Genomic DNA, 115,343 nt, shown 5'->3' with positions numbered 1-115,343 from the left:
TTTGGGTGAACTCGGAGGAAGGGAAAGGTTCTACCTTCAGTTTCAAACTACCCATAACACCTCCGGATACGATCTCTTAAACAATTCCTTGGTCTTTCTAAAGGATAATTGACAAGTAGTCATTATCTTTGCCTTTAACAAAATATTATTGTAACAGATATGAGACATTTCACTTGCGTACAGGATTTAGGTGACTTGAAACAAGCGCTTAATGAAGCTTTCGAGATCAAGAAAGATCGTTTCCAGTTTAGTGAACTGGGAAAAAACAAGACGTTGTTGATGATATTTTTCAACTCAAGCCTACGTACCCGCTTAAGCACCCAAAAGGCCGCCATGAACTTGGGTATGAACACGATCGTTTTGGACGTTAACCAAGGTGCATGGAAGCTGGAAACAGAGCGAGGTGTTATCATGGATGGTGATAAACCGGAGCATTTGCTGGAAGCTGTTCCTGTAATGGGCTGTTACTGCGATGTGATCGGGGTCCGTTCTTTCGCACGCTTTGAGAATAAAGAAGATGATTATAACGAAAAGATATTGAGTCAGTTCATCGAGCATTCCGGCCGGCCGGTATTTAGCATGGAAGCGGCGACACGCCATCCGTTGCAAAGTTTCGCCGACTTGATCACGATAGAGGAATATAAGAAAACAGCTCGTCCGAAGGTAGTCATGACTTGGGCTCCTCATCCGAAATCATTGCCGCAAGCCGTTCCAAACAGCTTTGCCGAATGGATGAACGCTACAGATTATGAGTTTGTTATCACTCATCCGGAAGGTTATGAGCTTGATCCTAGATTCGTAGGCAACGCTAAAGTGGAATACGATCAGAAGAAGGCTTTTGAAGGAGCGGATTTCATTTACGCAAAGAACTGGTCCGCTTATAAAGATCCGAATTACGGACAAGTAATCAGCACTGATCGTAGCTGGACCGTAGACGCAGAGAAAATGGCGCTTACGAATAACGCTTATTTCATGCATTGCTTGCCGGTTCGCCGCAATATGATCGTTTCCGATGATGTGATAGAGAGCCCGCAAAGTATCGTAATCCCCGAGGCGGCAAACCGTGAGATCTCCGCACAAACCGTATTGAAAAAAATATTGATGGGATTATCTAATCTTTAGGATAGAGAGATAGGGTATTCTTTACGATGGGCATTCTTAGGTGTTTATAACAGGCATTCTTAACACCTTAGAATGCCCATTGTAAGCATCTAAGAATAGGCATCAAGGTTTTTCAATGTAAACGAGCCATCCCAACAATAAAAGAGTACTCCCCTACTCTTGTAGAAAAGTACTCTTTCTATGGCTGAAAACAAATCTATTAAGCCTCTCCTGTCGGACCTGCGAAGTCCTCAAAATTAGCTGTTTTGTTATTATTATTTCCTGCTTGAAGTTGCTCCCCAAATTTCTTGATATTGTCTTGCAAAGCGAATAACAAACGTTGAGCGTTATCCGGAGTTAAGATTACGCGGCTTTTTACTTGTGCCTTAGGAGCTCCCGGAACCACCCGGATGAAATCTAGGATAAATTCAGAGCTTGAATGAGATATAATAGCCAAATTGGCGTAAGTTCCTTGTGCCATCTCTTCAGATAACTCGATCTGAATCTCGTTATTGGCAGGTTTGTTGTTTTCCATACTTTCTTCTTTTAAATTTATGGTGATTAAAAATTGCGAAGACAAATATACATATTTATTCCGGGTTACAAAGGGGTTGAAGACTATAAATGCAAAAACGACTACCTTCTCAGGCAGTCGTTTTCTAGTTGTGTTTTTAATTCTCAATTCTTTAGACCAATGTAAAAATACCTTTTGTGTTTGATATAATTGGTTTTGGCGTTTTAGTTAAGGTTTGTTTTGTCTAAGTGCTAATCTCTTTCACTTGAACTTTACAAAAGTAAGGGCTTTAGCAAAGACCACCAAATACTATATGTGCAATAAATAATACTATATCATCAACACTTGACACAAATCAATGTAAACATGCTTTAAATCATGTTTTAAATTATAAACCTCGAACGGGAATATTTCTCCCTGTACTCTGTAGGGGTACTCCCCCTACGCCGTTTGAATACCCGGTTGAAATTCGATAGATTATTAAAACCGCACCTGTAACATATTTCAGAAATACTGTCACTTGTATCGGTCAAACGGCATACCGCCTCGGCTACCCGGATCTCGTTCAAGTTATCGATAAATGTCTTTCCCGTCCACTTCTTCAAGAAACGCATCAATGAGGCATCGCTCATATTTGTTAACTTAGCCACTTCCGACAAGGTGATACGTTTTTGATAATTTTCGTGTAAATATAACATGATACTATCTAAACGATCGGTATCGTTATTATTATAGTTCTTTACCGTGTTCACGGCATTCAACCGACGGGCTGCTTTATCCAAAGATAGAATCTTAAGAATCTCGACCAAACGCAACAGGTTCTTGAAAGAATCCGGCTTGTTATCGTTCGACAACATTCTTAATTTATCTTGAATGCCAAGTATCATTTCCCGGCTGAAAACAAGACCACTGGAAGCGTTATCAAACATATCCTTCATGGTCTTGAAATGCCGTCTATTGATCAAGCTATCAAATAACGATTTATGAAATTGTATCGTTATCTCAAAGATCCCATTACACGGACACTTATGGTTCGAGTAAGCATGCTTCGTTCCTCCCGCGATCAACACCAAATCCAGATCATCGATTTCCTCGACCGAATCGCCAACTATCCGGATAGCACCAGCGGCATTCTCCAGATAGTTCAACTCAAACTCCATGTGTACATGTAACGGAAAATTAAACCCCGATTTCGGGCGTTGCATGACCAAGAAGCAATCTTCTGATGAAAGCGGGGTAGTTTCCTTCAATACGTCTACTTTCCCCATACACACAAAGCTTTTTTATTCGAGTATCAACGTACTGATTACCGGGCAATGGTCGGATGGGAACAGATTATTCAACGTTTCAGTCAATACACCATGACGCAATACCTTGATATTCCCTTTCACGAAGATATAATCGATCCATTCACGCTTGTCGTAAGGGATCTTTCCAAAATCATGGAATGTCCATTCCGGGCCGTAAGTAAACCCTGCGATCGTGCGGGAATGAGTCAAATGACGAGGATCACTCGGATTAGTCAATACTTGTATCGGCTCATCAGAAGGCACGGCATTGAAATCGCCAGTCACGATTATAGGCAAATTCTCGGATAATTTCTTCGCTTGCTCCAGCACCAAAGAAGCTCCTTCATGACGAGCCACTTTCCCCATATGATCCAAGTGCGTATTCAAGAAGAAGAATTTCTTTCCCGTATTCTTATCTTTCAAGATCGCCCAAGTAGCTACACGCTCGCATGCGGCGTCCCAACCTTTCTTACCAACGGCATTTATATCTTCGGCTAACCAGAAATTACCGCTTTTCTCAACGGAGAAACGATCCTTACGATAGAAAATCGGAGCGTACTCCCCTTTCGTCTTGCCATCCTCACGACCAACACCCACATAAGCGTATTCCGGTAAACGATCAAGCAAATCATTCAGCTGATTATTCAAGACCTCTTGCGCACCGAACACATCCGCCTCATGGAATTTCACTAAATCAGCAGCGAAATCTCTTCTGAATTTCCATTGATTATCCTTATCACCCGAATTATCGTAACGGATGTTATAAGACATTACATTCATTTTCTCATCGTTGTTTTTAGCGAATAAGCAGCCAGTGGCAAATAAAGCCACCATTAAACAAAGTAAAATTCTCTTCATGATATTGATTATTATATGTTTCTTATATGTCTCAGTATTTATCTATGGTCTTTGTTACCTCGCAAAAATAAAGTTTATCCATTTATTAAGCAAATAAGGAAGAACAAAAAAGGCCGACAGATTGCTCTGCCGGCCTTTCTTTATAGTTTATTAAACGTTCCTATTCTTCATCATCTTTGTCCATGGCATTGAAATCAACCACGTTCTTGCGATTAGCGAAGATACGATCGAACTCATCCTTTGCGCCTACGATCAGCTTATCAAACTCACGCTGACCGGTACCGGCAGGAATCAAGTGACCACAGATAACGTTCTCTTTCAAACCTTCCAAACGGTCTACCTTTCCGTTGATAGCAGCCTCGTTCAATACTTTCGTCGTCTCTTGGAAAGATGCGGCGGACATAAAGCTGTTCGTCTGCAAAGCGGCACGTGTGATACCTTGAAGAATCTGGTTGGCTGTAGCCGGAATAGCGTCACGTACCTCGACCAACTTAAGGTCACGGCGTTTCAACATACTATTCTCATCTCTCAACTTACGCGCAGTCACGATCTGTCCGGCCTGCAATGTCTGAGAATCTCCCGGATCGGTAACAACTTTCTTGCCCCAGATACGATCGTTCTCGTCCATTACCTCCAACTTATCAACAATCTGCTGCTCCAAGAAGCGAGTATCTCCCGGATCAACCACCTCTACCTTACGCATCATCTGACGAACGATAACCTCGAAGTGCTTATCGTTGATCTTCACACCCTGTAGACGGTATACATCCTGAACCTCATTCACGATATATTCCTGTACAGCCGTCGGACCTTTGATCGCCAAGATATCCGAAGGAGTGGTAGCACCGTCTGATAGCGGCATACCCGCACGGATATAGTCGTTCTCCTGAACCAATAATTGTTTAGACAGAGGAACCATATATTTCTTAACCTCACCCAACTTAGACGTTACAGTGATCTCACGGTTACCACGTTTGATCTTACCGAATCCTACCTCTCCGTCGATCTCAGATACGACAGCAGGGTTAGACGGGTTACGAGCCTCGAACAACTCGGTTACACGAGGAAGACCACCGGTGATATCACCGGCCTTACCTACGGCACGAGGGATCTTAACCAAAACCTCACCAGCTTTCACTACATCACCATTGTCTTTCACGACGTGAGCGCCCAACGGCAAAGAGTAGTTCTTCAAGTAATTACCATTCTCATCCACGATATGAGCGGCCGGAGCCTTCGTCTTATCCTTAGACTCGATGATGATCTTCTCCTTCAAACCGGTAGTCTCATCACTCTCAACCTTGTAAGTTACGTTCTCTACCAAACTCTCGAACTCGATCTTACCGGAAACCTCTGATACGATTACGGCATTGAACGGGTCCCACTCGATGATCACGTCACCCTTCTTAATTGAGTCACCGTTGTTGAAGAACAACTTAGAACCATAAGGTATATTATGAGTCAACAACACGATCTTCGTGTTCGGATCAACAATGCGCATTTCAGCCAAACGGCTTACTACTACCAAATGTTTCTTTCCGCTCACCTCGTCTACCGCCTCAACAGCACGAAGCTCGTCGATCTCTAAAATACCATCATATTTAGATGTAATACTATTCTCTGTTGCGATGTTGGATGCGATACCACCGACGTGGAATGTACGCAACGTCAACTGTGTACCCGGCTCACCGATAGACTGCGCGGCGATTACACCGACAACCTCACCCTTCTGAACCATGCGGTTCGTAGCCAAGTTACGTCCATAGCACTTAGCGCAGACACCCTTCTTAGACTCACAAGTCAATACGGAACGAATCTCGACGCTCTCGATCGGAGAGTCTTGGATTGCCTTAGCGGCATCCTCACGGATTTCCTCACCGGAACGAACGATAACCTCGCCCGTAATCGGATGGATCACATCGTGAACAGATACACGACCTAAGATTCTCTCATACAAGGAAGCGATCACCTCCTCGTTATTCTTCAATTCCGTACAAACCAAGCCACGCAATGTACCACAGTCTTCCTCGTTTACGATCACGTCGTGAGAGACGTCAACCAAACGACGAGTCAAGTAACCGGCGTCGGCAGTCTTCAAAGCGGTATCAGCCAAACCTTTACGAGCACCGTGAGTAGAGATAAAGTACTCCAACACGGACAAACCTTCCTTAAAGTTAGAAAGGATCGGGTTCTCGATAATCTGACCACCTTCTGCACCACTCTTCTGCGGTTTCGCCATCAAACCACGCATACCGGACAACTGACGAATCTGCTCCTTAGAACCACGGGCACCGGAATCCATCATCATGTAGATTGAGTTGAATCCATCGTTATCCGCCGTTAATTGCTTAATCAAGATATTAGACAAGTTACTATTAACGTGTGTCCAAGTATCAATGATCTGGTTATAACGCTCGTTGTTGGTAATGAAACCCATATTATAGTTAGCCATGATCTGCTCAACCTCCTCATATCCCTTCTGAACCAACGCATCTTTTTCAGCAGGAATAAGCACATCGGCCAAGTTGAAAGACAGACCACCCTTAAATGCCATATAGTAACCCAAGTTCTTGATATCATCCAAGAACTGAGCGGTACGAGCTACGCCACAAGCCTTGATTACCCGACCGATGATGTCGCGAAGAGACTTCTTACCCAACACCTCGTTTACATAACCAATCTCTTTCGGAACAAACTCATTTACCATCAAACGACCTACAGAAGTCTCTACCATCGTCTTCACCAAGTTACCGTTCGCATCCAAATCCTCCACGTAAACATGGATCGGAGCATGGATATCCAACTTCTTCTCATTGTAAGCGATCGTAGCCTCTTCCGGACCATAGAAAGTCAAACCTTCGCCTTGTGTACCCTTGCGCAACTTGGTAATATAATACAAACCAAGCACCATATCCTGAGAAGGTACGGTAATAGGAGCACCATTCGCAGGGTTCAAGATATTGTGTGAAGCCAACATCAACATTTGAGCTTCCAAAACAGCCTCATTACCTAACGGCAAGTGAACAGCCATCTGGTCACCGTCGAAGTCGGCGTTGAATGCCGTACATGCCAACGGGTGCAACTGGATAGCCTTACCCTCGATCAATTTCGGCTGGAACGCTTGGATACCCAAACGGTGCAATGTCGGGGCACGGTTCAATAATACCGGGTGACCTTTCATTACGTACTCCAAAATATCCCAAACAACCGGTTCCTTACGGTCAACGATCTTCTTGGCAGATTTCACCGTCTTCACGATACCGCGTTCGATCAATTTACGGATAACGAAAGGCTTATAAAGCTCGGCAGCCATATTCTTCGGCAAACCGCACTCGTGCATCTTTAATTCCGGACCTACGACAATAACCGAACGAGCGGAGTAGTCAACACGCTTACCCAACAAGTTCTGACGGAAACGACCTTGTTTACCTTTCAAACTGTCGGACAAGGACTTCAACGGACGATTGGCGTCTGTCTTAACAGCGCTCGATTTACGAGAGTTGTCAAACAAAGAGTCCACGGCCTCCTGAAGCATACGTTTCTCATTACGTAAGATCACTTCCGGAGCCTTAATATCGATCAATCGTTTCAAACGGTTATTACGGATAATAACACGACGATATAAATCATTCAAGTCAGAAGTAGCGAAACGGCCACCGTCCAACGGAACCAACGGACGCAGTTCAGGAGGGATCACCGGGATCACCTTCATGATCATCCATTCCGGTTTGTTACGACCTCTGGACGCACGAAAAGACTCAACCACCTGAAGGCGTTTCAAGGCCTCGTTCTTTCTCTGTTGAGATGTGTCCGTGTTCGCACGGTGACGCAACTCATAAGAAAGAGAATCCAAGTCCAAGCGAGCCAACAGATCATAAACAGCCTCAGCGCCGATCTTAGCGATGAACTTATTCGGATCCGTATCCTCTAGCAATTGATTTTCTCTTGGAAGGCTATCCAAAATATCCAGATATTCCTCCTCAGATAATAGGTCTAACTCACCGACCGTGTCTACGCAACCCGGCTGGATCACGACGTAGCGTTCGTAATAGATGATGGAATCCAGTTTCTTGGTAGGAAGACCTAGCAAGTAACCGATTTTATTAGGCAAAGAACGGAAATACCAAATATGGGCAACAGGAACCACCAAATGAATGTGTCCCATACGTTCACGACGAACTTTCTTTTCCGTAACTTCCACTCCACAACGATCGCAGACAATACCTTTGTAACGGATACGCTTGTACTTACCGCAATGGCACTCATAGTCCTTGATCGGACCAAAGATACGCTCACAGAACAAACCGTCACGCTCAGGCTTATACGTACGATAGTTAATTGTTTCCGGTTTCAAAACCTCACCGCTGGAGTTCTCTAGGATCTCCTCAGGGGATGCCAGACCGATGGTTATTTTTGAAAAGTTACTCTTTATCTTGTTTTCTTTTCTAAAGGCCATATTATTTATTTATAAAGAGTTATCAATAGATAAAGTAGGACGGGCCGTAGCCCACCTACTTCTTTATTGTTATTGAATTAATCCAGAGTGAAACTCAAACCAAGTCCTCTCAACTCGTGCAATAATACATTCAGAGATTCAGGGATACCCGGCTGTGGCATCGGATCACCCTTCACGATCGCCTCATAAGCCTTCGAACGTCCTACAACGTCATCAGACTTAATCGTAAGAATTTCCTGAAGAACATGAGCGGCACCGAAGGCTTCCAGTGCCCAAACCTCCATCTCTCCGAAACGCTGACCACCGAACTGTGCCTTACCACCTAACGGCTGTTGCGTAATCAAAGAGTACGGACCGATTGAACGGGCATGCATCTTATCGTCAACCATGTGGCCCAACTTCAAGAAGTAAGTCACACCCACCGTAGCAGGTTGGTCGAAACGCTCACCAGTACCACCATCATACAAGTAAGACTTACCGTAGCGAGGAATACCAGCCTTGTCTGTCCATTCATTCAAATCATCCAAAGTCGCGCCATCGAAGATCGGAGTAGCGAACTTAACGTCCAACTCACGTCCGGCCCAACCCAACACGGCCTCGAAAATCTGTCCCAAGTTCATACGAGAAGGCACACCCAGCGGGTTCAAGCAGATATCCACCGGAGTACCGTCTTCCAAGAACGGCATATCCTCCTGACGAACGATCTTTGATACGATACCCTTGTTTCCGTGGCGACCGGCCATCTTATCACCTACCTGAATCTTACGTTTCTTGGCGATATAAACCTTAGCCATCTGTACGATACCTGTCGGCAGCTCATCACCGATCGTCAAGTCGAACTTCTTACGTCTCAACTCAGCGTCAAGCTCCTTGTACTTCTTCAAATAATTCAAGATAACCTGTTTGATCAACTCATTCTTCTGAGCGTCTGCCGTCCACTTGCTTACTTGGATGGAGTTATAATCCAATTCTTCCAGAGATTTGCGGGTAAACTTAGCACCCTTAGCGATAATCTCCGTATTCATATAGTCTTTAACACCTTGAGAAACCTTGCCGTTTGTAAGCACTAACAACTTATCAACTAACAAAGTCTTCAAGCTAGCCATCTTTTCTTCGTATTCCTCGTCCAACTTCGGCAAGATCGCCTTATCAGTCAATCTGGATTTACGTTTCTTGACAGCCTTCGAGAACAAAGCGGTCTCGATAACCACACCGCGCAAAGACGGAGTAGCCTTCAAGGAAGCATCCTTCACATCACCCGCCTTATCACCGAAGATAGCACGCAACAACTTTTCCTCCGGAGATGGATCAGACTCACCTTTCGGAGTGATCTTACCGATCAAGATATCACCCGGCTCGATGCGAGCACCTACACGAACGATACCTCTCTCATCCAAATCCTTGGTAGCCTCTTCGCTGACGTTAGGGATATCGGAAGTCAATTCCTCCATACCACGCTTCGTCTCACGTACCTCAAGGATGTATTCGTCAACGTGGACAGACGTAAAGAAGTCCTCACGAACCATACGCTCGTTCAACACGATAGCATCCTCATAGTTATAACCCTTCCAAGGCATGTAAGCCACCTTCACGTTACGTCCCAAAGCAAGCTCGCCTTTCTGGGTTGAGTAACCCTCGGTAAGGATATCGCCGGCTTTCACACGTTGTCCGCGATGACAGGTCGGTTTCAAATCGACTGTCGTACTTTGGTTGGTCTTACGCCATTTCGGGATATTATATGTCTTAACCGCATCCTCGAAGCTAACGAATTCCTCGTCCTCCGTGCGGTCATATTTAATCTTGATACAAGTAGCATCAACGAACACAACCTCGCCCTCACGCTCAGCCATAATCTGAGTACGAGAGTCACGAGCAACCTGCGCCTCGATACCGGTACCAACGATCGGAGCGTCCGTACGCAACAAAGGAACCGCCTGACGCATCATGTTAGATCCCATCAACGCACGGTTAGCGTCATCATGTTCCAAGAACGGGATCAGTGAAGCCGCGATAGAAGCTATCTGCTGCGGAGCCACGTCCATCAAGTCAATCTCAGAAGGAGGGACAACAGGGAAGTCAGCCTCGAAACGAGCCTTCACCTTATCGCGGATAAACTTACCGTTATCATCCAATGGAGCGTTACCTTGAGCGATTGTCAACTCTTCCTCTTCCTCCGCCGTGTAGTATTGCAAGCCTTCCTCAGAGAAGTCGACCTTTCCATCTGCCACCTTACGGTACGGAGTCGAGATGAAACCTAGATCGTTGATCTTAGCGTATACACATAAAGAAGAGATCAAACCAATGTTCGGACCTTCCGGGGTCTCAATCGGACAAAGACGACCATAGTGCGTATAGTGAACGTCACGAACCTCGAATCCGGCACGCTCTCTAGACAAACCTCCCGGACCTAGGGCTGATAAACGACGCTTGTGCGTGATCTCCGCCAACGGGTTCGTCTGGTCCATGAACTGAGACAAGGCATTCGTTCCGAAGAAAGAGTTAACCACGGAAGAAATCGTCTTCGCGTTGATCAAATCAATCGGAGTAAACACCTCATTATCGCGAACGTTCATACGTTCACGAACTGTACGTGACATACGAGCCAAACCAATACCGAACTGGTTATACAATTGCTCGCCAACCGTACGTACACGACGGTTGCTTAAGTGGTCGATATCATCCACGATAGCCTTCGAGTTGATCAACTCGATCAGGTACTTGATGATCTCGATAATATCTTCTTTAGTCAAAACCTTAACATCAGCGCTTGTAGTAAGGCCTAACTTCTTGTTGATCCTGTAACGTCCCACCTCACCCAGATCATAACGTTTCTCTGAGAAGAACAGGTTCGTGATAACCTCGCGTGCGCTAGCCTCATCAGCCGGTTCCGCATTTCTCAACTGTCTGTAGATATACAACACAGCTTCCTTCTCGGAGTTACTCGGGTCTTTCTGGAGCGTATTATATATGATAGCATAGTCGGACAGATTCTGGTCCTCACGATGCAACAAAATATTTTGCGTGCCTGAATCCAAGATAGCCTCGATATTGTCACTATCCAATACAGACTCACGGTCGATGATTACATCGTTACGTTCAATAGAAACCACCTCACCGGTATCCTCATCTACGAAATCCTCCACCCAAGTCTTCAAAACACGAGCGGCCAGCTTACGTCCGATAAACTTCTTCAGGTTTGCTTTCGTTACCTTCACCTCTTCCGCAAGGTTGAAGATTTCAAGAATATCTCTATCGCTTTCAAAACCAATAGCTCTCAAAAGAGTAGTTACAGGCAATTTCTTTTTACGGTCGATGTAAGCGTACATCACATTGTTGATGTCCGTAGCGAACTCGATCCATGACCCCTTGAACGGGATAATACGTGCGGAGTACAACTTCGTTCCGTTTGCGTGCGTGCTTTGTCCGAAGAATACGCCCGGAGAACGGTGCAGCTGAGACACGACAACACGCTCGGCACCGTTGATCACGAAAGTACCTCTGTCCGTCATATACGGGATCGGACCCAAGTATACATCTTGGATCACCGTATCGAAGTCCTCATGATCCGGGTCCGTACAGTACAGTTTTAACTTCGCTTTTAAAGGCACGCTATAGGTTAACCCGCGAGCGATACACTCATCGATACAGTAACGAGGCGGATCTATATAGTAATCTAAGAACTCCAACACAAAATTGTTACGGGTATCCGCAATCGGGAAATTCTCGGCAAATACCTTATACAATCCCTCCTTCTTTCTCTTTTCAGGAGGAGTGTCAAGTTGAAGAAAGTCTTGGAACGACTTCAATTGAACTTCGAGAAAGTCCGGATACGGGAACTGATTCTTTATCGAAGCAAAATTAACTCTTTGGTTTTCAGCTGTTGAAGACATCTAGTAAGGAATTTATTGAACTTATTGAAATTATAGACACAAAAAGGTTAAGAGTCTTCGTAGTCGGAGACTCTTAACCAAATCACCTGGAAACCAGGTTATAAATACTATTTAAGCTCAACTTCAGCTCCAGCCTCTTCCAACTGTTTCTTCAATGCCTCAGCATCAGCTTTAGCGATACCTTCCTTGATTGCACTAGGAGCGCTATCTACCATATCCTTAGCCTCTTTCAAGCCAAGACCTGTTAATTCTTTAACTAACTTAACGATAGCTAATTTATTAGCACCAGCTGCTTTCAATACAACATCGAAAGAAGTCTTCTCTTCTGCAGCGGCAGCAGCACCACCAGCAGCAGGACCAGCAACAGCAACAGCTGCAGCAGCAGGTTCGATACCGTACTCTTCTTTAAGGATAGTAGCTAATTCGCTAACTTCTTTAACGGTCAAGTTTACTAATTGTTCTGCAAAAGCTTTCAAATCTGCCATTTTTGTATGATTTAAATGATTATTTATCTGTGTAATGTTTTAATGAAAAATTATCTTTCTTCCAAAGTCTTCAACAGACCATGGATAGTTTGTCCTGATGACTGAAGAGCAGAGATAACGTTCTTCGCCGGAGATTCCAACAATGCGATAACATCGGCAATAAGTTCGTTTTTGCTCTTGATATTTACTAATGCCTCAAGATTCTCAGCACCTACATAGAAGCTTTCTTGTACGTAAGCAGCCTTCAAAGCCGGTTTAACGACTACACCTTTTTTAGCGTCCTTAGTAAAATCCTTAATCAGGCGAGCGGGAGCATTAGCGACTTGTGAGAACATCACAGCCGTATTGCCTTTCAAAGCCACGTTAAGATCAGAGAAGTCACCTTCAATGTTCTCCAACGCTTTCTTAAGCAAGTTATTCTTTACAACGACTAACTTAACCTCACGCTTGAAACACTCTCTTCTCAATTTGCTGGTTTTCTCAGCGTCCAACGCCTCGATATCCGTCAAATAGAAATTAGGATATTCCTTTAATGTTTCAGTTAATTGACCTATAACAGTTCCTTTATCTTCCTTTCTCATTGTTCAATTGTTTTTTAGTTTTCTTCAACTGATTTGGGGTCAATTTTAATACCCGCACTCATAGTACTAGAAAGATAAATACTCTTTATATACGCACCTTTAGCCGCAGTAGGTTTCAACTTGATCAAAGTTGAAATAAACTCCTTAGCATTGTCACGAATCTGTTCCGGAGTGAAAGACACCTTACCAACAGATGTGTGAACGATACCGCTCTTATCTACCTTAAAGTCGATCTTACCTTGCTTAACCTCCTTCACCGCATTTCCGATCTCATTGGTAACCGTACCACTCTTTGGGTTAGGCATCAAACCACGAGGGCCTAATACGCGACCAAGAGCACCGATCTTACCCATGATAGAAGGCATAGTGATGATAACATCAATGTCAGTCCAACCGCCTTTAATCTTATTAATATACTCATCCAATCCAACATAGTCAGCTCCAGCGGCAGTAGCTTCAGCTTCCTTGTCCGGAGTACATAATGCGAGAACCCTAACCTGCTTACCAGTTCCGTGAGGCAATGAAACCACGCCTCTCACCATTTGATTGGCCTTACGGGGGTCAACACCTAAACGGACATCAACATCTACGGATGCGTCAAACTTAGTTGTAGTAATTTCCTTCACTAAAGCTGAAGCTTCTTTCAATGTATATGCTTTCCCAGCTTCAATCTTGCCCAAAGCCAACTTTTGATTCTTTGTAAGTTTACTCATCTCAATTGAAGTTTATTAATTATTACCCGGGAATGTCCCTTTAACAGTGATACCCATACTTCTGGCTGTTCCCGCAACCATTCTCATGGCTGACTCGACAGTAAAGCAGTTTAGATCGACTAATTTGTCTTCAGCGATAGCTTTCACCTGCTCCCATGTGATCTCAGCGATCTTAGCACGGTTAGGTTGAGCGGAACCGCTCTTCTTCTTAGTAGCTTCCAACAACTGGATTGCCACAGGAGGAGTTTTAACGACAAAGTCGAAAGACTTATCGGCATAGTAAGTAATTACAACAGGTAATATCTTACCAGCCTTGTCTTGGGTCTTGGCATTAAATTGCTTGCAAAACTCCATAATATTAATACCCTTAGAACCCAAAGCAGGTCCTACTGGGGGAGAAGGGTTTGCTGCTCCTCCTTTAATCTGCAATTTGATTTGTCCAGCAACTTCTTTAGCCATTGTTTCTAAAATTTTTTAGATATATAACATCAATAACAGAAAGGTAGCACTTTTCGTAACCAGAGTACTATTCTTTCTCAACTTGCATATAACCCAACTCAAGGGGAGTCTTGCGTCCGAAGACCTTAACCATCACCTTAAGTTTCTTTTTCTCGGCGTTGACCTCTTCGATTATACCCGTGAAACCGCTGAACGGTCCAAAAGTAATCTTCACACTCTCGCCAACATAGAACTGGATATCCAGATCCTCTTGTTGTTCCTGCAACTCGTCAACCGTACCCAAAATACGATTCACTTCCGCAGGGCGTAATGGCACGGGGGTATCAGAACCACCCAAGAAACCAATCACGTTTGGAATGTTCCGCAATCGATGAGCAACCTCACCGACCAAAGCAGCCTCGACCAGCACATAACCCGGCAAGTAAGCCCTTTCTTTCATGACCTTCTTACCGTTTCGTACCGTAAAGGTTTTCTCGGTCGGAATCAAGACTTGAAATACATATTCTCCCAGATCCGTATTCTTCAGCTCAGCCTCTAGATATTCCCGTACCTTGTTCTCCTTGCCACTGATGGCACGCAGAACATAAAATTTCTTTTGGATATCAGACATACCTTAACTGATTAGAAAATTTGGTTGTAGAAGAAACGCATAACAGCCTCGAAGGCCCCGTCAACAACAAAGATCAATGCGGCGATGATAAGGGAAGCAAACATAACAACAACCGCACTATTGGAAAGCTCTGCTCTCGTAGGCCAAGAAACTTTATAAACAAGTTCGTTATAAGATTCCTTAATATAAGTAATTATCTTTTTCATCGAATCTATAGATTTTAGCACGGAAGGAGAGGCTCGAACTCCCGACACCTGGTTTTGGAGACCAGTGCTCTACCGACTGAGCTACTTCCGTAGAAATAGCCAGCCCTTAAAAAGACTGGCTATAACATTATCTAATGTTTGAATTAGTTCTCTAATTCTGTGATCTGGCCTGCACCTACTGTACGTCCACCCTCGCGGATAGCGAAACGAAGACCTACGCTACATGCTACCGGATAGATCAACTCAACCTCGATCGTTACGTTATCACCCGGCATTACCATTTCAGTTCCTTCCGGCAAAGTGATCTCACCAGTTACATCCAATGTACGGATGTAGAACTGAGGACGATATTTGTTGTGGAACGGAGTGTGACGACCACCTTCCTCTTTCTTCAAGATATAAACCTCAGCCTTGAACTTAGAATGCTCTTTAACCTGACCCGGGTGGCAGATTACCATACCACGCTTGATCTCGTTCTTATCGATACCGCGAAGCAACAAACCAACGTTGTCACCAGCCTCACCTTGATCCAATAACTTACGGAACATCTCAACACCTGTAACAACAGATTTCTTACCAGCAGCGCCAAGACCGATGATCTGAACTTCCTCACCAACCTTAACAATACCTGTCTCGATACGACCTGTAGCAACAGTACCACGACCCGTGATTGAGAATACGTCCTCAACCGGCATCAAGAACGGCTTGTCGATTTCACGCGGAGGCAGAGGAATCCAAGTATCACAAGCTTCCATCAACTCCATTACTTTATCTTCCCATTGAGGATCACCGTTCAATGCACCAAGAGCAGAACCACGGATGATCGGAGTGTTGTCACCGTCGAATTGATAGAATGAAAGCAACTCTCTCATCTCCATCTCAACCAATTCCAACATTTCCTCGTCGTCAACCATGTCACACTTGTTCATGAATACAACCAATCTCGGAACGTTTACCTGACGAGCCAAAAGGATGTGCTCGCGAGTTTGAGGCATAGGACCATCAGTAGCAGCAACTACGATGATAGCACCGTCCATCTGAGCAGCACCAGTTACCATGTTCTTTACGTAGTCGGCGTGACCCGGACAGTCTACGTGAGCATAGTGACGGTTTGCAGTCTGATACTCTACGTGAGAAGTGTTGATTGTGATACCTCTCTCTTTTTCTTCAGGAGCGTTGTCGATAGAATCGAATGAACGCAACTCTGAAAGACCTTTCTTTGCCAATACTGTTGTGATAGCAGCTGTCAAAGTTGTTTTACCGTGGTCAACGTGACCAATCGTACCAATGTTCACATGTGGTTTCGATCTGTCAAATTTCTCTTTTGCCATAACTTAATTGTTCTTTATTTGATTAATGATCATGTTCAATTTTCAATTGAGCCGGTGCCGAGACTTGAACTCGGGACCTCTTCCTTACCAAGGAAGTGCTCTACCGCTGAGCTACACAGGCAACTTATAAGAGCGGAAGACGGGGCTCAAACCCGCGACCCTCAGCTTGGAAGGCTAATGCTCTATCAACTGAGCTACTTCCGCAAGACCGAATGAACCAACCGATTCTCTCCTTTGTTTCATTCGTGTGGGCAGTGATGGATTCGAACCACCGAAGGCGAAAGCCAGCTGAGTTACAGTCAGCCCCATTTGGCCACTCTGGTAACTGCCCATTCCAATACATTCTTTTGAGCCTCTTGTCGGATTCGAACCAACGACCCCGAGATTACAAATCACGTGCTCTGGCCAACTGAGCTAAAGAGGCGATACTTCTAAAAGCAGCCGTTTCGTCACCACGGCGAAACGGCTGCAAATTTAGATATTATTTCTTACATACCAAATTTATCTACCGTTTTTTTTATTTGGCTCTGATTTTTTCTTTGAATTTAACCAGTTGCTTCTCCAAAGCCTCAACACAATCGTCTATCGCCCCTTCGAAAGTATCGTTTATTTTATCAGCGAAACATTCCCCGTTCTTCACGGACAACATTATACTGGCCTGCTTGTTCTTCACCGTCTCAGGCTTAACCACCTTCAATGTAACCTCTGCCAATATAATACCATCGAAGTATTGCTCCAATTTAGAAACTTTCTTCTGAATAAACGCCTCCAACTGTGCAGTTGCGTCGAAATGAATTGCTTGAATTCTAACGTCCATAATAACCTCCTTCTTTTTTTGCTCTTGGATGAGCATGATACACTTTTTTTAATTCCTCAAAGGTTGTATGCGTGTAAACACTGGTAGACGCTAAACTGCTATGACCTAATAAATCTTTCACAGCGTTCAGCTCGGCTCCGTTGTTTAACATACTCGTTGCAAATGAATGTCGTAACACGTGTGGACTTCGTTTCGCCAGCATGGGTATCTCCGACAATTGCTTTTTTACTATATTATAAACAATCCCCGTCGACAACTGGTTCCCGTTCTTTCGAACGAAAAACCATTCACCGGCTGCCTCAACCTCACGATCACGGACTTCCGTGTATGCAAGCATTAAGTTTTTTAAACCCTCCGCAAAAGGAATCAACCGCTGCTTGTTCCGCTTTCCGGTTACCTTGACCTGCATCGCCTCATAATCCACATCCACGTTTCGTATGCCGATTAACTCTGAGCGGCGCATCCCGGTATCGTATAGCATCTCAATGACCAACCGATTCCTCACACCTTCAAAATCCTCATCAAATCCGTCCCCGTCCAACAACGCCTCCAACTCGCTATCCTTAATAAAATAAGGTAAGGGTTTCTTCGTTTTCGGACCGTTCACCAATCTCAACGGATTCGCAGAGACAATGCCCCGTTTCATGAGAAACTTAAAAAAAGATTTCAAAGAACTTAATTTCCGGTTTACCGATACGGGAGAAAGCTTCTCGTCCATCAAACTGACGATCCAGCTTCTCACGAAATCCGAGTCGATTTCCCCGGGGTTGAATACACCTTCTCGATGCTCTCTTACATACCTCTGGAATTGGTCCAAATCTTTCGAATAGGCACCAATCGTATAATTGGAATAGTTCCGCTCATACCGGAGATAGTTTAGAAAGTCATCGATCAGCATATTCTCGTTGCATCAACATTCATGCAACGAAAATAGGAATAAGAATTCAATAAAACAAGCCCGGAAGCTATAATTATTCTTCTACTTGTTGCAAATGCTGTACGTAGATAGCACGCATAGTCTGCTTTCTCTTCGTAACAGACGGTTTCTCGAAAGCCTGACGGCCTCTCAATTCCTTGACTACACCTGTTTTCTCGAACTTTCTCTTGAATTTCTTAAGCGCCTTCTCGATGTTTTCGCCTTCTTTTAATGGAACTACGATCATAATTTAAATTGTTATATTGTTTAATTATTTATATCCTCAAATTGAGCGGCAAAATTACTGATTGTTTCGGGATTAGCAAAACTTTCAGCGATTATTTTTATAAAAGATGCCTTTCTCCGTAATTATAGCCGTGATTAGCTCGTGGGGAGTAATGTCGAAGGCGGGGTTGTAGACTTTTACGTCTTTCGGGGCCATACGCCTTGAATACCACATCTCGGTGACCTCATCGGGGTTACGTTCCTCTATTACAATGGAATCGCCGTCCGGGCACGAGCTATCGATGGTGGATGTCGGGCCTAATACATAGAAGGGGATCTTGTAATGCCGGGCCAAGATAGCCACTCCGGACGTGCCGATCTTATTCGCCACGTCGCCATTGGCGGCTACACGGTCGCAACCTACGACCACGGCTTGCACCCAGCCTTTCCGCATGACGATAGAGGCCATATTATCGCAAATCAGCGTCACGTCCACGCCGGCCCTGCTTAGCTCATAGGCCGTGAGCCGGGCGCCTTGCAACAAAGGACGGGTCTCGTCGGCGAAGACCTTGAAACCATAGCCTCTCTCCTGCCCCAGATAAATCGGCGCCAAGGCGGTGCCATACTCCGAGACCGCCAGATGTCCGGCGTTGCAATGCGTAAGGATTCCCATCCCGGGACGGAGTAGCTCCAGACAGTTCTCGCCGATCTGCCGGCAAGCGGCGGCGTCTTCCTCCCGGATCGCGATCGCTTCCTTATATAATAGCTCTTTCCATTCCGGGACAGACAAGGTTGGATGAGCGACCAATACCCGCTCCATCCGGTTCAGCGCCGTCACTAGATTCACCGCCGTCGGACGGGAACCGGCCAGATACTCCTTGATCTTCCGAAACTCATCCACGAAAACGGATTTCTCCGCCGTATCGATCCGACGGGCGCAGACATAGATACCATAAGCGGCCGCTATCCCGATAGCAGGTGCTCCACGTACCTTTAATTTATAGATGGCATCCCATATCTCCTCGGCAGTGGTAAGGGTCAGATACGCTTCCTTACCCGGCAGCAGAGTTTGGTCCAAAATGATCACACCGTCCGCTTGCTCGTTGAAACGCACGGTCTTTAAATCAGATAGAGTTTGTATCATTCGATATGAATATATTAATAGTTCACGGGACCCAGCGTAGCTTCTATCGCCACCCCTGCGGCGGTAACCGCTATCGCCCCTACGACAAGGCCTGCCGTAGCCCCATGAGTCTCTTTCACGTAAAAGAAATCGCCGGATTGCTGCTGTCCCTCATCGAAATACCGGGGAGCCACGTCGCCGACCTTGATCAATTTCGCCAGATAGAAGTTCCGCTCAAAAGAGGAATGCTTCAAGGGCTTCCCATTGGTCCCTCCGGCGAACAACGTCAGGTAGCTACGGAATCTCAGCGGAGAATCTTCTTCCGTAAAATCCTTCACTCGGATATTTACGGTGGTGTTTGCTTTCGTTGTCATTTGCTCCTTTACATACTCTTCCTTCGGGATCTCGTTAAACGGGAAGTTGGCTAATTGCAAAGGCGTATTGACTAATTTGGAATGCGGCGGGATAAACTCAACGCCCTTCGGCAAACTCACATCACCGGAGAAGGAACCTTCCGAGTAGCTCCACCCGCTGCTGCTCCTATCGCTCCAATGAAAGGAGCTACCGGATGCCACGCTAGAGCTCTCGCCTCTCACCGAGGCCACTTTCGGATCGTAGGTGGTAGCCACGTCATCGATAATCAGCGCCGACCGCCCCCAATCCACATACAAGGGTTCATCCAATTTATTATAAATGGTAATAGTAACCGGGGCGTTCTCTCCCCAGAAACGATAAGAGATACGTACCGTATCGTTTTCCTGCACAAAATCACCTCTCTCATTCTTCTCCCCGACGGGGTCATTCGAGTTCAACATCGAATAATAATAAGAAGAACATGCGCTCAAGCCGAGAAGCAGAGCCGCAAAGACAAAAAGATAAAGCAGATTCCTCATGGCACTTCTTATTTGTTTCTACAAAGCTAGCAAATTATTCCTTGATATCTATTGAGTGCCTTATCTTTAACTTGATTTAAAGGGATCGGTTCACAAGGTTGTGGACCACAAGGCTGTGAGCCCATACACGTTTATCATAACCTTTAGCTCTTTTATCCGGAATCCTTACCCTTTTCTCTTTTATATATTGTACCTTTGAAGCTGAAGTATTCATCATCTACCATCTGTTGGACAATCATCCAACAGATGGTAGATGATCGTCCAACAGTTGGTGCATGATCATGCAACGGCTGTTGAAAGATGAATTCTTCTTGAAGAAACCGCTAAGCTCGCCTATAAAAACGAGTAAGCGATCTAGAAAAATCGGACAAAAGATCTATAACCATTTAAACACAGCACAGATGTCAGCAAATTACAAGTTAGTCAGAAATCCCAACCCGAATCCAGAGGAATCCGGGAAGTCATTACCCCTACATCCTCGTTTGGTCTCTTGCGGGACGATACATACGGATGAGTTCATCAGCAGAGCGAAGTCCCGGTCTTCTTTCTCTCCCGCGGATATGAAAGGGATCTTGCAGCTTTTCCAAGACATGATGGTGGACTTCCTCATGTTCGGTTATAACGTGGAGCTAGAGGGGATCGGTACTTTCAGCGTCTCACTGAAAAGCCGGCCCGTGATGGAAAAGAATGAGATCCGGGCGGAATCCATCCATTTCAAGGACGTGAAGTTCAGATCGTCCAAGGAACTAAGAGACCGGCTGAAGACCATGCCGGTGTTTCGTGACGAGTACACGGTTAGCGATCCCGCATATCCCTCCGCCAAGGAATGCGAGCAAGAGGTATTCCGTTATCTGGAGACGAACCCTTTTATCCACCAGAAGAAGTATATGTCGCTCTGCGGATGCTCCAGAAGTAAGGCTTCCCTCGACTTGCGGCGGCTGGTAGAGGAAGGGAAACTGCGGTGGGAAAAGCTAGGCACTTCCCATCTATATTATAAGGTAGAAGAGCCGGTTTCCGGCGAGACAAATCCAAAATAATTCATTAACTTTGCGAGTATTAATGTTGACTAAAATAAAATGCGATGAAAACAAACATTCCTGAACGTATCGCCGCCCTACGGGAGGCTATGAGACAACAGAAGGTTGACGCTTACATCATACCCAGTTCCGACCCGCACCTAAGCGAGTATCCGGCCGATCGCTGGAAATCGAGAGAATGGATATCCGGCTTCACCGGCTCGGCGGGAACGATCGTGGTCACCGCGGACAAGGCGGGCTTATGGACCGATTCCCGGTATTTCCTGCAAGCGGCCAGCCAACTGGAAGGTTCCGGTATCGAACTCTATAAGTTGGCGCTTCCGGAGACACCGTCTATCACGGAATTCCTCTTGCATGAGTTACACGCCGGACAGGCCGTAGGGCTGGACGGGCAAACCTATAGCGCCGCCGAAGCGAGTGCCTTGGCAAATAAACTAAGCCGTAAAGAAATCAAGCTGGATACCTCGGCCGACCTGATCGAGGGTATCTGGAAGGACCGTCCCGCCGTTCCCGGAAACCCGATATTCGAGATGCCGGAAGCATTAAGCGGAGCCTCCGTGCACGAGAAACTAGACCTAATCAATAACCAGTTGCGGAGCGAGGGCGCCGACTGCTTGATCCTCGCCGCCTTAGACGAGATCGCGTGGACATTCAATATCCGGGGTACGGACGTGACCTATAACCCGGTCGTAGTCAGCTACGCCTTTGTATCGGAGGATGAGAGCGTGCTTTTCATCAAGCCGGAGAAGCTGACCGCCGAGATCACCGAGCATTTGAAGAAAGAAGGGGTTACGCTGGCCGAATACTCCATGATCCAGAGGTATCTATCCCGCCTACCGGAAAACAGCCGGGTATTCGTGGATATGAACAAGACGAACGTCTCCTTATACGACGCGATCCCGGGAAGCTGTACGATCGTGGAAGGGATCTCCCCCGCCAACCACTTGAAGAGCATCAAGAACGAGACCGAGATCAAGGGCTTCCAAAACGCCGTGGTAAAAGATGGTGTCGCCTTGACAAAATTCTATATCTGGCTGGAGAAACAAATGGCGGAAGGAGCCCAAGTTACAGAGATCAGCGCCGCCGAGAAGCTGACCGCCTTACGTGCGGAACAACCGCAATACATCATGGATAGCTTCGGCACGATCTGCGGCTACGCCGAGCATGGAGCGATCGTTCATTACTCCGCTACGACGGAGACGGACGCGACCTTGAAGCCGGAAGGATTGCTTTTGATCGATTCCGGCGCACAATATCTGGACGGTACGACGGATATCACCCGCACGATCGCCCTTGGAGAGCCGACGGAGCAGATGAAAAAGGATTTCACCCGTGTGTTGAAAGGTACGATCAGCTTGGCGAAAAGCAAGTTTCCCGCCGGAACACGAGGTTCCCAGATCGATATCCTTGCCCGTAAAGCGCTATGGGATTCCGGAATCAATTACTTGCACGGAACCGGTCACGGTATCGGCCATTGCCTAAACGTACACGAAGGCCCCCAAAGCATCCGCATGGAGGAGAACCCGGTGACCTTGAAGCCCGGAATGGTGATCAGCGACGAGCCGGCCATGTATCGTACCGGCGAATACGGTATCCGTACGGAGAACATGATCTTGGTACGTGAGGACAGCGAAACGGAATTCGGGAAATTCCTAGGATTCGATACGCTGACGCTTTGTTTCATCGACACGAGCTTGATTATCATCCCCATGCTCTCTGTCCGTGAGCACGCTTGGCTGAACAAGTACCACCAAATGGTCTACGACAAGATCAGCCCGTTCTTGAACGAGGAGGAGAAAGCTTGGCTGAAAGAGAAAACAACAGAAATTTAAACAACTAAAAATGGCATTAATTAAATCCGTTCGTGGCTTTACCCCGAAGATCGGTAAAGACACTTTTTTAGCAGACAACGCCACGATTATAGGTGACGTAGAGATCGGTGAAGGTTGCAGTATCTGGTTTGGCACCGTGCTTCGCGGCGACGTGAACTCGATTCGCATCGGCAACGGCGTAAACGTACAGGATGGTTCCGTCCTTCACACCTTATATGAGAAATCGACAATCGAGATCGGCGATGATGTATCCATCGGCCATAACGTAACGATCCACGGGGCGAAGATTTGCAATGGCGCCTTGATCGGAATGGGCTCCGTGGTATTGGATCACGCCGTAGTAGGCGAGGGAGCGATCATCGCCGCAGGTTCCGTAGTACTAAGCAAGACGATCGTCGAGCCGGGCAGTATCTACGCCGGAGTTCCCGCTAAGTTCGTCAAGAAGGTAGATCCCGAGCAAGCGAAGGAGATCAACCAAAAGATAGCCAAAAACTACCATATGTATTCTTCTTGGTATAAAGAATAATAGCATGTATTTGATTATTTGAATTATAAACCATATATTTGTATCTATGAAAAAAGGGACAATAATATGGAGTTAGTAATCTTTCTTGGAGTTGTCGGGATTATTTGCCTAATAGGCTTAATTTACACGTATACCCCTTCAGGCAAAAAGTGGTTACATGAAAAATAATTCAAATAAAGGAATTCAAAACAATAAACACTATTTGTCTCGAAGCGTGAGATGGATAGTGTTTATTTTTATAGTAGGAATCGGAGGGTATCTAACGTTACCCTCCAATTATTATTTGCGCAGAGCGCTTACTCATTTATTACCCAAGATCGATCAATATCCGATTTTCGAGAACCGGGTCGTAAAAGCAGGTTCGCCCCGCCCTTGGGAACTATCGGAAGCTTACAATACGAAAAGTATTCCAGAGCGTTATCTTCCCCGGTTTGAGGAGCTGGGTACGGTTGCCTATGTAATCATCCAAGACAATCGACTGCTATTCGAGCAATATTGGGAAGATTATTCCCCGGAATCGCATAGCAACTCCTTCTCGATGGCGAAAAGCATCGTCTCGTTAGCGATCGGCTGCGCTATCGACGATGGATTTATCCGCGATGTCGATCAACCGGTAAGCGACTTTTTCCCGGAATTCAAGGGATACGACGGAAAGGCCCTAACGCTTCGCCATTTGCTGACCATGAGCGCCGGCGTGGATTTCGACGAGGCTTACAGCTCTCCTTTCTCTCCTACCACCCAGTTGTATTATGGCGATGACCTACAGGAAATCGCCTTCGGGATGAAAGAGATCGACGAGCCCGGCGTAAACTTTATCTACCAAAGCGGCGTGACACAACTGCTGGGCTTTATCGTGGAGAAGGCTACCGGGGAGAAACTCAGCGATTATGTATCCCGCAAACTATGGACTCCGATGCACGCTGAGGAAAGCGCCCTTTGGAGCCTCGACCGGAAGGACGGCATGGAAAAAGCCTATTGCTGTTTCAACAGTAACGCCCGTGATTTCGCCCGCTTCGGACAATTATTACTCAACAACGGTCAATGGGATGGCCAGCAATTGATCTCTCCCGCTTATTTGGCGGAAGCGACAAGCCCCGATACCCGTCTTGTCTATAAGGATCTCGGCAAACCCAACCATTGTTACGGATTCCAATACTGGATTCTCGATTACAAAGGGATGAAGATCCCTTATATGAGAGGAATCTTGGGGCAATATGTCTTCACGCTCCCGGAAAAGAACGCCGTGATCGTAAGACTCGGGCACAAACGCAGCGATACTTATACCGCCGACCAACATTATCCGGACGATATAAATACATGGTTGGACGCGGCGATGGACTTACTTCAATAAGAATCTATTTATCAAACGATCTAAAAATAAACGCACATGAGAAAAACGATTTTAACGACAGCGCCATTGGCGGCACTCCTATTGCTTTCTTGCGCACAGAAACCCAGTACGCAAAAGCCGGACATCACGTATATGCCGCAACCACCGTTCAATCCGCCGACGTATGTTTGCTACAAGGCCCCCGCTCCTATCAAGATCGACGGAAAGCTTTCTCCCGGGGAATGGGACGCGATACCTTGGACCAGCGACTTCGTGGATATCGAAGGAGACAAACGCCCGGCCCCTCACTTCCAGACCCGGGCCAAGATGACTTACGATGATAACGGAATGTACTTCGCCGTCCTTATGGAGGAGCCGCACGTATGGGCGACCATCACGGAACACGACGCCGTGATCTTCCATGACAACGACTTCGAGATCTTCCTGAATCCTACGAACGACACCCATAATTATCTGGAGTACGAGGTGAACGCCTTAGGTACGGAATGGGACTTGTTCTTAACCCGCCCCTACCGGGATAATCCGCAAGTATTGAATAACTGGGAGTTCGCCGGAATGAAATCCGCTGTTTATGTGGACGGTACGCTGAATAACCCGAAAGACACGGATAAATCATGGAGCGTAGAGGTATTCATTCCTTGGACTTCCGTATTCCAAATGGACAGAGGAAAAGAAAAGCCGGAAATCGGCGAGCAGATCCGTGTGAACTTCTCCCGTGTGGAATGGACAACGGACGTGAAAGACGGTAAATACGTGAAAGTCCCTATCCAAGGAGAGGATAAGATTCGCGAGTACAACTGGGTATGGGCGCCTACCGGGGTAATCAATATCCATATGCCCGAATACTGGGGTTATGTTCAAATATCGGATAAGATTGCGGGAGAAGGTGAGACTCCTTTCGTAAAACATCCTTCGGAGGAGACGAAATGGATCTTGCGTAATTTATATTACCGTCAGAATGAGTTCGCCGCGACCTTCGGGCATTATGCCGATAACATCAACGACTTGAAGGCAAACGAGCTATGCCCGCAAGAGATCGCCAATCAACTGGAAATACATACGACACCTTCTATGTACGAGATATCGCTACCCACATCGGACGGTACGGTATGGAATATCCGGCAAGACGGTCTGGTATGGCCTAAAAAGAAATAACACAATTTATTAATCAACTAAAATATCATGAAGCAAAAGAATTTATGGATAGCGGCCTTGGCTTTAGGCATCACGCTATCGGCTCACGGACAACAAAGCGGTGGAGGCATCTCACCCACGATGTTGCAGCAAATCAAACAGTCTTATCAGGGAACGCCGGCCGATAAGGCGATCCGTAACGCAATCACCAATAACGACATCAACAAGCTTGCCGTTAATGGGGAGAGCAAGAACAATTTGGATACTTACTTCTCCAATAAGGTAGAGAGCAAAGGGATCTCCAACCAACGTTCCTCGGGCCGTTGCTGGCTTTTCACGGGATTGAACGTATTCCGTGCGCAGGCGATCCATAAATACGACATGGGTGAATTCCAATTCTCCCAGAATTATTCTTTCTTCTGGGATCAATTGGAGAAAGCGAACCTTTTCTTACAGGGCATCATCGATACTCGTCTGAAACCGATGGACGACAAGATGGTGGAATGGTTATTCAAGAACCCGATCGGAGACGGAGGGCAGTTCACGGGTGTCTCCGATATCTTGACCAAGTATGGCGTGGTTCCCGCCGAGGTCATGGTAGAGACCAACAGTAGCAACAGTACCGGACGCATGAGCAACCTGATCGGATTAAAGCTGAAAGAATACGGCTTGCAACTTCGCGACCTGTCTACGACCAAAGGCACGACCGTAGCGGATCTGGAGAAAAAGAAAACAGAGATGCTAGGTACGATTTACCGTATGCTCGTATTGAACTTGGGAGAGCCGCCTACGAAATTCACGTGGACTCGCAAAGACGCTAAAGGGAATCCGGTAGAGACGAAGGAATATACGCCTCAGTCCTTCTTCCAAGAATATATCGGGGACGATTTGAAAAACAGCTATGTCATGTTGATGAACGATCCGAGCCGCGATTATTATAAGCTGTATGAGATCGATTACGACCGCCACGCTTACGATGGCAAGAACTGGACGTACGTAAACCTTCCGATCGAGGATATCAAACAAATGGCTATCGCTTCCATCAAGGACAGCACCATGATGTATTTCTCTTGCGACGTGGGCAAGTTCTTCGATCGTGACAGAGGTATTCTGGATGTAAACTTCTACGATTACGGTTCACTGATGGGTACGACTTTCGGCATGGATAAGAAACAACGTATCCAAACATTCGCCAGCGGTTCCTCACACGCCATGACCTTGATGGCTGTTGACCTCGACGCGAATGGAAAGCCGAAGAAATGGATGGTTGAGAATAGTTGGGGCCCCGGAGCGAACGCCGGCCACCTCATCATGACAGACCAATGGTTTAATGAGTATATGTTCCGTCTGGTAGTCAACAAGAAGTACATCACGGATCAAGTAAAAGAGATCTTGAAACAAACACCGACTCGCCTTCCCGCTTGGGACCCGATGTTCGCTGAAGAGGATTAAAATAAAATACGGATGAGATAGACAACGCGAATCGTTCAATTACCAATCCGTACATCTATCTCATCCGTATTCCATTGCTATATCAAAAGAGTCTGGGCATACAATCACTCGAATAGCAAACCCGGCTTTATCTATTAACGGATATGGATTTGCCGCAAGATCTGATCCGTCGCTCCTACACTGTTTTTCACAAAATCACCGGCAGCTTGCCCGGAGGTTTCCAAGGCTGTCGGGTCGGTCAATAACTCGTCCATCTTCGTTCGGAAAGAGGAATCATCTGTGATGGAGAAACCACCACCTACGGCGATCAGATCCTTCGCCTCCTTAAACTTATGGTATCTCGGGCCGAATAAGACCGGCATCCCATAAACGGCGGCTTCCAACGTGTTGTGGATACCCGCTCCGAAACCACCACCGATATAAGCGATCTGTCCATAGCGATAAATGGAAGATAAGAGTCCGAAACTGTCGATGATCAAGCAATCCTTATCGGCCAGATCATCCTCATGCGCCTCCGATAGACGGACGGACGGACGTTTTAGCATCGCCTCGATAGAAAGGAGATGTTCCCGGTGAATCTCATGCGGGGCGATAATCAACTTCATCTCCGGATGCTCATGGAAATAAGGGATAAAGATCGCCTCGTCTTGAGGCCATGAACTGCCGGCCACCATCACGATCGGCCTCTTACCCTCCTTGCTTTCCAAGAAACGTTCGATAAACGGAAGCTCACGAGCTTGCTTACGGACATCCAACACCCGATCAAAACGGGTATCGCCGGTCACCGTCACATTCGTGATACCGAACTCGTTCAAGAGTTTCATCGAACGCTCGTCCTGAACAAAAAGATGATTAAAATAAGATAGCATCTTCCGGTACGGCTTTCCGAACCATTGGAAAAATAGCTGGTCGGGGCGGAATATAGCGGAAATGATATAAACCGGTATTCCCCGCTTCCGCAACTCACGCAAATAGTTCCCCCAAAACTCGTACTTGATAAATATGGCGATCGCCGGGTTCGCCAAATTCAGGAACTTCTTCACCCGGAAAGGCGTATCGAAAGGAAGATAGCAGATCACGTCCGCTCCCTTGTAATTCTTCCGTACCTCATAGCCAGAGGGAGAAAAGAAAGTCAGCAACACCTTATACTCCGGATGTTCCGCCTTGATCTTCTCGATCATAGGACGCCCTTGCTCGAACTCGCCCAGCGAGGAGGCATGGAACCAGATGTATTTAGCGTTCCGGTCGATCTTCTCACGAAGTATGGAATTTGTTTTCCATTGCCCGAATCGCATCAGTCTCGCCTTTTTATGGAAAGGCGAGATCAAAGCGACTACAAAAGCGTAGAGATGTATTGCTAAACTGTACATGATTATTTTAATATCTCGATAGCCCGTTGGATACGGCGGATAGACTCCTCTTTACCTAAAGCCTCGGTGATATCAAAGATGCCGGGGCCCTTGCCCTCGCCAACCAAGGCCAGACGGGCGGCGTTCATGATATTCCCCAAATGATATCCCTTGCTCTCGATCCAAGCCTTGCACTCGTTCTCGGTACCTTCTACGTCGAACGGCTCACGGGCACGCAATTGCTCGATAAACTCACCCAATTGAACAGCCGAATCTTCCTTCCAGCGTTTCTTGCGAGTCTTCTCATCGTACTCCGTCGGGGCGATAAAGAAGAAAGAGCAAAGATCCCATAACTCACTCACGAAATTGACACGGCCTTTCATCATGCCGACTACTTTCTCTACATAAGCATGGGTAGTCTGGATACCGTGGCTTTCCACGATCGGCAAGAATAGGTCAGCGATCTCCGTATTACTCTTCTCCAGCAAATAGTGATGGTTAAACCATCTGCCTTTCTCATAATCGAACTTAGCACCGCTCTTGCTGCAACGAGACAGGTCGAACAAACGGATCAAATCATCCATGCTCATCACCTCTTGATCGTTACCCGGATTCCAACCCAGCAAAGCAAGGAAGTTTACGACAGCCTCGGGGAAATAGCCACTCTCACGATAGCCCGATGAAACATCACCCGTCTTCGGATCGTGCCATTCCAAGGGGAATACAGGGAAGCCCAGACGATCGCCGTCACGCTTGCTCAACTTACCGTTACCTTCCGGTTTCAACAGCAACGACAGATGGGCGAAACTAGGCATCGTATCTTCCCAACCGAAGAAACGATATAATAATACGTGAAGCGGCGCGCTCGGCAACCACTCCTCACCACGGATCACATGGGTAACCTCCATCAAATGGTCGTCAACGATATTCGCCAAGTGGTAAGTAGGCAATTGGTCGGCCGATTTATATAATACCTTATCATCCAAGATAGAGGAGTTGATAACGACCTCGCCACGGATCAAGTCGTTCACGTGGATATCCTCATTCGGCTCGATCTTGGCACGAACTACGTACTGATGACCTGACTCGATCAGGCTCTGAACCTCTTCCTGAGAAAGCGTCAACGAGTTGCGCATTTGCGAACGGGTAGAGGCGTCGTATTGGAAATTGGCGATCTCCTTCCGTTTCTCCTCCAACTCGGCAGGCGTATCGAACGCTATATAAGCATGGCCATCGTTCAGCAATTGATCGACATACTTCTTGTAGATCTCACGACGCTCGCTCTGGCGATACGGACCGTAGTTGCCGCCGAAGCTCACGCCCTCGTCGAACTTGATACCCAGCCAAGTCAAGGCCTCGATGATATAGTCTTCCGCCCCGGGAACGAAGCGTTGGGAATCCGTATCCTCGATACGGAGAATCATATCACCGCCATTCTGTTTAGCGAATAAATAGTTGTATAAAGCCGTGCGGACACCTCCGATATGCAGCGCCCCCGTAGGACTAGGTGCGAAGCGTACTCTTACTTTTCTTTGAGTCATAATACTTACATTCTATAATAATGCGGCAAAAGTACGCCTTTTTTTCCGCTTAGTGAAGTTTTTTACGTATATTTCGGACGCTAAAAGGAATCTATATGAAACAGAAGAATTACAATATACCGACCGTGGTCTACTTCGTGGTGACCGCGTTACTTATCGCCTACTTCTTCCCCCGGGAGGGAAAATTCCGTTATCAGTTCTATGAGGGCAAGCCTTGGAGATATGGATTACTCACCGCCCCGAGCGATTTCCCGATCTACAAGACCGACGACGAGGTAAAAGCGGAGAAAGACAGCGTACTCCGTAAGTTCGAGCCTTATTACCGCATGAACCCCGACATCCAGAAGCAAGAGGTCGAGAAACTGCGTGCCAACTACAATAACGGCAATAACTTGCGAAGCAAAGTATCCCCCGCTTACATGCAGTATATAGAGAGCAGCCTGATCAACTTATACAAGAACGGTATCATCTCGTCGCAGGATCTGGACGAGCTACGGAAAGAGGAATACTCCCGTGTCAACCTCTTGGAGAACGCCGTCGCGCAGACCCGCTACGTGAGCGACTTCTTCACCGTGCGCACCGCCTACGAGTTCATTATCAACAACTGCCCGCCGCGGCTGGACAAATCGATCCTGCAATCGTGTGACATCAATAACTACCTCACCGAGAACATATCCTATGCCGCCGACATGTCCGACAAGATCAAGGAGGATATGCTACAGAGCGTATCTATCGCTAACGGTATGGTACAAGCCGGAGAGCGTATCGTAGACCGGGGCGAGATCATCGACAACCATACCTACAACGTGCTCCGTTCCCTAAAGGCCATACACGAGGCCAAGACCGGAGGCACGCAGACGCAAGGCATCATATTGGCCGGGCAATTCGTGCTCGTCTTCGGGCTAATGTTCTGTTTCTGGCTCTACCTATGGTCTTTCCGCTTGAAGATATTCCACAACCGGAAGAACGTACTATTCTTGATCCTCTGCATATTCGTGAGTTGCATCCTTACGGAACTATGTGTTACCTACGCATTATTCAACGTATATATATTGCCGTTCGCCATCGTACCGATCGTAGTACGTACCTTCTTCGATTCCCGGACGGCGCTTTTCACGCACCTTATCATCGTGCTGATCTGCTCGTTGATGGTACCTTTCCCGCATGAGTTCCTGTTGCTACAAACCATAGCGGGCATGGTCGTGACGTTCAGCCTGAGAAACCTGAGCGAACGTTCACAACTGATCCGGTGCGCATTCTTCATCTTCCTCTCGTACGCCATCTGCTACATGAGCCTCACGTTGTTCCAAGAGGCGAACCTGAATAAGATCAACTGGATGATGATGCTCTATTTCGGCATCAACTTCATCCTCGTCATGTTCACCTACGTATTGGTATATATGCTGGAGAAGACGTTCGGCTACGTATCGGACATCACCTTGGTGGAACTGTCCAACATCAACAACCCGATCTTGAAAAAGCTTAGCGAGACTTGCCCGGGCACGTTCCAGCACTCCTTGCAGGTATCCATCCTCGCTTCCGAGGCGGCCGCCAAGATCGGCGCCAACGCCCAACTGGTACGTACCGGCGCCCTTTATCACGACATCGGGAAGATGAGCAACCCCGTCTTCTTCACCGAGAACCAATCGAGCGTGAACCCGCATAACCAGTTATCGTTCGACCAAAGCGCGCAGATCATCATCAGCCACGTCACCGAGGGCGTGAAGATCGCCGAGAAGGCCCTGTTACCCAAGGCGGTTATCAGCTTCATCCGTACGCACCACGGGCGTGGCAAGGCGAAGTATTTTTACAACTCTTTCAAGAACCAATACCCGGACAAGCCGATTAACGACGAGCTATTCACCTACCCCGGCCCGAATCCCTTCTCGAAGGAGACCGCCGTACTGATGATGGCCGATTCCGTGGAAGCCGCCTCCCGCAGCTTGAAGGAACATACCGAAGAGAGTATCAGCGCCTTGGTGAACAAGATCATCGACGGGCAGATCGCCGACGGCTTGCTAAAGAGCGCTCCGCTGACCTTCAAGGACGTGGAGACCATAAAGAGCGTATTCGTAGACAAACTGAAAACCATGTTCCATACCCGAATCAGCTATCCGGACTTGAAAAAACAATAATTATCAAGCAGATAGGCATACAGCCATCGGCACAGAACCATAATGCCTATTGTAAGGTTCTTATAATCGCAGTTATAAGCATCTTACAATGGGCATTCTAGCAACCTTACGATGGGCATCGTAATAATCGGCAATATTCCAACAACCCGGCGCAAGCGTCTTCCAATAGATCCAAGACCAGCTCAAAGCCCTCGGCACCGCTATAATAAGGATCCGGGACGTGATCGTACAACTTATTCCGGGAGAACTCGGTCATCCGATGTATCTTAGCGACGGATTCCAGATCGGGAGCCATCCGTTTCAAATCCGTTATATTTTGGTCGTCCATGCCGATAATCAAATCGAAGTCATGGAAGTCCCACTGACGTACCGGACGGGAGATCGAATCCAACGAATATCCCCTGCGAGCCGCATGCGCCCGCATCCTTGAATCTGCCCGGTCTCCCTCATGATAGCCGGTGATCCCGGCGGAATCGATCTCGATCCGAGCTTCCAGCCCCGCATCCTTCACCAACTTCTTCATTACCGCCTCCGCCGAAGGGGAACGGCATATATTTCCCAAACACACAAACAACAACCGTATCTTTTCCTCCTTCATCCCTAAGCTCCTTTCCTTTAATTTTCAATTTTCAATTCTCAATTCTCCATTTTCAATTCTCAAGCCGGGTCCACATCATAATGAACCAACAACTGCTTAAATAGCGCATATCCCTGCATCTCCGCATGAATCCCCTCCAATATCTCACGAAGCGGAGCGATCCCGGCGGATATCTCGATCTTCAAGACGATCTTCTTGATATGAAGCGTCTGTACCCGAGTGATAGGCGGCGTAACCGGCCCCAACACCCGCTCACCCAAACGAGCACGAAGTTTCTCGGCGTATAAAGCAGACATTTCCTGCAAAGCCTCCTCATTCCGACTTCGAAGGATCAAGACGATCAAACGGTAGTAAGGCGGGTAACGGAACATACTACGCTCGCTCAATTGCAAGCTCACCATTTCCTTATAAGCAAAATGCTGCACCATACGGATCAAAGGATGCTCCGGCTGAGTAGTCTGCAAGATCACCGTACCCCGCTTATCCCGTCGTCCGGCACGTCCGCTAACCTGTACCATCAATTGATAAGCCCGCTCGTGCGCCCGGAAGTCAGGGAAATTCATCAGGCTATCGGCACTCAGGATTCCGACCACGCTGACATTCCCGAAATCCAATCCCTTCGACAACATCTGGGTACCAATCAAGATTTGTGTCTTCCCCTTCTCGAAATCCGAGATGATCCGCTCGTAAGCCGTGCGGGTACGGGCCGTATCGAAATCCAGCCGCTCCACCTTCGCCGCTGGGAATTGCCCAGCGATCTCCTCCTCTACCTTCTCCGTACCGAAGCCTTGCATCTTGAACTCCGTCCCCTTACACTCGGGACATACCTGCGGCAAGCGGTAGGTATAACCGCAATAATGGCAAACCAGCTGATTATGCGCCTTGTGGTAGGTAAGGCTAACGTCGCAATTCACGCAACGAGGCACCCACCCGCACCCTCGGCACTCGATCATCGGGGCGAATCCCCGGCGGTTCTGGAATAGGATCGCCTGCTCGCCCCGGGATAGGGCCTCCCGCACCTTCTCCACCAACAGAGGGGAGAAAAGGGTATCTTTCATGATCTTCTTGCGCTTTAGCTCCTTCACGTCCACCGTAATAATCTCCGGCATCAAGCAATCACCGTAGCGGGTAGATAACTCAACCAGACCGTATTTCCCCGCCGTAGCGTTGAAATAAGAATCGATGGAGGGAGTGGCGGAACCCAATAAGGTCTTACCGCCGTGCATACCCGCCAAGACGATGGCAGCGTTACGGGCATGGTAACGGGGTGCCGGGTCCTGCTGCTTATACGTATTCTCATGCTCCTCGTCCACGATAATCAAGCCCAAGTCCTTAAACGGAAGGAAGAGGGACGAACGGACCCCCAATACCAGCATAGGCTCGTCGTTATGCAATAGCTTATTCCAAACTTCCACCCGCTCGTTATCCGAGAACTTAGAGTGGTAGACCAATAGCTTATCCCCGAATAATTTCGCCAGCCGTTCCGTGATCTGGGTCGTGATAGCGATCTCCGGCAACATATATAAAACCTGCCGCCCCAGCCGCAAGACCTCATGGATCAAACGGACGTATATCTCGGTCTTACCACTGGAAGTCACGCCATGAAGCAAGCAGACCTCTTTCGTCTTGAAAGCCTCATGGATCTCTCCATAGGCTTTCTCTTGCGCCGGACTGAGCGGATTCGGCTCTTGCAAGCGGCAGACAGATACTTGCAAACGACCCACCTCTTTCTCGTAACTCTCCAAGATACCCCGTTTCAGCAGCCCCTCCAATACCGCAGAGGTATAACCACTGCGTTCCAATAGCTCTTTCTTGGAAAGCTCCTTCGATAAAGCGGGATTCAAGGTATGGCTTAAATCCAAGAAGCTGACCAGCAGAAGCTCTTGCTTCTTCGCTCGTTTCAAATCCTCGAACACCGCCTGTAATTTCGTCTCATCCCGGTAAGCCTCGGCCAAACGGATAAACGCCTGTGTCTTGGGAACGAATCCTCGCTTTAGCTCCTCGCTCACCTCGACCGCCCCTTTCACCATCAAGGAAGAGACGATCGGGACAACATTTCGAAGACCGGTCTTCTTCTCCAACTCCGAGATCGTCAATTTCAAAACCCCGCTAAAAGCATCCAGTACCGCTTGCTCGTTCGGGCGCAAGGGGGCGGTGGCCTCGAAATCCTCATTATAAGTAACCGCCGTCTCGCTTTCCAACTTTAAGCCGGAAGGCAAGGCCGCCTTATACACGTCGCCCAGCTTACATATATAATAAGAAGATATCCATTTCCAGAAACGGAGTTGCGGACGGCGGAGCACCGGCGTGGCATCCAGCAAAGCGTAGATCTCCTTCGTCTCAAAATCGGATACCGGTTCCCGGTCGTGTACCTCCATGACGATAGCCGTATAATATCGTTTCTTCCCGAAATGCACGATCACCCGGCAACCGGGAGTCACGGCTCTCTCCAGATCTTCGGGTATCCGATAGGTATAGCTATTCTCCAAAGGAAGGGGAAGTATGACGTCCGCGTATTTCATTCAAACAGGTGTTTCATTACGAGCCCAAAAATAACAAAAAAGGCCGGACTTCTAAAGCCCAGCCTCTCTCATTTTATTTTCACCTATTTAGAACAAGATCGCTGCCGTGATAGACCATCCACGGTTCTTTCCGGCACCGTCGGAGAGGTTCACCTTCTCAATACTATAGTTATCAGTCAGTCCCAGACCATAATTGAAACCCACCTGCAAGTGGCTGATCAGTTCCACGCCGGCACCGAAGTTAAGACCTGCGCTGAAATTCTTCGCCTTCACCTGATCCGCTACGGAACCCGGGATATCCCAAAACTTATCACCGCCTACACGGAAACCGATATACGGACCGGCTGCCAGATACGCCTTGACGATCGGTAAGCCGAATTTCCATTTCAAGTTGACCGGAACATCGATATAATCCGTCTTCATCGAAGTCTTCACCCCGCCAGCCGAGGTCGTTTCCAAACCCTTTTGCGAATACAACACTGCCGCATCGATCCCGACACCCACCAACGGTAAGGTCGTCTCGATCATCGGACCCACTTGGAAGCCGGTTACGTTATCCGCTTTCAACACGTCCGAGTTGAAATGAACAGACGATATATTCACACCTCCCTTGATACCGAATTTAAGCTGAGCGTTCGCCGGAAGCGCCATCAACGCTAGCAAGGCAACCATAACAAGTCCCACAATTTTCTTCATATTCATACTTCTTTTGTTAATTACTCGTTGCAAATAAACGCACTTTTCTAATAATAAACAAATATTCTCTATAGAGTGTTCACGGAATACCCCAGTCCTTTAAACGCAAAGAAAGCATGCATCTTACACACGGAGCTCATCCCGTCGGTCAGATTCATGCTTCTTTCCCTAATTATTATGGCAAAATAATTATCCGAAACCATGAGACGACTTGATAAGAAAACCTTGGATAAAGAATAGTAAAAACCGGATACGGTTCTTGCGTTCTCTTCCGGCCTTTCCTCGAAGCCGTCGAAAATATACACGCCTTGCAGGTCTTCTGACTTACTTCCGGTCTTAAGCGCCTTCCCATTCACTTGAATGAACAGTGGCAACAGTATTGCTCAACCCGTTTATGAAGCTTACAGCAGCGGGACTGTCCGGGATTCTCACCCGATTCCCTTTTAATCCCTATCCGGCGATTGCCGAAAGGGAACAAAGCATGTAGCAAAGATACATAAAGTTTTGATGTAGCCTAACACTTTCCACAAAAAATATCCTTATATTCCCGGTTCCTGATATAGCATAAAGCCGCCCCGATAGCCGTGCGATATTCGGCATACTCCGGTATCTTGAAATGGACATCGCACATCTCCTCCAGACGGGGGAAAATATCCGGGCATTGTGGCAAGCGAGTCAGGTTACCGATCAATACGATATTCTTGATATCGCCATTTAACGAGGCGAAAACAGCTCCTTGTCCGATGGTCTGCAAGACCATATGAACGATACCGAGAGCGATATCCTCAACCTTAGCGTTCGCGTCCGCTTTTCCGAAAATAGAGGCTGTCACGTCCAGCGGCAGGCCGGGTAGCGGATGCGGCGTAATATCCCGGATATGCAAGTCGATATCATTCAAGGAACCGTGCTCGGCCAAAGACGCTATTTGGTGAAAGTCATGCGTTTTCAATAATAGCTTAGACAAGCCGAGGATTGTTCCGCCACCGATACCCAATCCCCCGATATGCTCGATCGTGGAGCCTTGTACCTTGACAAAGGAGGTACCCGTTCCCATGCTGACCACCAATAGACTGTCCAGTCCCGTATTATATTGCGCCCCTAGCCCATTCGCAAGGAACTCATCCGTCTTCGCAGTTGGTAAGCCATATAAAGGTTGATCGATATAGGCGCTACCTACACCCGTCAAGATCACTTTCTCTATATTCGAGAGCGAGATGTTATTATCATAAATATACTTACCGAAGGCTCCGAATAAAGAGGTTACCGGATCGGTAGCTTTCACGAACATCGGGTTCTTGATCTTCTTATCCTCCACGCCGACGATCTTGGTCGTGCTACCTCCCACATCTATACCTATAACGATTCCCATGATTCTTTCCCTTTTTAATTGAATAATCGCTACAAAAGTACATAAACCCGCATACAATACTAAAAAAGGCCGGACAAAATCAATTGTCCAGCCTCTCTTTATTTAAAAACCGTAAGGTCTAAACTCTATTTATTCGCCTAACAAGATCTCAAGGATCTGGCAAGCTGCCTTCGATACGGAAGTACCCGGGCCAAAGATAGCGGCAACGCCAGCCTTATACAAGAAGTCATAGTCTTGAGCCGGGATTACACCTCCAGCAATAACGATGATGTCCTCACGACCTAGTTTCTTCAACTCCTCGATAACCTGAGGAACCAACGTCTTATGACCAGCGGCCAAAGAAGAAACGCCCATTACGTGAACGTCGTTCTCCACAGCTTGACGGGCAGCCTCGGCCGGAGTCTGGAACAACGGTCCCATATCTACGTCGAAACCACAGTCCGCATAACCAGTAGCGACAACCTTAGCGCCACGGTCGTGTCCGTCCTGACCCATCTTAGCGATCATGATACGAGGCTGACGGCCTTCTTTCTTAGCGAATTGCTCGCAAAGCTCGCAAGCTTTCTGGAAGTCTGCGTCTTTCTTAGTTTCTGATGAATACACGCCTGAAATAGTTCTAATGATTGCTTTATAACGACCTACAACCACCTCGCAAGCATCGGAGATCTCTCCCAATGACGCACGCAAGCCGGCAGCCTTAACAGCCAACTCTAATAAGTTGCCCTTCTTCGTCTTCACGCACTCCGTGATATCAGCCAAAGCTTTTTGAACAGCGGCTTCGTCACGGTTAGCACGCAACTCCTTCAAAGCGGCGATCTGCTCGTTACGTACGGCTGTATTATCGATCTCAAGGATATCGATCGGATCTTCCTTCGGCAAACGATATTTGTTAACACCAACGATGGTCTGAACACCAGAGTCGATACGAGCCTGTGTACGAGCGGCAGCTTCCTCGATACGCATCTTAGGAAGACCTGTCTCGATGGCTTTCGCCATACCACCCATGCTCTCGATCTCTTGGATCAATGCCCAACCTTTATGTACCAACTCATTCGTCAAAGACTCTACATAGTAAGAACCAGCCCACGGGTCGATCTCCTTACAGATCTTAGTCTCTTCCTGAATGTAAATCTGTGTATTACGAGCGATACGAGCGGAGAAATCGGTCGGCAAAGCGATCGCCTCATCCAATGCGTTCGTATGCAAAGATTGTGTATGTCCTAATGTAGCGGCCATAGCCTCGATACAAGTACGTCCTACGTTATTGAACGGATCTTGCTCGGTCAATGACCAACCGGAAGTCTGGCTATGTGTACGCAATGCCAATGATTTCGGGTTCTTAGCGCCGAAGCTCTTCACGATCTTCGCCCACAACATACGAGCCGCACGCATCTTGGCGATCTCCATGAAGTGATTTACACCGATAGCCCAGAAGAATGACAAACGGGGAGCGAACGCATCCACATCGATACCGGCGTTGATACCGGCACGAAGATATTCCATACCGTCGCACAACGTATAAGCCATCTCGATATCAGCCGTAGCACCAGCCTCCTGCATATGATAACCGGAGATAGAGATAGAGTTGAACTTCGGCATCTTCTGAGAGGTGTACTCGAAGATATCAGCGATAATCTTCATGGAGAACTCAGGCGGATAGATATAGGTATTACGTACCATGAACTCTTTCAAGATATCGTTCTGGATCGTACCGGCCATTTCCTCCAACTTAGCACCTTGCTCCAAACCTGCGTTGATATAGAATGCCAATACCGGAAGCACACCACCATTCATGGTCATGGAAACAGACATCTTGTTCAAAGGAATACCATCGAACAACACTTTCATGTTCTCCAAGGAACAGATAGATACACCCGCTTTACCTACATCACCAACCACACGTTCGTTGTCGGCATCGTAACCACGGTGAGTCGGAAGGTCGAACGCAACGGACAAACCTTTCTGACCGGAAGCCAAGTTACGGCGATAGAAAGCGTTAGACTCCTCAGCGGTAGAGAAACCTGCGTACTGACGGATTGTCCAAGGACGCATAGCGTACATACCGCTGTACGGGCCACGTAGATAAGGAGGCAAACCAGAAGCATAGTTCAAGTGCTCCATACCCTCCAAGTCTTCTTTTGTATATACAGGTTTCACCTCGATATGCTCGGGTGTTTTCCAATTGGGCTCGATACCATTGGCTTTTGCCCATTCGGCAGCGTTTGTAGCTGCGAATCCGGCATTCTTTATATCTATGTTTTTAAAATTTGGTCTCATAATTGTTTATACTTAAGCGATTCCTAATTTAGCGTTGAATGCTTTCAATGTCTCAAGCACATTGCTCTTTACATTTACGAACTGGTCGATACCTTGAGCCTTCAAGTCGTCCGCGCAAGCAGGAGCTCCGGCTACAACGAATTCGGCACGTCCGGCCAAAGCCTTGTAAGCGGCAGGAGCGAATTCAGCATACTCGTCATCACTAGAGCAAAGAACCACGATCTCGGCACCAGCCTTGACAGCAGCCTCAACACCAGCCTCAACCGTATCGAAGCCTAAGTTATCAATTATCTTATATCCGGCACAACCGAAGAAGTTAGCGGAGAACTGTGAACGAGCCAAACGCATCGCCAAGTTACCTATCGTCAACATAAATACCTTCGGAGTCTTGCCACTCTTCTCTGTCGTCATACGCAAAGCCTCGAATTCAGAAGCGCCGCGAGAGAAATCTAGAGCCGGGATCGTTGCCTCACCGCAATGACCACCTCCACAACAGCAAGAACCTTTTTCTTGAATCTTATCGGCAGCTACTTCCGTGAAGTTAGGATACTGGTTAGAACCCAACAATATCTCACGACGGGTAGCAACCGCTTTCTTACGAGCTACATTCGAAGCGTTAACGGCATTCTGGATCTCACCTGCGTTCACGGCAACGGAGAATCCTCCTTTTTCCTCAACCTCCAAGAACAACTTCCAAGCGACATCAGCCAAGGAATTCGTCAATACCTCTACATAATAAGAACCGGCAGACGGGTCAACGACCTTATCCAAGTGGCACTCTTCCTTCAATAATAATTGTTGGTTACGTGCGATACGCTCGGAGAAATCGTCTGGAGTCTGGTAAATCTTATCAAACGGGCGAACCGTGATAGAGTCTACGCCGGCAAGAGCGGCAGACATAGCCTCAGTTTGAGAACGAAGCAAGTTTACGTGAGCATCGTAAACCGTCATGTTCCACTCTGAAGTCTGTGCGTGAGCAACCATCTTGCAAGCGCATTCGCAGGCCGGCTTATAAGCGGCTACGATCTCGGCCCACAACCAACGAGCCGCACGGAACTTAGCGATTTCCATGAAGTAGTTAGAGCTGATACCTAAATTGAATTTGATTTTCTTGGCAACCTCGTCAGCGGTGAAACCAGCCTCGGTAAGTTTTGCCATCAATTCGTTACCCCAAGCCAAGGCGTAACCTAATTCCTGAGAAATGTAAGCGCCAGCATTGTTGAAAAGGAACGCATTTACAGCCAATACACGGTAGTTAGGCAAAGCCTGTCCAGCTTTGAGCACAGCTGCGGCACCTTCTACCCACTCACTGTTTTCTTTACCTTTTACTAAAGGTTTCTTGAAAGCGTCATAGTTTACAGAACCGTAGCACTTCTCTGCGTCGACACCCTTGCCTTTGAAGTAGTCAGCCAAGATACCGATCAACTTCTCCGCTTTGCAGTTGCAAGTGTTGAAGTTCAATTCTACGGAAGCCGGACAAATACCTTCTAATAAAGTAGCTATATTCTCCTCGTTCACCTCATCACCTTTGATGATGAACCCAAGAGAAGTAACACCTTTCGTCAAAAGGTCAAGTGCTTTCTCGTTAGCACCCTTGAAGCAGCAAACTTCAATGTTCTGGCGTACCTTCCAATCGTTGTCTTTCTTCGTTCCACGAACATAAGGGAATTCACCGGGAAGAGACTCTGTAGTCTTTAAACCCTCGATGTCTTCTGCACGATAGAAAGGATTTACATTAAATCCTTCGCCTGTCTTCCAAACAAGCTTTTTCTCAAACGGTACCCCTTTCAGGTCGGCCGTTATCTTCGCCATCCACTCTTCAGTAGACACAGGAGCGAATTCTGAGAAAAGTTTTTCTTTAAGTTCTGCCATAATATTAGTTGTTTATTAAACTGGTATTAGTAATGTTCAATACTATTTTGTTCAATTACAGATGGCAAAGGTAGAATAAATAAACAGTACCGACAATGAAAAAACAATGAAATCGCAACTACTTTTAACGCCTTTTAGTGGTATTCTCCCCGTTTTCTTGGCATTTTGATAAAAAACACACTTTTTCTTCAAAAAAACTCGGTTCAACTATTGCAGAATTAAAAAATATATCTACCTTTGCATCGTCAAACAAAAACAATGACACCTAAATGGTGGATTCGTCTAACGGTTAGGACACATGCCTCTCACGCATGTAATACGAGTTCGATTCTCGTATCCACTACAAAAGCTCTCAATCTATTGGTTGGGAGTTTTTTTTTATATACCTTCGCTACCCGATAGTATCCTAAGTCTTTTATTATACACTAAATTATATCATGAAAAGTAAAAAGACCGTCTTTCTGACCGGAGCCACCGGGACGATGGGGCATGCCGGATTGGTCGAGTTGTCCAAGCGGCTAGATCGTTTTAATATAACACTTTTGGCTCGCCCAAGCAAAATCAATAAAGAGAAATTAGCCGCATATGAGGCCATGGCAGGGATCCGTATCGTTTGGGGAGACTTGACAAATTATCAAGATGTCTTAAATGGAGTAATGGGGGCAGACTACGTATTGCATGTAGGTGGAATGGTTTCCCCGGCAGCGGATTATTTCCCTAAAAAAACCTTGAAAGTAAACACGACCGCCGCCCAATATATCGTGGATGCCGTAAAAGCACAACCGAACTCTGACCGGATCAAGGTAGTCTATATCGGCTCCGTGGCGCAAACCGGCCACCGTAACGCACCTGTTCATTGGGGACGTACGGGAGATCCGATCAATATAAGTGTCTATGATCATTATGCCATCTCAAAGACAATAGCCGAACGTATTTTCGTGGAGTCGGGTATTAAACATTGGGCGTGCCTTCGCCAAACCGGTATCTTATGCCCCGAATTATTATTCAAAGGTTCGGACCCAATCACATTCCACGTACCGCTAGACGGCGTGCTGGAATGGGCTACCGCCGAGGATTCCGGTCGCTTACTAGCGAATGTATGCGAGAAGGAGGTGCCGGATGAGTTTTGGAACCGTTTCTATAATATTAGTAGCGGCCCGTCTTTCCGCCTGACGAATTATGAGTTTGAGAGTAAATTGTTAAAAGCGATTGGCTGTCCCGCCCCAGAGAAAATATTCGAACCGAACTGGTTCGCTATCCGTAATTTCCACGGACAATGGTATACCGATTCAGATCTATTGGAAGGATATCTGCATTTCCGCAGTAACCAAACTTGCGACGATTATTTTAAATGGATGGCCAGCCAAGTCCCTTGGTATTTCCACCTAGCAAAGATCGTCCCTCCTATCTTCATAAAACTGGGTATGGGAGCCATCGCTAAAAAGCCGGGACTGGGAACTCGTAACTGGATCAAGAACAGACACCAAGATCGTATATCCGCATATTTTGGCTCGTATGAGGATTGGCAAGCAATCCCGGGTTGGGATAAGATCCGGACAGAACGCCCCTCCGAAACACCCGTCTTTCTGGATCATGGTTATGATGAAAGTAAGCCTAAATCGGAATGGGATATCGAGGATATGCGTAAAGCCGCAGAATTCAGGGGAGGAAAATGCTTGTCACCGGCCATGACAAAAGGAGATTTATCGACTCCACTCGATTGGGAGTGCCAATTCGGTCACCGTTTTAAGGCCTCTCCCACATTAGTATTATTAGGAGGCCATTGGTGCCCGGAATGTTTACCTCTCCCTTGGAATTACGACGAGATCGCTAAAGGAAATCCGTTCTTTGCCCAAGTATGGTATCCATTCCACGATAAAAAGGAACACAATGTATACGATGAATCCATATTCACTGACTTCAAGGAATAAAATTCAACGCATCAAGAGATTTTTGTTTTTTAGATTATTTATCTCAACGCAACATACTTTTACCGGATATTATCTGTTATAACAATATAAGCACTATATACCATAAACATAAAAACAGATTTTATCATGACAAAAGGATCGATCGGATTAAATGCAGGAGCTATCTGGAATTTGCTTTCAGATGGCCAACATTGGAGTTTTGAGGCGTTGAGAGCAAAATCCGCTCTAACAGATGCGGATCTATGGTCCGCTATCGGTTGGCTCGCTAGAGAAAATAAGATTGAAATTGATAATACCAGCAGCCACCCTATCTTCTGTCCGGGTACCAACTTTTATTTTTAAATGACATTTATGATATTTCATTGCGAAGGATTTCACTTTCTTCGCAATGAAATCTTCAAAAAAACACTTACTTTGTAACCCTAACGAAATAAAAACAATACGATTATGAATCCTACTTTCGGAGCTTCCATTCTTTCTTGGATACCACCTATGTGGACACCAGAAGCCGGTCTTTTCGCTATCCAGCAAGCATCTGCCGCCGGTTTTGATTTACTGGAAATTTTGTTGCCTCCTTCCATGGAGTTCGATGCTCCAATCGTAAAGCGACAATTGAAACAACACGGATTGAAGGCGACTTGTTCTCTCAATCTTCCCAAAGAAGCGCATATTCCTTTTTATCCCAAGAAAGCGACTTGTCTGATCAAGGAGGCACTGGATAAAGCGAGCGAACTGGAGGTTGATTACTTGGGAGGTGTCTTACATTCCGGCATCGGGGTCTTTTCCGGCAAACAGCGAACACAAGAAGAAGAAAATACACTTTGTGAGGTATGGGCAGAGGTTGCCGAATACGCCGCCCGATCTGGAATCACGATCGGTATCGAGCCGATCAATCGCTATGAAAGTTATATGTGTACCTCTGCGGAGGAAGTCTTGCGCTTTATCAAATGCGTAAACGCACCGAATTTGTCTTTGCATCTGGATACTTTCCATATGAATATAGAAGAGACGAGTTTTTATGAACCGGTTATTGCGGCTGGCAGCCGGCTTCGCCATATTCACATGACTGAAAGTGACCGGGGAATGCTGGGTGAGGGAAACGTACGCTGGGATGATTTGTTCCGGGGACTACAGGAAATCGATTTCAATGGGAATTTAGTTTTGGAGAATTTCTCCAATTCTGTTCCCGGTATGGCGGAAGCCGTATCTTTGTGGCGTCCGTCTAAATACAATGCCGATGCCTTAGCCAAAGGCAGTCTCGCCTTCATGCGTAAGATGGCACGCAAATATCAATAAAGCATCAATTACCGCAAGACCGCCGCAGTATTACCGCACGGCGGTTGCAGTAATGTCATGTCAAATGAGATGGTAGCATCAATCTTATCATTTAAATAGCTGCTGAACGACAGCGCTATCCCCGTCATTCGGAGCAGGTTGTATATTCAATAAACGGGCAATCATCAAGTAAAGGTTCACGTTCGCCATTTGCGGGACCTCCGCATGTCTCTTGAACGAGGGACCTGCCGCATAGAATATGGCCTCCATCTCCGGCGTAAAATTATCGTAACCATGTGTCGCCGCATAACGGGGAGATGATTTCTCTCGGAATTCTACATACGTTCCAATATGTGGAGAAACAACTAAGTCACTAACTCGAGGATTCTTTCCGTAAACAAATTTCTCAGGAATCTCGTTTTTCTTCCATACGGTTATATTCGGCACTTTCTGTAAAATCGCATAGGCAGTATCCACATAGGTTTTCTTGGGATATAATAATGTAGGAACGCCATCAAAAACACAATCGAAACTATCCCGGGGTAGATAATCATTCAAGTTCACATATTTCTCGGGATAATAGGTGGCCATTCCATGATCCGAAAGAACGATAAAATCGATCTTATCGAAAATATCCAACTGACGGGCTTCCGTGAAAAAATGATTCAAGACTTTATCCAAGTTCTCCACCACATCCAAGGTCGCCGACGAATCCGGGGTAGCGGAATGACCTATCGCATCCGGTTCTTCCATATACCACATAATCAAATGAGGACGCACATCTTCCGGCAACTTCAGCCAAGAGATCACGGAATCAGCACGATCTGAAAAAGGAACCGATTTATCAAACGGCTTCCATATTGAAGGCTGGCCACTCTCTAAAGGCACCTCACTACCTACCCAATAGAACGAGGCGGTACGAACCCCTTGGCGTTCCGCCGTATTCCAAATAGGTTCTCCACCATAAAATTGCGGATCAAGATTTCCCATCCGGTATGAGCTATCAAGCTCCGCGTCATAAAAGAAATTATTTACCAAACCATGGTGATCCGGATGCAATCCGGTAGCCATGCTATAATGATTCGGGAAAGTCACGCTGGGATAACACGGGCGAAACGTGGAGCGAACCCCCACATTCGCCAAAGAATCCAACGTCGGAGTATGAGCACGTGACGGATAATCAGAGCGGAAACCGTCCATTGATAAAACTACGACATAACGATCCGATTGTTTTTTCGTTTGGCAACCGGTAAAAGCCAATGAACAAATACAAAAGAAACTAACGAGTAAGAACTCAATACGATTATTCCACATATCATTAAATTAAAAAAGAGGTCCACAAAGATAGTGAACCTCTTCTAATTATTAAATTTTATCTAATGAAAGATTTTTCTTTTAGAAGATATACTTGATACCGAATTGCATCTGCCAACGAGACACATCGTTCAAATTATCCTTGAAGGTTTCGTCCAAATCTTTCGCCATCGTATATTTCAACGTATAGTTGTTCGCCGCACTCGGGCCTTGTCCTTTCGGGATCGTCAAGAACTGATATTGCTGATTACCCAAAACGGTTGTTTGTACCACACCCCAATTACGATTCAACAAATTCAAGAAGTTAGCGATATTGAAACTAAAGCGCAAAGTATGTGAGCGACCATTCTTCTGGTAAATCTTTATATCATGAGAAACGCTCAAATCCAATTGATTCGCAAACGGAGCGACAGCACCGTTACGTTCGGCATACTCACCTCTATGTTTGCTCAAATAAGGATCTTGCTCGATAAAGGCATTCATCGCTTTCCATGCATCTTCTTGGCTATCGAAATCGCCCGGTAACAAATGATCTTTTACCTCGTCAAAATTCGCAGGGATATACATCAAGTCATTGGAGAACTGAGAATCGCCATTCGCGTCACCATTATAACAATAAGAATAACGGAACGGACGATAACGCTGATAAATCAAGCCAAAACTTGTTGCCGCATATTTACTCCAGTTAGCCGTATAAGAAGCGGACAATAACAAACGACCATCAAAAGAACCTGCCGTATAACCTACTTCTTCCGCATTTCCGTCCAAGGCCGCACGGTACTTCCAAGCGGAAGTCGCCACAGACGATGTTCCGTCTGTTACACCTCTAGACTGCCCGAAAGAGTAAGATCCATTCAAATACAATCCCTTCAGGATTCCATCAACAAAGTTTTTCTGCAACTGGAAGGTCGTATAAAGCGAATGTCCTTTGCTGGTATTACGCAGCATCACGACATGATTCGCAGCCTTTTGATTTCCTTCTCTATCGCTATAATAGCCATTATAATATGGACGTGCATTACCCGCTCCACCGTCATTTACAAATTGCTCGGTCCGATACAATCCGATATTGTCATGATAAATAGCGTTAATGTCTTTTGAATACAGCAACTCTACGGTAGCGACCCAACCATCACCAAACTTATAATCAGCAGCGATATTACTTTTCCATAAGCTCGGATATTTAAAGTCCGGATCCGTAATCGCTATATCCGAACGTGTAGCGCTACCTTCAGCCGGTTTATAAGTATCCATATTTCCGGTGAAACCTAGTGAAGGTCTGCCGTCGCTAATGATATTGTCATTTTTATCCTTTACCGCCCGAACATTTAGGTCACCAAACAAAACACCATTGTTGCCGGCTTGATTACTGATCCATACATAAGGAGGAGTACCCGTGAAGAGTCCCGTACCACCACGTATCTGTAAGCTTCCATTCTCATCGTCAAACGGTTTGTAGTTAAAACCGAATCGAGGAGAAAACTGAGGTTTGGCGTTCGGATATTTAGAAACATCGATCTTGATGCCATCCCGATAGGTCTCGGCGGCGACTTTATCATTCGACTGCAAATCAGTCATAAAGAACGGAACATCGATACGTAAACCTAACGTCAAGTTCAATTTATCACTTACCGTCCACTTATCTTGGGCATACAAACCTAACTGGAATACATTTATCTCGGCGAATGGAAAATCATCCGTCATCGAATATCTTTGCGCATAGTATTGATACCCCGTAGAAGAAGAGTTCGTTATACCCGTCACATTGGAACCAAATCCAAAATCTTTCGGATTAAACTCACGGATATCAAATCCTTGTACACTTCCGTTATGAGCGGCCATGTATTGTTTTGTAGCCAATACGTTGAACTTGAAATCATCGACAGAATTAAACACCCAAGAACCCGGATAGTTTTGAGCGAAACCATTCTTAAAGGCACGATAGTCACTTTGCGTTCCAACCGTAATCTGATGTTTGCCAAAATTCATCAAGAAGTTATCCTGTATCTGCCAGATATCAGTGTTCAACTGGTTATTATAGGAGTTTGCCTCGGTTCCGAAAGTTGTATAAGCATTGTTACCACCATCCAAGATATCCACTTGCGGGAAGTAACCGCCATCCATATCGCGATAATCACGCAAACGGGAATAACCGATCTTCAAATAGTTAGACATACGGTCATTAATGGTCGTATTCAAGTCGGCCATCCAAATATTGAAGTTATTATTCGTCCGGTAGAAAGAAGAAGAGAACGGAATAGCGAACGCATTCGGTCCACGTCCGTTATTCGGCGCACCGGAAGTAGAAGGGTTATTCGTATTAAACGATTTCAAATAATAATATTTTAAGCTCAACACATTATTTGAGTTGATATTCCAGTCTAAACGAGCCGTGATTCGATCCGCTTGAGTATTTGTCTTATTCACGTCGAATTTACCCGGATTATACCCAAGCTCATCACCTAAGAAATCAGATAAACCCTGCAAGACGGTCGCATCCGCCGCTGAATTAGCGGTCGTATAAGAAATCGGTTCCTCCTGACGATCCATCTCACCATTGATGAAAAAGAATAATTTATTTTTAATGATCGGGCCGGATAAGCTGATACCGTATTGGTGGTTAGAGAACTCAGAAACACCAATCGTCTCATCCTTCACACGATATCCCATCATAGACGGACTCTTCGTGTACATATATACAGAAGCATGAAACTCATTCGAACCGGATTTCGTTACGGAGTTAATACCCGCACCCGTAAATCCTCCATTTCGAACATCAAAAGGAGCGATCATCACCTGTACCTGCTCGAGCGCCTCCAAAGAAATCGGTTCCGTACCGGAAGCTCCAAGAGCAGAAGCCAGACCAAACGAGTTATTAAAGGAAGCACCGTCCACCGTTACATTATTAAAACGGTAAGAGACACCGCCAAAATTCTTACCGCTACTCATCGGAGTTAATTTCACGAAATCGTCCAAAGAACGGTTAATCGTAGGCAGCTTATCCATCTTCTCACGAGTGATGATTTCCTGCGCACCTGTACGACTTCCTGAAATAATGGGGTTCTTATCCGCAACCACGACTACCTCGTCGAGAGCTTGGGTATCTTCCCGCATTACTACATTCAGTTTCAGATCCTCACCCAAAACCAAGTTTATTCCTGTCCGGCTCTCCGTATTGTATCCAATATAAGAGAACTCTACCACATAAGGGCCTCCGATACGAAGGTTGTTAAAAGAATAAGAACCATTCGGCTGGGTAATCGTGTAGTATTCGGTACCCGTTGGCGTATGCGTAGCCTTGATATTCACTCCGATCATCGCTTCCGATGATGTATCCGTGACTTTACCACTCATACTCGCCGTCGTCACCTGAGCATGTATGGATATTCCCACGCACAACAAAAGTAACGTTAAAAGTAGATAAGTTTTCCTCATACAAGAAGTATTTATATTTAAAATAATTATAACATTTTTGTATATCGCCGCAAAGATAGGGATTAGATATCTCTTTTTGTCACAAACTATATATAATATTCATAGCATTAACATTCCTCACACAGATCTCCAGATTATTATTTTCAACCAACCACATCCATAATCCAACAATATGCAGGAAAAGCGTCTATAATTCTTTTAAATCACCGCCCAACAGGGAATGTTAGTTAAGAATCATCAAATTAAAAATTTCATAAAGAACCCTCTTGTTTTGCCAATACAAGCCATCCATCTCCGAATAAGGACATTACTCAATTCCGCCCCGTCACAGCAACTTCATGAATATGAAACAAGTATTAAATAAGAAACATACAATGATATTAAAAAATAACCCATAACTTTGCGAAAGTTTTTATTACATTAACTATTTTAAATTATGAGCAGACATTTACAGACGCTATTCCTTTTAGCTGTACTGAGTTTCTTGTTTGTCATCCCGACACAAGCGCAGGTAACAACAGCCAGTATGAGTGGAACAGTTATGTTTCAAGATGAACCCGTTATTGGTGCGACCGTTTTGGCGGTTCACGAACCTTCTGGGACAAATTATGGTACGATCACGAACGTTGACGGACGCTTTTCCTTACAAGGTATGCGTACAGGAGGTCCATACAAAGTTACGATCTCTTACGTTGGTTATCAATCTGCCGTTTATTCCGGCATTACCCTGCAATTGGGAGAGAACTACAACTTGAATGTTAAGTTGAAAGAATCTTCCGAGACCTTGGACGAGATCGTAATCACAGCGGCGAAAACGAAGTTCAATACGGAAAAGACGGGTGCGACAACCAATATCTCCTCGTCACAGATCACCTCTTTACCCACCATTAACCGTAGTATCTCCGATATCGCACGCCTTTCTCCTTATGCCTCCGACATGAGTTTTGCCGGTGGCGATGGCCGTTCCACGAACTTTACGGTAGATGGAGCGAACTTTAATAACAACTTCGGCCTTTCGGATAATCTTCCCGGAGGCGGTAACCCGATCTCTATGGACGCTATCGAGGAAGTACAAGTGGTAATCGCCCCGTTCGATGTCCGCCAGACAAACTTCATTGGTGGCGGTATCAACGCTATCACCAAATCCGGTACAAACACATTCAAAGGTTCCGCTTACACTTACTTCCAGAATCAGAATATGCGAGGAAACTCAATCGATGGAGAAGACTTGGGCGCACGTGCTAAGGAATCCAAAACGATTTACGGAGCTACGTTCGGCGGTCCAATCATCAAGAATAAATTATTCTTCTTCGCCAATGTAGAAGTGGAAAAACAACCGCAACAAGTGATCAAATGGAGAGCTCGTACTGAAGGAGAGCAACCGGACGAGAATAACTACATATCTCGCACTACACTCTCCGACATGCAAAAGGTATCCGATTTCTTAAGAGATAAATATGGTTATGATACAGGATCAGCCACGAACTTCCCCGCAGACGAAAAGAATTTGAAATTGCTAGGTCGTATCGACTGGAATATCACGAATGGCCATAAATTGAGCGTACGGTACAACTATACAAAGAATACCGCATGGAACGCTCCCAACGCTAACTCTATGGATGGTGGTTCCGGCTCTCGTCTGTATAATACAAGCCGTGTAGGTTACCAATCCATGTCTTTTGCCAACAGCATGTATTCCCAAGACAATAAAGTGTCTTCCGTATCCGCTGATTTGAACAGTCGCTTCTCTGATAAGATTTCCAATCAGTTACTTTTCACTTATACGGATATCGAGGATATGCGCGGAACCAACTCTTCCCCTTTCCCCTTCATTGATATCTTGGCAGGTAAAGATGCGGAAGGTAACCAAATCATGGAGCCTTATATGAGTGCCGGATATGAATTATTTACTTACAACAACGGCGTGAAGAACAAGATCACAAGTGTTATCGATAACTTCACTTACTTTGCCGGCGACCATAAGATCACAGCTGGTATCAGTTTCGAGCACCAACTTGCTAGCAATGCTTATATGCGCAACGGCACGGGATATTATCGTTACAGCAGCTTAGATGATTTCTTGAACGGTGCCGCTCCTGAAACGTTCGCATGGACATACGGTTACAACGGTGTTTCCGACCCGAAAGCTCAGGTTACTTTTAACCAGATCGGATTCTACGCACAGGATGAGTGGAACATTCGCCCGAACGTGAAGTTAACTTATGGTATACGTTTCGATGATTTAATTTTCGACAATAGCGATCTTCAAAGAAACGACGCAATCTACGATCTTGATTTCGGAGGCAAACATATCGACACCGGCAAATGGCCTAAGTCTAGAATGCAAATATCCCCTCGTGTAGGTTTCGTTTGGGATGTGTTCAAGGATAATTCCTTAAAAGTACGTGGTGGTACAGGTATATTTACCGGACGTTTACCCTTGGTATTCTTTACGAATATGCCGACAAACTCGAATATGGTACAAAATGCCGTAGTATTCGGCACAAAATATGAGAATGGAATTGCGGTAAGTCATGATTCCCGTCTGGATCAATTGGCTGGCGGCATGATTACGAATGTAGACGATGCGATCAAGAAATTCGGCCTTCCTACCACGATAGAGAATCCGGTTGCCGGTTCTAAGATCTCTGGCGTAAAGGACAACTTCAAGATGCCACAAATATGGAAAACCTCCTTGGCTGTAGATTATCAGCTCCCAACTTCCTTCCCATTATCCGTAACCGGCGAGTTCATCTATAACAAGAACATCAATGCCGTAACCCTTGAGAATATCAACATCAAGGACCCGTCAAATTGGGAACATTTTAACGGAGCGGATAACCGTTTGATTTATCCATCTGATTATACGTATGTATCCGGTAAGAATGCGGTTGTATTAACTAACACATCCAAAGGACATGGTTATACCGCCAATGTTACGGTTAACGCTCAACCCGTAGAGGATTTGAACATGATGTTGGCTTATACGCACACGGAATCCAAAGAAATTTCCGGTCTTCCGGGTAGCGACCCTGTATCTACATGGCAGGGAATGTTAACGATAGACGGACCGAATTTCGCGACCGTACAACGTTCACGGTATGTAGTGCCCGACAAGGTAATCGCAGCGGTCAATTATAATCTGCCCTTCCGCCATAAAGGTCTGCTCAGAAAAACAAGCTTAAATCTGTTCTATTCCGGTTATTCCGCTTCCGGATATAGCTTCGCTTATACAAATGATATGAATGGTGACGGTATCAATAATGATATGATGTATATCCCGAAAGATGATAGTGAAATCAAATTCAAGAATGAAGCAGATAGAACCGCTTTCTGGAACTTCGTAGACCAAGATTCTTATTTAAAGAATCACAAGGGAGAATACGCTGAGGCTTATGCCGCACGTGCACCTTGGGTACATCGTTTCGACCTTCGTATAACGGAAGATTTCTCATTCAAGGCAGGTAAAACCGAACATCATTTCCAATTGAGCCTTGATTTCATGAATATCGGTAATATGATCAACTCGAAATGGGGTGTAATGAAGAACGCATCTTCTTCCAACGGTTGCCGTATCTTGAAATATGAAGGTATGGATGATAATAAGACTCCAATTTTCTCCATGTATAAGATCAATGGTGAATATCCGACCGAGACTTATTCTTATAACCGTATCTATACTGAATGCTGGAAAATGCAGGTTGGTATCCGTTACATCTTTAATTAATCAAGAGATATAACTCCATAAAAAAGGCGGGGAACAAATTTTCCCGCCTTTTCTATTTCATCATATATCCTCTCCTCCTCGCAAGGCATCCGCTATATCTTGATGCCGCTGGGCTAATTCGTCCTCTCCGATCGCCCGGAAACCCTCTGCCAGATATTCGTGGGAAGCCGCATGTTTAGGTTTGATACTTACCGCCTGCTGGAAATCCAGAATAGCTTCATCGTAATATTTGAGCTTCAATAGGCATTTTCCACGGTTATAGCGGGCCTTAAAAGATTTCGGACTTAATTTTACCGCTTTGTTTAAACAAACCTGAGCGTCGTAGTCCTCACCTATATCCAATAAAGTAACCCCTTTGCGTACCCAAGCTTCCACATAATTCGGATTCAAATTCAAGGCTTTATCAAAACAACGAATAGCGGCATTCGCGTCATGGGCCTTCGTTATGCACTCGTTACCCATCAAGTAATATTCATGTGCATACTCTTTCTGGGTCTCACGAAGCGAATGCAATTCTTCCCTCAGAGCCTTAATCTGTGCCTTTTGACTATTCAAGGCTTGCAATTTCAAACGAAGCAGCCGTTGTACCATCGGATTATCCAATTCATTCCGTTTAGATACGGCGGCGGCAAAAGCCTCGACCGCCTCTTTCATATTACCCTGCCGAAAACCCTGAGCCGCCCGACCATATTGCAATTCCGCCTCGCTCTCTTTGATACTTTTCTCTATTAATGCTTGGTTATTGAATATTTGGCTGAATTCTACGATCTCTTTCCGGATAAAGATATCCCGGGAAGAGATCTTGCTTTTTAGCACCAATCCTTCCAATGAAGTACAACGACTCAACGCCACATAGGTTTGTCCCCCGGCAAATACCCCTCCGGTCAAATCAACTACCACCCGGCTAAAAGTCAAGCCTTGACTCTTATGCACCGTGATCGCCCAAGCCAAACGAATCGGCAATTGTTCGAACGTACCGACAATCTCTTCCTCGATCCGTTTCTCTTTCTCGTTATATTTGTATTTATAATTTCGCCATGAGGTAGGTTCGACCAAATGTTCTACACCGCTCTCCAGCAAGACATAAACATTTCCATTCTCATCGATACCCGATACCATACCGATCGTCCCGTTCACCCAACGACGCTCATAATCATTATCGATAAAAATAACCTGCGCCTGTTCCTTGATGGATAAATTCAGCTGGGTAGGTAGTGAGGATTCCGGAAAATCCCCCTCGATCTTTCCCACGGAGACGTACTCTTCTCCGGGAAGCTCGGCCAACTTCTTCTCATTGATAAAATCAACCTGATCCCGGCGAGTGGCCAACGTGATATACATATCCTCATTCTGAGGCTCGAAAGACGGAAAATAACGACCGTTCAACGTATCCAACTCCTGTTTTCTAGCGGCATTATTACGAATCCGATCCAATATATTGATAAAAACAGAATCGGTCTGGCGATACACTTTTTGCAACTCGATCGGCACTAAATTAATGTCCTTGAACACACGAGCCGAGAAAAAGAAAGGGCTCGCATAGAACAAACTCAATATCTCTTTTTGATCCGACGGAACAACCGGTTCCAACTGGAAGACATCTCCCACGAACAATAGCTGCTTTCCGCCAAAAGGCAATCGCATATTACCGGAATAGACCCTCAAGATACGATCTACACAATCAATAATATCCGCCCTCACCATCGATATCTCGTCAATGATGATCAAATCGACCTCCGCGATAATTTTCCGTTTCTCCTTCGGATACTTAAAAAACTCAAAGATACGACCATGAGACAAACTTAAATCCGGATCATCCGGCAACATCGGCCGAAAAGGGAGCTTGAAAAAGGAATGCAAGGTAACGCCGCCCGCATTTATGGCCGCTATTCCGGTAGGAGCCAGCACCACATACTTTTTCTTCGTATGATTGCAAATATACTTCAAAAAAGTAGACTTGCCGGTCCCTGCTTTCCCTGTCAGGAAAACAGACTGGCGAGTGTGGGTGATCAGTTGCAAGGCATCCTGAAACTCCTTATTGTTCGTGTCTAACTGAAAGTCCAAGTATATAATTTTTAGATGAGACAAAGCTATGAAAATATTTACAGATCACTCTAATAATATCCCTCAAAATATTTGGCAGTCTCCATAAAAATCACTTATTTTGTGATATCAAATTAATATCAAAAACAAATCATCATGAAAGCAACCGAAAAGACATTCAACGGACTGAGAATCTCGGGGTTTATTGCCCTTTTTCTCCTATTAGCTCTATCGGGTCTCTGCTGCTATTTAATCGCAGGCACCAACGAGACTTGGAGCGTAATCACCGGCATCGTCGGACTCTGCCTGTTAGTGGTTTGTTTATTGGGATTCATGGAAATCGAGCCCAACAATGCCCGAGTAATGCTCTTTTTCGGAAAATATAAAGGGACAATTACTGATAACGGATTTTTCTGGGTCAATCCACTTTACAGCAAAAAGAAAATCACGTTACGTGCCCGTAACTTAGATGTCCCTCCTATCAAGGTTAACGATAAGGTCGGTAATCCGGTTATGATCGGGGCCGTGATGGTATGGAAAGTCAAGGATACTTATAAAGCGATGTTCGACATCGATTCTTCGTCCATTAGTATCTCCTCGAATAAATCATTCATATCACTGGGAGAATCCTCTGAATTATCCCAACGAATGCAGAATTATGAGAATTTCGTGCAGATACAAAGTGACGCCGCCATCCGTAAGATAGCTGGCATGTATGCCTATGATTATAACGAGAGCAAAGATCCCGTCACCTTACGATCCGATGACGGGGAGGTCGCTCAAAAACTGGAAGAGGAATTAAACAGTCGTTTGGCGATAGCAGGCATTGAGGTATTGGAAGCTCGTATCAATTACTTAGCGTATGCTTCCGAGATCGCCGGAGTCATGTTACGCCGCCAGCAAGCGGAAGCCATTATCGCCGCAAGAGAACGGATCGTGGAGGGAGCGGTCAGCATGGTTCGACTCGCCTTGAACAAACTGGATCAAGACAATGTTGTGGAATTGGATGAGGAACGGAAGGCTGCGATGGTTAGCAACCTGTTGGTGGTCCTTTGCGCTGACGAGGCAGCGCAACCTGTCGTAAATACCGGGACCCTACATCATTAATGTAAGAATTTAATATTAATACTAGTATATGGCCAAAAAAGATAATACTGTCAAAAGCTTCATCCTTCGGGTGGACGCTGATATGATGGAAGCTATCGAAGCTTGGGCTGCGGACGAATTTCGCAGCACCAATGGCCAAATCCAGTACATTCTGGACCAAGCCTTACGAAAGGCAGGACGGTTGAAGAAGAAAAGACTGCCCCGGCCACAAAACGACGACAAGTCATAAAAAAAAGCCTGATCTTTCGATCAGGCTTTTTTATTAACGGCTAATGAACAGCCAAGCATCTTTATACTTTTCTATTTTTCGAAGTGTCGCCATGTAGCTCTCGGCATCCGCCCGGTTATTAAACTTATCCGCATAAATACGATATTTACCATCACGAACCACCTTGCTTACATTCTTACATTGCGTGCGGTCTACACCGGATATATACTCATTCGCCTGCTCCTCTGTCGGGAAACTCGCTATTACGATATGATACATCTTTTTCGTCGCCACGAGTTCCGCTTTCGGAGCGGGGACAGCGACTTCTTTCCTTACCTCAGGGGCAGAAGGCGCTTTGGCAATCTCAGTCTCCTTAGTCGCTTCTATTTTGGGAGTTACCTCCGCTACCATCTCGTCCACTTGAGATATTTGAATTTCCTCCGGCTGAGAAATAGGTTCCTCGAACCTATAATTTATCATCTCCGTAGGAACAAAACTAGCTGTATAAGCGGACAGGTTTACTTCTTTCACCGGAGTTGAAACCACAAAGAATAATGCGACAGCAGCAGCTGATGCCGCGACAACCCGGATCAACTTACGACTAACCGGGATATAGAACACATCTTTCTTTTTCTTACCCGCAAGTAAAGCAACCTCTTCCCGCTCCTCCTCCAATGATCGCAAAACCGGAAAATGAAACGATGGTAAACCATACGAATCCGCATTGAATACCCCAGAATCGCCCGGCGTAAAAATGGTCTGCCCTTCCTCTCCTATAGAGAAAGTCCCGATTCGCCCCAATGTTATCCGCTTGTCTTGTTCCAAAGAAACATTCAAAGCCTCGATATCCTCTTCCAGCATCAACTGAGCTTTCCGGTAATCAACGCCATACGTCTGCATATATGACTCGGAGAGCAAGCCGTCTGTATGCTGTAGCGTGACATTAAACATAACCTCTTTACGCATCGGCCGGAACAAATGTTCCTCTTCCTGATACGTCGCCGGCAAAGTTTGCAGCACGAAACCACCAAACTTCGGCAAGATCACACAATCGTGCGTCAGCAACAAGCGTTCAATATGTGTTATTATCCTTAACATAGAGACAAAGGTAAATATCTTTATAGAAATAACAAAAAAAGAGCACTTTTTTCCTTTGAAATGACCCGGAAAATTATATGCATGACATTCTCATTTCAAAATCCACATGACACCCATATAGTCATCCGACCCTCCATACTGGTCGCTAATTGATTTTGAGACATTATCCATATTGTAATCCAACTCTTCCGATGGATACATCCATCTTAACGGCATTTTATCAGAAGGTATATTCCTATTCGATTTCGGATTTATCGGAATATTCGGTACACCTGTCCTACGATATTCAAAGAAAGCATTGTAAGGTGTTTGAAGAAACGTCAATATGTACTTTTGCCAAATAATCTGACTCAACTGTTCTTGAAAATCACTAGCGAATTTAACGCCTTGGTTTCCGAGATATTCTTGAATATAGGCATCTGTTATTTTTCGATTATGATGGAACATAACATCATCGGGGGTATTATCCGCCACAAACCGCATTGAAGAACGAACGCCTTCCTCATAATACTCTTTGGGACTTTTTGAGATAAAACCTCTCAGAGCCATCTCAGCCAGTATAAAATTTTGTTCTTGATAACTCAAGAAAAATACAGGCTCGCCCTCCGGCAGTTCCTCGTAGCGATCATTTATTTGAGAAACAGTTCCCCCACTCACAAAAGTCAAGATCTCAGACTCCGGTAAGGTCGGGTCAACTCCACCATAAGCATCCCATTCCGAGGGATCCAACTTGGCCTCTTCTGAGCTCGGTGTCGGTTTCGCATAATAAAATAAACGATAATCTTTCAAGGCTTTCAATTTATCAACAAAAAGATTAGTCATCCTGTCATTATTCACAAAACTATTAATTTCCTTAAAATAAGGATATTTCTGTCCAGCCTTATTAGAGTACACAACTTGGAAATTATCCGCACTCGACTCAAAAACAGGTCTGTTATTGATAATCTCATTGATTCTTTCCCGAACCTTTAAATCCGGATCATCGACCTTTTTATACAAATTAAGAAGCAACTTCAATTGCATAACATTCACAGCCTTACGCCATTTCGTCACATCCCCTCCATAAATATAATCACCCTCAAAATTAGTGCCAGCACTAAAGAGACGGTCCGCCTCATCCAATTCATTCAATAACCCGAGAAAAACATCTTTTTGAGAGTCATATTTCGGGAAATACACCTCTTCATCCTCAGCTCTTAAAGCTTCAGAATAAGGTATGTCCCCCACTTGCATTGTCAAATTGAAGAAAAAGAAAACCCGTACGAAATGAGACAATGCCGTATAGGAGTTTTTCAACTCATCATTCGTCGCAAAATCAATCATCTTCGAGGCATTCCGCAAATCTCTCAAAGCATCATAATTCGCTCCACCCAACAAATTGAATGCCAGATCTATATCATTAGCCTCTGTCCACGACAAATACTTAGCTAACAATTCATCCCGGATAAAATCCTTTCCATTCCCATTTTTATAAGTGGTAATATCACGTAACAGTTCTGTTGCCAACATCGCAGATGTTACTTTGTTAGTTGAGTCGGGATTTGTATTTACGCTTTCGAAATCATCACATCCAACCATACCCAACAAAACCAGTCCGCATATCAATATATTTTTAATTTTCATACGTTTAGCTTTTAAAATTCAACTTTCAAGTTTACACCTACATACCTTATAGATGGAGAAGATATATCCTCGCCCTCAATATCCTCAAAGCCATCCGGATCCGAGAATCTAAAATCTTTGGTCAACACAAATAAGTTCTGTCCGATAAAGCCTACATAACAGCTATTCATACTTAACTTACTAATAAACTTCTTCGGCAAATTATATCCGATTGACATTTCCCTCAATTTCAAGAATGTCTTTTTCTGAACTAATTTATCTGGATTATTATGGCTGCTTCTTACAAAATCCTCATAAGAAGTCTCGATGTCATTCGGAGCGAATACCCGCGTATCTGATGTAATCCTGCCATATTGATCATATTTGACCTCACCTGATACAATCTTGACACCTTCACCCACATAGTTTTTCTTGCCATTCACCACCTCATCATATCTCCATTGATTGTCCGTATCCGGATGAGCGCCGGTTTCCAACATGTGGAATTCCGTATTCGACCATGATTTTCCACCAATACGGCCATCAAAATTGAGTGTCAGCGTAAAATTCTTATACTTGAATACATTCGCTAGACCATACTCTAAATCCGGATCCGTATAACCAATCAAAGAGCTATATTGGCTCCTAGACATCAAGCCATTCGTATTAATAATATAATTACCATCCGGATCTTTGTCATAGCCTTTATATGAATAAGAATCCGTACGAGCGCCCACGTATGTCCACAAATTATCCGGGCTGAAGTTCTCATCCAATTTAGCGTAATACCTCTTGCTCGTCGAAAGATTCAACGACACATCCCATGAGAAATCACGGACTTGCACCGGAGTAGCGTCAATAGAAATCTCCACCCCCCGACGAACATATTCTTCGTCAATATTCATCAATCTCGATTTATATCCCGTAGCGGAAGATATCCTTTGGCTGATCGTATTATTATAAGTCAACTTATTGAAATAACTCACATCTAATTTCAAGCGATGTCCTTGCAAGAAGTGAATACCCGTACCGATTTCCCATGTACGATTCGTGATAGGCTTCACGTCGCCACGCAAATAATCCGGATAACTAGCCGTATTCAAGCCATCCCAAACATTCTGTTTAATCGTATAGGCCCGATCTAAATCATAAATAGCTAAATCGGTTTTAGAGACAGTCCACGATCCTCTCAATTTCCAGAAGGGTATCCAATCCGGCAAGCTTATTATATTAGAAGGAATAATACTCACTCCCACGGAAGGATAAAAATATGATTTATCATTTGAAGGCAAAGTAGAAGACCAGTCATTACGCCCTGTAGCCTCCAGATAGTAAGTATCCTTATACCCCAATGTCAACGTGCCGAACAGACTATTTACTTTTTTCGTCTTAGTCTCCGCATCCACGATCGGACTTTCTACGGAAGCTTTTATCGAATAAAAACCGGGAACAGACAAGCCATTCTTCGTGGAAGCTTCCAGATTCTTTGTTTTCGTATAATAAAGAGAACCTCCCAATAAACCGTCAACACTAAAATCACTCAGCTTCTTATTAAACAGCAAGAAGAAATCATAATTCATGGTAAAACCAGTCTTCTTGCCCTCTTTATAATAACCCAGCGCTCCGTCTTCCCAGCCACCACGGCCTTTAGAGATCGTTCCCACCGAAGAACGAGTCACATTATTATTCGCATAAGCGACTCCTCCCGCACGCAATTGCAATTTCAGCCAAGGGAGTATCTCGTACTTAAAAGACAATGAACCATTCGTCGTAAAATTATTTATCGACTTAATCTTCTCATAAGCCTCAAAATAAGGATTATCATACCAATCCGTATAATGCCAATTTTGCTTTTCATTTGGGACAAGCCAATAATCCTTGTAATCCCGCAGATCATACTCCGGACCAGTCCATAATAAAATATTGTACATATATCCGGTACCATATCCATACCCAGCCGTATTCGGCGCAGATTCCTGCGTAAAGTTCATACTACCTTCCACGCTCGCCTTATTGCCTAGTTTCAGCTCTCCACCAATATTATACCAGAATTTATTCTTACGTGAATTCGGATATTGATTCTTATCATACAAATAAGACAAAGAAGTGCGGATGCTTCCATTCTTACCAGAAGATGATACACTGACCGTAGTATTACTGATCATACTAAACTCCAAGAAATTCTTAAAATTATTCTTACCCCTCGAAGTCAACTCCATTTCCCGATACTCTTTCTTAATAGGATCCCATTGCGTATAAACACGACCAATATCCAACTTATCGCCCCAGACATAATCTATATTATCAAATTTACCTCCAGACCCGGCGCTATAAGCCGTCTGCACCTCCGGTATTTTTAACTGTCCGGCATTAAACATATTACTGGTATTTACCTCTATAGAAAAGCCCTTATCACCCCCTTTCTTGGTGGTAATCATGATCGCTCCATTACCACCTCGGGAACCATACAACGCAGAGGCCGTAGCCCCTTTCAACACAGTGATATTCTCAATCACATCCTGGTTGAAATCACTAAACGCTTGATTTGTAGGAACGCCATCCACGACGACCAAAGGCTCCTCTCCACGTAATTTTATCTTAGGAGCGACCCCAAATTCCGTAGAATTATACACTCGCATGCCCGAGATCCTACCACTTAAACTCGTCGCGATATTCACGCCCTTAACTTTCTCCAATTCATCCCCCTTGAACTTTTGTGTAGCATAACCTAACGCTTTCTCTGAACGAGTAATACCCAAAGCGGTAACGACAACTTCCTCCAAGGCTTTTGAATCTTCATCAAGCACTATCTGGAGAACTTTTTTATCCCCAACAGGAACCTCTTTTTCTTGAAAACCGACATAAGATACCATTAGCACATTCCCAGCGGAAACATCCAAGGAAAAGTTTCCATCCAGATCACTAATAGTGCCGTTAGTCGTTCCTTTTTCTACTACATTCGCACCAATCACTGGATCCCCGTGAGCATCTTTCACGACACCTGTTATTTTTACCTTTTTCGTCTGTTGATTAGCAATCGGTAAATCCTCTTTTTTCGTGTCTCGACGTACGATTATTTGACGATTATTAATAATATACTCAATATCCGTTCCGCTGAATAATTTATCTAATATTATCTCTACAGACTGATCCCGAACATCCAGATTAACTTTCCTATGCAAATCAATGTTAGAACCATGATACACAAAAATAAACTCACTGTTTTTCTCAATGTATTCAAATACATCTTCTACCGTACGATCATTCATTTGAATGCTTAGCATAGTCCGCTGCGCATATAGGGAAGACGCATATATCGCAGATCCTCCAAAACTTACCAGACATAAGGCTAAACCAAGACTTTTGAGAAAATGATTTGATTCTCGGCAGAAATCTTCTTTTTTCTTCATACCTTTGTAATGTTTTTTCTTTAGTACGTAATTATTGATTAAACAAAGCTCTTGAGCCGGAAGATATGGCAGTATCTTCTGGCTCTCTTGTAAATGCAAACACGCTTACAGATCATTCCTTTCCCATAGGCAAATTATTTTAATAAAATTATATTATTCTCCCCGTCTCTCTCTTGGCGTAGAAAAAGAGATTGACAAATAATCTCAACAACTTCCTCCAAGCTCTCTCTCAGGTCCAATTTTCCTGAAATAGGTATTTCACCTATCTCTTTGCCAAATAAAATAGTCCGGCCATAATAACGAGACAACCGATTTAAGACCTCTCCAACCTTACGATCATTTAACAGCATCAAGTTATCTTTCCAACAAATATGTTCAAAGACATCTACCTTTTTGATCGATATTTCTTTACCCTTTAACTCAAGCATATCATCAGGGCTCAGCACATTCTTACCATTATCGCCATTTTTCACCTCGACCTGTCCTTCCACTAATACAACGGAAGCCGCAGGTTCATCCCGATAAGCACACACATTGAATCGAGTGCCAAGCACTTTTACCTCGATCGTACTCGTTTTAACAATAAAAGGGCGAGAAGGGTCCGCAGCAACTTCCAAATAGACCTCTCCATCCACTAATATCTCCCGCTTATCTTTAGCAAAAACCGTAGGAAAAATCACCCGAGTCTCTGCATTAATATACATTTTAGTACCATCTGAAAATACGATATTCGCACGCCGTCCTTTCGGTACTATTATTTGATCCGGCTCATCAATTTTAGTTTCTTGCTCATTCTTTTCTATTTGGTGTTCCTCTACATTTGATTTGCCTACCGTATCATAAATTACCGTAGCTTCATCTTTCAGTTGAACCCAACCTTGATCCTTCACCAAGAGAATCTCATCCCCCGGCAAGGCGCCAACATTCTTTTCCTCCAACAAGGCAAAAGGCAATGAAGATTTATCATGCCCCATTATCCAAAAATAACATCCCACGGCAAGAAGCAACATGACGGCGGCCGCTACGGAAGAAACAAGATAGCGTATACGTAAAACAGAGGTCTTACGGGGAGCATTCAAACGTTCCTCCAACTTCTGCCAAGAAGAAAGTGCCAGTCGCGAATCCACTCGCTCCTCTTCACGAACTTTACGCAACAAATCTTCTCCGGCTTGCCGAAATGAATCCTTCTCAACCATGTCCTGTTTCTTATTCACGAGATACCTGTTTACTCTTATTACGGATGGAATTCGTTTTGGTACTCACTTTTTACCGGGAAAAATAGCGAATCCGCCATTTTTTTCATTCTTACAACCTCTTTTGCCATCCCTAGGGCACGGCTGTGCCACCTTGATGGCACAACTATGCCACACCGATGGCACAGCTGTGCCACTTGGATGGCACGACTGTGCCATCAAGGTGAAAATTATTGGCACAATATATCTTTGATATACTGCGACATAAAGAGAGTCCAAGAATACATTAAAGCTCCAACGAGAACCACCGCCTTAACTTACGGAGTGTTCTAGACAATAAATTTTTACTGGATTGGTAATTTATGCCTAAAATACCAGCTATCTCATTATGCCCCAATTCATTTACATAATAAAGATAAATGATCTCTCGCTGATGGGGAGAAAGTTTTGTCAAGGCTTTCATCAAAAGTTTAACCCGGTCGTCCGTATCTGTCGTATCCAATGCGATACGGGAGAATAACTCATCCACTTGAAACACGTCCTCATATAAGGAGACATCCTCCATTTTCCTGTTTTTCTCGATCGTATCATACAGCTTATGTCTTAAAGCCTTAAGCAGATATCCTCTGACATTCGCCGTCGGAGAGAGGGAGGTATGGTTTTGAATCAAATTGATAAAAATATCCTGTACGCAATCTTCCACCAAGTTCTTGTCGGGAAGTAACTTGATTCCATAATTGCGCAGCAATGCGTAAAATCGGCAATAAAGCTCACGGAAGGCTTCCTTATCTCCCTTCAGACACGATTCCCATAGCTTCTCATCGGATATTCCCATATAAATAAACTCCCGAAGATTTCCCGCAAACATACACAAAAAACATTCAATTTCAGTTAAGAGCAATAAAAAAATACAAAAAAGCACGTACACCACCATGAATAACGATGTACGTGCTTCTAAAAAATCACATGGGAAAATCACTTATACCGTTTGCCTTGCCACGGTATCATACCCGTCTGACGGATATGCTCCATCAAGCCATTGAACAAGTTTTTATACGTATCCGAAGATCGTTCCCCGATCGGACTTTGTTCCTTCGGATCTTCCTTTATATTAAAGAATTGGATAGGCTCCCAAGGAGTATTTTGTAAAATCTTGAAATCCCGGTATTGAGATGCGTAATATGCCTGACCTCCATATCGGGAATTACCTTCCCTTCGTACCCAATGCACCATTCGATCTCCGGTATCTTGTTCCTCACCCCGCAAAAGAGGCAAGATACTGATACCGTCGATCTCATGTGATACAGGCACGGCTGTCAGATCGCATAAGGTCGGAAACATATCCGAAAGCATGACGAAATTATCACGTACCGCCGGACGGATCTGGTTCTTCCAATAAATACCTCCGGCTACCCGGATCCCTCCCTCGTACATATCCTGCTTCGCGCCTCTGAACGGGCCGTTATTCGCACCCGCATCGTCCTGTCCTCCATTATCAGAGGTAAATATAATGATCGTATTCTCTAACTGGCCATTCTGTTCCAAGGCCTCATACACACGTCCGACGTTGTAATCCAAATGCTCAATCAAGGCGACAATCTTAGCACGCTTCTCCGGAAGTGACGGTTCACGCTTTTTCACCTTTTCCAGCCATTCCTGAGGAGGTTGTATCGGGGTATGTGGGGCATTATAAGCTAAATACAAGAAGAAAGGTTCTTGTTTTTGCTTCATATCCGACAGGTAACGGATCGCCCAATCAGAGAAAATCTCTGTAGCATGCCCTTGTGGATCGATCTCTTTCAAGTTCTCACGCATATAATTATTCCCGAAACGACGATGGGTATAATAATCATCCATCATATCCCCTAAAAATCCCCGATAGAAATCGAACCCCCTTTCCGTAGGGGTATTCGGAGACTCCAATCCTAGATTCCATTTTCCAACCATCGCATTATGATAGCCTCTTTTCTTCAACATCTGGGGTAATAATACGGCATCCTCCGACAGATACCCCCAACTATCCTCTTTATGCGTACGAATGACTCCCGGTACACCTACCATATCCGGATAACGCCCGGTTAATAACGAGGCTCTACTAGGAGAGGAGACCGGACAGTTCGCATGGAAATTCGTGAAACGAACTCCTTCTTTTAATAATTTATCGATATGTGGAGTTTGAATGTCCTTGGCGGCTCCTTGACAGGACAAATCGCCATATCCCAAATCATCCACCAAAATCAGCAGGATATTCGGGCTATCCGGCAAAGCCTTTGTTTGTGCGGAAGCTGCGGAAAAAGCCAATCCGCAAGCCGCTGTTAGTATATATTTATTCATCTAATCTAGTGTTTTTAAATGTCCCATTACATCATATCACATACGGAAGGCTTGATCTTCATTCCTTTCTTATGTTTCTCACCGGCCTCGATCAGTAATTTCACGATCTCCGGATGCTTATCCGCCTGATTGAATCGCTCTGAGATATCTGTCTCCACGTTATACAACAAGGGTTCTGCCGGAGTCTCGATCTTACAGGTACGCAGATATTGGTCCTTGATCGTCTTAAAATAATACTTCCACTCCCCTTTACGGATCGCCATCAACTCGCTTCCCCACCAATAATAAACTTCATCACGGGCGGAATGCTTTTCCTCAAACAATAATCCGGTTTGATTCACGCCATCCAATACAAGATCTTTCGGTTGCTCGATACCCGCCATCGAGAGGAAAGTCGGATATAAATCCATCGAGGTCATAATCTCATCGTTGATCGCCGGATTGATTTTTCCCGGCATCCAACAAATGGCCGGAACCCGGAAGCCACCTTCCCACCAAGTACCCTTGCCATCCTTCAACGGACCTGCGGAACCACCATTCTCATGCTCCGTCAGCCAAGGGCCGTTATCGCTGGTAAAAATAACAAACGTATTCTCGTCCAAGCCATTTTCACGCAGAGTCTTCAACACCTCCCCAACGCTCCAGTCTATTTCCTCAACCACATCTCCGTACAGGCCTCGTTTGCTCGTTCCCTCGAAACGGGCATTCGTGTACAATGGGATATGCGGGAAGGTATGAGCGAAATAAAGGAAGAAAGGTTCCTTTGAATGATCCTTGATGAACGATACCGCTTTCTCCGTATAGCGACGGGTTAATTCTCCCTGATCCGGTTCCGATTCGATTTCCTTACCATCCAATATCAATGGAGTCGGTGGAAAATTCCGGGCATGCGCGCCTTTATTCTGAACGGGGCTCATATCATTGGAATAAGGTATGCCGAAATAGGTATCAAAACCATGATCCGTCGGTAAATAGGGAGAAAACGCTCCTAAATGCCATTTGCCTACACAGCCGGTCGCATACCCGTTTTGTTGTAAAACTTTGGCGATCGTAACCTCGTCTTGCCCTAACCCTGCCTTTGAGTTAGGGAAAAGTACGGCCACACGATCTCCATACAATCCATTTCGAACCGGCAAACGTCCGGTCATTAACGCGGCCCGACTTGGCGTAGAAACTCCGGCCCCCACATAAAACTGGGTCAGCTTCATTCCTTCACAAGCCATACGGTCTATATTCGGTGTGCGGATCGTGGGATTCCCATAGCAACTCAAATCCCCATATCCCATATCGTCACAGAATATGATTACAAAATTAGGCTTATTGGCCGCATCCGAGGCAGCGTTCAAACTCAAGCTGTTCGATAATACCGCCGCTGTTAAAACAGACAATGATTTCAGTGTTTTCATATACGTATCTTTTTATTTAAGTAAACGGGGAAAAGGTTCATCTATGATACCGGCAGGACGCTGGTTCCGGCCTTCATATCCCCAATCTCCCATATCACTACGAACCTGTTCGATCCATTGATTCATCTTCGTTACTACTTCGGGATGTTTATCGATGACATTGGTTGTTTCCGACAAATCATTCCCCAAATTATATAAACGAGCTTCACCGACTTCCGTATCCGGGAAGTGAGGGCCTTTGATACGTTCCTTCAAAGGTAAATGATACTTCCAGTTTCCCCAACGTACCGCCTGTAATTGTTGTTTCTGGTAATAATAGAAAGTCTCCGTGGGCAATGCCATCGATTCTCCCTCCAAGATTCCAGACACATTATGTCCATCTATCACCCGGTCGGAAGGAACCGCATAACCGCAATAATGCGCCAATGTCGGTAAGAAATCCATCGAAGTCACCAGATTATCAGTCTCCTGTCCCGCCGGTATTTTAGCGGGCCATCTCATTATACAAGGCACCCTGAATCCACCTTCATACGTCGTACCCTTTTGGCCTCTCAACGGACGGTTCGTACCGCCGAAGTGTTCATCCGCACCATTATCGGAAGTAAAGATAATCAAGGTATTTTGATCCAATCCTTCCTCCTTTAAAGTCTCAAGCAAGACTCCCATCGACCAATCCAATTCCTCGGTCGCATCTCCATAGAGTCCGTTCTGAGACTTTCCCTTGAAAGCGGGAGAAGCCGCTAACGGATTATGAGTCATATTATGGCACAAATAAATAAAGAACGGTGATTCCTTATGAGACTTTATAAACTCCACAGTCTTATTGGTATAACGAATCGTCAAGGAATCATGACCGACAGGAGCCACTATTACCTCCTCCTGTTCCATCAAGGGTAACGGACAATACGGACGATCCATATCGTTACTATAAGGAATACCATAATAGTAGTCGAAACCCTGCCGGGTAGGAAGAAATGGCAATTGATCCCCTAGATGCCATTTCCCGATACAAGCCGTCGCATATCCCTGCTCCTTCATCAACTCGGCGATCGTTATCTCACCGGGATTCAAGCCTTTATGCGAAGCAGGAAATAGCACTTGCCTCCCTTTGGACATCAAAGGTGTAGGGTCCGCATTTACATGCATGGAGACTCGCCTTGGATAACACCCTGTCAATAAAGCCGATCTGGAAGGTGTGCTCACGCTCGAACCCACATAGAAATCGGTCAGTCGTATTCCCTCTTTAGCCATCTGGTCGATATGGGGAGTACGATGCTTCGTACTCCCGTAACAACCTAAATCCCCATATCCGAAATCATCGATAAATACGATGATCACATTTGGCCTTTCCGCCGCTTGAGTAGCCACGGCCGCTCCGGAAAAAGCTAATACAGATATTAGTTTAGATATAAATTTCATTTCATCCTTCTTTTAGTTGAACATTACCAACCCGGGTTCTGATCCAAATTCGGATTCAAAGAGCGCTCGCTATCAGGAATCGGTAATAAATCGTAATATTCCAAATAGCCATTTGGGAACTTCGTCTCGATCACGCTACCCTCATGATCCTTAATAATCATAGGGTAAAGTTCCTTACCGATTTTCCAACGTTTTACATCTGACCAATAACGTCCTTCTAATGCTAACTCAATCCGTCTCTCATGTCTCACTTTCTCACGGGCCTCCTCACGGCTCATAGATGTCGGCAACAAAGAGATCTTAACATCATCCCTTTCCGTACGGATCCGGTTAAGGATAGCGATCGCATCCGCCACATTTCCATTCGTCTCAATAATCGCCTCCGCTTTTGACAATAAGACATCCGCATATCTCAGTATGATATCATTGATATAAGATTGTCCGGAAGGAGGAAGCTTTGACTCATCCTGAATCCGATATTTACGGGTACTTAAATGTTTCAACCGATTACCGGCATGATTAAACGCACCTCCCGGATACAGGTAATTAGGGAAACGATAGCCCAAGAAATAAGAACCCGGAAGTACAGCCGTGAAACCTAAACGAGGATCCCGGTTCTCATAAGGATTCTCGGGATCTACAGGAGAGCCGTCGATCGTCTCATAAGCCGCTACCAAATCATCCGTAGGGACATAACGGCTTCCACGGGTCCAACTTCCGGTACCCGTTCCGCAATACTGGTCAATATAGGAACCTTGCGAATTTTCGCCTTCAATATATTGGATATCAAACAATACTTCCTTATTGTTCTCATTAGCCGGATCAAACAAACCCTCATAACTATGGAATAGACCATATTTCTTCAACGCATCAATTTGCTCGACACAAGACAGAACCTCCTTGTATTTACCTTGGTATAAGTAGGCTCGCATTTTCATACCTAAAGCCGCCCCCTTGGTAGCACGCCCCGGCTCGGGAGCATCCACTCCCAAATTGGTGATCGCAACCTCATAATCATCCAACGCCTGTTGCCAAGTCTCCTCCAAACTCGCCCGCTTCAAGCTACGAGCTTCTTCCGTGGATATATCCGTCAATATAATAGGTACCCCACCATAGGTTTCCGCTAGCACGGAATAAGCCAGTCCCCGTAGAAAATGAGTCTCACCTGAATATTTGGCTTTCGCTTCTTCCGATAAATCCACTAAATCCATACAGGCCAACAAATAGTTTGCCCGGGAGATTATCTCGTAACATCTTTTCCAACGATACGTTACGACTCCTCCGTCACTAGAGCTCAATCGCCCGGCACCCAGCTTATTAAAAACCTCATCCGTTCCCCAGTTAAATGCGTTAGGGGTAGCTCCATCCGTTATGCCAAAGCCAAACAAGCCTTGATTATAAACCTCTTTTTCCCTCAATTGAGCATAGACACCATTTAAAAGGAGTTTGATATCCGATTCATTTTCCGGGAAACTCGCCGAAGTAATCTTATCCTCAGGATACAAATCCAAATAATTCTCCATACATCCCGTGAAAGAGACACATAGTATAATTGATAAGCAATATGCTAATAACTGTTTCATACTTTTAGAAATTAAGATTTATACCAAATGTAAATATTCTCGGAGTCGGGTAATAATTGGTACCCGAATCAAACGTATTTCTTTCCGGATCATATCCTTCATACCCTTTTTTCCACATAATCGTAAACAGGTTCTGGGCATTCGCATATACATACAACCGTTGCATTTTTAGCTTTGAGGTAATCCATTCAGGGAACGCATAACCTAATTGTAAGTTCTTCAATTTCAAGAAATCGATACGATGTACCCAAAATGAGGAGTCATACGTGTCCCATGAAGAGTCAAACCGAAGCATCGGTATATTTGAGTCCGGATTCTCTGGGCTCCACGCATCCCGCCATTTATCAGAAATAGTCAGCCATTCGTATTGCATACGGGTCATGCCGCTCTTCGTAAACGCATTCGCCTGTCCCAAACCTTGGAATAAGATATTTAAGTCAAACCCTTTATAGCGTAAGCCGGCAGTAAGTCCATACGTAATTTTAGGAATCGTATTACCAAGTACTTGTTTATCTTGATAGTCTAATTTTCCATCGTTATTAACATCCTCGTATTTCAGATTTCCCATTTCCGGCTTAAGCCCATTGCTATGCATATGTTGAGCGGCTTCTTCGTCCGATTGATAGATGCCAACCGCTTTATAGCCATACAAAGCCTTATACGGATATCCCTCACGAATCAAATAAAGCTGGTCCGGAGAGTTTCCTCCTTGAAATTTCGTTACTTTATTATCGATATACGTAAAGTTTAGTCCTACGTTAAATCCAAGGCGATCTCTGCTCGTCTCAAGATTATCATAATTCACGACTAACTCAAAACCATTATTTTTCATCTCGCCCACATTCTCAAACGGCGCGGTCTTATCCCCTAATACGTTTGGTATTGGCAATTGAACGATAATATCGGTTGTCTTTTTATTGAAGTAATCAGCTTCAATATTCAACTTATTACCTAAGAAGCCCAAATCCACGCCAATATCCAAGGAAGAGGTAGTTTCCCAAGTAATATCCTCATCCACCAAAGCGGTTACGGCAGCACCCGGAGCCAATGAGCCTCCATAATTATAACTCAAGTCATAATTTTGGGAGATCACTGTTAAATAAGGCCAATATCCTTCAATGGTTTGATTACCTAATTGTCCCCATGACGCACGTAGTTTCAAATTAGAAAACAGATTCAGGTTCTTAATAAACGCCTCTTCACTCAAACGCCATCCTGCAGAGAAACCCGGAAAAACACCCCAGCGATTTCCCCGTTTAAAACGAGAGGAGGCATCGGCACGGAGATTCATCTCAAATAAATATTTATCCGCAAAGGCATAATTCAATCGACCAAAATAAGATGCCATGCGTAGACCTTCAAAATTTCCCTCTCCCTTGATACCTTCCGTTCCCGCGTCCACTTGGGTTAATCCTTCTTTGGGTGGGTTGGTTCTTCGGGCAAATACGTTCTTTATACTGTAATTCTCCAATTGGGTACCAAGGATAGCGGCAACATAATGCTTATCCGCAAATCGCTTGCTATAGTTTAATGTCGCTTGGAAATTATTACGCATGGTCGATACTTGCTCTCTACTCAACACAATACCATCACGATTGTAATTTTTCGGTATCGTCTCTATGCCAGAATCCGTATATCCATAAAGGGTCTCATTATATTTATCAACCATTTTCCAATTGCCATTAGAGGCCCATGTTACTTGTAAGTTCAAGTCTTTCGTAAAATCCACGGTAGCGAAAGCATTTACAGCCATATAATCCTTGGATGTTTTAGTCGCCCCGTTCGAAGCGTCTATAACCGGCTGATAAGTCGTATACAATAAAGTGCCATCATCCTTAATCGCCTCTACTGAACCGAAACGGCCATCCCGGGTATATGGAGCGATGAAAGGAGCCGCGCCTTGTTGCTGTTCGAATACACGGAACAAATCAAAAGGCTCTTGGGAATTCCTACGAGTATAATTCAAACGAGCGCCAACTCTCAACCATGAATTCACTTTATACTCCACATTTGCCCGGATACCGAACCGCTCCGCCTTAGAGTTCATCAAAATACCTTCCTGACTCAAATAGTTCAAAGACAAGAAGGAAGATAGTTTCTCCGATCCACCGCGAATGGATAAATTATGCCCTGTTATTAAAGCATTCCGATAAAGAGAGTCATACCAATCCGTATTCGGGTATTTATAAGGATCTGTTCCATTAGCGAAATTAGAGATCAATGTTTCCGAGAAAAGAGGGTTCTCTCCCCCATTCACCAAAGCTTGATTCGCCATAGTCATATGCTCGGCGCTATTCGTCACTAAATCAAAATGACGTCCGATCTGCTGCATTCCGACGTAAGAGTTCAACTCTACTTGGGTTTTCTCATTATTCTTTCCCATCTTCGTCGTAACCAAAACGACACCGTTAGCGGCCTTTGATCCGTAAATAGCCGCACTAGCCGCATCCTTCAAGACTGTGATACTTTCGATGTCACTCGGGTTTACTTGGCTGAATACCCCTTCTACTCCGTCAATAATCACCAACGGGTCCGAATTATTCAATGTACCCCAGCCACGAATTCTCAATTGCGCTCCATCATCTCCCGGCTTACCCGAATTCTGGCTGATCCACACACCGGAGACCTTTCCGGAAAGTGCTTGAGAAGCATCAGTGATCGGACGATTCGCCAATTCCTCATCAAACTTCACGGAAGAAACAGAACCTGTCAAATTTACTTTCTTCTGGGTTCCATAACCTACAACTACGACCTCATCCAAAGCCTGTGTATCCTCCCTTAAACGTACATTCAATGAAGTCTGTCCCGCAATAGCGACAGTTGTTGGCATAAAGCCGATATAAGAAAATTGAAGTGTCGCGTTATCCGATACCTCCAAAATAAATTTACCATCAAAGTCTGTTATCGTACCATTTGTAGTACCTTTCTCCACAACATTCGCTCCAATGATAGGTTCCCCTTTTGAATCGACAACAACACCCGTTATTTTTTTGGCTTGCTGGGTGACCGCATTCGCTATAGGTTTTTCAAATAAGTAGATCTTTCCATTTTTAACTTCATAACTTAATGACGTGCCCTCCGTTATTTTATCCAATACATTTGTCAATTCTGCATTCGTAAAATTAACGCTCACTCTCCGATTCAAATCTACGATTTGTTTGCTATACGCAACACTCAACCCGGTTTGGTGGGTGATGGTAGCTAAAACTTTCTCCACTTTCGCATTGTCCAGCACAATAGAAACCCGCTGAGCCGAGGCGGTAGCCGTGAAACTCAGCAAGGATATGACTAAAAATAGAAAGGTTAACTTCATGGCATTCGGTATTTTCTCAATTAATATTAAAAGGCACCTACGCCGAGGGCTTTCTTGCTTTTCTTTCATATATTTGTATTGATTTTAATAGTTGGTATTAGAAATTTATTTTTAATACGACCGGCAGCCGAAAAGGGTAGGAGCTTTTCGGCTGTTCTTATGTTATCTATTTATGAGGAATCCATACGCATATCTATTTTAAGGTTAACACTCTGTTTCCTGCTCTCCTATCAAATAGACACACGACAAATCAAAAAGGATGAGTCGTTATAGCTAATTTTTTTATTTTTTCATCCGGACTTCTATCTTACCCCCTTTTTCCTCGAATAGTACAGGCGTGATTTTCTCTAACTCTTTTAGTACCGTGGTTAAATTCGTACTATCCGTCGTAATCGTATATGTATATTTCAACGCCATGGAGTCTTTTATCTCAAAAGACACACCATAAGTCCTAGCTATTGTTTTCATCACTTCAGGCAAAGGCGCACTTTTAAATACCAATACATTCCGCCTCCATGCAGAATATAACTTGACATCATGTGAACGGACAACCTCACAACGGCCCGATAGCTTATCGTAAACCGCTTTCTCACCGGGACGCAATTGATACGACTTGAATGATTTGGATTTTAGCTCGATCGATCCGGTCTCTAAGGCAATAAATATAGCGTCTTCCTCCGGATAGGCCTTTACGTCAAAAGTGGTACCCAAAACCTTAATATCCATATAGGAAAGATTTACGACAAACGGCCTGTTCTTATTTTTCGCGACCTCAAACCAAGCTTCCCCTTCCAGATAGACCTTCCGTTCGTAAAGACCAAACTTTTTCGGATACCGTATCCGGCTCCCTGAATTTAGATGCACCTTGCTCCCATCTTGAAAAAGCACTTGCATGCGCTCACCATTAGGGACATAAACCTCATCGTATCCATCATCCGCCAATAAATCCACTTGTGAGTTAACACGCATGAAAAGACCGATAAACAAGGCCACCGGTATCAAAATGGCTGCCGCATACGCAATAAGACGACGTATACGCTGGCGATGAAGCTGGCGCACGATCCGCTGATACATCACGGCCGATGGCACCGGATGGTCGATCCACTCCTCCTCCTGCCCCATGTGAATGGCTTTCTCATCCATATCCATACGCTTAGCAAGCCAAGCTTGCCCCTCTGGTGTCTTGAACCAGTGAACCACCTCACGGGCTTCCTCGGGAGTCGCCTCATTATCCAGCGTTTTTTCTATAATTGACTGATCCGGTATTCTCATATATATCTTCCTTTTTTAATTGACACGCCAAACGATCAATAGGATGAGTTCCACAAATATAAAAGAAATAAAAATAACCGTTCAAAATGTGTCCGAAGTATTTTTATCGCTTGGGCATAATGAGTTTTAACGGTTGGCACCGAGATACTCATCTTATCGGCGATTTCCTGATTCGATAGATTTCCTTTCAACTTATATAAGCAGACTTGCCGTTTTTGCTCGGGTAAGTGTTCGATCGCTTGGTAGAAATGTTCCATCATATCCTTCTCTTCAATCTTGGCCAACAACTCATCCTCATATTCCGGCGAAGATTGCACGATCTCATAGTTTTTCTCTAACGCGCTATTATTATTCCGGATCTCATTCAACACATGGTTTTTCAGCATCGTATAGAGATAGTTCCGCAAGTTTACGTTTATCATCAATAAGGAATGCGACTCCCACAGCCTCAAGAATACTTGCTGCACGGCATCTTCCGCGGCGAATGAATTTTTCAGGTATTTATACGCTAATACGTACAGTAATTTATGATACCGCTCATAAATAACCGTGAACGCATCCTCACTTCCCTCTCTCAATGCGGAAAGCAGATCTTCATCACTTCGTATGGATTTCTGGAAAAAAGACATCACCCTATATTACATACGACTCGCTATTCAATAACCATTCTGCCTCTTTTTTCATGACATCCGGTATTGGCGTGACAGAACCTTCGCTGATCGACCGTATAAATTCCGGATACTCTCTGCGATAGACCTCAAGCATACGGTTCGCGAAGACGAACATCATCGTATATTGTATATTCGCCAACCGGTCGCACATCTTTATGAACGACGCAAATCTCGTATCCCGTATCCCCTTATAATAGGTCTCATTGGCACGTTCTTTCCTGTTGCGCCCTTTCTCATTAGTCAAGGCATATACGATTTCCGGAACTTGCTCTTCCAGCTTCCGTTTGATCTCTTCCGGCAGTACCAAACTCCCTACTCGAAAATCATCGATAAATTTCACGATATCATTGTAAGTCATCCGTGCGTCTTCTATCGTGTCATGCAGATAGGCACTCCCATACAATACCAAGATGTCCGCCTCACTTTCCGCGACCAAATATCCATACCGTGATACGAACGAGGCCACCATTTTCAAATGGAAACCATAGGGTAATACGTGGTCGTATTTCTGGTTTACGTCATCGTGTATCTGGAACGCAGCTTTCTCCAAACAGCTGATCCAAGGATAATAACGTTCTACAATAGAGATAAATAACTGTTTTTCCATTCTTTTCGGTACTTAAGATTAATCTTTGCGCACGGCAATATTAACAATTAATTAAATAAGGCTCACCACAAAAGTAGTTATTTATTCAAATAATATTTACCCTTCGCTATTTCTCAACTACCAGCTATGACAAATGTCTTCACATATTCTCCATTGACAGCCCTAAGTAGGTTATTTTATAATCTTTCAACGGTTAGCTGGGCATTGTTTCGTGATGCTTGCTCGATTTTTCGAAGTCGGCTAATTTCTTTCTCTCTATCGTAGAATCTCATACTCAAATTGATTTAGAAATACGCAGTTCCGAAACCACCGTTTTGGAAACGACGGTTTCTGTAATGCGAAGATATATAAATAATCGAATAAAACAATACTTCGGTAAATAATCAACTAACTATCTCAAAAACAATGGAGTCAGTAAAAACTCAATGGGGATAGGCATATCAGTTAGCCATGCGAAAAAGGTATCTTAGTTTCATTGAGAAAGTATCCTAAGTTCATTGGCGAAGTATCTTAGGTGTATGGGGCGATGAAGATACGAGACTTTTCGCATTGACCGAAGAGGGTGAGCATTGTGGTTAGTTATTCACCTCCCAAGCCGTAAGCTAGTGGCTAGGTATAGCCGTTAGTTATTCACTCGACAAGCCGTTAGTTATTCACTTCAGAAGGCTATTACACCCTGCAAAACAGATAAAATTAGGAGAAACGCATGAATTTACGATACAGTTGCCCGAGCCTATGAAACTGGCATTGACACAAAACAATGAATTTCCCTTTAATAAAGTAGTCCAAATTTGACGCAAACGAGAAAAGATATTATATCATACTTTCTTATAAGGTTAAGTAATCATCAAATAATATCCAACCGTTCCCTCAACAATTTAAAATACCGATGTGAGGCTATCCGCTCCTCATCCTGAAAGGGGGGATAAAACTCACATCGTAAGGTCTTATTCTCGATAAACATCAAATAGGACAGGTTCACGATGCAATCTTGACTAATCTGGACAAACATATTATTGATAGACAATAACTCCTTCGCTGTAGTACTCATCTTTAATTTATGTGAACTGCGGGAAGTCAATAGAATCTGCCAACAGCGCTGGTCTTTCAAGAATTGAAACAAGAATATTTCCTCACAACGGACTATCAAGAGGCCGGATACCGTTTGGATAGCGAATCGATTGTCTCGATTCAATATTTTTCGCAACGATCTCTCCATGCTGATGACATCTTTCGGCTCGCTCGTAAGAAAACGCTCTATAAGGGAGGCCAACTCCTCCGTTAAATAAGGTTTTAACAGATAATCGAAAGCTGAAGCACGAAGAGCGTCCAATATATATTTATCATAAGCCGTATAGAATACGATCCGCAAATTGGGCTGGATATCATCTTGTATATCATTTAGCAGTTCAAAGCCAGACATATCCGGTAGCTCCACGTCCAGAAACACCAAATCCGGATGATATTTAATGATTTGTTTTTTACCAATCTCCGCAGTCATAGCCGTATCCAGTATCCTTATACAAGAAAAGGCAGATAGATCGTCTTGTAGCCTTTGGACTGATCCAAAGTCGTCATCTACTATTATTACAGTTATTTCAGGTTCCATACACGCTTCCATTTTCCAACAAAGTAAAATATTTATTATTAAGATTAAAAATCATAGAGTACCCACAAATAGGGCTTTTTACGTATAAGTTGCAATATTCACGTTTATCCTATCGTTTTTCATGCTTATCTGTCATTTTTTATTTTATGATCTTGGTTAATTACCATTGATTGATAAACCCTATCTTTGCAAATACAGTTATAAAATAGAAACAATATATTTATGTCTCGAAAAATAAATCTTATTATATTCCTCTGTTTCATTTTATGCGAGGTATATGCCCAATACGTACCCGATATATTGGGGAATGGTTATTTACGCCGTACCTTCCAGATGCCGGATGACTATGAGGGGAAGGTGGTTTGCACACTGGTCAAGAAACCTCAACTGGATAGCGTAAAACAGGCCGTGCTGTATATCCATGGCTATAATGACTATTTTTTCCAGAAACAATTAGGGGATAGCGTAAACGCTCACGGATATAATTTTTATGCGATGGACTTGCGGAAATACGGACGTTCGATATTACCCAATCAAAACCCGTTCTTTTGCAAGAGCCTAAAAGAGTATTTCGCTGATATCGATACCGCTTTAGCCACCATCCGGTCCGAAGGTAATGAACGGATATTATTAATGGCGCATTCTACAGGCGGATTGATCACACCTTATTATTTGAATAGTAAAAAAGGGGAGTTACCGGTAGACGGGCTTATCTTAAATAGCCCTTTTCTGGATTGGAATTTCGGATGGTTTATGGAGAAAGTCGTACTGCCAACCGTTGCGTTTGTCGGGAGGCTATTCCCGAATCTTACCGTACAAGGTTTGGGTGATCCGAATTACGCTTATAGCTTGCTTAAGCAATATAAAGGAGAATGGGAGTTTGACACGAACTGGAAAATGATATTCGGGCATCCGAAAAAAGCCGGATGGATCAAAGCCATACAAGAAGCGCAACAGACGGTACAAAAAGGGTTAAAACTGGATTGTCCGATACTAGTGATGTCTTCCAACAAATCTTTTCCGGAAACAGAGACATGGCATGAGGAATACATGACCTCCGACATCGTCTTGGATGTTCAAGACATTCAAAAATACGGGGAGAAACTAGGAGACAAAGTCACGAGAGATACCATTCCAAACGGCATCCACGATCTGATCCTATCTCAAAAGCCCTATCGGAACGATGCCTATCAAACTATATTCGAGTGGTTAAAGAAACAATAATGGTTGCACCAAACATATAAATCCTTACCTTTGCGCCCAGACAAAACATTTATATATACATGAAATCAGTGCGATCAATTTTTATAGGTCTGACTTGTCTGGGGATGGCAACGGCTAGTTTCGCTCAAGAAGAAGAGACAACTCCGGAAGCGACTACCTACAAGGCCGAAATATTCGGATCGGTAGCTAGTGGCGACAATACCCCTTTCTGGATGGTTAGCAATCGATACGGAATTGTTCCTTTGGAAGCGAATAACGGATATTTGAATGCGGGAGTATTCCATAATCAAACTTTTGGCAAAGGTTTTCGCTGGGGAGCCGGATTAGACGTAGTGGCCGCAGTTCCTCGTCATCGCAATTTCTTTATCCAACAAATATATGCCGAGTTAGGTTACAAATGCTTGCTATTGAGTGTAGGAAGCAAGGAACGCTATAATTCTCTTTGGGATCGTTGGCTTAGCTCGGGCGATATCGTACAATCTGCCAATGCCCGCCCGATTCCGGAAGTGAACATCAGTATTCCGGAATTTACCGTCGTTCCTTTAACGAAAGGCTGGATGCAAGTCAAAGGAGACTTTGCCGTCGGTCGTTCTTTCGACAAGGATTATCTGGCTAACTTCACAAACAATAAGCAAACTTACGTAGATAACGTTTTATGGCATCATAAATCATTATTTGTACAGATCAAGGATACACGCAATGATTTTCCGTTATCCGGTGTAATCGGTGTACAGCATTGGGCACAATGGGGAGGAACCTCAACCAATCCTAAGATCGGAAAGCAGCCTCAATCCATCAAGGACCTGATCCGGGTTATTTGCGGTAGTGAAGGTGGTGACAATGCAACAGTATCCGATCAGATCAATGTATTGGGTAATCATTACGGTTCTTACGATTTCAAATTGGCTTTTACACAACCAAACTGGCAAGTATCCGCCTATTACCAACATTTGTTCGAGGATAAATCCGGTATGATATTCGTAAACAATACCGACGGATTATGGGGAGGACAATTGGATTTACCAAAATTTCCGTGGTTGCGTAAGGTGGTCGTGGAGTATCTGGTTACAAGAGACCAAAGCGGACAGTTCCACTTCATCGATTTTGATCACGACCTACATCCCGGCGTAGGTGGCGGTGGTGATGATTATTATAACAACGGAGAATACACTACCGGAGCCTCTTATTTTAACCGGGCGATAGGTTCTCCTCTGATCACAAGCCCAGAGTATAACGAGGCCGGTTCATTAGGATTCAAGAACAACCGTGTTCGTGACTGGCATTTTGGTGCGGAAGGCGCTATCTCCTCACAAGTATCTTATCGGGTATTAGTAACCGTGATGAATAGTTGGGGTAGACATGCCACCCCTTTCTTGAACAAGAAAAGAGGAGCTTCCGGACTTTTAGATATCTCTTATCAACATCCCCGTTTATCGGGATGGGAATTTACAGGATCTTTGGCTGCTGATGCCGGTTCCATGTTCGGTGATAATTTCGGATTCAGCCTGAAAGTAGCGAAACATGACATCCTGAAAAGTTGGAAATAATAACCTAAATTATTTATATTCTTCCCACAAGGCGGATGCTATGATTTCCTGAGTCTGATCAGCGAACACTTGCATTCCTCTGTGGGAAGTGTCTATATTCTCGGTAGAAACCGCCGAATGGATCACCATCTCCATCCGATGACGATGGACATTCAACGACCCGATCGGCAAAACATCAAACGGCCCGTTTAAGGTGATCGGAATAATAGGCAAATGCTGATCCAGAGCCATTTGGTAAGCCCCTTTCTTGAAACGAATCATTTTTCCGGTATACGTACGCGAACCTTCCGGGAAAACAACCACGGAAGCCCCGTTCCGAAGACAACGCTCCGCCTCCAAAACACTACGAGCGGCAGCCTTCGGCGTAGAATTATCGACAAAGATAAAACCGGCCGCACGGCAGGCGGTCCCGACAAATGGAATTTTAGCGATACCCGCCTTCATCACCCACTTAATGGGAACGCCTAAGAAACCATATATCAAGAAAATATCAAACGCACCTTGATGATTAGCGACGAAAACATACGATTGTTTCCGGTCTATATGCTCACGCCCTTTTACCGTCACCGGACAAAGCGCCAGATAGCAAGTCAATCGAGACCAGATCATACCCGGATAATAAGCGAAGATTTTCTCTCCCCCCAATAGACAACCGATGATAACCGTCACAGCCGTAAGTATAGTCAGTACCAGAAATACAGGTACAAAAAACAGCCACAAATAAACTATGTAAAGTATTCTTCCCATACGTAACTATATTATAACACAAATATAGAAGCTAATTTCAATCGTTTCATTATTTTTCTCCGAAAATATTTTCACGATCGGGTTATTATTGCTTTATTTGCGGTAGAAAAGAAAATAATTATAAAATATCTATAACCATGAATGAGTTAATTAAAAATCTAGGAGTGATCGTACTCATTATTGGTGCGGCAGTTTTGGCTGTACCGTTTTTCACCGGTGGTATGACAAATAGTATTCTACTTACAGGTCTGGGATTAGTTCTCCTTGGCTATTTTGGTCATATCGTAATCAACAAACGAGTAGAATAATACACGCTACTTAGATTTAAAAGGAAATGAAAAAGGATGTGCCTCATTGTTACGCACATCCTTTTTTTGAATCATCATGCAAATTGAGAGATATGCCCAAATCGTTATTGAGTTCCCCATTCCTTGTTTGGTTTATCACCAAGCCATAATTCCAAAAGGCCACCTTGCTCAAATACGGTATGCGGCAATTGATATTTATGATACATCTCTCCGTTCAAAGAAGCTTTCTGGATATAACAATTCTCAGGGGAGTTATCATGTACTTTAATCTTAAACTCGTTCCCTTTATAATACCGAGAATCCAATCGAATCGTAATCTCATTGAAAACAGGGCTTGTAATATCATACATCGGATTATAGGCAGAGCCTCCATCTAAACTGAATAATCCCATAGCCATCAGTGCACTTATTCCAGCCATCTGTCCTTGATCTTCATCATTTTCGCCGTAGCCTCGCTCTGGCGTAATATCACCATAGGTCTGTTTAGCGACCTGACGCACCCAATATTGAGTCAGCCAAGGCTTTCCTACATGTGAGAAAACGTGCGCATTCGAGCAACCGGGTTGATTGGCATAACTAACATAACTAGACAGGAATCTTGCATTTTTCGACATCTCAAACACATAATTCAATTGAGTAGCTAAGCTGTCATTACCTCCCATCAAGCGAGCCAATGTTTCAATGTCATGAGATAATCCAAAAGTAGCCTGCCAAGCATTGGCTTGTACAAACCCACGCTCGGACAAAGGATCCAAATGGACCCACTCTCCTGTTTCTTTTCTAGGCATCATCAACCTCAAATCCGGATGCCAAGACGCAGGCCAGCCCAAGGAACGATTTCTATAATAATTATAATCCTTGAGTTTTCCCATAGCTTTCGCCATTTCTCCCAAAGCCCAATCCTCAAAGGCCCATTGAATAGTCAAGCCAGCCTCTTCTGGGCAATATCCATGTTTAATATAGAACTCCAACTCTTTATCCATATCAAAGGCAAGCATACCACCTTTCTCATGATTCCTTTTCATAGCCGCATATCCCTCCTTGGGCGACCATTTATGAAATACCCCTCGCTGATAAGCGGAAGTAATCAAGGAGGTAGCCGGACAGCCCGTCATAATATAAGTATAAGACCCTATGGACGGCCCACGAGGTAATAGACCTCCATTCTTGTCATATTCGATAAAAGAAGCGGAAAACTCGTCTAAAACAGAAGGATACGCCAGTCCCCACAACGTGTTTAAATTCCACTGTGTCAACCATAGAGCATCTGAATTATACATATGAAACCTTGATTTTCCTGTTTTATCTTTAGGCAAAGTCCGTACTTGGAATTTAGGAGCAATCGTATGTATCCTTGTTTGTTTTCCAATACGTTCTCCTCCGGACAAATAATCCGGATACTCGCCATTGCTATCATCTATCTTATGGCGCCCCAACAATATGTGCCACAAATCGGTATAAAACTTGGTCTTTTGCTGAAAAGAACCACCTTGCACATCAATTTTTCCCAACCACTCATTCCAAATACGCTCGGACGCACTCTTAACTTGATCAAAATCCCAATGTTTACATTCCCGCTCTATATTCTCACGGGCGTTTTCCTCACTCACATAAGAGATAGCGGTCTTCAACAACAGCTCATCACCAGCCTTAAAAGATCCAAAACAAGCTTCTACGCCAGAAGAAGGAGATTGTTTAAAAGAGGACTTAGGCACGGTAATTAATTCGGAAGAACCCGTAAAATGTCCAACTCCCATTTCCTTCTTATCGCCCACCCAACCATTCAATGCCTCGATTGGCTTATTGAATTGAACGACAAAATACACTTTCGCAACATCCACACCGCCCCATACACGACCGGCTGTATCAAAATATCCGGAGATCTCCGTATCACTCACTTTAGTCACATGAGCATTCAACAAAGTAGAAGTAGCGATATGACCTCCCAAGTTCACCAAGACCTTCGCCAAACCATCTTCCGCATACGTAAGACGATAAAGCCCCACTCGATCCGTAACGGTCTGTTCCACCCATATCTTGTAGGAATCCAAAAATAAACGATGATAGCCGGGTTGAACGATCTCACCCTCATGGGAGAAAGAAGAACGCCAAGCCTTATCCCCCCCACAGACATCTACCTCGTCTTTTACTGGCATCAGAGACAAGCCAGAAATCATCCAATTATGAATTTGCGGAAAACCTAATACCGTTGTAGAGTTATAATTATAACCTCCTCCTCCCTGATTGATATTACGGGTTAACGGAGCGGAACTGATCATTCCAAAAGGCAAGCTTCCTGTAACAAAGAAAAAATACCGCCCCTTAGCCGTCTCGATATACGGATTAACCCATGAGACATAATCTGTATAAGATTCCGGTGCGGGATAAACCTCTATCTCAGACAAACCTAAATCTCGTCCTTCCCCATCTGTCGCCTGAAAACGAAGCCATTCTATTTTTTTAGTCTCAAACGTCACCACTTTCGGTGCTCCATCATTAGGAATCTGGTTGACCGTGATTGAGCTTCCATCGCTAAAGAACAACGTACCGGCCGCCGTATGGCTGTCCTTATCTACCCGATCATATAATATGACTTGATTCGTATAAATGGGCTCTTCCCAATCCAATTGAATCCAAGGATAGGGATACACCCGCCCCCGGAAGTCCAACTTTGTTTTAGCGACCCACTCTCCTTTTCCTGCAATACGAATCACCTGATCCACTACATTCTCACAACCTTGTTCCTGCGTTAACGCAGAAGAGCAAGAGACTTTCGCCAAAGAAGCGATATTATGGGGAGTCGCAGATAGCTCACAGCAAACAACCCAACTCAACAGATATAAAAGAAATCTCAATTGTTTCATCTCTATACAAAAATAATAAAAAAGGCAGCCCCAAACGGGCACTGCCTTTTCTTTCAACCATTCATAAAACTTTAATAACCCGGATTCTGTTTCATTACCTCAGCACCACAAATATCTATAACAGATTGAGGTATAGGAAAATACTCATGCTTTCCTTTTACAAAGCGAGCATTCTGCAAGTGGGAACGGAATGTTTTTTCTTTCTCAAAATACACATTGAGAACCTCATCCGCAATACCCCAACGCACTAAATCAAAGAAGCGGATACCCTCATGAGCCATCTCTAAACGTCTTTCCATACGCAATGCTTGCACAGCCTCATTTTTCGACTTAAATGGCTCGGTATAAATCTCCACCTTATAATTAGCGGCATCTTGCGACTGATCATCCCACAGCTTGACATGCTGTGTATTCTTTGCACGCTCCCTAATTTTATTAATATACTTACGTCCAGTCTCCAAATCACCGGTCTCGATAGCGGCCTCAGCTCTCCACAACAGCAAATCCGCATAACGAATCACGTAAAAATTCAACGCATTCACATATGGCCATATTGGAGAGTAATGGGTAGAGTTCAACGATACCAAACGTTTCTTCGGACTATACGGGCCATATACGCTAGCCTCTCTTGGAGTCCAATCATACACCTGTACATCCATAAACGGAATATTTGGCCGAGCCAAGGTATGATCCAAACGAACATCCACATAGTCGCTTTCCGCTACATCCTTACCATCATTATAAGGCAAGCCGTTTTCATTCGTCTTATAAGCATTTACCAAATTCTGAGTCGGCCGCAAGAATCCATAAGTTGGATAAGGACCTCCCGGCGGTAACAAACGATCGCCATAACTTCCGTTTTGATTACTGGACGCTCCATCGTTAATAGATAACTGAACCGCAAAAATAATTTCTGAGTTGTTATCATTCTCCGGCAAGAACACTTCCCTGAAATCAGGATACAGCGTATATTTCCCGGACTGGATCACCTCATCACAAGCACTTAGGCACTCTTTCCATTTCGACTGATATAAATACACCTTAGCCATATAAGCTTTTGCCGCCATTTTGGTAGGACGTCCATAATCTGATTGGCTTTCTGGCAAGACTTGATAAGCGGCAGAGAATTCCCCCAAAATCTTTTCCCATAGCTGGTCGGACGTAAACTCCATATTCGATTTCGTATGATACTCATTCGGATCAACCACCGTCTCATCAATCCAAGGGATCAAATTATAGATGACTTTCAAGTTGAAATAATAGTGTCCTCTCAAGAAACGCATTTCCGCCAAACGTTGCTCTTTGTTCTTTACCGTACTATTGCTCAACAAACGAATCGCTTGATTACAACGCTTTACACCCTCATAAAGAGCAGCCCAACGAGCCTCAAAATCGATACCCGTCGGATTGGCATTAAAGATTTCCATCAAGTGAATCTGGTTTTGGTCACCGGTACCTCCACCCCCTTTATAGGCATCGTCAGATACGACATCCCCAAACTGCCAATTCGAACAACCGGAGTTGATCGCATCCGAAGCATAATATCCATCCAATACCGCATAAGCACCTATCACGATTCCCTCTATGTTTTCCTCACTTTCTACCTGCTCGGGCATAAATTCCCCTACAGGCTCCTCAGAAAGAAAAGAATCGGCACAAGAGCACATCACTAAAGCCGCAACAACTAAACTAACTATCTTTTTCATCGTACATCAGATTTTCAATTAAAAATTAACATTAACTCCTAAGGTGAATGTCCTTGGCAACGGGTATACGCCACGATCAACACCCATATCCAAATTTCGGTTCTCGGAAGAATAGCTCTGTAAACCCACCTCCGGATCAATACCATTATAGCCCGTTATCGTAAACAGGTTCTGTCCTTGTAAATAAATATAGGTACGTTTCAATTTCAATTTAGATGCGATCCGATCCGGCAAGGTATAACCAATCTTCAAATTCTTCAAACGAACGAAGGAAGCGTTATGAATATAATAAGTAGAAGGCCGGATATTATTATTCGGGTCATCCAATGTTACACGTGGTATATCCGTATTCGTATGATCCGGTCTCCAAGCATCCAGAATCGTAGAGTTTTTATTATACTGAGCTTGATTATAGAACTCACCCAAATAATTTGTCAAATTATAAACCTCGTTACCAAATACCCCTTGGAAGAACGCACTTATATCAAAGTTCTTATAATTGAACCCAAGCGTTAGACCCATACTGCAATCAGGCAGCGGGCTACCTACAAAATCACGATCCTCGCTATTGATTACTCCATCACCGTTCAAGTCCTTAAAGCGAATATCGCCAGGTTTAGCGTTCGGTTGCAACAGCTCGCCCTTATCATTCTTATAGTTTTGGATCTCTGCGTCGTTTTGAAACAAGCCATCTGCCTCATACACGAAGAAAGAGCCGATCGGTTGTCCTACCGCCGAACGAGAGGTCTCTTGGTCAAAGTTTCGTCCATGAAGTTCGCTGCTGGAAAGACCAATATAATCCACGCCATTCAGCTCTGTCATCTTATTCTTGATGATAGAGAAATTATATGCTACAGAGAAGCCAAAATCTTGATTGATCTGTTTCTGATAATTCACCTCCATCTCAAAACCCTTGTTATTCATCTTTCCGACGTTATCCCAAACCGTCATGTTCGTTCCTCCGATCGAAGCAGGTAAGGCTCTACGCCACAACAAATCCTTGGTGTCCTTATTAAAGAAGTCCAATGTCAAATTCAAGTCACCGCTTAAGAAACCTAAGTCCAAGCCAACATTGGTTTGAGTGGTCGTCTCCCACTTCAAATTAGCGTTACCATTACGAGTCTGCACAAATCCTAAATCCACAGAGCTTTGACTTCCATCAATCGGATAATTCGAGGTAGATGAACTACTCTTATAGGAATCGATCGTTGCGTAAGAAGGAACATCAGAGTTACCATTTTGTCCCCAACCGACACGAAGCTTCAAGTTATTGATAGCCTCCACATCAAAGAATGGCTCATTACTGATACGCCATCCCACCGAAGCGGCCGGGAAGTTACCCCACTTATTATTCCCCAAACGGGAAGATCCATCCCGACGCAAAGTGAAAGCGACCAAATAACGATCGTGATAATTGTAATCGATCTTGCCGAAATAAGAGACCATGCTATACTCCGTGGCAGACCCTGAGTTCTTTTGGGTTCCTACATCGCCCGCATCCAAGAAATGGAAGTTAGGATCATCCGAAGGGAAACCATCTCTCGAAGCCGTAAAATACTCATACCGGTTTCTCAACGACTCCAGACCCAACAATGCATTGATCGTATGATCGCCAAATGTCTTGGTATAGTTCAAGGTATTCGTGAACACCCAGTTGAAGTTCCATGCATTCCGGTTAGACAAACCACTTAATTTCTCAGAAGCGTTGATCTCATCATATTTAGGGCTAAAAGAACGTCTGTATAGATTATTATAGTCTGCACCAAAAGAAGTCTTGAACATAAATCCGTCAAACAAGTGCAGCTCTGCGTACAAATTACCCACCAAGCGGCTCTTCTTATCCTTGTTATCCTTATTTCTATGCAACTTTCCCATCGGGTTAGGAATATCCGAAAAGACATTTCCCGCATATTCATCCTCCAAGTTCTTCACCGGTGTGATCGACTGGAACTTATAGGCCTCATACAAAGTTCCTCCCAACGCCGCATTATTGGAGACACTAGTACCCCAAGAATGAGAAAGAGAAATATTCTCCCCGATACGAAGATGGTCATCGAACAATTTATACTCGGAATTAAAGCGACCGCTCACACGCTTGAAATCGCTTAACTTCACCAATCCCTGCTGATCATAATACCCCAAAGAAAACAATTGATTGGATTTCTTATCGGCTTTCGTGAAGGAAAGGTTATAGGATTGAACGATAGCGGCACGCAAAATCTCATCTACCCAATCCACGTCATCAGAAGGAATTTTATGATCTTTATCCAGATATTCGGGCACAACCGCTTGATCACCGTTTCCATAAACATCGTGTGAAGGTGTCTTTCCGTCGTTTTTCATCGCTTGCCACAACATATCGCCAAATTGCTGCGCATTCAACATCTTCAATTGTTTAGCCGCTTTTTGTACACCGAAGTACGCATCTAAATTCACATTGAATTGTCCTTCTTTTCCCTTTTTCGTATTAATGATAACAACACCATTGGCGGCACGCGCTCCATAAATAGAAGCAGAGGAAGCATCTTTCAATACTTGCATGGACTCTATATCATTCGGATTCAAGAAATTGATTCCCCCATCCACGGGAATACCGTCAATGATATAAAGAGGGTCATTGTTACGAATCGTACTATAACCACGGATACGGACAGCGACACCACCACCCGGCATATTATCCGGCATCACGTTCACGCCAGATAATTTACCTTGCATCATTTGGTCTACGCTGGATACCGGTGTATCTTTCAAGTCATCGATCTTCAAGACCGAAACCGCACCCGTCAAGTCCTTTTTACGAGAAACACCATAACCTACCACTACAACCTCGTCCAAGTTTTGCGAATCCTCTTTCAAAGATATCGTCAGATCCGTCTTCGAGCCCGGAGTCAGCTCCATAGACAAATAACCGATATAAGAAACGACCAGTACCGCATTATCAGGTACTTCCAACGTGAAACGACCATCAATATCCGTGATTGTACCAATAGAGGTTCCTTTCACCAAGACATTCGCACCAATGATCGGTTCTTGACTCGGATCCAATACGACACCCTGTACCTTACGGCCTTGTTGCTGTACGACAGGAGCGGACTCCACCTTACGCGACAAAATGATTTGCCTATCCACAATCTTGTATTCGACCCCCATATTGTCGAAAACCTGTGACAAGACCACACTTATATCCTTATTGCTAGCATTCAAACTGATAAGACGGTTCGTGTCTAGGACATGATTGGAATACAAGAAAGAATAACCAGTCTCCTGTTCGATCCGATCAATCGCTTGTTCTACCGTTGCGTTCTTCAACGACAAGGAAAGTGTCATTCCTTGCGAAGAAGATGTTCCCGCATATAGCTGGAAAGCTGTCAAAAATGTAAATGCCGTACTAAGTTTCAGTATACGGCCCGAATTAGGTAAACACCGCGCAAGATTTCTCTTACGTAAATGAAATGTGCTCATGAGCATACAGATTTAATGATTACACAATATATTAGTATAGATTTCCAATTATCTTTGATAAACATCGATCCTCCGGCGAACAAACGAGGAATCCAGACGTTGCGAAGGCTCTCGTGATGTCCATTCGATAGGAGCAGTCTGTTTCAAATAATCCAAGATCTGTTCCAAAGTCTCCGTAGTAAAGGTCGCCCGATATTTATACTCCGCATTCCCGCTCTTATGCAATACGATCTCCACGTTATATCGTTTCTCCAATCGTTTCAACACCTTATCCAAAGAAGTATTCCGGAAAACTATCCGTCCTCCTTTCCAATCCATTTTCTCCTCCAGGTTGGCCGCAGAAACACTGAAAGTACCGCTCTCCTTATCCAATACCGCCTGTTTGTTCGGCTCCAATCGGATACGTTCATCATTCCGGATCACGTCAATCTTTCCTTTTTCCAACACGGCCTCTATAAAAGGTTCGTCAGCATAGGCATTGACATTAAATTTTGTTCCATAGGCCACCACCCGTAAACCTTCGGAAGTTGATACACAAAAGGGATGTTCCGGATCGGCCTCCACCTCGAAATATCCTTCGCCGGAAAGTAACACCTTGCGCTCTTTCTCCTCGAACACCGACGGATAGGTCAATTTACTACCCGAGTTCAACCATACGACAGACTGGTCTGGCAACACAAACCGAGTAATCGTTCCGGGCAGGGAGTTAACCTCAGCATAAACGACAGGCTGGGACTTCTCGTCATATCTTGTGGCATAATACAAATAGGAGAAAAGTAACGAAGAAAATAACAACGGAAGCACCAATATAACTGCCGCACGAGTAAAAAGCAGCGACAAAGTTCGTCTGACAGCTTGCCGCCCTACCCGACGTTCCATTCGTAGCCATGCCTTTTGCACGTCAATCGATCGATACTCTAATATGTCCTCAGACAAGGCTTTAATTTCCTCTACCTGACGTGACACACTTTTATGTTCTACCTTTCTTTCCATATATTTTCTTCCTTTACTTATAGAGACACACTCTAAAGAAAAACACGACAGCGAAAATGAGTTTTTTTAATTTTGTTCTCTTCAAAAAATATATACCTTTGCCCCATCATGGAAAGAAATCATACCAAGGCTATTAATGTCGATTTACTTTTAGAACAAATTACGACTGAAGATAATAGGCTCGCCTTCCACCGCTTATTCGAGTTATATTATCCGGCACTTTGTATGTACGCCAAACGCTTTATCACAGATAAGGAAACAAGAGAAGATATCGTGCAGGACGTGTTTTTCGCTATTTGGGAAAATCGCAGCCGTATCTCAGTAAAGACCTCCGCACGTAGCTATCTCGTCACTTGCGCCAGAAATCACTGCTTAAATTATCTGCAACGCAACCATGAAAGATATTACGAATCGCTCATCCAAGAACAAATCCCGATCTATGCGGAAAGTAGTGAGGAACTCTACACATGGGAAGAACTGCAAACGTTATTAAGACAAGCCCTTGACAAGCTACCGGAGAACTATCGGCTCGCATTCGAGAAGAATCGTTTCGAGAATAAGAGCTATGGAGAAATCGCAGAGGAAATGCAAATATCCATACGAACCGTGGAAAGATACAAGAACAAGGCAACAGAACTTCTAAAGACAGAGCTAAAAGATTACCTACCTCTATTTATCGGCTGGCTTTTTTAACAGGAAGGGGTTCCCCCCTCCCCTTCATAGTCGTTTATCGTTGGTCCAACCAAATCTTTACCCCCTCAAGTAAAAGCTGGTTCTCATCAGCTTTCTGGGTAGAGAGCCGTAGATAAGTCTCATCCAAGCCCCGGAAATTCGAAGCGTCACGGATCAAGATTCCGTAATTATCTAAAAGGAATTGCTTTAAATCAGCGGCTGTACCCTTCTTCAAACGGACAAGGAAGAAAGTCGTAGAGGTCGGGATTACCTCCAAGCCATCCAATTTACTTAATTGGTAAATAAAATCCGCGGTCTCACGCTGCCATTTACGGATCGGCAACGTAAATTGCGCCGGATGGATCAAGATATATTTACTTGCCTCGATAGCGATAGCATTTACCGACCAAGGTATGATATACTTGTTCACTTTCTCCGCGATCTCCGGAGAAGCGACCAGATAACCGATACGCAAGCCGGGGATATTATAAGCCTTCGAGATAGACTGGACAAGGATTAAGTTCTTATGCGTTTTCACGTCACTCGGCTTTAGCATGTCTTCCGTCGTAAAAGCCACGTATGCCTGATCAATAATGAAGGTAGTCTGCGGATTCGCCGAGATCAAACGGAGAAGCTCCGTACGGTGGATCAGCTTTCCATCCGGATTATTCGGATTACAAATCCAACAGAAATCCTGTCCCTCCAAGGATAACTCTGATAAATCGTCCGATGTCGGGAAGAAAGAGATCTCATGCTCATGCAAACGGCAAGCGTCCTCATATTCAGAGAAAGAAGGAATAGCGATCATGGATTTCGCACCTCGCCAAGCTTGCGCTAACAAATAAAAAGCGGTGATCGAACCATTCGTCACTACGATATTCTCCTCCTTGATCTCATACCGGCGGGCCAACAATCTTTTCAAAGTTGCGGCATCCGGCTCCGGATAACGAGTCAACTTTTCAAAATGCTCGATCAAATGTTCCTTCAGTTTATCTAAATTAGCTCCGTGCCACACATTCGAGCTAAAGTTTATCTTTACCTCGTTCTTTGCGTTATAAAAATCATCACCGTGTCCGTATAACATATACCTGCTTTTTAATTAATACCTATCTGTTAAAACTGTCACAAAATTACGAATCTTTTTGGCTTTTCCTATCAATCGCCTTATAGATCGCATCCTGTATGCGAGTACGTATATCAAGCGATCCCAGTTTATTATTTGCCCGGCTAGGATTCACCCGGTTACTCAAAAATATATAAATAAGCTGGTTATCCGGATCTATCCAAAAACAAGTACCCGTAAATCCTGTATGTCCATAGACCGAGGCGGGAGCCAAAGCCCCACAAGGCGAGGCTTTCGGATTACCAATCACCGGCTTATCAAATCCTAGCCCTCTACGGCAAGTCGGGCTCTTGCTTTGTGTAAACAAACGGCTGGTTTCCAAAGAAAGATAGAGCTCGCCGCCATAAGTCCCTTGGTTTAGCATCAATTGGAGCACCTTCGCCAGATCATTCGCGTTCGAAAATAATCCAGCGTTTCCAGAAACACCCCCTTGAAAAGCGGCCGCCTCATCATGCACATATCCGCGAAGCAATTGACGGCGGACAAACCCATCTTGTTCCGTAGGTACAATTTGCAAGGTGTCCATTCGCTTCAACGGATTATAAGTGGTATGCCAAGCCCCTAACCCGCTGTAGAAATCATCCCGAAGAAGCTGGTCCATCGGAGATTTCATCAGATTTTCCACCATCATTTTCAGCATAATGAAATTCACGCAACTATATACGTACCTACCTCTCGTACCCAAACGGGATTTCTTGATATCTTGAAGGATCGTATCTTTAAAGGAATCACTCACATAGAAATTACGGGCTACCTCAGTCGTAAATCCGGGTTTCCGTGTATCTGATACTACATCTGGAAGATATTTAAAATCATTCCGGACATACGTTTTAGCGTCAAAACGAACCGGATGCGTAGCGTTCTTCGCCGAACTATATAAACTGCCTTTATAACTATCCTTATCAATGGCATCCAGATAGAAATTAATAGTTGGAGTCACTCCCGATTGATGGTACAGTAACTCTTTTATCGATAAATCCTTTTTATTAGACTCCTTCAACTCCGGTATAAAATCGGAGATCTTATTGTTCAAGGTGAATTTCTTCTCATCATACGCTTTCATGACCGCCAATAAAGTTCCCGCCGCCTTTGACGCCGAGGCCAAGTCATAGACCGATGACTCCGTGACCGGCTGCCTACTTTCGTAATCAAAATAACCGAACGATTTATTATAGATAATCACGCCGTCCTTCGCCACCAACACTTGGCATCCAGGATAAGCCTTCTCATCCAATCCCTCTTTAACGATCGACTCAATTACATCCAGACGGTCCGGATTCGCTCCCACCTCTTCCGGCTGGTGATACCCCAAACGAGTCTTTTCCGTAAAAATACCAGTACCCGCATAATACAATCCCGGAATCGAAACCGGAAGTTTCCCTTTCGCCGCAATACCACCGAATATCACTTGGGCCGCATATTCCTGCGCTAAGGGAGTGCCCTCGTAAGCCAACACGACCGCCTTCGCCTTCTCGATCGACTTCTTATATTCCTTACAAGCATATGGTAAGGTAAAGAAAGCATAGACCAACTCTTTCTTCGCGGCCAACTGCCTCAACGCTAAACTCTCGGGAATGCGAATCGTATGTACGCCACAAATGATCACGTCGTATTTTTGCAATTTATTATAAACCTGCTGGACTTGGGCAGCCGTAGAACGCCGTCCGATGCTAAAGCAAGCGATCGAATCATATTCGCCCAGCATTTTCTGGAATTCATTACCAACCCCGTCTCCAATCGAGAGTGCCGCGATCTTTTTCTTATTCAACTGTTTAAGAGGTAAGATTGTATCCTCATTCTTCAAAACGGTAATAGCCTCCGAATTCAATTTCGCCGCCATCCATGCCGCATGCGGAGAGTTCAAACGTTTCGATAAGCCTTTTGTTTCGACCGGCTTATAGGCATTCAATCCAGCGATATATTTGTACCTTAATATTTTCAAGCACTTGGCCTCGATCGCTTCCAGATCCAATACCCCTTCCTCGATAGCCTCTTTCACGGCCGTAAAATCATTGATTGGAGCGGCCGGAGCGAGCAAGATATCATTCCCCGCAAGCAAAGCCTTCACCGAAGGATTATCCGTTTTCTTTGTGGAAGCCCCTTTCATCGCTAAAGCATCCGTAAAGCACAGACCTTGAAAACCGAGTTCTTTCTGTAATAGATCCGTCACTACCGCCTTAGAGAAAGAAGCCGGCTTATGACTTTTGTCCAATGCCGGAACATAAAGATGTCCCGTCATTATCCCGGCGAACCCATCATATATATAACGTTTAAAAGGAAGAAGTTCCACGCTATCCAAGCGGGCCCGGTTATGGCGCACGACGGGTAATGTCTCGTGCGAGTCCTCAGAAGTATCTCCATGTCCGGGGAAATGTTTGGAGACAGACAAGATGCCCGTACTTTCCAATCCTCTTGCGTAAGCAATACCTTTCTCCGACACAGCCTCCGGATTCTCGCCAAACGAACGCAGGTCGATCACGGGATTATCCACATTGCTATTCACGTCCATATCCGGAGCGAAATTTATATGAATTCCCATTTCCCGGCACTGCCGTCCCACCTCTTTTCCATATTCCTCGATCAAGGCATTGTCCTCGATAGCGCCTAGCATCATATTTTTCGGGAAACGGGTGGTTCCGCTTAATCGCATGGAAAGTCCCCACTCCCCATCCAAAGAGACCAACATCGGAATCCGGGAAGCCTTTTGCAAACGATTGGTCACCTCCGCCTGCGTCACCGGATCCCCTTTATGGAACAAGATACCCCCGATCTTGATCTCGTTCACGTAACGCATGAGCCGTTGCATATTCCGATTATCGGATTTAGGGTTCGCTATAATCATAAACAACTGCCCGATCCGTTCATCATAACTCATAGCGTCAAACACGGAATCAACCCAATGATTCATCTTTTCCTGATCCACCGAACGATAAAGGTTCGGGACTGTTTGAGCTCCACCCGATAAAAGGGAAATACAACACAAAAGCAAGATACCAATCTGTCTCATCACAACATTATCATTATTACTCTCCAAAAATAAGAAAATATCGCAATAGTAACGTGAATTGTGATAGGGGTTTTTACTATCTTTCCTGTCTCGTAATAAAAAATGAAGTACTTCATGAAGCTAATACTACTCATAATCTTGATTATCTTCGGCTTTCAATCAAGCGCTTGGGGACAAGCGCCGACTCTCAGTATCGAGGCTAAACAAGAGCCGATCCAAGAAATCATGAAAAAAATAGAGCATCAAACAGGCATGACATTCTCCTACGATCCTTCTATTCTCAAAGGCATTTCCCGGATTACATTCAAATCTGATAACCAATCCATATCGGAATGCCTTACCCGGCTATTCCAAAAGCTCCCTCTGTCTTATCAGATAAACGGTACCCACATCATCTTGAAGAAACGCCCCCGCTCAGTAACCATCAGCGGATTCGTACGGGATAAAGCGACTACGGAGTATCTAATCGGGGCCTCCGTTTATGACTCCCGCACACAAAGGGGCACGGCTACCAATAACCACGGTTTCTTCAGTCTAACCTTACCGGTCGGGGTAGTCCGTCTGGAGACTTCCTACATCGGATACGGACGTTTCTCACATACATTCCAACCGCTCGAACGGGATACCGTGATGGAAATTCTGCTGGAAAGCGGTGAAGCATTGGCCGAAGTTGTCGTTACCGGTAGTAATGACACACAAAACCCGATACAAGCCCCTCAGATGGGAACGATTAAAATAACCCGGAAGATGATCAAGACCATCCCGACCTTATTCGGTGAGGCCGATGTGATCAAAGCCCTGCAAACCCAACCCGGCGTATCAGCCGGAACGGAAGGATTAGCCGGGATGTATGTCCGTGGGGGGAATGGAGACGAGAACCTGTATATGATAGACGGAATCCAACTGTATCAGGTCAATCATCTCGGAGGACTTTTCTCCGCTTTCAACGCCGAGGCTTTGAAAGATGTGGATTTTTATAAATCCGCTTTCCCCGCCCGCTATGGGGGAAGGCTTTCCAGCGTAGTGGATGTGCATACTAAAGATGGCAATATGAAAGTGTACCATGGTAGCACCATGCTGGGATTGACCTCCGGTAACTTAAATTTCGAAGGGCCGATCATTAAAGACCGGACTTCGTTCAACGCCTCCTTCCGTCGCTCTTGGCTGGATGCCTTGTCCGCACCGGGTTTGGCGATCTACAATAAAATTCAGAAAAAGAAGGGGGAGAAATTCAGCGCACGCTATGCTTTTACCGATCTGAACCTAAAAGTGAACCACCATATCAATGACCGGAGCCAAGCTTACGTTAATTTCTATTTCGGACAGGATTTCCTAAAAGGAGGAAGTTCCGAGTTCTCCGTAGGTGATGATATAACCCCTTTCGAGAACAAGGACTTTGGAAAGATGCGCTGGGGTAACATCGCATTATCTTCCGGCTGGTCGTATGTGTTTAACAACAAGATGTTCGGTACCGTCACCTTGGCTTATTCCCATTATCAATCCAAACTAAAACAAGAGACTTCACAATACTACGGAACCGAGGGTGACAAAGATTATTCTTCACGTTTTATCGAGACCTCAACCCGAAACGGTATCAATGATTTCGGAGTCCATGCGAACTTCGACTATATTCCTACCCCGGCACATCATATCCGTTATGGCACCGACTATCTTTACCATCGTTTCAGCCCGGAATATATCGAGGAAAAGACCTCCGAGAATTTGTCTCCGACCAAACGAACTACCGGAGACGAGCGCCTTTCAGCGAATGAGTTGGCTGTTTTCGCCGAAGATGACTGGGCGATATCTCCCATTGTCCGGGTTAACGCCGGATTACGCCTGAACATGTATAATATACAAAAGAAGACATATGTCTCCTTAGACCCTCGTTTATCCGTACGCTTCCTGCTCACGAGGAATCTAAGCCTTAAGACCTCATACGCCCGGATGAATCAATACGTACATCAGATCAGCGAAAGTTATATGAGTCTCCCTACCGATATGTGGATGCCGGTCAGCAAGAAGCTGAAGCCATTGGAGAGTGATCAAGTATCCGTCGGCGCTTATTACAATTTACACAAAGACTATTCCTTCGCGGTGGAAGGTTATCATAAATGGATGAATCACCTACTGGATTATAAAGATGGTTACAACTTCTTACCCTCGTTCGTCGGTTGGGAGGAGAAACTGGCCGCCGGTAAGGGGTGGGCCTACGGAGCGGAGTTTATCGCCCGGAAAGAGACGGGGCGTATAACAGGATGGATCGGATACGGACTAATGTGGAGCGACCGGCAGTTCGACGAGATTAATAATGGCAAACGTTTCCCCGCGAAATACGATAACCGCCATAAGCTGAATATCGTCGCAAACTGGAAGATCAACGAGAAATTGGAACTGACCGGAAGCTGGACTTTCATGACCGGAAACCGGGTTACGGTGGCATTCGAGAATTACGAGGATTTGGGCCTCACTCCTGTCCCTCCGCTCTTACCGGAAGGAGGCTTGGACTATTTCACGGAGCGTAATAACGTACGTCTCCCCGCTTACCACCGCTTAGATCTGGGGATTAATATTTATCGACCTAAAAAGAACGGCCATCTCGGTATCTGGAATATCAGCGTATATAACGCTTATTGCCAGATGAACCCGATAACTATCCATAAGCGGTCTTGGATAAACTACAGCCATTATTTCGAGACGTTATCGCTCTTACCGATCATTCCGTCTATATCATATACTTATAAATTCTAAAGAACATGAAACCTATATTCTATTTATCAATCTTATTATCCAGCCTGCTCCTAACCTCCTGCTACAGGAAGTTTGACCTAGAGGAATATCGTACTACACCGAAAATGGTGATCAACTCGGCCTTCTCGCCGGATACAGTCGTAATGGCCAGCATATCCCGCACATGGTTTCACTCAGAGAGCAAGCCGGACGTGACGATTCGAAACGCCAAGGTGGAATTATACATAGACGGGATCTTCAAGGAGGAGATGCCTTGGAAAGAATATTCCTATTGGAAATCTTCTCGTTGGCTCGGAGAGGATCGAGGTGGATGGGTAACAGATACGCTTTATATATCGAATACGGTTCCACAGCCCGGACAAACCGTAAAGATTGTAGCTTCCACCCCGGAATATGGAACAGCCTCGGCGGAAGATAAGATTCCTTCCAAGACCGAAATCAAAGGCCTGCGCATAATTCCCCGTAAAGAAGCTACCGGCAACGGCGGTACCCTTGTCGATGGAGATGGGAATATCTCCTACATAGAAGAAAACGATGTGCTTATCTATCAAATCACTTTCCAAGATACCCCGGGTAAATCAAATTACTATTCTCTACAGATATGGGGAGATGACGACCATCTTGGTGTCCTGTTGGACTTCTCCGTAGATCCCGTATTCACGCAGCAACAAGGTATCTTGGATGAGGTTTTCGGCTCCTCGATGGTAAATTGGCGGGGACGGGTATTTTCCGACGAGCTGTTCGACGGAAAGGAATACACATTGCAAGTAAAAGAACAACTCAGGTCCGATACTAAATATTATACCAAACGCCATATTCGTTTATATTCCCTGTCCAAACCCTATTACCAATATCTGCTATCTTTACAAAACATCGAGAATGAAGGTATCATGGGCGGACTTACGAATGTAGGTCTGGCCGAGCCTGTCCGGATCTACAGCAATGTGGAAGGAGGAACGGGAATCGCTGGTGGATGTCAATGGTTTGAATCCTTGGTAGACATAAAAGATTTAATCAAATAGCGAGCAAAAAAGCATCTATCTATTGCGAATCAAATATTTATTTCGTTACTTTGCACCCGCTTTACGTAATCTCTGTCGGGAAATGTAGCCCGTTAAATTGCGTTTCATTATAAATTACAATTAAAAAGCTATAAACAATGGATTTAATTAAGATTGCAGAAGAAGCGTTCGCTACGAAGAAGGAACTTCCTTCATTCAAGAGTGGTGATACGATCACGGTAGCTTACCGTATCAAAGAGGGTAACAAAGAGCGTATCCAGCAGTATCGCGGTGTTGTTATCCGTATCTCCGGTCACGGCGACAAAAAACGTTTCACAGTTCGTAAGATGTCTGAGAACGTAGGTGTAGAGAGAATTTTCCCGATCGAATCTCCGTTTATCGAAAGCATCACGGTTAACAAAGTCGGTAAAGTACGTCGTGCTAAATTGTACTACTTGCGTGCCCTTACCGGTAAGAAAGCAAGAATCAAAGAAAAGAGAGTCTAATCTCTCCGATTCTATTGCCATACGAAAAGCCATCCAGCGGAATGCCGGATGGCTTTTTGTTTATCGTTTCTTACAATGCCTATCGTAAGCATCTAACAATGCCCATTCAAAGGAGCTTACGATGGGCATTATAAGAACCTTAGAATGGGCATTGAAAGAATCATATATCCAAATCACGCCACGGACTACCGTCCGGAGGACAATTTACAGACGATACGAGTACCATCCGTTGCCTCGATAACGAGAAGTAAGGGGCTACGTATGGATAAGCGATAGATATCACCTTGTTCCATTTGGCCGTTAGTACCTAATAAGTCCCCCTCGAACGAATAAACCATCAATCTACGGATCGCTTGGCGAGCAGTCACGCAGAGTTGGTTCCCGGAGAAAGCGATCGTGACTAGTTCCTCCCTAGCGATCGTCTCATTGGCCACCGTACCTTTGGTATACACCGCACGAATAGCGGGCAAGACCGCACGTAGGATATTGACATCGAAATCATAATGCAAGGCTTTCGACAATAACTGATCCAGCAAGTACCATCCCATAAAGGTATGGTCTACGATCGGCTCGGCCTTCAAGTTAATGACATCGCCTCGATAGCGAGTCACTTCCGCCCAACCGTTCTCTCCACCCTCTACTTCCAAGTCAACGGGTAATTCCCGAAATTTAGCCTCTAGCTTACCCATATCTTTACCGATCAAGATCTCATGGCTCATCTCCGCTTCCGGGATAAACACGCCATCCAAATACCAACCTTCAAAAGCATAACCCGGTTTTGGCATCGCGATGATCTCGACCGTTTGGCCGGGAATGGCTTCGCCTATCACTTCCACCTCGCCGCCTTTCTCCGTAGATGAAGGATCATCCGGATTCGGCCCGGGTACGATCTCCACCTCATCCACCGGTGCCTCTCTCTTCTTGAAACGAGCCTCGATCGTAGTGGTTCGCTTACTAATAGTCAACGTATAAGAGATGTCGGTAGACAGGCACATACCCGCCTCATCATACCAGCCGATAAAGTCATAGTCTTTCGTAGGCGAGGCGATCACGGTCACCTCATCCCCTAACTCATAGATACCGTTTCCGCTTTGCGATACATAGCCGGCCTCCGGATCGGAAGTGTTTACGTAAAGGCAATACCCGATCTCCGGCTCGATAGGACTTTGCGGCTTCCAGTCGTACACGGCCCGCAGGTACACATGCTTGCCCGGCATGGTGAAGCGATAGGTTGTCTCTTCCGATACATTCTTCCCATCGCTCTCCCAATGGTCGAACACATAATCGGGATAAGCATGGGCGATAAGTGTCACCTCTTTGCCATTCTCATAAATACCTTGGCCACTCTGTTCTACCCATCCGGCCATGGAAGGAGCGACGGTCGTAATCAGATTATAATAACCATCTCCCGGCTCCGATGGATTCTCCTTCGGGTTAAAACGTAGCTTGGCAATCAAGCGAGCGTTTTTCTCCGTAAGGGTGAAGGTATATTCCGAGAGGCCGGACAATTCTTCTCCATCAGCGGACTGCCAAGCCACAAACTCATAATCCGTATGCGGATAGGCCCGTACCGTTACTTCCGTACCCGTATCATAAATGCCGGAGGGATTCGTTTGCTCCAAATAAGCGGATCCGTGGGGATCCGTGGAGAGTAAGAGCGTTAGTTTCCCCGGCTCCGGTGGAGGAGTCGGATTGAACTCATCCTGCGCATAGACTTGCCCGATGGATCCTCCGAGGAAGATCCAAAGAGACAAAGCCATCGTAATATATCGAAACAATCGTTTTCTCATAGCGATTACCATTTAATGGAACAAGTCTGACGCTCGCCCGCTTTTGTCGTCCATGTCATGTAATAAATACCAGACTGAGGTAGGGCCATACGTACCTCACCATCCGTCACTTTACCAGCGAAATGAATACGACCCGCCGCATCGCATACACTCAAAGTTTCCACATCACGCAAGCCGGACACGATCAACAAGCCTTCTCGCACGTTCCAGCGAATCGACGCATCGATTGCCTCAACAGAAGTCACCACATCGCTTCTCAGCTCAAAGCGGTCAGAGAGGGTTCCAGCCTCGGCCTCGAAGGTATAAGCCTCTTGGTTCAGGTCGCATACGGCACCCGTCTGCTTATCCACTAACTGAATACCTTTGCCAATCCTCTCTTTCAATGAGATCGTATAGCTTCCCTTAGCAGGCAGGACACATCCAAGGCGTACCACGCCATCCGCTACCGGACGCTCGTTGATAGCCAATCGATTCCCTTGCGTATCCAAGCTATAGAAAGAGGCGGCCTCCGCATTCGGACTGCCGAACTTGGCAGCATCAAGACCGATCTCATACTCCAGCGAGGCAGCCTCGTTGAATACCACACGGGTACGGTCGCTTGCCTTCTCGCCTGCCAACAGCAGGTTGACAACTTGACGGTTATCCACACTACGTAACGCTGAAGCTGCTTGCGTTTCCCTCGGCAGGGCAGCCACACGGCCCTCCGGATTGAATACTAAGTTGGAAGTCTTCTTTTGTACGAAGAAGGCCGTAAGCGGTGCCAGATAGACATCCTTATCATCCTGCGTATAATACTCGTAGTTATTCAAATCGGGAGACCAAACCGTCACCGTAGCGTCCAATCCATCAGCGAACAATCGCTCCACGCTATAATAGGCGGGATACGGATTCCCCACGAAGTTCCAATTGGCATTCATGGCATTATCCGAGGCGTAGGTATTCAACGGAATCGCCACGCTCGCCCGATTAAGGAGGGCTTTCATATCACCGGTCTGGGTAGTAAATCCATCGGCCATCGTATCGTCGCTATTGAATTGGATAATATATCCCTTATTTGCCTTCAAGGTCTCCGAGTCGCAAAGCTGTCGCCAAGACTCACCCACTCCCTTATCGGCACGAGACTTGCCATCGTATTCCCGTACGACAAAGCGAGCGTCGCTGCTTGTCAGCTTGATCTCGGACATCTTCAAGTCGTAGGGAAAGGATACGAAATGCCAATAGTTACTCCAAGTATCCCAATTGCAGGTGATCTCATCGGCCTGTATATCGGAATTGACCAGCAAGGAAGCGTCCCGATAGTAAGCGAAGCTCTTCAGCTTCCAAGCCTCGTTACCCTCAACGGTGAGGCTACCAAAACGAAGAAGAACGGCTATACCTTCGACTTTCATACCATCAGTGAATGTAACATTCTCATGAATAGACAGCTCTGAATCGATCAACCGATGCATAATCATTCGATCTTTAGATCCGGCCTTTATAGTCAACTCTATATCAGAAGAAATAAATTGATAAGGACCACTCCAAGAATCTTCCGCATCAAACCAGCCCCAGAATTTCTTAGAGGTATCCGTAGACATCACACCCTTAACCGTGACGGATTTACCATCATTGCCTACTTTTTCCACAATGCAATAACCACCATCATAACCAGGGTAAAAATCGATACGTATAAACTTACCTACAAGCACTTTATCCTCTTTACCGACCGTATAAGTATATGTAATATCATCGCAGACCTTTGTATCACCATCGTACCAACCATCAAACAAATGGACATATTTCTTATAATTTTCAGACCAAAAATCATCATGGCAAATAGCTTTCAAGGTCACTTTATCTCCTTCCTCATACGCACCTCCACCTTCTATTCTTCCATAATTCTCATCATTAGAAGTTGCCGTAATTATCTGTCCGAATCCGACAATGTTATCGCCAAAAACAGACCAACATTCATCCGCCTTATAGGTATCTATCAAATTTTTCGTCACATAGACCTTACAATTGGTTTTATCTACAGAAGAAAAAGGATCCTCAGTAGTCAAACTAACCATCTTTGGCGATCTTAATGTGATAGAAGACACCTTGGCAGAAGAGAAGGCTTTACTATCAATAGAACTCAAAGTAGCAGGAAATGATAAATCGCCGCTAATCGAACAATTAGCGAAAGCATTACTTCCAATATAACCCAAGGCTGTATTCGAAAAGTCCACAGAAATAACGCCCGTATTAGAGAATGCGGATGATCCAATGCCCTCCAAGCTGTTCGGAAGTTTCAATGCGGCAGGAACACAAGAACTACCAGAGAATGCATCATGTCCTATCTGTTGAAGCCCCAACAATGTAGAGAAATCCATTTTTTGTAAATTAGGGCAATACGCAAAAGAACTAGCCCCTATACTTTGTATAGATTCAGGCATATTCACCTTGCTTAAAACAGGTAGAGAGCAAAAAGCATTATACCCTATTTCTTCTATTGTATTCGGAAGGATCACCTCTTCTAAATTAGATAAGATATTCTTACCATAATGGTTTGGATCATGAAAGAAGGCATTATCAGGCAAGTAATTATTCTCAATCATTGCTTTGCTTAAATCAATATTTTGAAGTGATTTCATTTGCTTAATAACATCAAAATCAGACGCATTAATAGGTCCTAAAATTATCAGTTTCTGAATAGTTGACACAGATATATTTAGATTACTTAACTTTGAGGCAAGTGTACCTGCAGCATCCAAAGATATCAATATCGGATCTGCATTAGTTTCCACTATATAACTTTCGTTCCAATATGCAGCGTTCCTATATACATCAGCCGAACCTTTGGGAACATACACATAAGCATCCTTTAATCCTATCGATTGAGAAAGACCAATAGGAGTAGCAGATTGCATAGTTATCCTTGTTCCATAATAAGCAAATGGAAGATATTCCTCTCCACAAAAGGTCTCACCCTTTATCGTCAATACAGATTTTGGTATAATCAATTCTTTTAATGATCTATTAATTTGAAAAGAATGCTCTCCCAATGTTTTTACACTAGAGGGAATGGTATAAACTACATCCTTCTTTCCTTTTGGATAGAGCAATAAAGTTGCTTTATCAACTACAAAAAGAACACCATCGATAGAAGTATAAAAGCCGTTATCGATTACGACTTCTTCCAAAGCTGGGCAGTTGTCAAAAGCTCCTATATTCAGCGTATTCAAGGAGGCACAATTGCTAAAATCTACCTTTTTTAGGTTTTGACAATAACGAAACGTACCCTCCGAAATCACCGTAAGCTGTGTGCTTTTACTGAAATCGATACTAGTTATAGCATCATTGTTATAAAACGCATCCCTTCCTAGTTGTTGGATACCTGAAGCAAAAACAATATCACCGGCCAAAGCACAACCACTAAAGGCTCTTTCGCCAATCTCTTTTAAAGCTGTCAATTGTGAGAAATCGAAATCGGATAATTGAGAGATAGAATAATTACTATTAAACGCACTTTCTCCAATCGTAGTTAATGCCGTACATTCCTCCAAACTAACGCTCTTCAGATTCGAACAATCGGAAAATACATAAGAATCCAAAATTGCCAATGCCGTACAATTAGACAAGTCTACTGTCCGCAAAGAGGAACAATATCGAAACGCATAGGTTCCTATATTCGACAACTTTCCGCATCCCGATAAATTAACCGTTTGTAAATTACTACAACGATAAAAGGCATTACTCCTTATTCCAACTAAACTCGTACAGGCCGATAAATCAAGATCCCGTAAGCCGGAACATTCATAAAACGCTCTATATTCTATTGATCGCAATTGAGTGGCTTTTGAGAAATCAAATTCCGTGAGGTTATTGCAACCCGAGAAAGCCCCTTCATCTATCATTTCAAGAGCTTCCGAGAATATCACTTTTTGAAGAGTTAATTTATTTTGGAATGCCTCTCTCGGAATACTTTGAAGTTCTTCACGTACACTCTCATTCCAATAGGCAGTTTTCGGCAACTCCGTCACCCCACTCATATCCAAAACTTGGAGCATATTCATTTGCTCCTTCATCGTCTTAAAGTCCTCCGCTCTCAGTAGGCCATTTACTTTCAAGCTCGTTACCTTGCCCACATCCGCTCCTAGCTCGGATGCCAGCGTATTGGTAGAGGTCAGTGTTACCTCCTTCACCAATTGTGCATATACACTACTACTTATCCCAAGTCCTACGAGAAAAGCAAAAAGAAAGAAAAGTTTTTTCATACTCATTCTATTTGAATTAATAATTGATTTACCCTGCAACCATCAACTCCTCCTTATCATCTACACAAAGAAAAAGCGCGAGGCTTATGCCATCGTCACCTATATCATGGTATCCCCATACCTTTATCCCGGTAACGAACAGCAGCCCCACGCTTCATTATAGGATGCTCCTCTCGAAGTAACTATAACAAGCATGGGCGTCTGTCGTATTATACCGGGATATGAAATTGGGGATTTCTGATATAGGTATAATATCTTTTAACGCCTTTTCCACGAAAACGAACCCGCCGAGCTTCCACTCTAACGGCTCGGTACAAAGTACGGAATTTCCCATGAATCCCGCAAACATCCATGCGAATATTTAGAATTCCTCATCCAATCCATAAGGACAAAAGCCAAAACAAACCGAAACAAATGTCTCTTGAACCGTATAGGAAATTCCTCACTACCTAATATATACTTTATTCAGCGACAGCGAACGCTCGTTCGGCGGCGGTGAATATATATTCGGCGGCAGCGAATGATCGTTCGCCGCCGCTGAACGAAGAAGGCAGACTTATCTTTCAAAGAATAAAACAGTTATAAAGCAAGAATACAAGTAACTCCTTAAAACTATCGACAACAACTCCCTAAGCAGACCGACATCATCTCCCTAAGTAGAGCGACATCTACTTACTAAGTAAAGGGGGGGTCTACTTAGTAAGCAGAGGGGGTATCTACTTACTAAGCTGATGGAGATCTGCTTACTAAGTAGTTTTCCAACTGCTATCCACATTCCTTGGAACATTCAAGACACTAGCCCTGCTTATCTTGCAGCTCTCGTATGATTTCGTCAAGAATGTAGAGATCGCTTTTTAAAAGCAAATCTCCATTCCGTAATGTTAGGCATTTATAAGTATCACTATTATAAAAAAGGTCTAATGCTTTATCGGTAGAAATACGCAAACGAGACGCAAGCAGTTCGATAACTCCCCTATATTTACCCTGCATAACCGTATCAGCCGCACCAGGGACAACAAGTGGAGCAGATGTTTTAGGTAAAAGAAACGCTTCCGTAAAGCAGAGGCAACGATCTATGATCTCTTGGTTAATTATGCAAATATGGTTATTAGGCTCTTGATGGATAAGACGAGCCAAGGCCTCCTCGCGTGTATAATCCCCACGCATATAAAGGTCAATCGTACGAATCACACGGTCATCCGCTATACCTCCTTCTATCATGTCATAAGCTGACCACAAATTTCGACCTTGACGACAGGCCACTACAAAGTCTAACCAATCAGCATCATAAGTTTCGAAACATAAATAGCGATATGGCAAGACACGACAGACATCCATATCCAAAGAATAAACATTCAGCCAAGCCTCATCCTTATGACGTACCTCTGCTGTACGAAGTGCCCAACGAACTGCCTGTTCTTTCAAGTCCGTAACATAGAACCCGATTCCAAAATCCAGATTAGGCCGGCAAACCCCAGCCAAAGGCTCCTCTATGCGGCAAGTGGAACCATGATAAACCGTCAACATAGTGTTTTCCCTTTCTCTTCAATACTCCGGAAGGGTTTATATCCGTCCGGGAGCCATTGAGGATCACGATAGTAAATATATTCTAGGATGGAGTCTACGATATATGATTTCCCTTGCGTATGCAAGGTATCGTAATAAGAGCGGATATAGCCATTGATCGCTCCTAGTTCCTTCAGTTTATTATATACATCCGAACCATAACGCCCTAATCGTTCCGCGGTACTCTCTATGCAATAAATCATAAATTCCAGTTGCTTCTCCTCTATAGTCATAACCCTATCCTTTTTCTGGTTATAGATAACAAAGTTAGCAAATACTTTCAGTTATACAAAGACATCAAAAGTCATTTTCGTAATATAACACTCCCTTCCCTATAGGAGATATACTTCAATACCTCACGTATGAATGTACAGTAACTTACTTCCGACTATTCAATATACCCGATTCATTATCTGAATTATACAACTTACGATCCACGGATTTGTATTTGCGACCGAAATCTAAGTGGTAAGAGAATCCAATCTCGAAGCCCGGATAAATATCACCAAAACGCTGATCGGTCACATAGGGAGCGATCGCTGAATGGTTCTTACTCCGGTAACGGGCGGATGAGGTAAATTGGGTAGAGAAAGAAGCGCTTAACTGAACCTTCCCGATCCTATAACCGATACCCAACCTATTAAAACGATCGGCCTCACGACTGGTCTCACCCGAAAAACTATAGCTTCTCTTATAAATCAACAGGTTAAAATTAAAGTTCTTCACATCGCTATTCAAAGAGATCACATAGAAGGGATCCGTGTATGTATGCGAATAGCTATTTCCATTCGATTGGAAATGGTTCAAGCCTCCGGAGATATTCATGCGCAGATAATCGCCGAAGGGTGAATAATTCAAATACAGTTCCGGCGTAAAACGATGGAAACTCCGTTGGTTATCGTAGGTACGGATAAAAAGTCCCCGGCTAACGTCATACAGGGTCTCTTCCATGACCATGCGGGGCTGGTATTGGTAAGAGAAAGTAAAGCCGGCCTTGACCTTTGCCGTATTCACATGAAATTCCACGGCGTTGTTATGATATAAGAAAGGGGATAGACCCGGATTACCTCTACGAACCTGTAAGGAATCAATCCATTGCTCCACGTTACTCAACTCAGACAAGGATGGGTTTACATTGCGCAGGGTATACCGATAACGAGCGGATAATACCTCATTGATAGTATAAGTAAGTGTTACCTGCGGGCGGAAATACCACCGATTATAAGAGCCCGAGTTTTCTTGCGATAGATAATTACGGGAGGCGCCCAAACCTACGTTATAAACCAACTTCTTCCAAGTTCCTACGTATTGCGCATACATATACGATTCAGATTCCGTCATATGGGTCGTATAATCACCGGAACCGGAATATACGTTGTCCGTATAAGCCTGCGTATGTTTCAAACCGGCGGAAATGCGACCGGTCTCTAGCTCTTTCTCGTAGATACCCTCTCCGATTACCGAATAGCGCTTTCCATCTACTTTCGTATAAATATCTGTCAAAGGAATACTTTCCAGTTCTTCCCGGTAGGTATGACGGCTATCGGTATTCGAATAAGTTCCCACGACATTGACAGCCAATGATTGTTTACGTGGTAATTTCCGGAAATAATACAAGTCGAGCGAGGGACGGGTATTCAAGGATTTATTATTATCGATAAGATCGGTCGTCATCTTGCTCTCGCTATTCCTTAAAAGGGCACTGCTATAGTTATGCGGATAGTCATAATAATAAAAATTCAGCTTAGCGTTCAAGAAATAATCATCATCCTTCGTGTAGTTATAATTCGCCGTCGTAGTCCAATACATCTCATAATCCCTTCCGGGGATTCCTTCCTGTGTTCGCTGGAAGGTACCATCTGGGGTATGAAAGATTTCCTTCCGGTCTTGCCATGCCTCTTTATACCGGTGTCCGTTCGCAAAGCTGGATAAAGAGAACTCCGAACGTCCTCGGTTATACTTACCATATATATAATCTGCCATCCAAAACGTGTTTAATTGATGGCTTAAATCCACGCCGAGATTTCCTCCGGAAGTCCGCTTGATCGTTATATAATCCAAGACGATATCGATTCCTTCCCCATATCGCAAGCCGGGGTTATCGTGATATTCCACCCGTTTGATATCCTCCGGCGAGAGGGCTGCGACTTCTAAGGAAGAAGCCAACACGCCATTTATACGCAACTGAACGTTTCCATTCGCCATAGAGATACTTTTCGTATTCGGATCTACCCATAGACGAGGTAAGGACATCCGCCTTGTCAAATCCAAGCCATCCATCGAGCGCCGCACTTGGTCTTTAGAGGGGAATATAAGTTGACGGTCTTTCTTCCTTATAATCGAAGAGGCTTGAATGGTAACCTCATCCAAATCGATCGTTTTCTCCTCTTGCGCGTTTACCAAAAAGGCAACGCAAATCAATCCCACAAATAATACTTGTCTTCTCATAAAATTCAAATTTGATTCGAGACAAATGTAAGGAGGGAAACAGCTAAAATCGATTTATACAGGCAAGAAACTAAAGTGCAAGGCATTATACACATACACTGATTTACAAAGCATTAGCGAACGACTTAGAGAGAAAAGTTTATATTTGCCGTTCGAGCACTTATATTGCCGATGATATCCTCTTTCTCGTCCATACCCAGCTTATGGCGGATGTCCGTCTTGCGCTGATAGATCGTACGGACGCTTTGCTGGGTAACTACACTGATTTCCTTGGTAGAGAAGCCGGCGCATAGCAAGCAACAAAGCTGGATCTCTTTTTCCAGCAAACGCCCATCAGACAATCGGACCAGATGCGTATGGAAATTATCATAGACTGCGTCGATAATCGGATACAGGTCATCCCATACCAAAAGCGTATCTACCGGGACATCCTCGTTCGTGATACGAGTCATTTGCTGGAGCAATTCCTTATTTTGTTGCGTGGGAGTAGTCGCCATCAAGCGGATAACACCCAATTGCTGCAACAAGACCTTACGGAAAAAGGCACTATCGGGTTTCTCCTCCTCCGCTACGGATTGCTTGGACTCATTCAAGAGCTGACGCAAGGCTTCCAAACGCTCCTCCATATCAATCAAACGGTTCCTTCGGTTACGGATATATAAGAAAACTCCACCAGCTACCAATATGGAAAGCAAAGAAACGATCACCAAGATAGAGAACGTACGCTGCCGGCTCATCTCCAAGCGAAGATTTTCTCGGCGTAAACGATTTTGATCGACCAATCGTTCCCGCTCAGCCTTCTCCGTTTGGGATTTCACGGTATACAAAGAATCGCAATATTGCCCTAATCGGGAAATATCCACCGGTTTATTTTCCTTTACGCCCAATATAAATTGATAGGCATAATTCAGCGCATGCGAGGCTATATCATCACTGTGACTAAGTTCCAAGCCTAACGTATTCTTCTCGATATACTTCCGGGCAGAATCCAGTTCCCCTAGATTGATCCAAGGCATAACATAGGATCCCGGGGTCTCTCGCTCCGGATATCGTTCTTCCAACAAACGTAAATAGCTGATAGAAGCCTTGGGATTAAAGTCATACAAGAAATCCGCGTAATTGCGGGCAAAATGATGGGCATACCATTCGATATTCTTAGCCAAGGCCGAGTCCGCAGCCAAACGAAGATAATAATCCGCCGAGTCCCTCATTCGCAAGCGGCTATAACTCAACCCGGCCATATAATAGGCCATCTCCTTAAATCCAGCTTTTGGCGAGGCTTCCCATTCCTTCGAGTCTGCGATCGTTTCCCGATACAACCCCTCACCAAAGCTCAAGGAAGTCAATCGGTCATAAAAACGTACAAGGTAGGTCGAATCCGAACGGGAATAAGCGGAATCTATCGCCTCTCGGTACAAAGCACGTCTTTGTTCCAACCCCTTCCGGGAATCACCCATATAAATAGCCTTTACGAAATAAGCGGAAAGTAAAGGCTCCGAGGCATGCTCCTTATAATAATCCACGGAGTAGTCGATGAGCGAGTCGTTCACCAAGCTGCGCCCCTGCAAGAGATGAAGCCAAGCGAGCCTCCGTCCATACTCTGCCTTATCGCTATCCGAAAGAGCGGAAAGCGTTATTTGTTCCTCCAGCAGCCAGGCGGCGCTATCTAAGTTATTCTCGTTTACCAACCGGTCCGCCTCCGCAAATTTTTCCCGGACGGATTTACCGCCACAGGAAAGCAACAGGCAGACACTGGCCAGAAATATGTAGACAAACCATTTCGTCATAGCGACAGAGATCCTAATTTCCGGCAAAGGTACATTATTTTCGGAAGCCCGGGCGATTCACCGATATTTTTATCCGTTTCGTCGATTCCTTTTCCCGCTCGGATAAGGAAGCCCTATCTTTGTAAGCAGACAAAGGGTTTATCTATGTTACAATTAAAAAGAAACGACTTATTGATCGGCTTCACGATATCCGTCTTGCTTAGTATTTTCGTGAACTTCGCCCTTCTGATGCGTAAATATGAGTTCGAGACCGGAAACCCGAGCATGGGTATCCAGCCTCCGGATCGCACCATGTATTATTTGCTAATCTGGTTCTTCGTGTTCTCCTTCATCTTATTTATTGTCAACAGCTTGATGTATAAGCTCGGGGACAAGCTTCTCCGCAGGAAAGAGTATAAAAGGGTATTGCTGGTTTGCGTAACTTGTATCAGCATCGCCTACGGCATGTTTCATCTATCGCCGGTTTTGTACACGGCCATTTTCGTAGAATGGCTTGGGGAAGATGGGCCCCAGCCAGCTACCCAGGATATCATGATCCGCATCGACCGGGGCAGGATGGCTACGCAAACCATCAGGTCTGCCGAACGCCGGGGCATACCGGTACCTCCCAAGCCTTTCACGGTCCCTAACTCTTTCATGACGGAGCATCTTTTCGTCTTCCTTACGGTTATGCTAAGTTCCGTACTAATCCGCCTGTTAAGCAGCAAGCAACAAATGAAACTGGAATATGAACAATTGAAGACCGAGAAGTTACAGAATTCCTATAACGCCTTGATGGGACAAATCAACCCACATTTCTTCTTCAACTCCTTAAATGGATTGAACGCCTTGATACAGAGCGGAGAAAAACAACAGACGTTGGCTTATCTGGATGAGCTATCCAACGTCTTCCGGTATATCTTGCAAAGCAACAAGAAAGAGCTGGTTACGCTAGCGGAAGAACTTCAATTCGTAAAGGCGTATACCTATCTGCTGAGCGTGCGCTACGAGGGAAAACTATTCTTCTCCATCCAAGCGGATACCCCTTACTTACTTTGGTATCTGCCGATATTGAGCGTACTCCCCTTGATCGAGAACGCCGTAAAGCACAACGTTATCAGCAAGCAATACCCGCTACAGATCGATATCTATACCACCCATGAGGACAAACTAATCATATCCAATAAAATACATCCTAAGTCGGAAGATAGCAAAGGTAGCGGTATCGGATTGAAGAACCTATGGGGGCGCTACCGGATGCTTACCGGAAAGGACATCCAGATCTCCAACCGCAAGGAATATTTCAAGGTCACGCTTCCTTTACTTAATAAACCCATTCACTCATGAAAGCAATTATTATAGAAGATGAGACTACCGCCGTTAATAGCTTAAAGGCGATCCTAGCGCAAAATACGGTTACCCCGATCGAGGTGATCGCCGAACTGGAGAGTATCGAAGAGAGCGTGGAGTTTTTCCGGACATCGCCTCATCCGGATATCATCTTCATGGATATCCATTTAGCGGATGGATCGGCGTTCAAGATATTCGAGCAGGTGGAGATCGATGCCCCGGTAGTCTTCACTACCGCCTACGATGAGTATGCGTTACAGGCTTTTCAAGTGAGCAGTATCGATTATTTGCTGAAACCCGTCACGCTAGCCTCGCTGGAAAGGGCCTTGAATAAATTACGGCTGTTCGATACCGAGGAAAGGCTGGCGCATATCCGGCAAACGAACCGTACAATCCAGAGTCGCCACACGATCAAGAGCTTATTGATCATGCTGGCCGATAAATTCTATCCGTTACCGGTTGAGGAGATCCTTTATTTCTATACGGCCAACGAGAAAGTTACCGCCTATACCTTCGACGGAAAACAACATCCCGTAGACCGTACCCTCGACGCGTTGGGAGAGCAACTGGACGAGAGGCTTTTCTTCCGGGCCAACCGTCAATTCATCATTTCACGCAACGCCATCAAGGATATAGATCTTTGGTTCGGGAGCCGCCTGTCCGTCAACCTCACTTTACCTGTCCCCGAACGTATTATCATTAGCAAAACCAAGACCCCGGTCTTCAAGAAATGGATTCTGAGGGAGGAGGAATAATGTCTTTTCACCCCCTCCCGTAAGGCGATTCACCGACCCGATTATACCACTAATCGGCGCTTAACCTTTCTTCACCGAACTTTCCTGTTATTTCGCGGTACAACAAATAAAGGTAAAAACACTATGCTGAAATGTATCACTTTCGACGGAGACACCTCGACCCTAAACACGCTCATGGGATATTTCGAGAAACTGGACAAGGCTTTGGCCGATGTCCACCAAGTGCTGAGCAAGGAGCAAACAGAACGCCCCATCTTCGTCCGGGAGGGCAGCAAGATCATTCGCCTCCGCCGGGATGAGATCCTTTTCCTCGAGGGATACGGCGATTATGTAAAGGTACACCGTATCAATGGCAAGCCCCTGCTCACGCAAGTCAGCTTGAAGCGGTTCGAGGAGTTTCTGGACAGGAATCGTTTTTGCCGGGTACATCGCTCTTACATCGTATCCCTCTCCCACATTAATTATATCGAGCGTAAGCGGATACGTATCGGGGAGGAACTGATCCCTATCAGCGATTCGTACCTGCCCGCCTTGATGAATAATCTGGCTCTCCAAGAGTAACCAAGAGTTTCATGCGGAAGAAACTTTTGTTTCTCCGTGACAAAACTTTTGTTTCCTAGTGAAGAAACTTTAGTTTCATAGGCAGAAAACTAAAGCTTCACTTGGTAGAACTTCTCGCTTAATGTCTTTTCCTGATTTATCTAGACACTTTTTTTGTTTATAAACGTAATCAGTAGACAGTAGTTATAAAGTAATACTGATATAGTAGTCACTTCTTTTAACTTCATACTGATAACATAGACA

Annotated in this window: 81 protein-coding genes, 6 tRNA genes and 1 riboswitch (1 of these 88 running past the window's edge); of the genes, 26 read left to right on the top strand and 61 right to left on the bottom strand. The window is 44.8% G+C overall.

Features of this window, described 5'->3' with window-relative positions; all coding sequences use genetic code 11:
• Window positions 1–80, top strand: the 3' portion of a protein-coding gene (locus NBH16_RS08640; protein WP_057319337.1) for a sensor histidine kinase. The gene continues 1,396 nt to the left of window position 1, outside the view; 80 of the gene's 1,476 nt are visible here — the last part of the coding sequence; its start codon lies off the left edge, out of view; its stop codon occupies window positions 78–80.
• 79 nt (window positions 81–159) lie between these two features.
• Window positions 160–1,122 carry an N-acetylornithine carbamoyltransferase gene (locus tag NBH16_RS08635; RefSeq protein ID WP_005854226.1) on the top strand — a complete coding sequence of 321 codons (963 nt, stop codon included), beginning with the start codon at window positions 160–162 and terminating at the stop codon, window positions 1,120–1,122.
• 199 nt (window positions 1,123–1,321) lie between these two features.
• Here NBH16_RS08635 and NBH16_RS08630 read toward each other — a convergent pair whose 3' ends face one another.
• The 22 genes from NBH16_RS08630 to NBH16_RS08525 form a co-directional block, all read right to left on the bottom strand.
• Window positions 1,322–1,636: a DUF3467 domain-containing protein gene (locus NBH16_RS08630; protein ID WP_005854225.1), complete on the bottom strand. Its 315-nt coding sequence runs from the start codon at window positions 1,634–1,636 to the stop codon at window positions 1,322–1,324.
• Window positions 1,637–1,998: 362 nt separating this feature from the next.
• Window positions 1,999–2,883: an AraC family transcriptional regulator gene (locus tag NBH16_RS08625; protein WP_005854224.1), complete on the bottom strand. Its 885-nt coding sequence runs from the start codon at window positions 2,881–2,883 to the stop codon at window positions 1,999–2,001.
• 15 nt (window positions 2,884–2,898) lie between these two features.
• Window positions 2,899–3,762: an endonuclease/exonuclease/phosphatase family protein gene (locus NBH16_RS08620; RefSeq protein WP_005867247.1), complete on the bottom strand. Its 864-nt coding sequence runs from the start codon at window positions 3,760–3,762 to the stop codon at window positions 2,899–2,901.
• A gap of 160 nt (window positions 3,763–3,922) precedes the next feature.
• A complete protein-coding gene (gene rpoC, locus NBH16_RS08615; protein ID WP_005867246.1) occupies window positions 3,923–8,218 on the bottom strand; it encodes a DNA-directed RNA polymerase subunit beta' in 4,296 nt (1,431 codons plus the stop codon).
• A 77-nt stretch (window positions 8,219–8,295) separates the two neighbouring features.
• A complete protein-coding gene (rpoB, locus tag NBH16_RS08610; RefSeq protein ID WP_005854221.1) occupies window positions 8,296–12,108 on the bottom strand; it encodes a DNA-directed RNA polymerase subunit beta in 3,813 nt (1,270 codons plus the stop codon).
• 107 nt (window positions 12,109–12,215) lie between these two features.
• Window positions 12,216–12,593, bottom strand: a complete 378-nt coding sequence (gene rplL, locus NBH16_RS08605; protein ID WP_005854220.1) for a 50S ribosomal protein L7/L12 — start codon at window positions 12,591–12,593, stop codon at window positions 12,216–12,218.
• Window positions 12,594–12,643: 50 nt separating this feature from the next.
• On the bottom strand, window positions 12,644–13,174 hold the full coding sequence (gene rplJ / locus NBH16_RS08600; protein WP_005867245.1) for a 50S ribosomal protein L10: 531 nt from the start codon (window positions 13,172–13,174) through the stop codon (window positions 12,644–12,646).
• Between the two features lie 14 nt (window positions 13,175–13,188).
• Window positions 13,189–13,887: a 50S ribosomal protein L1 gene (gene rplA, locus NBH16_RS08595; protein WP_005854218.1), complete on the bottom strand. Its 699-nt coding sequence runs from the start codon at window positions 13,885–13,887 to the stop codon at window positions 13,189–13,191.
• A gap of 15 nt (window positions 13,888–13,902) precedes the next feature.
• Window positions 13,903–14,346 carry a 50S ribosomal protein L11 gene (rplK, locus tag NBH16_RS08590; protein ID WP_005867244.1) on the bottom strand — a complete coding sequence of 148 codons (444 nt, stop codon included), beginning with the start codon at window positions 14,344–14,346 and terminating at the stop codon, window positions 13,903–13,905.
• A 67-nt stretch (window positions 14,347–14,413) separates the two neighbouring features.
• Complete coding sequence (gene nusG / locus NBH16_RS08585; protein ID WP_048927527.1) at window positions 14,414–14,956, bottom strand: transcription termination/antitermination protein NusG; 543 nt, start codon at window positions 14,954–14,956, stop codon at window positions 14,414–14,416.
• Window positions 14,957–14,967: 11 nt separating this feature from the next.
• Window positions 14,968–15,162 (bottom strand): preprotein translocase subunit SecE, encoded by a 195-nt coding sequence (secE, locus tag NBH16_RS08580; RefSeq protein ID WP_005854211.1) that lies wholly within the window; start codon window positions 15,160–15,162, stop codon window positions 14,968–14,970.
• An 18-nt stretch (window positions 15,163–15,180) separates the two neighbouring features.
• A tRNA-Trp gene (locus tag NBH16_RS08575) sits at window positions 15,181–15,253 on the bottom strand.
• A 52-nt stretch (window positions 15,254–15,305) separates the two neighbouring features.
• Window positions 15,306–16,493 carry an elongation factor Tu gene (tuf, locus tag NBH16_RS08570; RefSeq protein ID WP_048927526.1) on the bottom strand — a complete coding sequence of 396 codons (1,188 nt, stop codon included), beginning with the start codon at window positions 16,491–16,493 and terminating at the stop codon, window positions 15,306–15,308.
• A 49-nt stretch (window positions 16,494–16,542) separates the two neighbouring features.
• A tRNA-Thr gene (locus tag NBH16_RS08565) sits at window positions 16,543–16,614 on the bottom strand.
• Window positions 16,615–16,624: 10 nt separating this feature from the next.
• A tRNA-Gly gene (locus tag NBH16_RS08560) sits at window positions 16,625–16,697 on the bottom strand.
• A gap of 44 nt (window positions 16,698–16,741) precedes the next feature.
• Window positions 16,742–16,824, bottom strand: a tRNA-Tyr gene (locus tag NBH16_RS08555).
• A 19-nt stretch (window positions 16,825–16,843) separates the two neighbouring features.
• Window positions 16,844–16,917: transfer RNA gene (locus tag NBH16_RS08550), tRNA-Thr, on the bottom strand.
• Window positions 16,918–17,010: 93 nt separating this feature from the next.
• Window positions 17,011–17,310 (bottom strand): ribosome hibernation-promoting factor, HPF/YfiA family, encoded by a 300-nt coding sequence (gene hpf, locus NBH16_RS08545; RefSeq protein WP_008778704.1) that lies wholly within the window; start codon window positions 17,308–17,310, stop codon window positions 17,011–17,013.
• A complete protein-coding gene (locus NBH16_RS08540) occupies window positions 17,300–18,208 on the bottom strand; it encodes a tyrosine-type recombinase/integrase (protein ID WP_048927525.1) in 909 nt (302 codons plus the stop codon). The genes hpf and NBH16_RS08540 overlap by 11 nt, the downstream gene beginning before the upstream one ends.
• Window positions 18,209–18,281: 73 nt before the next feature.
• On the bottom strand, window positions 18,282–18,473 hold the full coding sequence (gene rpsU / locus NBH16_RS08535; protein ID WP_005854174.1) for a 30S ribosomal protein S21: 192 nt from the start codon (window positions 18,471–18,473) through the stop codon (window positions 18,282–18,284).
• 84 nt (window positions 18,474–18,557) lie between these two features.
• On the bottom strand, window positions 18,558–19,595 hold the full coding sequence (gene mtnA / locus NBH16_RS08530; protein ID WP_009275606.1) for an S-methyl-5-thioribose-1-phosphate isomerase: 1,038 nt from the start codon (window positions 19,593–19,595) through the stop codon (window positions 18,558–18,560).
• Window positions 19,596–19,609: 14 nt separating this feature from the next.
• Window positions 19,610–20,467 carry a hypothetical protein gene (locus NBH16_RS08525; protein ID WP_122378509.1) on the bottom strand — a complete coding sequence of 286 codons (858 nt, stop codon included), beginning with the start codon at window positions 20,465–20,467 and terminating at the stop codon, window positions 19,610–19,612.
• A gap of 401 nt (window positions 20,468–20,868) precedes the next feature.
• Here NBH16_RS08525 and NBH16_RS08520 point away from each other — a divergent pair, with 401 nt between their 5' ends.
• From NBH16_RS08520 to NBH16_RS08495, 6 genes are all read left to right on the top strand, one after another.
• Window positions 20,869–21,504 (top strand): HU family DNA-binding protein, encoded by a 636-nt coding sequence (locus tag NBH16_RS08520; RefSeq protein WP_005867237.1) that lies wholly within the window; start codon window positions 20,869–20,871, stop codon window positions 21,502–21,504.
• A gap of 44 nt (window positions 21,505–21,548) precedes the next feature.
• On the top strand, window positions 21,549–23,336 hold the full coding sequence (locus tag NBH16_RS08515) for an aminopeptidase P family protein (protein WP_214504481.1): 1,788 nt from the start codon (window positions 21,549–21,551) through the stop codon (window positions 23,334–23,336).
• Between the two features lie 10 nt (window positions 23,337–23,346).
• Window positions 23,347–23,862, top strand: coding sequence for a gamma carbonic anhydrase family protein (locus NBH16_RS08510; protein ID WP_005854163.1), 516 nt, complete (start codon window positions 23,347–23,349; stop codon window positions 23,860–23,862).
• Between the two features lie 157 nt (window positions 23,863–24,019).
• Complete coding sequence (locus tag NBH16_RS08505) at window positions 24,020–25,213, top strand: serine hydrolase domain-containing protein (RefSeq protein ID WP_005867235.1); 1,194 nt, start codon at window positions 24,020–24,022, stop codon at window positions 25,211–25,213.
• A 36-nt stretch (window positions 25,214–25,249) separates the two neighbouring features.
• A complete protein-coding gene (locus NBH16_RS08500) occupies window positions 25,250–26,368 on the top strand; it encodes a carbohydrate-binding family 9-like protein (protein ID WP_008773681.1) in 1,119 nt (372 codons plus the stop codon).
• Window positions 26,369–26,395: 27 nt separating this feature from the next.
• Complete coding sequence (locus NBH16_RS08495) at window positions 26,396–27,799, top strand: C1 family peptidase (protein WP_250788367.1); 1,404 nt, start codon at window positions 26,396–26,398, stop codon at window positions 27,797–27,799.
• Window positions 27,800–27,933: 134 nt separating this feature from the next.
• Here the strand turns inward: NBH16_RS08495 and NBH16_RS08490 are convergent, their stop codons facing one another.
• Both NBH16_RS08490 and gltX read right to left on the bottom strand, forming a co-directional pair.
• A complete protein-coding gene (locus NBH16_RS08490; protein ID WP_008773682.1) occupies window positions 27,934–29,169 on the bottom strand; it encodes a 3-deoxy-D-manno-octulosonic acid transferase in 1,236 nt (411 codons plus the stop codon).
• A 2-nt stretch (window positions 29,170–29,171) separates the two neighbouring features.
• Window positions 29,172–30,689: a glutamate--tRNA ligase gene (gene gltX, locus NBH16_RS08485; RefSeq protein ID WP_044545256.1), complete on the bottom strand. Its 1,518-nt coding sequence runs from the start codon at window positions 30,687–30,689 to the stop codon at window positions 29,172–29,174.
• Between the two features lie 95 nt (window positions 30,690–30,784).
• Here gltX and NBH16_RS08480 point away from each other — a divergent pair, with 95 nt between their 5' ends.
• Window positions 30,785–32,824, top strand: coding sequence for an HD family phosphohydrolase (locus tag NBH16_RS08480; protein WP_250788365.1), 2,040 nt, complete (start codon window positions 30,785–30,787; stop codon window positions 32,822–32,824).
• A 106-nt stretch (window positions 32,825–32,930) separates the two neighbouring features.
• Here the strand turns inward: NBH16_RS08480 and NBH16_RS08475 are convergent, their stop codons facing one another.
• The 6 genes from NBH16_RS08475 to mutA form a co-directional block, all read right to left on the bottom strand.
• Window positions 32,931–33,422, bottom strand: a complete 492-nt coding sequence (locus NBH16_RS08475; protein WP_005867226.1) for a low molecular weight protein-tyrosine-phosphatase — start codon at window positions 33,420–33,422, stop codon at window positions 32,931–32,933.
• A gap of 59 nt (window positions 33,423–33,481) precedes the next feature.
• On the bottom strand, window positions 33,482–35,944 hold the full coding sequence (gene priA, locus NBH16_RS08470; RefSeq protein ID WP_005867224.1) for a replication restart helicase PriA: 2,463 nt from the start codon (window positions 35,942–35,944) through the stop codon (window positions 33,482–33,484).
• A gap of 87 nt (window positions 35,945–36,031) precedes the next feature.
• Entirely contained in the window at window positions 36,032–36,640 is a 609-nt protein-coding gene (locus NBH16_RS08465; protein WP_005867222.1) for a porin family protein, read from the bottom strand.
• 292 nt (window positions 36,641–36,932) lie between these two features.
• Window positions 36,933–37,135, bottom strand: a riboswitch (cobalamin riboswitch).
• Between the two features lie 19 nt (window positions 37,136–37,154).
• Window positions 37,155–38,009: a type II pantothenate kinase gene (gene coaW, locus NBH16_RS08460; RefSeq protein WP_008773692.1), complete on the bottom strand. Its 855-nt coding sequence runs from the start codon at window positions 38,007–38,009 to the stop codon at window positions 37,155–37,157.
• 129 nt (window positions 38,010–38,138) lie between these two features.
• A complete protein-coding gene (scpA, locus tag NBH16_RS08455) occupies window positions 38,139–40,286 on the bottom strand; it encodes a methylmalonyl-CoA mutase (protein ID WP_005854126.1) in 2,148 nt (715 codons plus the stop codon).
• Window positions 40,287–40,298: 12 nt separating this feature from the next.
• Window positions 40,299–42,158, bottom strand: a complete 1,860-nt coding sequence (mutA, locus tag NBH16_RS08450; RefSeq protein ID WP_005867218.1) for a methylmalonyl-CoA mutase small subunit — start codon at window positions 42,156–42,158, stop codon at window positions 40,299–40,301.
• Window positions 42,159–42,429: 271 nt separating this feature from the next.
• On the opposite strand from mutA, the gene NBH16_RS08445 reads away from it, so the two are divergent.
• The 4 genes from NBH16_RS08445 to NBH16_RS08430 all read left to right on the top strand — a co-directional run bounded on the left by NBH16_RS08445 (window position 42,430) and on the right by NBH16_RS08430 (window position 45,385).
• Window positions 42,430–42,501 (top strand) — tRNA-Glu (locus tag NBH16_RS08445).
• Window positions 42,502–42,595: 94 nt separating this feature from the next.
• Window positions 42,596–44,089 carry an NAD-dependent epimerase/dehydratase family protein gene (locus tag NBH16_RS08440; RefSeq protein WP_250788364.1) on the top strand — a complete coding sequence of 498 codons (1,494 nt, stop codon included), beginning with the start codon at window positions 42,596–42,598 and terminating at the stop codon, window positions 44,087–44,089.
• A 126-nt stretch (window positions 44,090–44,215) separates the two neighbouring features.
• Window positions 44,216–44,431, top strand: a complete 216-nt coding sequence (locus NBH16_RS08435; RefSeq protein WP_005854120.1) for a winged helix-turn-helix domain-containing protein — start codon at window positions 44,216–44,218, stop codon at window positions 44,429–44,431.
• A 105-nt stretch (window positions 44,432–44,536) separates the two neighbouring features.
• On the top strand, window positions 44,537–45,385 hold the full coding sequence (locus tag NBH16_RS08430) for a sugar phosphate isomerase/epimerase family protein (RefSeq protein WP_008778708.1): 849 nt from the start codon (window positions 44,537–44,539) through the stop codon (window positions 45,383–45,385).
• Window positions 45,386–45,472: 87 nt separating this feature from the next.
• Here NBH16_RS08430 and NBH16_RS08425 read toward each other — a convergent pair whose 3' ends face one another.
• Together NBH16_RS08425 and NBH16_RS08420 are read right to left on the bottom strand one after the other, a co-directional pair.
• Window positions 45,473–46,678: an alkaline phosphatase family protein gene (locus tag NBH16_RS08425; RefSeq protein ID WP_005867211.1), complete on the bottom strand. Its 1,206-nt coding sequence runs from the start codon at window positions 46,676–46,678 to the stop codon at window positions 45,473–45,475.
• An 81-nt stretch (window positions 46,679–46,759) separates the two neighbouring features.
• On the bottom strand, window positions 46,760–50,113 hold the full coding sequence (locus NBH16_RS08420) for a TonB-dependent receptor (protein ID WP_005867209.1): 3,354 nt from the start codon (window positions 50,111–50,113) through the stop codon (window positions 46,760–46,762).
• Between the two features lie 436 nt (window positions 50,114–50,549).
• On the opposite strand from NBH16_RS08420, the gene NBH16_RS08415 reads away from it, so the two are divergent.
• Entirely contained in the window at window positions 50,550–53,840 is a 3,291-nt protein-coding gene (locus tag NBH16_RS08415; RefSeq protein WP_005867207.1) for a TonB-dependent receptor, read from the top strand.
• A gap of 60 nt (window positions 53,841–53,900) precedes the next feature.
• Here NBH16_RS08415 and NBH16_RS08410 read toward each other — a convergent pair whose 3' ends face one another.
• Window positions 53,901–55,904, bottom strand: a complete 2,004-nt coding sequence (locus tag NBH16_RS08410) for a tetratricopeptide repeat protein (protein ID WP_005867205.1) — start codon at window positions 55,902–55,904, stop codon at window positions 53,901–53,903.
• A gap of 135 nt (window positions 55,905–56,039) precedes the next feature.
• Between NBH16_RS08410 and NBH16_RS08405 the strand changes: the two genes are divergently transcribed.
• Both NBH16_RS08405 and NBH16_RS08400 read left to right on the top strand, forming a co-directional pair.
• On the top strand, window positions 56,040–56,990 hold the full coding sequence (locus tag NBH16_RS08405; protein WP_057326318.1) for an SPFH domain-containing protein: 951 nt from the start codon (window positions 56,040–56,042) through the stop codon (window positions 56,988–56,990).
• Window positions 56,991–57,018: 28 nt separating this feature from the next.
• Window positions 57,019–57,219, top strand: a complete 201-nt coding sequence (locus NBH16_RS08400) for a type II toxin-antitoxin system antitoxin (protein ID WP_005854106.1) — start codon at window positions 57,019–57,021, stop codon at window positions 57,217–57,219.
• 33 nt (window positions 57,220–57,252) lie between these two features.
• Here NBH16_RS08400 and NBH16_RS08395 read toward each other — a convergent pair whose 3' ends face one another.
• The 14 genes from NBH16_RS08395 to NBH16_RS08330 all read right to left on the bottom strand — a co-directional run bounded on the left by NBH16_RS08395 (window position 57,253) and on the right by NBH16_RS08330 (window position 78,715).
• Window positions 57,253–58,296, bottom strand: a complete 1,044-nt coding sequence (locus NBH16_RS08395) for an HU domain-containing protein (RefSeq protein WP_005867201.1) — start codon at window positions 58,294–58,296, stop codon at window positions 57,253–57,255.
• Window positions 58,297–58,386: 90 nt separating this feature from the next.
• The gene (locus tag NBH16_RS08390; RefSeq protein WP_005867199.1) at window positions 58,387–59,919 is read right to left on the bottom strand and encodes a SusD/RagB family nutrient-binding outer membrane lipoprotein; all 1,533 of its coding nucleotides are present in this window, start codon (window positions 59,917–59,919) and stop codon (window positions 58,387–58,389) included.
• Window positions 59,920–59,930: 11 nt separating this feature from the next.
• Entirely contained in the window at window positions 59,931–63,308 is a 3,378-nt protein-coding gene (locus NBH16_RS08385) for a SusC/RagA family TonB-linked outer membrane protein (RefSeq protein WP_121961017.1), read from the bottom strand.
• 134 nt (window positions 63,309–63,442) lie between these two features.
• Entirely contained in the window at window positions 63,443–64,522 is a 1,080-nt protein-coding gene (locus NBH16_RS08380) for a FecR family protein (RefSeq protein WP_005867195.1), read from the bottom strand.
• Window positions 64,523–64,787: 265 nt separating this feature from the next.
• Window positions 64,788–65,369: an RNA polymerase sigma factor gene (locus NBH16_RS08375; protein WP_224201700.1), complete on the bottom strand. Its 582-nt coding sequence runs from the start codon at window positions 65,367–65,369 to the stop codon at window positions 64,788–64,790.
• Between the two features lie 107 nt (window positions 65,370–65,476).
• Window positions 65,477–66,835 (bottom strand): sulfatase family protein, encoded by a 1,359-nt coding sequence (locus NBH16_RS08370; RefSeq protein WP_048927510.1) that lies wholly within the window; start codon window positions 66,833–66,835, stop codon window positions 65,477–65,479.
• 26 nt (window positions 66,836–66,861) lie between these two features.
• Window positions 66,862–68,241, bottom strand: a complete 1,380-nt coding sequence (locus NBH16_RS08365; RefSeq protein WP_121961009.1) for a sulfatase family protein — start codon at window positions 68,239–68,241, stop codon at window positions 66,862–66,864.
• 12 nt (window positions 68,242–68,253) lie between these two features.
• The gene (locus NBH16_RS08360) at window positions 68,254–69,660 is read right to left on the bottom strand and encodes a sulfatase family protein (RefSeq protein WP_250788362.1); all 1,407 of its coding nucleotides are present in this window, start codon (window positions 69,658–69,660) and stop codon (window positions 68,254–68,256) included.
• Between the two features lie 23 nt (window positions 69,661–69,683).
• Complete coding sequence (locus NBH16_RS08355) at window positions 69,684–71,243, bottom strand: RagB/SusD family nutrient uptake outer membrane protein (protein ID WP_008779962.1); 1,560 nt, start codon at window positions 71,241–71,243, stop codon at window positions 69,684–69,686.
• A 4-nt stretch (window positions 71,244–71,247) separates the two neighbouring features.
• A complete protein-coding gene (locus tag NBH16_RS08350) occupies window positions 71,248–74,625 on the bottom strand; it encodes a TonB-dependent receptor (RefSeq protein ID WP_122378516.1) in 3,378 nt (1,125 codons plus the stop codon).
• Between the two features lie 213 nt (window positions 74,626–74,838).
• Window positions 74,839–75,828, bottom strand: a complete 990-nt coding sequence (locus tag NBH16_RS08345; RefSeq protein ID WP_224201704.1) for a FecR family protein — start codon at window positions 75,826–75,828, stop codon at window positions 74,839–74,841.
• 35 nt (window positions 75,829–75,863) lie between these two features.
• Window positions 75,864–76,457, bottom strand: a complete 594-nt coding sequence (locus NBH16_RS08340; protein WP_034532049.1) for an RNA polymerase sigma factor — start codon at window positions 76,455–76,457, stop codon at window positions 75,864–75,866.
• A gap of 4 nt (window positions 76,458–76,461) precedes the next feature.
• Window positions 76,462–77,106 carry an HD domain-containing protein gene (locus tag NBH16_RS08335; RefSeq protein ID WP_122378518.1) on the bottom strand — a complete coding sequence of 215 codons (645 nt, stop codon included), beginning with the start codon at window positions 77,104–77,106 and terminating at the stop codon, window positions 76,462–76,464.
• 847 nt (window positions 77,107–77,953) lie between these two features.
• Window positions 77,954–78,715 carry a LytR/AlgR family response regulator transcription factor gene (locus tag NBH16_RS08330; protein WP_121961779.1) on the bottom strand — a complete coding sequence of 254 codons (762 nt, stop codon included), beginning with the start codon at window positions 78,713–78,715 and terminating at the stop codon, window positions 77,954–77,956.
• A 222-nt stretch (window positions 78,716–78,937) separates the two neighbouring features.
• Here NBH16_RS08330 and NBH16_RS08325 point away from each other — a divergent pair, with 222 nt between their 5' ends.
• Together NBH16_RS08325 and NBH16_RS08320 are read left to right on the top strand one after the other, a co-directional pair.
• Window positions 78,938–79,939: an alpha/beta hydrolase gene (locus NBH16_RS08325; protein ID WP_122382859.1), complete on the top strand. Its 1,002-nt coding sequence runs from the start codon at window positions 78,938–78,940 to the stop codon at window positions 79,937–79,939.
• 59 nt (window positions 79,940–79,998) lie between these two features.
• The gene (locus tag NBH16_RS08320) at window positions 79,999–81,486 is read left to right on the top strand and encodes a capsule assembly Wzi family protein (RefSeq protein ID WP_122382860.1); all 1,488 of its coding nucleotides are present in this window, start codon (window positions 79,999–80,001) and stop codon (window positions 81,484–81,486) included.
• A gap of 9 nt (window positions 81,487–81,495) precedes the next feature.
• On the opposite strand, the gene NBH16_RS08315 is transcribed toward NBH16_RS08320, so the two are convergent.
• Window positions 81,496–82,233, bottom strand: coding sequence for a lysophospholipid acyltransferase family protein (locus NBH16_RS08315; RefSeq protein WP_122382861.1), 738 nt, complete (start codon window positions 82,231–82,233; stop codon window positions 81,496–81,498).
• A gap of 137 nt (window positions 82,234–82,370) precedes the next feature.
• On the opposite strand from NBH16_RS08315, the gene NBH16_RS08310 reads away from it, so the two are divergent.
• Window positions 82,371–82,541, top strand: coding sequence for a hypothetical protein (locus tag NBH16_RS08310; RefSeq protein WP_005854067.1), 171 nt, complete (start codon window positions 82,371–82,373; stop codon window positions 82,539–82,541).
• Window positions 82,542–82,645: 104 nt separating this feature from the next.
• Here NBH16_RS08310 and NBH16_RS08305 read toward each other — a convergent pair whose 3' ends face one another.
• From NBH16_RS08305 to NBH16_RS08290, 4 genes are all read right to left on the bottom strand, one after another.
• Window positions 82,646–85,405: a GH92 family glycosyl hydrolase gene (locus NBH16_RS08305; protein ID WP_202194148.1), complete on the bottom strand. Its 2,760-nt coding sequence runs from the start codon at window positions 85,403–85,405 to the stop codon at window positions 82,646–82,648.
• Window positions 85,406–85,476: 71 nt separating this feature from the next.
• On the bottom strand, window positions 85,477–87,111 hold the full coding sequence (locus NBH16_RS08300; protein ID WP_087342423.1) for a RagB/SusD family nutrient uptake outer membrane protein: 1,635 nt from the start codon (window positions 87,109–87,111) through the stop codon (window positions 85,477–85,479).
• Window positions 87,112–87,129: 18 nt separating this feature from the next.
• Window positions 87,130–90,579, bottom strand: coding sequence for a TonB-dependent receptor (locus tag NBH16_RS08295; protein ID WP_034532058.1), 3,450 nt, complete (start codon window positions 90,577–90,579; stop codon window positions 87,130–87,132).
• A gap of 42 nt (window positions 90,580–90,621) precedes the next feature.
• Window positions 90,622–91,566, bottom strand: coding sequence for a FecR family protein (locus NBH16_RS08290; RefSeq protein WP_022191762.1), 945 nt, complete (start codon window positions 91,564–91,566; stop codon window positions 90,622–90,624).
• A 108-nt stretch (window positions 91,567–91,674) separates the two neighbouring features.
• On the opposite strand from NBH16_RS08290, the gene NBH16_RS08285 reads away from it, so the two are divergent.
• Window positions 91,675–92,259, top strand: a complete 585-nt coding sequence (locus tag NBH16_RS08285; RefSeq protein WP_008773734.1) for an RNA polymerase sigma-70 factor — start codon at window positions 91,675–91,677, stop codon at window positions 92,257–92,259.
• A 34-nt stretch (window positions 92,260–92,293) separates the two neighbouring features.
• Here NBH16_RS08285 and NBH16_RS08280 read toward each other — a convergent pair whose 3' ends face one another.
• Window positions 92,294–93,322 carry a pyridoxal phosphate-dependent aminotransferase gene (locus tag NBH16_RS08280; RefSeq protein WP_122382862.1) on the bottom strand — a complete coding sequence of 343 codons (1,029 nt, stop codon included), beginning with the start codon at window positions 93,320–93,322 and terminating at the stop codon, window positions 92,294–92,296.
• A gap of 46 nt (window positions 93,323–93,368) precedes the next feature.
• Window positions 93,369–96,368 carry a serine hydrolase domain-containing protein gene (locus NBH16_RS08275; protein ID WP_122382863.1) on the bottom strand — a complete coding sequence of 1,000 codons (3,000 nt, stop codon included), beginning with the start codon at window positions 96,366–96,368 and terminating at the stop codon, window positions 93,369–93,371.
• 114 nt (window positions 96,369–96,482) lie between these two features.
• On the opposite strand from NBH16_RS08275, the gene NBH16_RS08270 reads away from it, so the two are divergent.
• The 3 genes from NBH16_RS08270 (at window position 96,483) to rplS (ending at window position 100,626) form a co-directional block, all read left to right on the top strand.
• Window positions 96,483–99,119, top strand: coding sequence for a TonB-dependent receptor domain-containing protein (locus NBH16_RS08270; protein WP_122382864.1), 2,637 nt, complete (start codon window positions 96,483–96,485; stop codon window positions 99,117–99,119).
• Between the two features lie 5 nt (window positions 99,120–99,124).
• Window positions 99,125–100,141, top strand: coding sequence for a DUF4249 domain-containing protein (locus NBH16_RS08265; RefSeq protein ID WP_250788360.1), 1,017 nt, complete (start codon window positions 99,125–99,127; stop codon window positions 100,139–100,141).
• A 137-nt stretch (window positions 100,142–100,278) separates the two neighbouring features.
• Window positions 100,279–100,626 carry a 50S ribosomal protein L19 gene (gene rplS / locus NBH16_RS08260; RefSeq protein ID WP_005854040.1) on the top strand — a complete coding sequence of 116 codons (348 nt, stop codon included), beginning with the start codon at window positions 100,279–100,281 and terminating at the stop codon, window positions 100,624–100,626.
• A 185-nt stretch (window positions 100,627–100,811) separates the two neighbouring features.
• On the opposite strand, the gene NBH16_RS08255 is transcribed toward rplS, so the two are convergent.
• From NBH16_RS08255 to NBH16_RS08225, 7 genes are all read right to left on the bottom strand, one after another.
• The gene (locus NBH16_RS08255; protein WP_229103457.1) at window positions 100,812–102,416 is read right to left on the bottom strand and encodes an InlB B-repeat-containing protein; all 1,605 of its coding nucleotides are present in this window, start codon (window positions 102,414–102,416) and stop codon (window positions 100,812–100,814) included.
• A 5-nt stretch (window positions 102,417–102,421) separates the two neighbouring features.
• Window positions 102,422–106,654, bottom strand: a complete 4,233-nt coding sequence (locus tag NBH16_RS08250) for a leucine-rich repeat protein (protein ID WP_122297447.1) — start codon at window positions 106,652–106,654, stop codon at window positions 102,422–102,424.
• 157 nt (window positions 106,655–106,811) lie between these two features.
• Complete coding sequence (locus tag NBH16_RS08245; RefSeq protein WP_199486268.1) at window positions 106,812–107,003, bottom strand: hypothetical protein; 192 nt, start codon at window positions 107,001–107,003, stop codon at window positions 106,812–106,814.
• Window positions 107,004–107,449: 446 nt separating this feature from the next.
• Window positions 107,450–108,181 carry a DUF3990 domain-containing protein gene (locus NBH16_RS08240; RefSeq protein ID WP_122297446.1) on the bottom strand — a complete coding sequence of 244 codons (732 nt, stop codon included), beginning with the start codon at window positions 108,179–108,181 and terminating at the stop codon, window positions 107,450–107,452.
• Window positions 108,175–108,453 (bottom strand): DUF3791 domain-containing protein, encoded by a 279-nt coding sequence (locus tag NBH16_RS08235; RefSeq protein WP_005867148.1) that lies wholly within the window; start codon window positions 108,451–108,453, stop codon window positions 108,175–108,177. The genes NBH16_RS08240 and NBH16_RS08235 overlap by 7 nt, the downstream gene beginning before the upstream one ends.
• Window positions 108,454–108,598: 145 nt before the next feature.
• Window positions 108,599–110,668: an outer membrane beta-barrel protein gene (locus NBH16_RS08230; protein ID WP_196009832.1), complete on the bottom strand. Its 2,070-nt coding sequence runs from the start codon at window positions 110,666–110,668 to the stop codon at window positions 108,599–108,601.
• Between the two features lie 125 nt (window positions 110,669–110,793).
• Window positions 110,794–112,482, bottom strand: a complete 1,689-nt coding sequence (locus NBH16_RS08225; protein ID WP_227793801.1) for a helix-turn-helix transcriptional regulator — start codon at window positions 112,480–112,482, stop codon at window positions 110,794–110,796.
• A gap of 117 nt (window positions 112,483–112,599) precedes the next feature.
• On the opposite strand from NBH16_RS08225, the gene NBH16_RS08220 reads away from it, so the two are divergent.
• The 3 genes from NBH16_RS08220 to NBH16_RS08210 all read left to right on the top strand — a co-directional run bounded on the left by NBH16_RS08220 (window position 112,600) and on the right by NBH16_RS08210 (window position 115,100).
• A complete protein-coding gene (locus tag NBH16_RS08220; RefSeq protein WP_250788357.1) occupies window positions 112,600–113,781 on the top strand; it encodes a sensor histidine kinase in 1,182 nt (393 codons plus the stop codon).
• Window positions 113,778–114,539 carry a LytR/AlgR family response regulator transcription factor gene (locus tag NBH16_RS08215; RefSeq protein ID WP_250788355.1) on the top strand — a complete coding sequence of 254 codons (762 nt, stop codon included), beginning with the start codon at window positions 113,778–113,780 and terminating at the stop codon, window positions 114,537–114,539. The genes NBH16_RS08220 and NBH16_RS08215 overlap by 4 nt, the downstream gene beginning before the upstream one ends.
• 123 nt (window positions 114,540–114,662) lie before the next feature.
• The gene (locus NBH16_RS08210) at window positions 114,663–115,100 is read left to right on the top strand and encodes a LytR/AlgR family response regulator transcription factor (protein WP_211738375.1); all 438 of its coding nucleotides are present in this window, start codon (window positions 114,663–114,665) and stop codon (window positions 115,098–115,100) included.
• Window positions 115,101–115,343 lie beyond the last annotated feature (243 nt).

The sequence above is a fragment of the Parabacteroides sp. Y3-G-102 genome (assembly GCF_023656845.1).
GTDB lineage: Bacteria > Bacteroidota > Bacteroidia > Bacteroidales > Tannerellaceae > Parabacteroides > Parabacteroides distasonis.
This window is presented reverse-complemented; position numbering and strand designations above follow the sequence as displayed.

Bases quoted from the DNA above. Each gene is read 5' to 3' on its own strand.
- NBH16_RS08415 (WP_005867207.1), top strand. From the start codon at position 50,550: ATGAGCAGACATTTACAGACGCTATTCCTTTTAGCTGTACTGAGTTTC.
- hpf (WP_008778704.1), bottom strand. From the start codon at position 17,310: ATGGACGTTAGAATTCAAGCAATTCATTTCGACGCAACTGCACAGTTG.
- NBH16_RS08355 (WP_008779962.1), bottom strand. From the start codon at position 71,243: ATGAAACAGTTATTAGCATATTGCTTATCAATTATACTATGTGTCTCT.
- NBH16_RS08630 (WP_005854225.1), bottom strand. From the start codon at position 1,636: ATGGAAAACAACAAACCTGCCAATAACGAGATTCAGATCGAGTTATCT.
- NBH16_RS08245 (WP_199486268.1), bottom strand. From the start codon at position 107,003: ATGTTTGCGGGATTCATGGGAAATTCCGTACTTTGTACCGAGCCGTTA.
- NBH16_RS08220 (WP_250788357.1), top strand. From the start codon at position 112,600: ATGTTACAATTAAAAAGAAACGACTTATTGATCGGCTTCACGATATCC.
- NBH16_RS08320 (WP_122382860.1), top strand. From the start codon at position 79,999: ATGAAATCAGTGCGATCAATTTTTATAGGTCTGACTTGTCTGGGGATG.
- rplA (WP_005854218.1), bottom strand. From the start codon at position 13,887: ATGAGTAAACTTACAAAGAATCAAAAGTTGGCTTTGGGCAAGATTGAA.
- NBH16_RS08370 (WP_048927510.1), bottom strand. From the start codon at position 66,835: ATGAATAAATATATACTAACAGCGGCTTGCGGATTGGCTTTTTCCGCA.
- NBH16_RS08620 (WP_005867247.1), bottom strand. From the start codon at position 3,762: ATGAAGAGAATTTTACTTTGTTTAATGGTGGCTTTATTTGCCACTGGC.
- NBH16_RS08325 (WP_122382859.1), top strand. From the start codon at position 78,938: ATGTCTCGAAAAATAAATCTTATTATATTCCTCTGTTTCATTTTATGC.
- NBH16_RS08295 (WP_034532058.1), bottom strand. From the start codon at position 90,579: ATGCTCATGAGCACATTTCATTTACGTAAGAGAAATCTTGCGCGGTGT.
- NBH16_RS08330 (WP_121961779.1), bottom strand. From the start codon at position 78,715: ATGGAACCTGAAATAACTGTAATAATAGTAGATGACGACTTTGGATCA.
- rplK (WP_005867244.1), bottom strand. From the start codon at position 14,346: ATGGCTAAAGAAGTTGCTGGACAAATCAAATTGCAGATTAAAGGAGGA.
- NBH16_RS08395 (WP_005867201.1), bottom strand. From the start codon at position 58,296: ATGTTAAGGATAATAACACATATTGAACGCTTGTTGCTGACGCACGAT.
- coaW (WP_008773692.1), bottom strand. From the start codon at position 38,009: ATGGGAATCGTTATAGGTATAGATGTGGGAGGTAGCACGACCAAGATC.
- priA (WP_005867224.1), bottom strand. From the start codon at position 35,944: ATGAAATACGCGGACGTCATACTTCCCCTTCCTTTGGAGAATAGCTAT.
- NBH16_RS08440 (WP_250788364.1), top strand. From the start codon at position 42,596: ATGAAAAGTAAAAAGACCGTCTTTCTGACCGGAGCCACCGGGACGATG.
- rpoC (WP_005867246.1), bottom strand. From the start codon at position 8,218: ATGGCCTTTAGAAAAGAAAACAAGATAAAGAGTAACTTTTCAAAAATA.
- NBH16_RS08345 (WP_224201704.1), bottom strand. From the start codon at position 75,828: ATGAGAATACCGGATCAGTCAATTATAGAAAAAACGCTGGATAATGAG.
- nusG (WP_048927527.1), bottom strand. From the start codon at position 14,956: ATGTCTGATATCCAAAAGAAATTTTATGTTCTGCGTGCCATCAGTGGC.
- rplJ (WP_005867245.1), bottom strand. From the start codon at position 13,174: ATGAGAAAGGAAGATAAAGGAACTGTTATAGGTCAATTAACTGAAACA.
- NBH16_RS08250 (WP_122297447.1), bottom strand. From the start codon at position 106,654: ATGAAAAAACTTTTCTTTCTTTTTGCTTTTCTCGTAGGACTTGGGATA.
- NBH16_RS08520 (WP_005867237.1), top strand. From the start codon at position 20,869: ATGTCAGCAAATTACAAGTTAGTCAGAAATCCCAACCCGAATCCAGAG.
- NBH16_RS08240 (WP_122297446.1), bottom strand. From the start codon at position 108,181: ATGTTGACGGTTTATCATGGTTCCACTTGCCGCATAGAGGAGCCTTTG.
- NBH16_RS08500 (WP_008773681.1), top strand. From the start codon at position 25,250: ATGAGAAAAACGATTTTAACGACAGCGCCATTGGCGGCACTCCTATTG.
- NBH16_RS08235 (WP_005867148.1), bottom strand. From the start codon at position 108,453: ATGACTATAGAGGAGAAGCAACTGGAATTTATGATTTATTGCATAGAG.
- NBH16_RS08365 (WP_121961009.1), bottom strand. From the start codon at position 68,241: ATGAAAACACTGAAATCATTGTCTGTTTTAACAGCGGCGGTATTATCG.
- NBH16_RS08350 (WP_122378516.1), bottom strand. From the start codon at position 74,625: ATGAAAGAAAAGCAAGAAAGCCCTCGGCGTAGGTGCCTTTTAATATTA.
- NBH16_RS08525 (WP_122378509.1), bottom strand. From the start codon at position 20,467: ATGAGGAATCTGCTTTATCTTTTTGTCTTTGCGGCTCTGCTTCTCGGC.
- NBH16_RS08540 (WP_048927525.1), bottom strand. From the start codon at position 18,208: ATGCTGATCGATGACTTTCTAAACTATCTCCGGTATGAGCGGAACTAT.
- NBH16_RS08625 (WP_005854224.1), bottom strand. From the start codon at position 2,883: ATGGGGAAAGTAGACGTATTGAAGGAAACTACCCCGCTTTCATCAGAA.
- rplL (WP_005854220.1), bottom strand. From the start codon at position 12,593: ATGGCAGATTTGAAAGCTTTTGCAGAACAATTAGTAAACTTGACCGTT.
- NBH16_RS08425 (WP_005867211.1), bottom strand. From the start codon at position 46,678: ATGTGGAATAATCGTATTGAGTTCTTACTCGTTAGTTTCTTTTGTATT.
- scpA (WP_005854126.1), bottom strand. From the start codon at position 40,286: ATGAGACCAAATTTTAAAAACATAGATATAAAGAATGCCGGATTCGCA.
- NBH16_RS08635 (WP_005854226.1), top strand. From the start codon at position 160: ATGAGACATTTCACTTGCGTACAGGATTTAGGTGACTTGAAACAAGCG.
- NBH16_RS08465 (WP_005867222.1), bottom strand. From the start codon at position 36,640: ATGAAGAAAATTGTGGGACTTGTTATGGTTGCCTTGCTAGCGTTGATG.
- NBH16_RS08435 (WP_005854120.1), top strand. From the start codon at position 44,216: ATGACAAAAGGATCGATCGGATTAAATGCAGGAGCTATCTGGAATTTG.
- NBH16_RS08490 (WP_008773682.1), bottom strand. From the start codon at position 29,169: ATGTACAGTTTAGCAATACATCTCTACGCTTTTGTAGTCGCTTTGATC.
- rplS (WP_005854040.1), top strand. From the start codon at position 100,279: ATGGATTTAATTAAGATTGCAGAAGAAGCGTTCGCTACGAAGAAGGAA.
- NBH16_RS08475 (WP_005867226.1), bottom strand. From the start codon at position 33,422: ATGAAGGAGGAAAAGATACGGTTGTTGTTTGTGTGTTTGGGAAATATA.
- NBH16_RS08480 (WP_250788365.1), top strand. From the start codon at position 30,785: ATGAAACAGAAGAATTACAATATACCGACCGTGGTCTACTTCGTGGTG.
- gltX (WP_044545256.1), bottom strand. From the start codon at position 30,689: ATGACTCAAAGAAAAGTAAGAGTACGCTTCGCACCTAGTCCTACGGGG.
- NBH16_RS08430 (WP_008778708.1), top strand. From the start codon at position 44,537: ATGAATCCTACTTTCGGAGCTTCCATTCTTTCTTGGATACCACCTATG.
- rpoB (WP_005854221.1), bottom strand. From the start codon at position 12,108: ATGTCTTCAACAGCTGAAAACCAAAGAGTTAATTTTGCTTCGATAAAG.
- NBH16_RS08495 (WP_250788367.1), top strand. From the start codon at position 26,396: ATGAAGCAAAAGAATTTATGGATAGCGGCCTTGGCTTTAGGCATCACG.
- NBH16_RS08310 (WP_005854067.1), top strand. From the start codon at position 82,371: ATGAATGAGTTAATTAAAAATCTAGGAGTGATCGTACTCATTATTGGT.
- NBH16_RS08400 (WP_005854106.1), top strand. From the start codon at position 57,019: ATGGCCAAAAAAGATAATACTGTCAAAAGCTTCATCCTTCGGGTGGAC.
- NBH16_RS08515 (WP_214504481.1), top strand. From the start codon at position 21,549: ATGAAAACAAACATTCCTGAACGTATCGCCGCCCTACGGGAGGCTATG.
- secE (WP_005854211.1), bottom strand. From the start codon at position 15,162: ATGAAAAAGATAATTACTTATATTAAGGAATCTTATAACGAACTTGTT.
- mutA (WP_005867218.1), bottom strand. From the start codon at position 42,158: ATGGCAGAACTTAAAGAAAAACTTTTCTCAGAATTCGCTCCTGTGTCT.
- NBH16_RS08510 (WP_005854163.1), top strand. From the start codon at position 23,347: ATGGCATTAATTAAATCCGTTCGTGGCTTTACCCCGAAGATCGGTAAA.
- NBH16_RS08215 (WP_250788355.1), top strand. From the start codon at position 113,778: ATGAAAGCAATTATTATAGAAGATGAGACTACCGCCGTTAATAGCTTA.
- NBH16_RS08305 (WP_202194148.1), bottom strand. From the start codon at position 85,405: ATGAAACAATTGAGATTTCTTTTATATCTGTTGAGTTGGGTTGTTTGC.
- NBH16_RS08340 (WP_034532049.1), bottom strand. From the start codon at position 76,457: ATGTCTTTTTTCCAGAAATCCATACGAAGTGATGAAGATCTGCTTTCC.
- NBH16_RS08505 (WP_005867235.1), top strand. From the start codon at position 24,020: ATGAAAAATAATTCAAATAAAGGAATTCAAAACAATAAACACTATTTG.
- NBH16_RS08210 (WP_211738375.1), top strand. From the start codon at position 114,663: ATGCTGAAATGTATCACTTTCGACGGAGACACCTCGACCCTAAACACG.
- NBH16_RS08270 (WP_122382864.1), top strand. From the start codon at position 96,483: ATGAAGCTAATACTACTCATAATCTTGATTATCTTCGGCTTTCAATCA.
- NBH16_RS08405 (WP_057326318.1), top strand. From the start codon at position 56,040: ATGAAAGCAACCGAAAAGACATTCAACGGACTGAGAATCTCGGGGTTT.
- rpsU (WP_005854174.1), bottom strand. From the start codon at position 18,473: ATGATCGTAGTTCCATTAAAAGAAGGCGAAAACATCGAGAAGGCGCTT.
- mtnA (WP_009275606.1), bottom strand. From the start codon at position 19,595: ATGATACAAACTCTATCTGATTTAAAGACCGTGCGTTTCAACGAGCAA.
- NBH16_RS08300 (WP_087342423.1), bottom strand. From the start codon at position 87,111: ATGAAAAAGATAGTTAGTTTAGTTGTTGCGGCTTTAGTGATGTGCTCT.
- NBH16_RS08335 (WP_122378518.1), bottom strand. From the start codon at position 77,106: ATGGAAAAACAGTTATTTATCTCTATTGTAGAACGTTATTATCCTTGG.
- NBH16_RS08255 (WP_229103457.1), bottom strand. From the start codon at position 102,416: ATGAGAAAACGATTGTTTCGATATATTACGATGGCTTTGTCTCTTTGG.
- NBH16_RS08280 (WP_122382862.1), bottom strand. From the start codon at position 93,322: ATGTTATACGGACACGGTGATGATTTTTATAACGCAAAGAACGAGGTA.
- NBH16_RS08275 (WP_122382863.1), bottom strand. From the start codon at position 96,368: ATGAGACAGATTGGTATCTTGCTTTTGTGTTGTATTTCCCTTTTATCG.
- NBH16_RS08375 (WP_224201700.1), bottom strand. From the start codon at position 65,369: ATGTTTGCGGGAAATCTTCGGGAGTTTATTTATATGGGAATATCCGAT.
- NBH16_RS08360 (WP_250788362.1), bottom strand. From the start codon at position 69,660: ATGAAATTTATATCTAAACTAATATCTGTATTAGCTTTTTCCGGAGCG.
- NBH16_RS08230 (WP_196009832.1), bottom strand. From the start codon at position 110,668: ATGAGAAGACAAGTATTATTTGTGGGATTGATTTGCGTTGCCTTTTTG.
- NBH16_RS08385 (WP_121961017.1), bottom strand. From the start codon at position 63,308: ATGAAGAAAAAAGAAGATTTCTGCCGAGAATCAAATCATTTTCTCAAA.
- NBH16_RS08390 (WP_005867199.1), bottom strand. From the start codon at position 59,919: ATGAAAATTAAAAATATATTGATATGCGGACTGGTTTTGTTGGGTATG.
- NBH16_RS08290 (WP_022191762.1), bottom strand. From the start codon at position 91,566: ATGGAAAGAAAGGTAGAACATAAAAGTGTGTCACGTCAGGTAGAGGAA.
- tuf (WP_048927526.1), bottom strand. From the start codon at position 16,493: ATGGCAAAAGAGAAATTTGACAGATCGAAACCACATGTGAACATTGGT.
- NBH16_RS08315 (WP_122382861.1), bottom strand. From the start codon at position 82,233: ATGGGAAGAATACTTTACATAGTTTATTTGTGGCTGTTTTTTGTACCT.
- NBH16_RS08265 (WP_250788360.1), top strand. From the start codon at position 99,125: ATGAAACCTATATTCTATTTATCAATCTTATTATCCAGCCTGCTCCTA.
- NBH16_RS08285 (WP_008773734.1), top strand. From the start codon at position 91,675: ATGGAAAGAAATCATACCAAGGCTATTAATGTCGATTTACTTTTAGAA.
- NBH16_RS08420 (WP_005867209.1), bottom strand. From the start codon at position 50,113: ATGAGGAAAACTTATCTACTTTTAACGTTACTTTTGTTGTGCGTGGGA.